Annotated in this window: 91 protein-coding genes, 1 pseudogene and 1 riboswitch; of the genes and pseudogenes, 69 read left to right on the top strand and 23 right to left on the bottom strand. The window is 41.6% G+C overall.

The window, feature by feature from the left end:
- The 10 genes and pseudogenes from ACTU7M_RS09390 to sufB form a co-directional block, all read left to right on the top strand.
- Nucleotides 1-285, top strand: a pseudogene (locus ACTU7M_RS09390) (oxaloacetate decarboxylase subunit alpha); the annotation flags it as partial.
- 332 nt (nucleotides 286-617) lie between these two features.
- The gene (locus ACTU7M_RS09385) at nucleotides 618-1,571 is read left to right on the top strand and encodes an ABC transporter permease (protein ID WP_443474134.1); all 954 of its coding nucleotides are present in this window, start codon (nucleotides 618-620) and stop codon (nucleotides 1,569-1,571) included.
- Entirely contained in the window at nucleotides 1,568-2,521 is a 954-nt protein-coding gene (locus ACTU7M_RS09380; RefSeq protein WP_443474133.1) for an iron chelate uptake ABC transporter family permease subunit, read from the top strand. The genes ACTU7M_RS09385 and ACTU7M_RS09380 overlap by 4 nt, the downstream gene beginning before the upstream one ends.
- A complete protein-coding gene (locus tag ACTU7M_RS09375; RefSeq protein ID WP_443474132.1) occupies nucleotides 2,518-3,276 on the top strand; it encodes an iron ABC transporter ATP-binding protein in 759 nt (252 codons plus the stop codon). The genes ACTU7M_RS09380 and ACTU7M_RS09375 overlap by 4 nt, the downstream gene beginning before the upstream one ends.
- A 17-nt stretch (nucleotides 3,277-3,293) precedes the next feature.
- The gene (locus ACTU7M_RS09370; RefSeq protein WP_443474131.1) at nucleotides 3,294-4,238 is read left to right on the top strand and encodes a siderophore ABC transporter substrate-binding protein; all 945 of its coding nucleotides are present in this window, start codon (nucleotides 3,294-3,296) and stop codon (nucleotides 4,236-4,238) included.
- 42 nt (nucleotides 4,239-4,280) lie between these two features.
- Entirely contained in the window at nucleotides 4,281-5,054 is a 774-nt protein-coding gene (sufC, locus tag ACTU7M_RS09365) for a Fe-S cluster assembly ATPase SufC (protein WP_443474130.1), read from the top strand.
- An 11-nt stretch (nucleotides 5,055-5,065) separates the two neighbouring features.
- Entirely contained in the window at nucleotides 5,066-6,340 is a 1,275-nt protein-coding gene (gene sufD, locus ACTU7M_RS09360) for a Fe-S cluster assembly protein SufD (protein WP_443474129.1), read from the top strand.
- A complete protein-coding gene (locus ACTU7M_RS09355; RefSeq protein ID WP_443474128.1) occupies nucleotides 6,340-7,572 on the top strand; it encodes a cysteine desulfurase in 1,233 nt (410 codons plus the stop codon). Before sufD ends, ACTU7M_RS09355 begins: the two co-directional genes overlap by 1 nt.
- The gene (gene sufU / locus ACTU7M_RS09350) at nucleotides 7,559-8,014 is read left to right on the top strand and encodes a Fe-S cluster assembly sulfur transfer protein SufU (RefSeq protein WP_443474127.1); all 456 of its coding nucleotides are present in this window, start codon (nucleotides 7,559-7,561) and stop codon (nucleotides 8,012-8,014) included. Before ACTU7M_RS09355 ends, sufU begins: the two co-directional genes overlap by 14 nt.
- Nucleotides 8,011-9,405, top strand: coding sequence for a Fe-S cluster assembly protein SufB (gene sufB / locus ACTU7M_RS09345; RefSeq protein WP_443474126.1), 1,395 nt, complete (start codon nucleotides 8,011-8,013; stop codon nucleotides 9,403-9,405). The genes sufU and sufB overlap by 4 nt, the downstream gene beginning before the upstream one ends.
- Before the next feature lie 113 nt (nucleotides 9,406-9,518).
- Here the strand turns inward: sufB and ACTU7M_RS09340 are convergent, their stop codons facing one another.
- Nucleotides 9,519-10,163, bottom strand: a complete 645-nt coding sequence (locus ACTU7M_RS09340; protein WP_443474125.1) for a hypothetical protein — start codon at nucleotides 10,161-10,163, stop codon at nucleotides 9,519-9,521.
- 284 nt (nucleotides 10,164-10,447) lie between these two features.
- Between ACTU7M_RS09340 and ACTU7M_RS09335 the strand changes: the two genes are divergently transcribed.
- Together ACTU7M_RS09335 and ACTU7M_RS09330 are read left to right on the top strand one after the other, a co-directional pair.
- Entirely contained in the window at nucleotides 10,448-10,966 is a 519-nt protein-coding gene (locus ACTU7M_RS09335; RefSeq protein WP_443474124.1) for a GNAT family N-acetyltransferase, read from the top strand.
- A 128-nt stretch (nucleotides 10,967-11,094) separates the two neighbouring features.
- Nucleotides 11,095-12,243 carry an ArgE/DapE family deacylase gene (locus ACTU7M_RS09330; protein ID WP_443474123.1) on the top strand — a complete coding sequence of 383 codons (1,149 nt, stop codon included), beginning with the start codon at nucleotides 11,095-11,097 and terminating at the stop codon, nucleotides 12,241-12,243.
- A gap of 226 nt (nucleotides 12,244-12,469) precedes the next feature.
- On the opposite strand, the gene ACTU7M_RS09325 is transcribed toward ACTU7M_RS09330, so the two are convergent.
- Both ACTU7M_RS09325 and ACTU7M_RS09320 read right to left on the bottom strand, forming a co-directional pair.
- A complete protein-coding gene (locus ACTU7M_RS09325) occupies nucleotides 12,470-13,069 on the bottom strand; it encodes a nitroreductase family protein (protein WP_443474122.1) in 600 nt (199 codons plus the stop codon).
- Nucleotides 13,070-13,181: 112 nt separating this feature from the next.
- Complete coding sequence (locus tag ACTU7M_RS09320) at nucleotides 13,182-14,390, bottom strand: NAD(P)/FAD-dependent oxidoreductase (protein WP_443474121.1); 1,209 nt, start codon at nucleotides 14,388-14,390, stop codon at nucleotides 13,182-13,184.
- 229 nt (nucleotides 14,391-14,619) lie between these two features.
- Here ACTU7M_RS09320 and ACTU7M_RS09315 point away from each other — a divergent pair, with 229 nt between their 5' ends.
- Complete coding sequence (locus ACTU7M_RS09315; protein ID WP_443474120.1) at nucleotides 14,620-15,852, top strand: MFS transporter; 1,233 nt, start codon at nucleotides 14,620-14,622, stop codon at nucleotides 15,850-15,852.
- A 144-nt stretch (nucleotides 15,853-15,996) separates the two neighbouring features.
- On the opposite strand, the gene ACTU7M_RS09310 is transcribed toward ACTU7M_RS09315, so the two are convergent.
- The 3 genes from ACTU7M_RS09310 to ACTU7M_RS09300 are packed head-to-tail and all read right to left on the bottom strand — an operon-like array spanning nucleotide 15,997 to nucleotide 17,567.
- Nucleotides 15,997-16,230: a thioredoxin family protein gene (locus ACTU7M_RS09310; RefSeq protein ID WP_443474119.1), complete on the bottom strand. Its 234-nt coding sequence runs from the start codon at nucleotides 16,228-16,230 to the stop codon at nucleotides 15,997-15,999.
- A 21-nt stretch (nucleotides 16,231-16,251) separates the two neighbouring features.
- A complete protein-coding gene (locus ACTU7M_RS09305; RefSeq protein ID WP_443474137.1) occupies nucleotides 16,252-17,253 on the bottom strand; it encodes a permease in 1,002 nt (333 codons plus the stop codon).
- A gap of 26 nt (nucleotides 17,254-17,279) precedes the next feature.
- On the bottom strand, nucleotides 17,280-17,567 hold the full coding sequence (locus tag ACTU7M_RS09300; protein WP_443474118.1) for an ArsR/SmtB family transcription factor: 288 nt from the start codon (nucleotides 17,565-17,567) through the stop codon (nucleotides 17,280-17,282).
- A gap of 211 nt (nucleotides 17,568-17,778) precedes the next feature.
- Between ACTU7M_RS09300 and ACTU7M_RS09295 the strand changes: the two genes are divergently transcribed.
- The 4 genes from ACTU7M_RS09295 (at nucleotide 17,779) to ACTU7M_RS09280 (ending at nucleotide 22,450) form a co-directional block, all read left to right on the top strand.
- Complete coding sequence (locus tag ACTU7M_RS09295) at nucleotides 17,779-18,216, top strand: OsmC family protein (protein WP_443474117.1); 438 nt, start codon at nucleotides 17,779-17,781, stop codon at nucleotides 18,214-18,216.
- Nucleotides 18,217-18,599: 383 nt separating this feature from the next.
- Nucleotides 18,600-19,571: a LacI family DNA-binding transcriptional regulator gene (locus ACTU7M_RS09290; RefSeq protein WP_443474116.1), complete on the top strand. Its 972-nt coding sequence runs from the start codon at nucleotides 18,600-18,602 to the stop codon at nucleotides 19,569-19,571.
- Between the two features lie 115 nt (nucleotides 19,572-19,686).
- Complete coding sequence (locus ACTU7M_RS09285; RefSeq protein WP_443474115.1) at nucleotides 19,687-21,078, top strand: sucrose-specific PTS transporter subunit IIBC; 1,392 nt, start codon at nucleotides 19,687-19,689, stop codon at nucleotides 21,076-21,078.
- Between the two features lie 10 nt (nucleotides 21,079-21,088).
- Nucleotides 21,089-22,450, top strand: a complete 1,362-nt coding sequence (locus ACTU7M_RS09280; protein ID WP_443474114.1) for a glycoside hydrolase family 32 protein — start codon at nucleotides 21,089-21,091, stop codon at nucleotides 22,448-22,450.
- 29 nt (nucleotides 22,451-22,479) lie between these two features.
- Here ACTU7M_RS09280 and brnQ read toward each other — a convergent pair whose 3' ends face one another.
- Entirely contained in the window at nucleotides 22,480-23,793 is a 1,314-nt protein-coding gene (brnQ, locus tag ACTU7M_RS09275; protein WP_443474113.1) for a branched-chain amino acid transport system II carrier protein, read from the bottom strand.
- Between the two features lie 193 nt (nucleotides 23,794-23,986).
- Between brnQ and ACTU7M_RS09270 the strand changes: the two genes are divergently transcribed.
- The 8 genes from ACTU7M_RS09270 to ACTU7M_RS09235 all read left to right on the top strand — a co-directional run bounded on the left by ACTU7M_RS09270 (nucleotide 23,987) and on the right by ACTU7M_RS09235 (nucleotide 29,709).
- Entirely contained in the window at nucleotides 23,987-25,138 is a 1,152-nt protein-coding gene (locus tag ACTU7M_RS09270; RefSeq protein WP_443474112.1) for a DNA/RNA non-specific endonuclease, read from the top strand.
- A gap of 79 nt (nucleotides 25,139-25,217) precedes the next feature.
- A complete protein-coding gene (locus tag ACTU7M_RS09265) occupies nucleotides 25,218-25,667 on the top strand; it encodes a YhcH/YjgK/YiaL family protein (RefSeq protein ID WP_443474111.1) in 450 nt (149 codons plus the stop codon).
- A gap of 184 nt (nucleotides 25,668-25,851) precedes the next feature.
- Nucleotides 25,852-26,478, top strand: coding sequence for an ABC transporter permease (locus ACTU7M_RS09260; protein WP_443474110.1), 627 nt, complete (start codon nucleotides 25,852-25,854; stop codon nucleotides 26,476-26,478).
- Between the two features lies 1 nt (nucleotide 26,479).
- The gene (locus ACTU7M_RS09255) at nucleotides 26,480-27,352 is read left to right on the top strand and encodes a glycine betaine ABC transporter substrate-binding protein (RefSeq protein ID WP_443474109.1); all 873 of its coding nucleotides are present in this window, start codon (nucleotides 26,480-26,482) and stop codon (nucleotides 27,350-27,352) included.
- An 18-nt stretch (nucleotides 27,353-27,370) separates the two neighbouring features.
- The gene (locus ACTU7M_RS09250; RefSeq protein ID WP_443474108.1) at nucleotides 27,371-28,138 is read left to right on the top strand and encodes an ABC transporter ATP-binding protein; all 768 of its coding nucleotides are present in this window, start codon (nucleotides 27,371-27,373) and stop codon (nucleotides 28,136-28,138) included.
- Complete coding sequence (locus ACTU7M_RS09245; protein ID WP_443474107.1) at nucleotides 28,135-28,758, top strand: ABC transporter permease; 624 nt, start codon at nucleotides 28,135-28,137, stop codon at nucleotides 28,756-28,758. Before ACTU7M_RS09250 ends, ACTU7M_RS09245 begins: the two co-directional genes overlap by 4 nt.
- Nucleotides 28,759-28,880: 122 nt before the next feature.
- Nucleotides 28,881-29,219 carry a PadR family transcriptional regulator gene (locus ACTU7M_RS09240; protein ID WP_443474106.1) on the top strand — a complete coding sequence of 113 codons (339 nt, stop codon included), beginning with the start codon at nucleotides 28,881-28,883 and terminating at the stop codon, nucleotides 29,217-29,219.
- Nucleotides 29,206-29,709, top strand: a complete 504-nt coding sequence (locus tag ACTU7M_RS09235; protein WP_443474105.1) for a DUF2812 domain-containing protein — start codon at nucleotides 29,206-29,208, stop codon at nucleotides 29,707-29,709. The genes ACTU7M_RS09240 and ACTU7M_RS09235 overlap by 14 nt, the downstream gene beginning before the upstream one ends.
- A 212-nt stretch (nucleotides 29,710-29,921) precedes the next feature.
- Here the strand turns inward: ACTU7M_RS09235 and aroQ are convergent, their stop codons facing one another.
- The 3 genes from aroQ to aroE are packed head-to-tail and all read right to left on the bottom strand — an operon-like array spanning nucleotide 29,922 to nucleotide 31,673.
- Nucleotides 29,922-30,353, bottom strand: a complete 432-nt coding sequence (gene aroQ, locus ACTU7M_RS09230; protein ID WP_443474104.1) for a type II 3-dehydroquinate dehydratase — start codon at nucleotides 30,351-30,353, stop codon at nucleotides 29,922-29,924.
- On the bottom strand, nucleotides 30,343-30,867 hold the full coding sequence (locus ACTU7M_RS09225; protein WP_443474103.1) for a shikimate kinase: 525 nt from the start codon (nucleotides 30,865-30,867) through the stop codon (nucleotides 30,343-30,345). Before ACTU7M_RS09225 ends, aroQ begins: the two co-directional genes overlap by 11 nt.
- Nucleotides 30,864-31,673, bottom strand: coding sequence for a shikimate dehydrogenase (gene aroE, locus ACTU7M_RS09220; RefSeq protein ID WP_443474102.1), 810 nt, complete (start codon nucleotides 31,671-31,673; stop codon nucleotides 30,864-30,866). Before aroE ends, ACTU7M_RS09225 begins: the two co-directional genes overlap by 4 nt.
- Nucleotides 31,674-32,099: 426 nt before the next feature.
- Here aroE and ACTU7M_RS09215 point away from each other — a divergent pair, with 426 nt between their 5' ends.
- Genes ACTU7M_RS09215 through ACTU7M_RS09190 form a run of 6 tightly spaced genes read left to right on the top strand, consistent with a single transcriptional unit; the run spans nucleotide 32,100 to nucleotide 37,733 of the window.
- Nucleotides 32,100-32,939 carry a prephenate dehydratase gene (locus ACTU7M_RS09215; protein WP_443474101.1) on the top strand — a complete coding sequence of 280 codons (840 nt, stop codon included), beginning with the start codon at nucleotides 32,100-32,102 and terminating at the stop codon, nucleotides 32,937-32,939.
- 13 nt (nucleotides 32,940-32,952) lie between these two features.
- On the top strand, nucleotides 32,953-33,993 hold the full coding sequence (gene aroF / locus ACTU7M_RS09210) for a 3-deoxy-7-phosphoheptulonate synthase (protein WP_443474100.1): 1,041 nt from the start codon (nucleotides 32,953-32,955) through the stop codon (nucleotides 33,991-33,993).
- A gap of 11 nt (nucleotides 33,994-34,004) precedes the next feature.
- Nucleotides 34,005-35,090: a 3-dehydroquinate synthase gene (gene aroB, locus ACTU7M_RS09205; protein WP_443474099.1), complete on the top strand. Its 1,086-nt coding sequence runs from the start codon at nucleotides 34,005-34,007 to the stop codon at nucleotides 35,088-35,090.
- Nucleotides 35,091-36,401 carry a 3-phosphoshikimate 1-carboxyvinyltransferase gene (aroA, locus tag ACTU7M_RS09200; RefSeq protein ID WP_443474098.1) on the top strand — a complete coding sequence of 437 codons (1,311 nt, stop codon included), beginning with the start codon at nucleotides 35,091-35,093 and terminating at the stop codon, nucleotides 36,399-36,401. It abuts the gene before it with no gap.
- Nucleotides 36,379-37,473: a chorismate synthase gene (gene aroC / locus ACTU7M_RS09195; protein WP_443474097.1), complete on the top strand. Its 1,095-nt coding sequence runs from the start codon at nucleotides 36,379-36,381 to the stop codon at nucleotides 37,471-37,473. Before aroA ends, aroC begins: the two co-directional genes overlap by 23 nt.
- Nucleotides 37,470-37,733: a chorismate mutase gene (locus ACTU7M_RS09190; protein ID WP_443474096.1), complete on the top strand. Its 264-nt coding sequence runs from the start codon at nucleotides 37,470-37,472 to the stop codon at nucleotides 37,731-37,733. The genes aroC and ACTU7M_RS09190 overlap by 4 nt, the downstream gene beginning before the upstream one ends.
- 149 nt (nucleotides 37,734-37,882) lie before the next feature.
- Here ACTU7M_RS09190 and ACTU7M_RS09185 read toward each other — a convergent pair whose 3' ends face one another.
- Nucleotides 37,883-38,755 carry a nuclease-related domain-containing protein gene (locus ACTU7M_RS09185; protein ID WP_443474095.1) on the bottom strand — a complete coding sequence of 291 codons (873 nt, stop codon included), beginning with the start codon at nucleotides 38,753-38,755 and terminating at the stop codon, nucleotides 37,883-37,885.
- A 134-nt stretch (nucleotides 38,756-38,889) separates the two neighbouring features.
- Here ACTU7M_RS09185 and ACTU7M_RS09180 point away from each other — a divergent pair, with 134 nt between their 5' ends.
- On the top strand, nucleotides 38,890-39,882 hold the full coding sequence (locus ACTU7M_RS09180; protein ID WP_443474094.1) for an asparaginase: 993 nt from the start codon (nucleotides 38,890-38,892) through the stop codon (nucleotides 39,880-39,882).
- Nucleotides 39,883-39,913: 31 nt separating this feature from the next.
- Here ACTU7M_RS09180 and ACTU7M_RS09175 read toward each other — a convergent pair whose 3' ends face one another.
- The 4 genes from ACTU7M_RS09175 to ACTU7M_RS09160 form a co-directional block, all read right to left on the bottom strand.
- Nucleotides 39,914-40,753 (bottom strand): DUF72 domain-containing protein, encoded by an 840-nt coding sequence (locus ACTU7M_RS09175; protein WP_443474093.1) that lies wholly within the window; start codon nucleotides 40,751-40,753, stop codon nucleotides 39,914-39,916.
- A gap of 70 nt (nucleotides 40,754-40,823) precedes the next feature.
- Nucleotides 40,824-42,272 (bottom strand): Na+/H+ antiporter NhaC family protein, encoded by a 1,449-nt coding sequence (locus ACTU7M_RS09170; RefSeq protein WP_443474092.1) that lies wholly within the window; start codon nucleotides 42,270-42,272, stop codon nucleotides 40,824-40,826.
- A 13-nt stretch (nucleotides 42,273-42,285) separates the two neighbouring features.
- Nucleotides 42,286-43,332, bottom strand: a complete 1,047-nt coding sequence (locus ACTU7M_RS09165; protein WP_443474091.1) for an aldo/keto reductase — start codon at nucleotides 43,330-43,332, stop codon at nucleotides 42,286-42,288.
- Nucleotides 43,332-43,676: a TIGR04076 family protein gene (locus tag ACTU7M_RS09160; protein ID WP_443474090.1), complete on the bottom strand. Its 345-nt coding sequence runs from the start codon at nucleotides 43,674-43,676 to the stop codon at nucleotides 43,332-43,334. Before ACTU7M_RS09160 ends, ACTU7M_RS09165 begins: the two co-directional genes overlap by 1 nt.
- A 580-nt stretch (nucleotides 43,677-44,256) precedes the next feature.
- On the opposite strand from ACTU7M_RS09160, the gene ACTU7M_RS09155 reads away from it, so the two are divergent.
- From ACTU7M_RS09155 to ACTU7M_RS09130, 6 genes are all read left to right on the top strand, one after another.
- Nucleotides 44,257-44,937 (top strand): DUF4367 domain-containing protein, encoded by a 681-nt coding sequence (locus tag ACTU7M_RS09155; RefSeq protein ID WP_443474089.1) that lies wholly within the window; start codon nucleotides 44,257-44,259, stop codon nucleotides 44,935-44,937.
- A 147-nt stretch (nucleotides 44,938-45,084) separates the two neighbouring features.
- Entirely contained in the window at nucleotides 45,085-46,356 is a 1,272-nt protein-coding gene (locus ACTU7M_RS09150; RefSeq protein ID WP_443474088.1) for a RidA family protein, read from the top strand.
- Between the two features lie 165 nt (nucleotides 46,357-46,521).
- The gene (locus ACTU7M_RS09145; protein ID WP_443474087.1) at nucleotides 46,522-46,923 is read left to right on the top strand and encodes a hypothetical protein; all 402 of its coding nucleotides are present in this window, start codon (nucleotides 46,522-46,524) and stop codon (nucleotides 46,921-46,923) included.
- A 22-nt stretch (nucleotides 46,924-46,945) separates the two neighbouring features.
- The gene (locus ACTU7M_RS09140) at nucleotides 46,946-47,425 is read left to right on the top strand and encodes a sigma-70 family RNA polymerase sigma factor (RefSeq protein WP_443474086.1); all 480 of its coding nucleotides are present in this window, start codon (nucleotides 46,946-46,948) and stop codon (nucleotides 47,423-47,425) included.
- The gene (locus tag ACTU7M_RS09135) at nucleotides 47,422-48,165 is read left to right on the top strand and encodes an anti-sigma-I factor RsgI family protein (protein WP_443474085.1); all 744 of its coding nucleotides are present in this window, start codon (nucleotides 47,422-47,424) and stop codon (nucleotides 48,163-48,165) included. The genes ACTU7M_RS09140 and ACTU7M_RS09135 overlap by 4 nt, the downstream gene beginning before the upstream one ends.
- Before the next feature lie 328 nt (nucleotides 48,166-48,493).
- Nucleotides 48,494-49,459: a tRNA dihydrouridine synthase gene (locus tag ACTU7M_RS09130; RefSeq protein WP_443474084.1), complete on the top strand. Its 966-nt coding sequence runs from the start codon at nucleotides 48,494-48,496 to the stop codon at nucleotides 49,457-49,459.
- 23 nt (nucleotides 49,460-49,482) lie between these two features.
- On the opposite strand, the gene ACTU7M_RS09125 is transcribed toward ACTU7M_RS09130, so the two are convergent.
- Nucleotides 49,483-50,424 (bottom strand): LysR family transcriptional regulator, encoded by a 942-nt coding sequence (locus ACTU7M_RS09125; protein WP_443474083.1) that lies wholly within the window; start codon nucleotides 50,422-50,424, stop codon nucleotides 49,483-49,485.
- A 178-nt stretch (nucleotides 50,425-50,602) separates the two neighbouring features.
- Here ACTU7M_RS09125 and ACTU7M_RS09120 point away from each other — a divergent pair, with 178 nt between their 5' ends.
- Together ACTU7M_RS09120 and ACTU7M_RS09115 are read left to right on the top strand one after the other, a co-directional pair.
- On the top strand, nucleotides 50,603-51,235 hold the full coding sequence (locus tag ACTU7M_RS09120; protein ID WP_443474082.1) for an NADPH-dependent FMN reductase: 633 nt from the start codon (nucleotides 50,603-50,605) through the stop codon (nucleotides 51,233-51,235).
- Nucleotides 51,235-53,655: a flavocytochrome c gene (locus ACTU7M_RS09115; protein ID WP_443474081.1), complete on the top strand. Its 2,421-nt coding sequence runs from the start codon at nucleotides 51,235-51,237 to the stop codon at nucleotides 53,653-53,655. Before ACTU7M_RS09120 ends, ACTU7M_RS09115 begins: the two co-directional genes overlap by 1 nt.
- A gap of 147 nt (nucleotides 53,656-53,802) precedes the next feature.
- On the opposite strand, the gene ACTU7M_RS09110 is transcribed toward ACTU7M_RS09115, so the two are convergent.
- On the bottom strand, nucleotides 53,803-54,273 hold the full coding sequence (locus ACTU7M_RS09110; RefSeq protein WP_443474080.1) for a flavodoxin family protein: 471 nt from the start codon (nucleotides 54,271-54,273) through the stop codon (nucleotides 53,803-53,805).
- A gap of 175 nt (nucleotides 54,274-54,448) precedes the next feature.
- A riboswitch (NiCo riboswitch) is annotated at nucleotides 54,449-54,552 on the top strand.
- A gap of 137 nt (nucleotides 54,553-54,689) precedes the next feature.
- On the opposite strand from ACTU7M_RS09110, the gene ACTU7M_RS09105 reads away from it, so the two are divergent.
- The 3 genes from ACTU7M_RS09105 to ACTU7M_RS09095 all read left to right on the top strand — a co-directional run bounded on the left by ACTU7M_RS09105 (nucleotide 54,690) and on the right by ACTU7M_RS09095 (nucleotide 59,107).
- Entirely contained in the window at nucleotides 54,690-56,561 is a 1,872-nt protein-coding gene (locus tag ACTU7M_RS09105) for a heavy metal translocating P-type ATPase (protein ID WP_443474079.1), read from the top strand.
- Between the two features lie 208 nt (nucleotides 56,562-56,769).
- Nucleotides 56,770-58,086 (top strand): CitMHS family transporter, encoded by a 1,317-nt coding sequence (locus ACTU7M_RS09100; protein ID WP_443474078.1) that lies wholly within the window; start codon nucleotides 56,770-56,772, stop codon nucleotides 58,084-58,086.
- 28 nt (nucleotides 58,087-58,114) lie between these two features.
- A complete protein-coding gene (locus ACTU7M_RS09095; RefSeq protein WP_443474077.1) occupies nucleotides 58,115-59,107 on the top strand; it encodes an isocitrate/isopropylmalate dehydrogenase family protein in 993 nt (330 codons plus the stop codon).
- A 100-nt stretch (nucleotides 59,108-59,207) separates the two neighbouring features.
- On the opposite strand, the gene ACTU7M_RS09090 is transcribed toward ACTU7M_RS09095, so the two are convergent.
- Together ACTU7M_RS09090 and ACTU7M_RS09085 are read right to left on the bottom strand one after the other, a co-directional pair.
- Nucleotides 59,208-60,059, bottom strand: a complete 852-nt coding sequence (locus tag ACTU7M_RS09090; RefSeq protein ID WP_443474076.1) for a pyruvate, water dikinase regulatory protein — start codon at nucleotides 60,057-60,059, stop codon at nucleotides 59,208-59,210.
- A gap of 13 nt (nucleotides 60,060-60,072) precedes the next feature.
- On the bottom strand, nucleotides 60,073-60,702 hold the full coding sequence (locus ACTU7M_RS09085) for a helix-turn-helix transcriptional regulator (protein WP_443474075.1): 630 nt from the start codon (nucleotides 60,700-60,702) through the stop codon (nucleotides 60,073-60,075).
- A gap of 146 nt (nucleotides 60,703-60,848) precedes the next feature.
- Between ACTU7M_RS09085 and ppdK the strand changes: the two genes are divergently transcribed.
- The 17 genes from ppdK to epsC all read left to right on the top strand — a co-directional run bounded on the left by ppdK (nucleotide 60,849) and on the right by epsC (nucleotide 78,898).
- The gene (gene ppdK, locus ACTU7M_RS09080) at nucleotides 60,849-63,491 is read left to right on the top strand and encodes a pyruvate, phosphate dikinase (RefSeq protein ID WP_443474074.1); all 2,643 of its coding nucleotides are present in this window, start codon (nucleotides 60,849-60,851) and stop codon (nucleotides 63,489-63,491) included.
- A gap of 94 nt (nucleotides 63,492-63,585) precedes the next feature.
- Nucleotides 63,586-63,744: a hypothetical protein gene (locus tag ACTU7M_RS09075; RefSeq protein ID WP_443474073.1), complete on the top strand. Its 159-nt coding sequence runs from the start codon at nucleotides 63,586-63,588 to the stop codon at nucleotides 63,742-63,744.
- Between the two features lie 311 nt (nucleotides 63,745-64,055).
- Entirely contained in the window at nucleotides 64,056-64,496 is a 441-nt protein-coding gene (locus ACTU7M_RS09070) for a hypothetical protein (protein WP_443474072.1), read from the top strand.
- Between the two features lie 16 nt (nucleotides 64,497-64,512).
- Nucleotides 64,513-65,235 (top strand): peptidoglycan editing factor PgeF, encoded by a 723-nt coding sequence (gene pgeF, locus ACTU7M_RS09065; RefSeq protein WP_443474071.1) that lies wholly within the window; start codon nucleotides 64,513-64,515, stop codon nucleotides 65,233-65,235.
- 226 nt (nucleotides 65,236-65,461) lie between these two features.
- The gene (gene purS, locus ACTU7M_RS09060; RefSeq protein WP_443474070.1) at nucleotides 65,462-65,710 is read left to right on the top strand and encodes a phosphoribosylformylglycinamidine synthase subunit PurS; all 249 of its coding nucleotides are present in this window, start codon (nucleotides 65,462-65,464) and stop codon (nucleotides 65,708-65,710) included.
- Between the two features lies 1 nt (nucleotide 65,711).
- Nucleotides 65,712-66,389, top strand: a complete 678-nt coding sequence (gene purQ / locus ACTU7M_RS09055; RefSeq protein ID WP_443474069.1) for a phosphoribosylformylglycinamidine synthase subunit PurQ — start codon at nucleotides 65,712-65,714, stop codon at nucleotides 66,387-66,389.
- A 13-nt stretch (nucleotides 66,390-66,402) separates the two neighbouring features.
- A complete protein-coding gene (gene purL, locus ACTU7M_RS09050) occupies nucleotides 66,403-68,643 on the top strand; it encodes a phosphoribosylformylglycinamidine synthase subunit PurL (RefSeq protein WP_443474068.1) in 2,241 nt (746 codons plus the stop codon).
- 13 nt (nucleotides 68,644-68,656) lie between these two features.
- The gene (purF, locus tag ACTU7M_RS09045; protein WP_443474067.1) at nucleotides 68,657-70,096 is read left to right on the top strand and encodes an amidophosphoribosyltransferase; all 1,440 of its coding nucleotides are present in this window, start codon (nucleotides 68,657-68,659) and stop codon (nucleotides 70,094-70,096) included.
- Nucleotides 70,080-71,117, top strand: a complete 1,038-nt coding sequence (gene purM, locus ACTU7M_RS09040; RefSeq protein WP_443474066.1) for a phosphoribosylformylglycinamidine cyclo-ligase — start codon at nucleotides 70,080-70,082, stop codon at nucleotides 71,115-71,117. The genes purF and purM overlap by 17 nt, the downstream gene beginning before the upstream one ends.
- A complete protein-coding gene (gene purN / locus ACTU7M_RS09035) occupies nucleotides 71,114-71,707 on the top strand; it encodes a phosphoribosylglycinamide formyltransferase (RefSeq protein ID WP_443474065.1) in 594 nt (197 codons plus the stop codon). Before purM ends, purN begins: the two co-directional genes overlap by 4 nt.
- On the top strand, nucleotides 71,697-73,289 hold the full coding sequence (purH, locus tag ACTU7M_RS09030; protein WP_443474064.1) for a bifunctional phosphoribosylaminoimidazolecarboxamide formyltransferase/IMP cyclohydrolase: 1,593 nt from the start codon (nucleotides 71,697-71,699) through the stop codon (nucleotides 73,287-73,289). Before purN ends, purH begins: the two co-directional genes overlap by 11 nt.
- 14 nt (nucleotides 73,290-73,303) lie before the next feature.
- The gene (gene purD, locus ACTU7M_RS09025; protein ID WP_443474063.1) at nucleotides 73,304-74,557 is read left to right on the top strand and encodes a phosphoribosylamine--glycine ligase; all 1,254 of its coding nucleotides are present in this window, start codon (nucleotides 73,304-73,306) and stop codon (nucleotides 74,555-74,557) included.
- 24 nt (nucleotides 74,558-74,581) lie between these two features.
- Complete coding sequence (purE, locus tag ACTU7M_RS09020; RefSeq protein ID WP_443474062.1) at nucleotides 74,582-75,076, top strand: 5-(carboxyamino)imidazole ribonucleotide mutase; 495 nt, start codon at nucleotides 74,582-74,584, stop codon at nucleotides 75,074-75,076.
- Nucleotides 75,069-76,229, top strand: coding sequence for a 5-(carboxyamino)imidazole ribonucleotide synthase (gene purK / locus ACTU7M_RS09015; protein WP_443474061.1), 1,161 nt, complete (start codon nucleotides 75,069-75,071; stop codon nucleotides 76,227-76,229). Before purE ends, purK begins: the two co-directional genes overlap by 8 nt.
- A complete protein-coding gene (locus ACTU7M_RS09010) occupies nucleotides 76,229-76,909 on the top strand; it encodes a phosphoribosylaminoimidazolesuccinocarboxamide synthase (protein WP_443474060.1) in 681 nt (226 codons plus the stop codon). The genes purK and ACTU7M_RS09010 overlap by 1 nt, the downstream gene beginning before the upstream one ends.
- Nucleotides 76,910-77,158: 249 nt before the next feature.
- A complete protein-coding gene (gene cysK, locus ACTU7M_RS09005) occupies nucleotides 77,159-78,091 on the top strand; it encodes a cysteine synthase A (RefSeq protein ID WP_443474059.1) in 933 nt (310 codons plus the stop codon).
- 6 nt (nucleotides 78,092-78,097) lie between these two features.
- Nucleotides 78,098-78,898 (top strand): serine O-acetyltransferase EpsC, encoded by an 801-nt coding sequence (gene epsC / locus ACTU7M_RS09000; RefSeq protein ID WP_443474058.1) that lies wholly within the window; start codon nucleotides 78,098-78,100, stop codon nucleotides 78,896-78,898.
- Between the two features lie 48 nt (nucleotides 78,899-78,946).
- Here the strand turns inward: epsC and ACTU7M_RS08995 are convergent, their stop codons facing one another.
- The gene (locus ACTU7M_RS08995) at nucleotides 78,947-79,921 is read right to left on the bottom strand and encodes an NAD(P)H-quinone oxidoreductase (RefSeq protein WP_443474057.1); all 975 of its coding nucleotides are present in this window, start codon (nucleotides 79,919-79,921) and stop codon (nucleotides 78,947-78,949) included.
- A 185-nt stretch (nucleotides 79,922-80,106) separates the two neighbouring features.
- Between ACTU7M_RS08995 and ACTU7M_RS08990 the strand changes: the two genes are divergently transcribed.
- The 5 genes from ACTU7M_RS08990 to ACTU7M_RS08970 all read left to right on the top strand — a co-directional run bounded on the left by ACTU7M_RS08990 (nucleotide 80,107) and on the right by ACTU7M_RS08970 (nucleotide 84,128).
- A complete protein-coding gene (locus ACTU7M_RS08990; RefSeq protein WP_443474056.1) occupies nucleotides 80,107-80,562 on the top strand; it encodes a MarR family winged helix-turn-helix transcriptional regulator in 456 nt (151 codons plus the stop codon).
- 115 nt (nucleotides 80,563-80,677) lie between these two features.
- The gene (locus ACTU7M_RS08985; protein ID WP_443474055.1) at nucleotides 80,678-82,060 is read left to right on the top strand and encodes a bifunctional metallophosphatase/5'-nucleotidase; all 1,383 of its coding nucleotides are present in this window, start codon (nucleotides 80,678-80,680) and stop codon (nucleotides 82,058-82,060) included.
- A gap of 17 nt (nucleotides 82,061-82,077) precedes the next feature.
- A complete protein-coding gene (locus ACTU7M_RS08980; RefSeq protein ID WP_443474054.1) occupies nucleotides 82,078-82,713 on the top strand; it encodes a YutD family protein in 636 nt (211 codons plus the stop codon).
- 21 nt (nucleotides 82,714-82,734) lie between these two features.
- Nucleotides 82,735-83,505, top strand: a complete 771-nt coding sequence (locus ACTU7M_RS08975) for a TIGR01457 family HAD-type hydrolase (protein WP_443474136.1) — start codon at nucleotides 82,735-82,737, stop codon at nucleotides 83,503-83,505.
- A 41-nt stretch (nucleotides 83,506-83,546) separates the two neighbouring features.
- Nucleotides 83,547-84,128 (top strand): TIGR01906 family membrane protein, encoded by a 582-nt coding sequence (locus ACTU7M_RS08970; protein WP_443474135.1) that lies wholly within the window; start codon nucleotides 83,547-83,549, stop codon nucleotides 84,126-84,128.
- A gap of 18 nt (nucleotides 84,129-84,146) precedes the next feature.
- On the opposite strand, the gene ACTU7M_RS08965 is transcribed toward ACTU7M_RS08970, so the two are convergent.
- From ACTU7M_RS08965 to ACTU7M_RS08955, 3 genes are read right to left on the bottom strand one after another with little or no spacing between them, the layout of a single operon-like run.
- Nucleotides 84,147-84,653, bottom strand: a complete 507-nt coding sequence (locus ACTU7M_RS08965; RefSeq protein WP_443474053.1) for a phosphatidylglycerophosphatase A family protein — start codon at nucleotides 84,651-84,653, stop codon at nucleotides 84,147-84,149.
- A 25-nt stretch (nucleotides 84,654-84,678) separates the two neighbouring features.
- Nucleotides 84,679-85,671, bottom strand: coding sequence for an NAD(P)/FAD-dependent oxidoreductase (locus ACTU7M_RS08960; RefSeq protein ID WP_443474052.1), 993 nt, complete (start codon nucleotides 85,669-85,671; stop codon nucleotides 84,679-84,681).
- Between the two features lie 20 nt (nucleotides 85,672-85,691).
- A complete protein-coding gene (locus ACTU7M_RS08955) occupies nucleotides 85,692-86,180 on the bottom strand; it encodes a divergent PAP2 family protein (RefSeq protein ID WP_443474051.1) in 489 nt (162 codons plus the stop codon).
- A 137-nt stretch (nucleotides 86,181-86,317) separates the two neighbouring features.
- On the opposite strand from ACTU7M_RS08955, the gene ACTU7M_RS08950 reads away from it, so the two are divergent.
- The 4 genes from ACTU7M_RS08950 (at nucleotide 86,318) to ACTU7M_RS08935 (ending at nucleotide 89,195) form a co-directional block, all read left to right on the top strand.
- Nucleotides 86,318-86,905, top strand: a complete 588-nt coding sequence (locus ACTU7M_RS08950; protein WP_443474050.1) for a peptidylprolyl isomerase — start codon at nucleotides 86,318-86,320, stop codon at nucleotides 86,903-86,905.
- An 83-nt stretch (nucleotides 86,906-86,988) separates the two neighbouring features.
- Entirely contained in the window at nucleotides 86,989-87,375 is a 387-nt protein-coding gene (locus ACTU7M_RS08945) for a CvfD/Ygs/GSP13 family RNA-binding post-transcriptional regulator (RefSeq protein WP_443474049.1), read from the top strand.
- A gap of 40 nt (nucleotides 87,376-87,415) precedes the next feature.
- On the top strand, nucleotides 87,416-87,799 hold the full coding sequence (locus ACTU7M_RS08940; RefSeq protein WP_443474048.1) for a hypothetical protein: 384 nt from the start codon (nucleotides 87,416-87,418) through the stop codon (nucleotides 87,797-87,799).
- A gap of 49 nt (nucleotides 87,800-87,848) precedes the next feature.
- Nucleotides 87,849-89,195, top strand: coding sequence for a glucose-6-phosphate isomerase (locus ACTU7M_RS08935; RefSeq protein ID WP_443474047.1), 1,347 nt, complete (start codon nucleotides 87,849-87,851; stop codon nucleotides 89,193-89,195).
- Nucleotides 89,196-89,619 lie beyond the last annotated feature (424 nt).

Raw genomic sequence — 89,619 nt, 5'->3', positions numbered from 1 at the left:
GACTATGTAAAAGGACTTTATGGCCAACCCCCAGCTCCAATTTCAGAAGAAATGACTGAAAAAATCATTGGGAATGAGGAAGTTCTGACGGTTCGTCCGGCAGACTTGCTGGAACCTAAAATGGCGGATTTCGCAGCTGAATTGGGAGATTTAGGGGAGTCAACCGAGGACATCTTGATGTACGCTTTGTTCCCGACATTGGCCTTACCATTTTTGAAGAAACGCAACGATCCATTCTATAATATACCTGTTCAAAATATTGAAGTACAAATGGATATATTCTAAATGTGTAACACTGCACATAAAGTGAATATTCCATTGACGAATTTGCTTTAGCGTGATACGTTATAAAATGTATTATTGACTAAGAGGAAGTATAGAAACTATATTTGATTACTCTATTATTACTTGAGTACAATGAACTTTCTGCTGCTACTCTGTATAATATAATCAGTTGGAATAAAATCATTTATCAGAAAATACAGGAACATACGAATGCATGTTTGTAGAATCACAAATTTTAGTAAAAGGGGTGTTGATATCACTCCTTGGTTTTTTAAGGTCAATTGAGAATGATTCTCAATTAAAAATATATGCACGGAAATGAGTCAAAACTTATGATTAAAAAAATTACTTTAATAGGCTTCCTCATTTTTGTGGTCATTTTGTCACTATTTGTTGGAACAGCGAATGTTTCGGTTGAGAATGTGCTAACCGGAGATTTAGAATCTTTATTTGTCTTCTTGTCATCACGGATTCCAAGGACCATAACGGTTTTATTAGCTGGAGCAGGATTGGCTCTATCAGGAATGGTTATGCAGACCATTACCCAAAATCGGTTTGCGGCCCCGGATACAGTCGGGACAGTGGAATCGGCAAAACTGGGTATGGTTATCGCCATGATCCTCTTGCCTAAATTATCCTTACGATGGGAAATGCTATTTACTTTTGCCTTTGCCACGGCAGGAACCTTATTATTTTTATTTTTGACCAGTCGTTTTCCCATGAAAAAGCAATTGTTGATACCATTACTGGGGATTATGTTCGGGAATATTGTGGGAGGCTTCAGCAGTTTTCTGGCTTTTCGATATGACTTGAATCAAAATATTTCCGCTTGGTTGCAAGGAAACTTTTCTTTGATTATAAAAGGCCAGTATGAACTCATTTACCTGGCGTTGATTATTATCATAGCCCTGTATTTCTTTGCCGACTATTTAACGGTGGCGCGGATGGGGGAAGACGCCGCCCAATCTTTAGGGGTTTCTTTTAAATGGGTTGTAACCTTGGCCAGTCTTTTGGTTTCCGTTACGGTATCCATCATCTTGATAACAGCAGGAAGTTTACCTTTCTTGGGTGTCATTGTTCCCAATATCATTGCGATGAAGTATGGAGACAATATTAAAAATACCCATCAGAAAGTAGCCCTGACTGGCGGTTTTTTCCTGTTAGTCTGTGACATTATCAGCAGAATTTTAATTGCACCTTATGAAGTTCCCGTACAGCTCATTTTAGGCATTTTGGCTGGTCTCATCTTCCTTCGGTTATTATTCAAAGAGGTGCGTCCAACATGAAAAAGAATACTCACCCGATAAAAAGTCTTCTATTCATCTCATTAGCTTTACTCGTCCTTTATGTTATTTGGGGAAATGGCTTAGCTTACCCACTGATCATGCAGTTACGCCTGAAAAAAGTGTTAATATTTTTGTTGGTTGGCGTCAGCAGTTCAGTGGCGACCATAGCTTTCCAGTGTATCGTAAACAGCCGTTTCTTGACGCCTGGCATTCTGGGCATTGAATCGTTTTACCGCTTGATCCAAACACTCTTGTATTTCTTCGGTTACCGCCTGATACAAACAAATCTAAATCAGGTGACCCAATTTGCTTTAGTGGTAGGTATCATGGTCATTTGTTTTTGGGGTTTGAGTCGTTATTCCTGGCATAATATCAGCTATGACCTGCATACCGTCCTTTTGATCGGCATGGTCATCGGGATGTTATTGAACAGTACCTCAACATTTTTCCAAGTACTGATGGATCCAAATGAATACGACCGTCTGCAAATGAAATTATTTCCAACCTTTCAAAATGTGGATACTTTCGTATTAGTTTGTGCCATTTTAATGATTATTCCGATTTTAATTTCCTTATGGCGAAATCGCAAAACATTGGAAGTCCTGCGAATGGGCACAGAACAAGCCGTCAACCTCGGTATCGACACCAACAAAGAAATCAAGAAAGTCTTCTTGCAAATTATCATCCTTTCAGCCATTTCGGCGGCTTTGGTCGGTCCCATGATGTTTTTGGGCTTCACCACTGCCAATCTCGCTTATATACTCTTTCGCACGTATCGCATGGATATCCTGTTTATAGCTACGAGCATGCTCGGTTTCATCGCACTGCTCTTTGGACAATTTATCGTCGAACAACTTTTTCAATTTCAAACAAACGCCAGTATCATTATCGAATGGCTAGGCGGCATCTTATTCTTTGCTTTACTCTGGAAGGAGCGGAAACAAGCATGAAAGTGAATAACCTATGTAAAAACATTTGCAATAACTGCATTTTAAACGATATCTCTCTAGAACTGGAACAGGGGACGGTGACCGCCTTTATTGGCCCCAATGGTGCGGGTAAAAGTACGCTCCTGTCGACCATGTGCCGTTTATTAAATAAAGACAGCGGCCATGTGCTGATCAAGGGGAAAGAAATCACCAAGTGGCGAACGGATGAATTGGCCAAAGAAATTGCCATCTTGAAACAACAAAATACCTATCAAGTCAAGATGACAGTGCGGGAATTAATGTCATTCGGACGATTTCCCTATTCCAAAGGGCATCTCACGCAAGCTGATTATGATATCATCGATAAAGTTTTGGGATACTTGGATCTGGGGATTTTTGCGGATCGTTACCTGGATACCTTATCCGGAGGGCAACTGCAACGGGCGGCCTTGGCGATGATTTTGGTGCAGGATACCGATTATATTCTGTTGGACGAACCCTTAAACAATCTCGATATGAAACAAAGTATCGTCGTGATGCAAACCATTCGTAATATGGCCGATGAATTGGGTAAAACCATCTTGGTCGTGTTACATGACATCAATTTCGCTGCCGCTTATTCCGACAATATCATTGCGATGAAAGCTGGCGAGATTTGCTATTCCGGATCAGTTGATGATGTCATTTGTTCGGAGAATCTAAAAGAAGTATTTGATGTGGATATGGAAGTTGAAATCATTAAAGGGAAAAAATATTGCTTGTACCACATGAGCTAATTAAAGGTGGAAATTTTATGACAAAGAAACTATTAACCCTCTTTACCGCAATGCTGTTCTTGGGAGCGTGCCAAGCGCCAGCATCTGAGACGACAGAATCTACAAGTGTAGCAGTAGATAAAGAAACAGTTATGATTACCGACGTTGCCGGCGAAAAAGAATTGCCTTACCAACCAGAACGTGTGGTGGTTTATGATTATGGAATGTTGGATACGATGGATGCCCTTGGTTTAACTGAAAATGTAATCGGAACAGCAACGAATAATCCGCCTGCTTACTTGGCGGATACTGTAGCCGAACTTGAAAACGTGGGAACACTGAAAGAACCAGATATGGAAAAACTCATTACCCTTGAACCAGACCTGATTATCATTTCTGCACGTTTAGAAGATTTCGCTCCCCAACTGGAAGAAATTGCCCCCGTTCTGCAAATTACTGTAGACCAGGCAGATTACTGGGCATCTGTCCAAGGCAATATCAATACGATTGCTGAAATTTATGGGGTGGATGCTGAAAGTAAATTGGCTGACTTGGAAACTGAAATTACCGAATTGAATGAAAAAACGGCTAAACTTGCAGACCAAGAGGCGCTATTATTGATGTTGAACGATGGTGCGATGTCCGCATTCAGCACCGGTTCTCGTTTTGGACAAGTATTTGATGTGTTCGGCTTCCAACCCGTGGATGTAGCGATTGACTCTTCAACCCATGGCCAAACAATCGGTTACGAAGGTATTCTGGAAATCAATCCCGATATTTTGTTTGTGGTAGACCGTTCTCAAGCGATTCAAGCTGATGCAGAGAGCCAACTACAATTGTTGGATAACGAATTTATCAAAAAAACAAATGCTGCCATGAATGACCGCATTATCACCTTGTCTCCTGATTTATGGTACTTGTCAGGTGGCGGTTTGGAATCCGTTCATTTAATGATCGAGGAAATCAGTGCAGCATTAGACTAAAAAATAGTATGATAGGAAGTAATAACTCTGGGAGGTAGAGAAATGGCAGTTTTAGAAGTTAAAAATCTACATGTATCGATTGAAGATAAAGAAATTTTAAAAGGTGTTAATTTAACCATCAATACAGGTGAAATTCATGCCATTATGGGGCCAAACGGAACTGGGAAGTCCACTTTGTCCCAAGCAATCATGGGACATCCAAGTTATACCGTAACGCAAGGTGAAATCTTGCTGGACGGCGAAAATGTCTTGGAAATGGAAGTAGATGAGCGCGCTCGTGCCGGTCTATTTTTGGCCATGCAATACCCAAGTGAAATCACCGGCGTAACAAACGCGCAATTCATGCGTGCGGCCATCAATGCACGCCGACCGGAAGACAACAAAATGTCTGTTATGGATTTCATCAAAAAATTGGATAAAAACATGGCAACACTGGATATGTCTGAAGAAATGGCAGAACGTTATTTAAATGAAGGCTTTTCCGGTGGGGAGAAAAAGCGCAATGAAATCTTGCAGCTGATGATGATTGAACCAACCTTTGCTTTATTGGATGAAATTGACTCTGGTTTGGATATTGACGCTTTGAAAGTTGTTTCCAAAGGTGTTAATGAAATGCTGAATGGTGAATTTGGGGTCTTAATCATTACCCATTACCAACGACTATTAAACTATATCAACCCAACTTTCGTCCACATCATGATGGATGGTAGAATTGTTAAATCAGGTGATGCGAGCCTGGCGAAACGTCTGGAAGCAGAAGGCTACCGCGGTATTCGCGATGAATTAGGACTAGATATCGAACTAGATGAAGATTAGGGGGAACCAAGATGACTGAACTTGAAATACGTACATTTTCGGCTTTCAAAGAAGAGCCAACTTGGATGAAAGACCTCCGCTTCAATAATTTCGGGAGTTTCACGACACTACAACAGCCTGATATTGAAAAAGTTAATTTTCATCGCTGGGATTTGATGGGTGATGCAATCAACACTGAATACGGTGAAGAATTGATAAACAGCCAACAATACCAGTATGGAGCGGGTGACGCGGCTAAAATTGTCCAATATGGCAAGGAAACAATGATGGAACAACTCCCCCAAGAATTGGTTGAGGCAGGGGTTATCTTTACTGATATATTCACGGCTATGCAGGATTATCCTGAACTGGTCGAAAAGTACTATATGACGAAAGCAGTTAAACCGGATGAAAATAATTTGACCGGTTATCACGCTGCTTATATGAACAGTGGTATCTTTTTATATGTACCAAAAGATGTCGTCATCAAGGAACCGCTTGAAGCCTTGTTTATTCAAAACAGCTTTGTAAAAGAAGCCTTCAACAAACATATCTTGATTGTGGCGGATACTAATAGTGCGGTAACGTACGTGGAAAAATATGAAACAGAAGGCACAGAGAAAAATAGTGCAAATATCATTGTAGAGGTCATAACCCGTCCGGGAGCAAAAGTGAAGTTCTCGGCTGTGGATCATCTAGGTGAAAATACGACCGCATTTATTAGCCGTCGTGGTCACTTGGAACGTGATTCTTCCATTGATTGGGCAATCGGCGTCATGAATGATGGTAATATTATTGCTGATTTTGATTCTGACTTAATTGGGGATGGCTCACATAGTGTGGTCAAAGCAGTAGCCGTTTCAACTGGTAAACAAATCCAGGGCATCAATACACGTGTCACCAATTACGGCAATCATTCAATCGGTCATATTTTGCAACACGGGGTTATCCTGGACCGCGCAACATTAACCTTTAACGGGATTGGTCACATAATCAAAGGGGCAAAAGGGGCAGACGCACAACAAGAAAGTCGCGTCTTGATGCTATCTGATTCCGCTCGTGGTGATGCGAACCCAATCTTGTTAATCGACGAAAATGAAGTGACGGCTGGTCACGCGGCAAGTGTGGGCCGGGTCGATCCTGAGCAAATGTTCTACCTGTTAAGTCGTGGGATTGAAAAAGAAGAGGCGGAACGCCTCGTGATCCGGGGCTTCTTGGGTACCGTGATTGCGGCTATTCCCTTGAAAGAAATTCGTGATGAATTAGTTGAAATGATTGATAAAAAATTGAGAAGGACTGAAAGCTAATGGATGTAGCAAAAATCAGGCAAGATTTTCCGATCTTGTTTCAGGAAGTTAATGACGAACCATTCATTTACCTGGATAATGCTGCCACTACTCAAAAGCCAAAACAGGTCCTTTCAGCCATAGAAAATTATTATTTGCATGATAATGCCAATGTTCACCGTGGCGTCCATACGCTAAGTGAGCGGGCAACAAGGCAATACGAAGCTTCAAGGGAAACGGTACGCGCCTTCATCAAAGCCCGTTCCACTAAGGAAATCCTCTTTACGAGAGGCACAACCACTTCCCTGAACTGGGTGGCACGTGGATTCGGCGACATTATTGTCGAACCCGGCGATGAAATTTACATAACGCCCTTGGAGCACCATTCAAACGTCGTCCCGTGGCAACAATTGGCTAAACGCAAGCAAGCCAAACTATTGTATTTGCCCTTGAATGAAGAAGGTAGTGTCGATTTGGAAGCGGCAAAATCCGTTATTTCCGCTAAGGGAAAGATTTTGGCTGTGACACATGCTTCAAACGTCATGGGAACCATTAATCCGATTAAAGAGTTAGCGGAACTAATACATGCTGTTGGCGGTTATATCGTTGTCGACGGCGCGCAAAGTACGCCCCACATGGCCATCGATGTACAAACACTGGATGCGGATTTCTTCGCCTTTAGTGGTCACAAAATGAGTGGCCCCACCGGAATCGGTGTGTTGTACGGGAAAGAAGCGTTATTGGAAATCATGGAGCCGATTGAATTCGGTGGCGAAATGATTGATTTCGTTTATGACGACTATTCAACCTGGACCGAGCTACCGTGGAAATTTGAAGCGGGAACGCCCAATATTGCCGGTGCGATTGGCCTGAAAGCGGCGATTGATTATTTGAATGCCATCGGTATGGATGCCATCGCTGAACAAGAACATAGGATTATTTCCTATTTACTGCCGAAGCTGCAGGAGATTGAAGGCATCACGTTATTCGGCCCGACTGATCCAAACAAACGGACGGGCATCATCACTTTCAACATTGACGGCGTGCATCCGCATGATGTATCGACTGGATTTGATATGGAGGGGATTGCCATTCGGGCAGGTCATCATTGTGCCCAACCATTGATGCGTTACCTCGATGTTCAGTCAACGGCACGCGCCAGTTTTTACTACTACAATACGCTTGAAGAAGCAGAACAGTTTTTAGTGTCTTTGGTTAAAATAAAGGAGTTTTTCACAAATGGCCTTATCTAGATTAGAAAATTTGTATCGCCAAGTCATCTTGGATCATTCCTCACATCCACGTAATTTTGGTGAACTGGCGGATGCCAACGGAAAGATTGAATTGAATAATCCAACCTGTGGTGATGTCATTCAGTTACATGTGCGTTTGGTCGGTGATCATATCGATGAAGCGAAGTTTTCCGGGCACGGCTGTTCCATCAGTACAGCAAGCGCCAGCATGATGACGGAACTGGTAAAAGGTAAGACAATGGCAGAAGCGAAGCAGCTGATAGAAGAATTTCTGTTGTTGGTTCAAGGCCAAGCTCCTGAGCCTTCGCATCTGGGTGATGCAGAAGTGTTGGGGGGCGTTTCCAAGTTTCCAGCCCGCATTAAATGTGCGACCTTGTCCTGGAAAGCATTGGAACGTATCCTGATGAACCCGAATCAAGAATTGAAGGAGGAATCCATATGAGCGATGTACCTGTAGTAGATGATTATAAATTTGGTTTTCATGACGATGCAGAGATCTTGTATTCAACCGGAAAAGGATTGAATGCAGACATCGTGCGGGAAATCTCCAAGAAAAAGAATGAACCGGAATGGATGCTGGATTACCGGTTGAAATCCCTGGAAGTCTTCCAAAAATCCAAACTCCCGGACTGGGGTCCAGACTTATCGGAACTGGATTTTAACGATATTACCTATTATCAAACCGCAACCGATAAAGTAGCCCGTACGTGGGATGATGTACCCGACAAAATCAAAGAAACGTTCGAAAGAATCGGTATTCCGGAAGCAGAGCGTGCGTATTTAGCCGGAGCATCCGTTCAATACGAATCCGAAGCTGTTTACCACAGCATGAAGGAAGAATTTGAAAAAATGGGGATTGTCTTTACAGATACCGATACGGCTCTGAAAGAGTATCCTGAAATATTCAAAGAACACTTCGGTACGGTGGTGCCACCAACCGATAACTTCCAAGCTGCCTTGAACTCGGCTGTGTGGTCGGGTGGAACCTTTATTTATGTACCAAAAGGTGTCAAATGTGACGTCCCGATGCAAACGTATTTCCGGATGAATAACGAAGGATCTGGTCAATTCGAGCGGACATTAATTGTCGTGGACGAAGGCGCAAGCATTCATTACGTCGAAGGGTGTACCGCACCGACGTTTTCTTCGAGCTCCTTGCATGCGGCTATTGTTGAAATTGTCGTCAAGAAAGACGCGTACTGCCGTTATACGACCATCCAAAACTGGTCCAATAACGTTTACAACCTTGTTACCAAACGTGCCCATGCCCTTGAAAATGCGACAATGGAATGGATCGACGGAAACCTAGGTTCCAAAACAACCATGAAATACCCAAGTGTTCACCTAAACGGACGCGGCGCACGCGGAACGATGCTGACGGTTGCCTTCGCAGGCGAAGGACAAATCCAGGACACAGGCGCGAAAATGATGCATAACGCACCAAACACGTCCAGTTCCATTGTTTCTAAGTCCATCGCCAAAGACGGCGGTTCCGTAAACTACCGCGGTGTGGTTCGTTTCGGCAAGAAATCAGAAGGATCCATTTCCCATATCGAGTGCGATACCATTATCATGGATGACCTCTCGACTTCCGATACCATTCCGTATAACGAGATCCATAACGGGAACGTTTCTTTGGAACACGAAGCCAAAGTATCAAAAGTATCCGAAGAACAACTCTACTACCTCATGAGCCGTGGCCTCAGCGAACAAGAAGCCACCGAAATGATTATCATGGGATTCGTAGAACCATTCACCAAAGAACTTCCAATGGAGTACGCAGTTGAGTTGAACAGACTGATTGCTTATGAGATGGAAGGGTCTGTGGGGTAATAGACATAAACAAGCTATAAACACTATTAAGTCAGTGTTTATAGCTTGTTTTTTGTTGAATGTTGGCCCTTACTCATCGAACCGCTTGATTAATGGAGTAAGTGTAATGGTAATTAAAACTCTAATTCAAAATTTAAATCTTCGCTTAGTTTGTTGAAATCTGCGTCATGTGCACCACCCACAACTAGCTTAAAGTTTGTAAGTCTCTTGGCGTCTTCTTCAAATAAGAAGTGTACATCACCGTTCTTAACTACTTGACCGATAAAATCTCCACCAACACTATCTGAAATGAACATATCTGCATCTACTTGCTGCTTAGTATTGGTAACGATGGTAGATTGGTCAGGATAAATTGAAACAGTGTCGTCACTCGTGTTTTCAACATTAAATTTCACGGAAACCACAGCTAAATTATCTCGGCCATCGAAAAAATCAACGAAATCAGGTGCAACTTCAAGTTGACCTTTTGTAATTTTTTCAATAGTAATATTAATCGAACCGCTTTGGAGAGTTTGATTTACTTCTTTTGCTTCACCATATCTAGTCAATTTACCAATTTCAGATTCTTCAATTATTTCGTCATTTTTCGCCACGTTTTCTGACTCCTGAACAGATCCAACTTCGCTACTTTCTTGGGAAGAAACTTCTGTAACTCTTATTTCAGATGTATCTGTTTCGCTAGTGGTATCAGTATCACCACAGGCACCTAAGAACAAGCCTACTAAACCAATAAAAACTAAATTTCTAACCTTTACCATGGAAAACCCCTCCAATAACGTTATTTTGTAGCAACGATGTTATATATTACAGGGTAAACTATAAAAATAATTATGTCAAATTTGTTAATAAAAATAGAAGTAAAAAATAAAAATTTTTATATGAATGATTTTTCGATTTAAAATATGAGATACTTTTAGGGAGTAAATAAAGTGATGGCAAATAAGTATTTGAAGGTTTGATATTTAAGTCGGATAATAACCTTAATTACATTAAAATTAGAAATTACATTCAAATGTATGAAATTCCGAAGTGGGGAGAGAATATGGACAGAATCAAACTCATAACACCAACAATTGAACACAAACAAAAAGTAATGGCATACCGCGAAGAATTCATAACAAGCCAAGATACCATCGATGGCTCAAGCGGGTTATATAATTATTCGATCTATGAAAATTGGTTAAAAGTGGTGACTGATACCATGAACGAAGATACCGTACCTGAGGGACTAGTTCCGGCACTGACATTTCTTGCCATGACAGATGAGGGACGACTAGTAGGTATGATCAACATCAGAAAACAACTCAACGATTATCTCTTTAATTTCGGAGGGCATATCGGCTACAGCATTCGTAAATCTGAAAGACTTCAGGGCTACGCGAAAGAAATGCTGGCATTAGCACTGGAAGAATGCCGAAAAATTGATTTAGAACGTGTACTGGTAACGTGTGATAAAGAAAACATCGGCTCCGCCAAGACAATTATGTATAATGGTGGGATTTTGGAAAACGAAGTTGTCGAGGGTGAGGGGATAACCCAGCTCTACTGGATAAATTTATAGTCGCGTTGTTCATATTTATGTCAAACCGTGACAGAACAGTGCTAAGTATGATATGTTGATAGGAGAGTTAATCAAATATTTGGTTCTTTTTGTGGAATAATATTAAGGACATCATGGGGGAATAGAATTTGAAACACTTTACAGAAGAAGAAAAATTAAAAATCTTGGCAGATTTAATCGCGATTAAGTCAGTCAACGAGAATGAAATAGAAGTAGCGAATTATTTGAAAGACTTATTTGCTGAGTACGGTATTGAATCTAAAATCGTTCCGGTTACGGAAACACGTGTAAACCTGGTTGCTGAAATTGGTAGCGGCAGTCCGGTAATCGGTATTTCCGGTCATATGGATGTGGTTTCGGCGGGTGACGAGAGTGAGTGGACGTCTGATCCGTTTGTAATGACAGAACGTGACGGTAATCTATACGGTCGTGGCACGAATGACATGAAGGCTGGCTTGGTTAACTTGGCTTTGGTCATGATTGAACTGAAAGAAAACAATGAATTGAAGAACGGTACTGTTCGTTTCATGGCAACGACTGGTGAAGAGGTTGGTGGAGCAGGCTCCAAGAAACTTTACGAAGAAGGCTACATGGACGATGTTGATTACCTATGGGTTGCGGAACCATCTCCAGAAACAATCATTTATTCGCACAAAGGTTCTTTGAACTTCCGTATTACATCTCTCGGTGAAGCGGCACACAGCTCAATGCCACACCACGGCTACAATGCGATCAATCCAATCATGAAATATTTGTTGGAATTGGACGAAAAGTTAAACAATGATCCACGCAGTAATGAAGTTCTTGGCAAACTGGTTATGAGTACAACCATTTTAAATGCCGGTAACCAAGTGAACTCTGTCCCAGAAAAAGCAGTGGCGGAAATCAACGTGCGTACGATTGCGGAATTTGATAATGATGAAGTCATCGCATTATTCAAAGAAACAGCTGAGAAATATAACCAAGAAGGTTCAAAAATTAACGTTGAAGTAACGATGTCATTACCGAGTGTCTTCACTACTGGAAAATCAGACATGGTTGAGTTGACGAAAGAACTTGGTAAAAAATACCTGGATCTGGATATTAAGGTAGAAGGCTCACCTGGTGTGACAGATGCATCCAACCTGTTGCGTGGCAAGGATGAAAACTTCCCATTCATGATGTACGGACCTGGCGAAACAAAGATGGCGCATAAGACGGATGAATACGTTCGTAAAGATTACTATCTTGCGTTCTTTGATATTTATAAAGAATTGATTTTAGGATTAACTAAATAATTAAGCAGCCTACTCATTTATCTGAGTAGGCTTTTTGATTGCAAAAAGCTCACTCAGCCGATTTTTTTATCGCGAGTGAGCTTTATTTTTGAAAAAGGCTCACTCGTCTCGAAAATCTTATCCTGAGTAAGCTAAATTTTTGGAAAAAGCTCACTTAGAAACACGAGTGAGCTTTCGCCGACCAAATCACAAAAAAACACTCCCAACGAGGGGAGTGTGCTAAAAATTATTCACCGATAACTTGAACGCGAACTTCGTCTGCGATGTACTCTTTAGGGAATGCTTCGCCTTCGATTGAACCGAATGGCATTTGAGCAATCATTTCGTAGTTAGCTGGCAAGTTGAACATTTCAAGGATTGATTTGTCGAATCCTTCTGCGTGGCCAACGTTCATATGTTGCAAGCTTGCGCCTAGACCTAGTTCAGTCAAAGCCAACCAAGTTGCGTATTGTAAGTTTGCGTTGTTATTTTGTTTGTAAGCTTCGCCGCGAGCTCCTTGAACTGGCATTGCTGCTACAGCATCCAAGTCTTCAAAGAACAAGACAGTACCAACTGCACCTTTAGCTCCTTGCATAACGCCAGACATCATATCCCACATTTCACCTTGTAAAACGTCTTTTTGAACGTCCAGGATATGACCCCATAGTTTTTCGTTATCTTCCCCGAATACGACAACTAAACGACTCGTTTGGCTGTTGAAAGCTGTAGGAACTTCTTTTGCTACTGCACGCAGGCGCGCTGTGATTTCTTCTTTTGTAAGTTCTGTATTGTTTCCGATTGCATATTGTGTACGACGGCTTTTAGCTAATTCTGTAAATGGTGACATGTATAATTTTCTCCTTTGGCATAAAAAATTTGTATGTGTTTGAAACACTATAATCAGATTAACACTTACAAAAAGTAAATGCAAGTAGAAAATTCCGAATTGGGAATAATTTTTAAATTTCATTCAATTTGTTATCCATATCAACGAATTTCTCGTCTTCAATCGGTTGATTTGTATCCATGAATTTCGCGACGTCTTTCCGTTTATCCCCGTTGTTGGCAAAAAAGATAGCGATCGGGAGATTGTTTTCATCCACATAAGCAAGTGTAAATTGACGGTCGGACAAAGATCCGCGCGTAATGATACGGTCCCAGGTGAGCGCATGGCCCAGATATTCAAAATGTTGATCATATTGGTCGGTCCAAAAATAGGGGCGGACAGTATAATGGGAACTTTGAGGATTCAAAATGTTGCGCGCCACGGCTTTACCATGGTCGTGGGCATGTTCCCAGTGTTCGACATGGATTAGCTGGCTTTGATATGGCCAAACAACGCAATCTCCTACGGCATAGACATCTGGAAGGGTGGTTTCGCCGTATTTGTTAACCAGATAGCCGCGTTCCACCTTCAAATCTGGATGGCTGAGGGTGATGTTCGGGGTAACCCCCACGCCAATGACGGCCATTTGACAAGGGATTTTTTGGCCACTTGCGGTTACTGCGGTACTTACGTTACCAGCTTCGTCACTAATAAAAGATTCCAAGTCTTCACCGGTTAAAAAACGTACACCATGTTCTTCATGCATCTTCATGAAGTAGCGGGAAGCTTCTTCACCCAAAATGCGACCTAAAGGAAAGTCCGCATGTTCAATAACAGTCACTTGCAATCCCCATTGTGAAAATGTTGATGCCATTTCCAAACCAATAAAACCAGCACCGACAATAACGAGTTCTTTAATTTTCTTGGCCCATGCTTTTATTTTGGTGGCTTTTTCAAAATCCCTTAAATAAAAGATTCCAGCTGCATCGCTTCCCGGTACATTCAATGTACGAAGGACGGAGCCAGTAGCGAGTACCAACGTATCATAGGGGATTTCTTCATTGTCTTGCGTCAGGATCGTTTTTTCTTCTGGATTTATTTGAGTGATGATTGTATTTAATTTGAGTGTGACATCGGCATAATAGTCAGCTTGTTTAAAAAGGGGCGGATCCAGATTTTCTTGATCCAACATCCAGCTTTTTGAAAGTGTCGAGACGTCATAAGGCAGATAGTTTTGTTGATTAATAAGGGTGATCTTCCCTTGATAACCGCCTTTCTTAAGCCCCGCAATCACATTGTAACCAGAAACGGAACCTCCGATGATGACGATTCCATGTTCCATTTTTATCATCTCCTACTTTTATTTCGCACAAGAAATTAACCAACTATTCAACCCTATTATAGAGTGGTTTAAAGAGATAAGCATCTAAATGGCTTTGCCTTCAGGAAAGACATACTACCAATATTATTGCAGTTTAACGCGGTTATAAGTCAATATACTTGTTTAGTTTTCATAAAACGAGCAGTATACTAAATAATTGACAATGGAAAAATCCAGAGAGGTGAAGAGTATGAAAAATAGTAAAGTCTTTTATGGCTGGCGGATAGTGTTAGGAGCAGCGATTGTATTGGCTGTCATGGGACCGGCATCAGTAGCGGTGGCCAATCTTTTCCAAACACCTGTAACGGAAGAATTCGGTATCAGCAATAGTCAATTTGCAATTAGCAACTCACTTGTTTTAGGTGTGGGCATTTTTCTCTCACCGTTTATTTCGCAAAAATTCGCAACTGGAAATTTCAAATTAGTCTACACAATCGGTATTGTAATTTATGCTCTGGCGTATATGGGCTTTGGATTAGCACCAAATATTTATGTTTTTTATGTGTTGTCATTATTTGTTGGTTTCGGCTACATGACTTCAACCATTATTCCCGTCAGTATGTTGATAAACAACTGGTTCATCAAAAAACGTGGCTTGGCGTTGAGTCTTGCTTTGTCTGGACTGGGAATCGGTGGCGTTGTATTCAGTCAAATTTTGACTCCCTTGATCATAACCATAGGTTGGCGCCAAACGTATCTAATCTATAGTGTGATCATGCTGACTGTTTGCTTACCGATCGTTTTATTTATTTTCAAAGCCAAACCAGAAATGATGAATTTGAGAGCTTACGGAGCAGCGGAAATTGCCGCATCGGTAAGTGATTCTGAAGATCAAATAGCTACTAACCAAGCACCAAAAACCAAAATGGGCATTACTCCTTATTTCGCATTATTAATGATTGGGGCTATGTTTGTTGGAATTGCCAACAACGGGGGACTAGGTCAGTTTCCACCCGTATTGTATGGGATGCATGGTCCGACGACCGGCGCTATGATTGTTTCGGTTTACTCAGCAGTCGGTATCCTGGGTAAAATTTTATTGGGGAACATGAACGACCGTTTTGGTACTGTTATTAGTACCCTATACGCAAGTGTCTTGCTGGCTTTGTCTTACTTTGTCATGTTGTTTGCTGGAAATGTCTTCTTCGCAATTGTTATGGCAGTGTTGTTTGGATTAGGAAATGCAATGGGAACCGTTGCTCCGCCACTGATCACTTCAGCCATCTTCTCGAAGGATGATTTCCCTAAAGCCTATGGTTATGTGCAAAGTGCGCTTCAATTAGGTATGACGGTAGGATCCTTGGTAGCCGCATCAATCGCCGATTTTACCGGCAATTATGCTGCTTCCTGGATCACACTTATGACCGTTTCAGCTTTAGTTGCTGTTATGTGGGTTGGCGCTTATCGCAATGTAAAAGGCTAAAACAAATAAAAAATAAACACCTTCAAGATGTTACCATCTCGGAGGTGTTTTTCCGTTATGAGGATAAACTGATAGTTCAGAAAGATTGGACGTAACTCCTGTTCGTTGTAAAGTTATGTCCAACGCTTATTGATTTGAGCGACTTTACTGTTTCAACATCGTGATGATTTCATTTGGCTTCGCCACTTTGCCGTAAGAGACCACCTTTTCATCAATTACAAGGCCAGGTGTCCGCATGATTCCATAAGCTGCTATTTCCTGCATGTCCGTCACTTTGGTGATAGTAGCCTTCATTCCTAAAGTTTTCAAAGCTTCCTCAGTGTTTTTTGCCAAATTCACACAATTTTTGCAGCCTGAGCCTAGAATTTTGATTTCCATTATAATTTCCTCCTAAGAATTTTATATAAAAAGTGGTGCCAAGAGATTAAAGACATAGCCAATCAAAATGATACCGACAACGACAACGGTGAAGAAGACACCCAGCAATTTCGGCTTGACGACTTGCTTCAACATAATAAGTGAAGGTAGCGACAAGGCTGTGACACTCATCATGAAGGCAAGAACTGTTCCTAGGCCAACGTTTTTGGCAACCAACGCTTCCGCAATCGGTAGGGTTCCGAATATGTCTGCGTACATCGGCACACCCACTAAGGATGCGACCAATACTGAGTACCATTTGTCTTGGCCTAAGATGGCGGCAATCAAGGATTCGGGAATCCAGTTGTGGATGGCTGCTCCAATTCCGACACCGATCAAGACATAGAGCCAGACTTTCCTGAAAATGTCTTTAACTTGCTCCGTACTGAAGTTAATCCGGTCTCTCGTGGTTAATTCGTTTTCAGGCAAATCAATGCTGTTTCGGTTACCGTAGACGAAAGATTCCACTTGGTCTTCCAGGTGTGCTTTTCCAATCAGTGTTCCACCAACTACTGCCAGTACCAAGCCAACAACGACGTAAGCAATAGCAATCCGCCAATTAAAGATGCTTCCCAGGAGGATAACGGATGCTAAATCAACCATCGGGGAAGAAATCAAAAAGGAAAAGGTAACCGCAAGGGGTAGACCTGAAGCCGTGAAACCGATAAACAGCGGAATCGATGAGCAGGAACAAAAGGGCGTCACTGTACCCAACAGAGCAGCTAGAACACTGGCTGTTAAACCATTGAAACGTCCCAATATTTTTTTCGTGCGTTCAGGTGGGAAGTAGCTTTGGATATACGAAATCATAAAAATCAAAACGGATAAAAGAATAAAGATTTTGATGGTATCAAAAAGGAAAAATTGCAGACTGGCTCCCACACGTTCAGAGGTATCCAGGCCAAAAACATTTTCGACCACCTTCCCCATAAAATCATTCAACCATACCATTTTGAATAGCTGATCATTCAGCCAAGCAAATATGTTCATTGTCAGCATCTCCTAAATATTCAGACAGTCAACTTATTGGAAAGGTGTTTGAAAAATGTCTTCAAGCCATCTAAGTACTCATGATTGACGGTATATTTGACCATACTACCGTCTTTCCTGCTATCAACCAAACCACTTTCGCATAACAGTTTCATGTGATAGGAAAGGGTCGGTTGTGAAATCGAGAATTCTTCCAGCAATTCACAGGCACACAACTCTTCATTACCCAACATATCCATGATTTGTAGTCTTGTTTCGTCTGATAATACTTTAAATACTTTTGCATAACTTGCATAATCCGGGTCCATCAGAAGACCTCCTTTCCTTTAAATCAGTGGCGCTAGTGAAAACAATCACATAAAAATCTGTGAAATGTACATTTCTTTATACCCTCATTATACTCCGATATAGATAGATATCAATATCTTTTGAAGCGCTTTCTTTATTTGGGGGTTAAGTAGTGTTAAACTTGTAGGGAAGAGAAATCCAAAGCCATATCAAAAGAAACGAGGGATCGAGATGGAAAGCAACAAGATGAAAGTTTCGACCAAGTGGGAAAAAGAATTTGTGTTTTCGATGACGAATGGAGAAGGCAATCAACTTAAAATGGATGCACATGCGGGGGGCGGGGGACAAAATCAAGGCGTTTTGCCGATGCAGGCACTGTTGGGAGCACTCGCCGGTTGTATTGGCATGGATGTCAGGGCGATTTTGAAGCCACATATCGACCAGGTTGATAGCATTGAAATCGTTACGGAAGGAACAAAAGAAAACAATCATCCTAAATCTTTTATCGCCATTACTGTAACATTTGTGGTAAATGGGGAGGTGCCATCCGATAGGGTGTGGCGCGCCATCACGATTGGGGCGGAAAAATATTGCCCGGTTGCCCATTCCTTGAAAGCAGATGTAGACTATTTTCTCGTGTTAAATGGACAAGATGTCGCCAAACCGTAGATAAAAAACTAAGCGGGTCCCGGGATTCGTTTGGGGCGATTGTCATTCCATAAACCGGTGAAAGTCCGCAATAACTATTTATAAAGAACCCCTAGAGTTGTTGAAAAAAACAGCTTCAGGGGTTCTTTTGAATATTTACAAACTATCATTTACACAAACATTCGGACATAACTTTAGTTTCGCAGTAAAGTTATGTCCAAAATTTATACAGAATGGACATAATTTCGGTTCGCTATCTGAGTTATGTCCAATTCGATTCGAAATTGGACATAACTTTTATCAAGCTTTCAAGTTATGTCTCACGCTTCATCCAATTTCTCCGCGTATTGCCCAGTAGAGTATGATAATATGAGGGAGAATCCTCTACAAAGGTTGTGTTATTAATGGTTACAATCAGACAAATCGCAAAAGAAGCGGGCGTTTCTAAAAGTACAGTCTCACGTTATTTAAATGATGGCTACGTGAGCGAAGATACCGCTGAAAAAATTAAAACCGTGATTGATAAATACAATTTTGTCCCCAATAAATTTGCCCGGACCCTTAAGTCGGATAAGAGTAATTTCATAGGGGTCATCATCCCCAGAATTGATTCACCTTCTGCGATGAGTATGTTGGATGGTATCGATCGCACAGCTCGAGCAAATGGCTTTCAAATCCTCATCTCTAATACCGACTTGGAAGTGGGAAGAGAAATCGAGAGTATTTACAGTCTGGTCCAGAATAAGGTTGCCGGGATTATTCTCATTGCTACCGAGATTACCCCTGAACATTTAGAAGCCCAAGAATCCCTCTCAGTACCAATCTTGTTCATCGGACAAAACCATGACTCCGTATATTCGGTGAATCATGATAACTACTTAGCAGGGAAAACGCTAGCCGAAAACTTACTACCTTTTGGACATAAAGATGTCACGTATGTCGGAGTATCGGAACATGATCAATCAGTGGGGGTTGAAAGAAAAAAAGGTGTCGTTGAAACTTTTAAGAAGAGTGGGATAACTGTTACCGAAGTAGAATCAACATTTCGGACAAAAGATAATTATTATTTGGCTTTGGATTTGTTAAAAGAATCAACTTCAACGCTCTATATCGCCGCCACTGATAATATGGCAATGGGGTTTTATCGCGCAGCACATGATTTAGGCTTAGTAGTGGGAAAAGATATTTCGATTGCCGGTTTCGGTGGGTATGCCTTTAGTGAATTCTTGACGCCACCTTTAACTACTATGGATTTCCATCATGAATTAGTTGGAGAAACAGCCGCATTCAACTTATTTGAAAGAATCGCCGGTAAATCCATTGCCCGTGAAACGACTATCGCGGTAACGTACTTAAAAAGAAAAAGTGTCATATGAAAATGTTGACAGCGTATTCATTTCGTGATAGAGTCTAGAAAAAGAAGTAAGGGACCGGTCCCTTACTTCTTTTACACAAAAGTGGGACCGGTCCCACAAAAGGAGGAAGAAGAGAATGGAGAACAGAGAAATTGCAAAAGAAGTCATTGCTGCGGTTGGTGGTGAAGAAAATATCAGCAGTGTGTCACATTGTGCAACCCGTTTACGCGTGATGGTTAACGAAGAGGCTTTAATTGATAAGGATCGCGTCGAGAACATTGATAAAGTAAAAGGCGCATTTTTCAATTCGGGCCAATACCAAATTATTTTTGGTACGGGTACGGTCAATAAAATTTATGATGAAGTCGCGCAGTTAGGGGTTGCAGAAGCAACGAAATCTGAACAAAAGCAGGCAGTTGTGGAAGGTAATTTCTTTAAGCGTGCGATTCGGACATTTGGTGATGTTTTTGTCCCAATTATTCCGGTATTGGTCGCGACAGGTTTATTCATGGGGCTACGTGGCTTATTAACACAACCGCAAATTTTGGAAATATTTGGTTTGACTCCCGATTCTATTAGTCAGAACTTCTTACTCTATACACAAGTCTTAACAGACACTGCTTTTGCATTTTTACCTGCCTTGGTTGCATGGTCTACATTTAGAGTTTTTGGTGGTAGTCCGGTTATTGGTATTGTTCTAGGTTTGATGTTAGTAAATCCATCGCTGCCAAATGCTTATGCAGTTGCTGCAGGAGATGCGCAACCCATTATGTTAATTGACTTCATTCCAATTGTTGGTTATCAAGGAACGGTTTTACCGGCCTTCATCGCTGGTATTCTAGGTGCGAAATTAGAAAAGAAACTACACAAGAGTGTTTCCGAAACGTTTGATCTCTTGGTTACACCGTTTGTGACATTACTTATTATGAGTATTTTATCCTTGATGGTAATTGGACCTATATTCCACTCATTTGAAACAGTGGTGTTAAACGCGACGCAATGGTTGTTGGAATTACCATTTGGTCTAGCAGGTCTTATCATCGGTGGTTTGAACCAAGTCATAGTTGTAACGGGCGTTCACCACATTTTCAACTTCCTGGAAGTACAATTATTGACAAACTTGGGCGAAAACCCATTCAACGCAATCATCACAAGCGGAATGGCAGCACAAGGTGGCGCAACGTTGGCGGTCGGAATGAAAACAAAATCTGCAAAACTAAAAGCTTTAGCATTCCCTTCAGCACTTTCTGCATTTTTGGGCATTACAGAACCAGCCATTTTTGGTGTGAACTTACGTTACGGAAAACCATTCGTGATGGGCTTGATTGGTGGGGCAGTCGGTGGTTTCGTTGCTAATATTCTTCAATTAGCGGGATCAGGTATGTCAATCACAGTTATTCCTGGTATCTTGCTGTACTTGGATAATCAACTTATTCCTTACATCCTGGTTAACTTAATCGCTATTGCAACAGGATTCTTATTAACGTATTTCTTCGGGTTCAAAGATGAAGTATTAGAACAAAATTAGGGGTTATCATATGTTAGATGGAGTAGTAAAACAATCAAAATATCCCTTGCGTTACCATATCACCCCATTAAAGGGTCTGTTGAATGACCCGAATGGATTGGTTCAATTTAAGGGAGCGTATCATGTTTTTTACCAATTAAACCCATACGGAACCAGCCATGAAAACAAAGCGTGGGGACACATGGTTTCGAATAATATGGTTGATTGGGAAAGAAAAGCAATCGCCTTGGCTCCTTCAGAATACTACGATAAAGATGGTATCTATTCAGGGTCAGCCGTCGTCAAAGAAGGGGTTCTATACTTATTTTATACCGGTAACGTCATCGAAGCCGATGGTACAAAACGAAGTTATCAATGCTACGCTATTTCTGAAGACGGTGAATCTTTTGAGAAAAAAGGGCCTTTATTTCCTCATCCAGACGGTTATACAAGGCATGTGCGAGATCCCAAAGTTTGGTTCTCGGAGTCAGAAAAAAAGTGGTTCCTGGTTTTAGGCGCTCAAACAGATGATTTGCGCGGAACTGCGATTTGGTATGCCTCAGATGATTTACTTGAATGGGAATTTTTAGGAGAAATCGTTGATGCAAAATCCACGGCTTACATGTGGGAGTGTCCCGATGTTTTCGAGTTGGATGATCAGTGGTTGTTTTTAATTTCACCACAAGGTTTTAAACCGCGTGGCCATCAGTTCCAAAACATCTATCACTCCGTGTATGTTCCCGCTACCTTCAAAGAGGGACGCTTCGCATTCACAACGGATGACATGAAGGAACTGGATTGGGGCTTTGAATTTTATGCACCGCAAACGTTCCAGGCTGATGATGGCAGAAAAATTCTTTATGCCTGGATGGGTGTGATGGAATCTGAAAAAGAACAAGCCATCCCAACGATAGCGGAAGGCTGGGTTCACGGCTTGACGATTCCCCGGGAGTTACGGTTTGAAGACAATAAATTAAAACAGATTCCAGTGGAAGAATTAAAGATGTTGCGACAGGATTCCCATTCCTTTACGCTTTCTGAATCATGGGAATTCAAGTCGGAAAAGTATGCGTATGAAATTGAGATGCGCTTCGAAGAAGAAGCAGCGTTTGAATTTTCACTAAAGGATTCGACCAAGTTAAGCTATCAGGCTTCAGAAAGAAAATTGATTCTGGAACGAATGAACTGGCTGACGAATGAACGTGAAACCCGCATGACCTATTTGGAAGAGCCTTTGACAGACTTGCAGATTTTCCTTGACGGTTCAAGCATCGAGGTTTTTGCGAATGAAGGGTCTGCGGTTGCGACAGCCCGATTCTTTGAAGAAGGACCGCTTGTCATTCATTACCAAGGTGAATTGAGAGGGTCCGCGAAGATTTATGAACTAAATTAAAAAAGCGATGCCGGCCGGCATCGCTTTTTTTAATAGAATGAAGAGTTGTAAGTTACTTTCTTTTTTCTGAAACCGATGATTTGGCCCAAAACATAACCAATTACGAGCAACGGAATCCATTCGAACTTAATGCTATAGAGTGGTAATTTTTCTAAAATGGGAAGATGCAACCAACCACCCTGATGCGCGACCGATAAAACGCTGATGATTGCCACCATGATTAGAGGCAGCTGTAAACTGATTCTTGATGAAGGGACAAAATAAGAAACAGCAATCAAAATAACCGTTGAAATGGCAACTGGGTAGATCATCCCCAGAACTGGGACACTGGCTTGGATAACAGCGTCCAACCCCTGATTGGCCATAACAAAAGAAATACCTGAAAAGATAAACGCAAATGATTTATACGAGATGCTTGGCAACAAGCTATTGAAGTACTCACTCACCGCGGCAATTAACCCAACGGCTGTTGTCAAACAAGCCAAGAAGACCATGACTCCCAATAAAAGAATCCCCAAACTACCAAATGCTTCATTAGAAATAATTTGAATGAGGTATGCTCCCAAGTTCTGATTGGCTGGGATTTCAGCCGGAACAGGCATTTGATTTCCAGCCCATCCAAGGCCCGTATAGATGAAACCAAGTAAAACAACTGCCAGGAATGATGACTTGATCGTTCCCATAAACAATTCTTTTTTATCGGTAACACCCGTGCCCCGGATGGCATTCAAAACAACAATAGAAAAGGCAATGGCCGCAATGGCGTCCATCGTTAAGTAACCTTCCGTAAAACCAACCACAAACGGTGTTTCCATCTCTAGAGGTTGTGGTGTGTTAGAACGATACATTGAAACAGCACGAATAATCAAAAGTATAATCGTCACGAGTAACGTCGGCGTCAGGTATTTACCAATGTTATCAGCTAAGTTGTTCGGGCTTAACGCCACCATGAGAACGACAGAAAAGAAGATAAGGGAAAAGATAAATAAACCAAGATTGGTTGACTGACCCAAAAATGGAACAACCCCGATTTCATAAGCCGTTGTGGCCGTGCGAGGAATCGCAAAGAATGGTCCGATGGTTAAGTAGATAATGATTAAAAATACAACGGAATAGGTAGGATGAATTTTATGTAATAGATCACGGTAACCATTTTCCGAGATGGATCCGACGATGACGGAAACTAACGGCAGGCCAACACCCGTTAAAATGAACCCGAGAATGGCAGGCCAATAATTTCCTCCACTCTGGAATCCCAGCGCAACCGGGAATATCAAATTACCAGCTCCAAAAAACATTGCAAATAACATAAAACCTACAACAAATATGTCTTTAACTTTCATGTAACACCTCCAAAATAATAGCTCGTATGACTATCTCAATTTTAAAGCGCAGTGTCAATGGAATCCGGCGTTCTCTTAGCTTGTTTTAATCATTTTTGAAAAATCAGTTTGACGCTCAAGAATTTCTCGTGTATGTTAAATGAGGGATATAGTACAAAATTATTATATTATTTTATAAAAAAGGAGAGATTAAGTGGTTAAGAAACAAAGAGAATTTATGAATGCTGGACATAAGAAATTGAGAAATTATTCAATTATTATGATGATATTGAGTTTGTTCATGCTTTCTGGCTGTAGTGACGATAGTCAAATTGAAGCCGACCAAGTGAGCAGTGTGGCTGTTTCGGAGCAAGCAGAATCTTCGAAAAGTTCAGAGTCTGAAAGTAAAGAAACAGAAAAGCAAGAAAAAGCGGAAGCGGAAGAAGAGGCGAAAGCTGAAGCTGAGTCGGCACAAAAAGCCAAAGAAGAAGCTGAATCCAAAGCACAGGCTGAAGCAGATGCCAAAGTTGAAGCTGAGCGTCTAGCCATCCAAACGGCAGCGCCACCCGTTCCAGATGGGAACACGTATGTTGAGGTCAATGGGAATGTTCCTTTATTTACGAATGAAGATTTAAGTTCCACGGAAGCATGGGAAGATTATGGCGCTTTGGATCATCTGGGACGTGTAACGGTAGCGAATGCGGTGTTAGGGGTTGAATTGATGCCGGCTGCTGAACGCGGGAACATTTCCGACGTAACGCCTACAGGATGGAACCAAGCGAAATACGATGTTGTTTCCGGTGGCTGGCTATATAATCGCAGTCATTTGATCGGTTTTCAATTAACAGGCGAGGATGCGAATAACAGAAACCTGATGACGGGGACACGTTGGTTCAATACAGAAGGAATGTTGCCTTTTGAAAACTTCGTCGCGAACTACGTAGAAACAACCGAAAATCATGTCAGATACCGTGTGACTCCTTATTTTGAAGGGGATAATATGCTGGCTTCCGGTCTATACATGGAAGGAATGTCGATCGAAGATAATGGAAATGATTTGATGTTCCATATTTACGTGCCGAATATTCAACCGCAAGTGCATATTGATTATGCGACCGGATCGAGTTGGGTGGATGAACCGGAAGTTGAAGTAGTGGAAGAAGTACCCGCAGAAACAGTCGTTGAAGAAGTTCCCGTTTTAGAAACAGCGCCAGGTGGAGATGTTTCTTCAGTTGATACCAACGGAAACGGCCAAGTCACCATCAAAGAAGCCAAAGAGGCTGGTTTCTCAATGCCGATTTACAGCGATCACTGGTTGTATCCGTATATGGATGACCGTGATGGCGACGGGATGGTTGGGGAGTAAAAATAATTTTTAATCATTGCTAAAGCGTCTTTGAAAGCGTAAACTTTCTCTTAATGACATATTTAACAGGAGGAAAGACATGCTCTATTCGACACTGCAGGACTACAACGAAAAAGATTATATAAAGGTACAACAAGTACTGGCGTTTTTGAAGACTCTTGACTTGAAGGAACTGGAATTGGGACGCTTCGAAATAGGGGAAGGCATCTTCGCCAATGTAATGGAATATGAAACGAGCAATATTAATGAACGGCAATTTGAATCCCACCGTAACTATTTGGATATCCAATATGTGATCAGTGGCACAGAAGAAATCCACGTTTCCCCTTATACGAATTATGAAGAAGCGGTTCCTTATGATTTAGCCAACGACCTGGAGTTGCTGGAAGAACCGCATGCGTATGCCAAATTCATTTTAAATGAAAATGAGTTCGTAGTGATGGGCGCAAATGAACCGCATCGTGGTGCGGGAATGGTTGACGGCATGCCGGTGAAGGTCCGCAAATTAGTGGTGAAAATCCCGCAATAGTTTTGAATAGAAAAATAAAATGGTGTCGGCGAATTTCGGTTTGCTTGCACCATTTTTTGTATGGACACGACTCATCAGCCAAATTGGAGGTGTTTATTACTTTAAAGTCGAACCTTATCCTTTGTAAACGCTCCATCACAACTTTATAATGAAAGAAAGTGGGTGTGAAAGAGGGTGGTACCAATTGGTTGGGAAAATTATGGAATATTTTCAAGAGAATGGGTCGCAATACTTGGGTTACGTGGGCGAACATCTGTGGTTAAGCTTGGAGGCTGTCTTAATTTCCACTTTGATTGGATTTACTTTGGGGTTGATTAGTTACCGCTTTGTTAAATTCAGCCGCGCCATCACCTTCTCAGCGCAAGCCGTTCGTATTATCCCAAGCCTCGCTGTCTTGTTCATCTTGATTCCTTATCTTGGGGTCGGCAGGCAACCTGCTTTGATTGCATTGGTTTTTCTCGGCGTTCAACCGATTTTGATCAATACTGTGGTTGGTTTTCGGGAGGTACCGGCGAGCTTTATTGAAGCAGGTCAGGGTTTGGGCATGACCGATTGGCAAGTGTGGCGGAAAGTGAAATTTCCATTGGCGTTTCCATTTTTGATGAACGGTATCAAGTTGGCTCTAGTGGAAATCATTGCGAGTGCGACCTTGGCCACCTACATTGGTGCGGGCGGGCTGGGCACCCTCATCTTCACGGGATTAGGTTTATATCGTCTGGATTTACTGATAGTTGGTGGCGTATCGGTTGCTGTCCTATCTTTTACGGCCAGTTTGTTGTTGGATGCAATCATAAGAAGGAGTGTGCGTTAACATGAAGGGTAAGATAGCAGCGTTACTTTTAACCGTATTTTTTTTGGCAGGGTGTTCCAGTTCGGGAGAGGAAACGGTCCGGATCGGCTCGAAGGACTTTACCGAGAATTTGATTGTGGCCGAGATTTATGCGTTGGCTTTGGAAAATGAAGGCTTTACGGTCGAACGCGTGCCAGGAATAGCCAGTTCAGTCGTTCATACGTCAATCGTGAATGATGAAGTCGATTTGTATCCGGAATACACCGGAACGGGCTTATTATCCGTTTTGCAATTGCCGATGGAAACCGATCCCCAAGTCGTTTATGACACCGTAAAAGCGGAATATGACGAGCAGTTTGATATCACCTGGCTAGATTACGCTGAAGCCAATGATAGCCAAGGGTTGGTCATCAAGACAAGTGTGGCAGAAGAATTGGACATTTACACCATTTCAGATTTGCAGGAGCATGCTTCAGAATTGCGATTCGCATCGCAAGGGGAATTTGATGAGCGTGAGGATGGTATTCCGGGATTGACCGAAGTTTATGGCCCGTTTGAGTGGGAAAGTTCGACCGTCTATAACAATAGCTTGAAGTATGAGGTATTATTGAACGATGAGGCAGACGTGACCCCTGCTTACACAACTGAAGGCCAATTGACCAATACGGAAGAATTTACCGTCCTGGAGGATGACAAGAATTTCTGGCCGCCTTACAACTTGGCTCCGATTGTCCGTAATGATGCCTTGGAAGCCAGTCCGGAAATAGCCGATATTTTGAACAAAATCAGTGCTGAATTGGATACAGAAACGGTCATTGAATTGAACGCGGCCGTTGACGTTGATCAGCGCGAGTATGTTGAAGTGGCAAAGGAATTCTATGATTCAATTGAATAGTGTGAGGAGGGAAGCCAAGTGGCCGAAATAGCAATAGCATTCAAGAATGTTACGAAAACGTATGGTGACTTTAAAGCCGTAAAGGATGTCTCTTTTGAAATTGAAGCTGGTGAATTTATCACGGTCCTTGGCTCTTCCGGTTCGGGCAAGACGACCATCTTGAAAATGATGAATCAGCTGGTGCAAGCGGAGCAAGGGGATATATTTTACTTCGGGGAAAATGTGCGCGATTTAGATGTAGTGGGGCTAAGACGGCAAATCGGCTATGTGGTGCAGCAAATCGCTTTGTTTCCCCACATGACCGTAGCCGAAAACATTGCTACGGTTCCGGATTTATTGAAATGGCCAAAGGAAAAAATCAAACAGCGCGTGGAAGAACTGTTGCGGCTCGTACAACTGGATCCTGCAATTTATTATGACCGGATGCCCAAAGCGCTTTCGGGAGGTCAGCAACAAAGAATCGGTGTCGCCAGGGCTCTGGCGGCGAATCCGAAAGTGATGCTTCTGGATGAACCTTTTGGAGCAGTGGATGCCATCACCCGCATGCAACTCCAGGATGAGCTGTTGAAAATCCACCGAGAACTGGGTGATAAAACCTTCATTCTCGTGACACACGACATCAATGAGGCTTTCAAACTCGGTTCAAAAACGTTGATTATGGATCAAGGTGAAATCCAGCAATTTGCCAAGCCAAAAGAAATCCTGCATAACCCTGGTAGTCCTTTTGTAACCGGCTTGATAGAGACGGTCAAGGAACAAGGAGCGTTTTGGAGTGATCTGTCATGATTGAATACTGGAATAACTACAGCAGTCGTTTGATTACGGCAACATGGGACCACATCGAGTTGGTAGGCATCACTTTACTCATATCCATCCTCATCTCAGGTGGCATTGTCCTAGCTTGTTTGGCCAATGAACGGGTGATGAATGGGATTATTTATTTCTTCTCATTGATTTACTCCGTGCCCAGTCTAGCCCTGTTTGCCATCCTGATTCCGCTGACGGGACTCGGTAAGGACACCGCCATCATTGTCTTGGTTATTTATTGCCAGTATATTCTGTTGCGTAATTTTGCCACCGGTCTTTCGGAAGTGGATCCGGTTATGGTTGAAACGGCGATCGGCATGGGTATGACGCACCGCCAAGTATTCCGGAAAATCCAACTGCCTTTGGCTGCCAATGCGATTATCGCCGGCATTCGGATTGCGGCGACTTCGACGATTGGGATTGCGACAATTGCTGCCACCATCAATGCCGGGGGGCTGGGTACAATCCTGTTTGACGGACTCCGGACCTTGAATGTCGTCAAGTTACTATGGGGGACACTGTTGGCAGTTGGTTTGTGTGTCGTGGTGAATGTCGTTTTGTATGCCGTGGAATACAGAATCGCTAATAGAATGAAGTGACAAAACAGAATCTGCCTAAAAATAAATCTCATCCGTGAGGTTTATTTTTTTTCATATGATTTGACTCTATATCCATCATTGATATAATATGTATATCAATGATGGATATAAGGAGGGAAAATATGGCACGTTTGAGCCCTTATGAAACAGGGGAGTTAACCGACAGCATTTTTTTGATTCTTTTGACAACCATGAATCCTGTTCACGGCTACCGCATGATGCAAGAAATCACGGACATGACAAATGGAGAAGTGGAAATTGGACCCGCAACGATGTATACCACCTTGAAAAAATTGAAGGAAGCGGGTTGGGTTCGCGCAGGGGACGATATGGATGGGAAAATCCTTTATGAAATCACAGAGGAAGGACAAACCATCCTTAAAAAAAATATGACGTACCGTAAAAGACTTGTTGAGGCTGCAGAACATTGGATGGGAGGAGCAGAAAATGAGAAAATATAAACTGGCTGGTGGATTTGCAATGGACCCTGAACGGGAGCTGAAAGTATTCAGGGAGATGAGTAAAAAGGGGTGGCATCTGGATGCAGTGAAGGGGTTCTTCTATCGTTTCGAAAAAGGTACACCGCATGATTATCACTATGCATTAAATGCCGAAATGAAAACGAATCAAGAAATGCTGGTTTTTTATAAGGCAAGTGGTTGGGAACCGGTACTGATTGGGGAGGGCTACCAAGTGTTTAGGGCTGAACCGGGAACACCACCCATCTTTAGTGACAAGGAATCGCAAATGGAAGTACTGGAAAGGAATCAAGTCATGAGCGGGAAACATGCGCGATTGTTTGGGGTCTTGCTCGTTATCTGGATAATCATATCCGGTCTGATTGATTTAGGGGTGCTCGAAGTTATAGGAATGGTCGTTTTGATGGTTGGTTTCATATTCACACTGTTCCCATATCTGGGTTTCACCCGTTCACTTAAGAAATTGAAATAAAGTTTGTAGTGGAATGGGCGACGATTAAGGTAGCTAGTTTTAGCTAATCGTCGCTCATTTCCTAAATCACGACGATTACGAAATGAGCGAGTGGTTAATAGACGCGAAATCGCCAAAAAGCGACGTTTAGGAAACGAACGGGTAACCGACAGGCGCAAAAACACAAATAAACGACGATTAGCATTTTTATCAACAGCTAATCGTCGTTTATTTTATTGTCTCCGTTCTAATGCTATCATACCCAGGATATACCCATCGGCACCAAATCCGGAGATTTGACCGACACACGCTGGCGCGGTGACGGAAATCTTGCGGAACTCTTCCCGCGTGTGGACGGCACTCAGATGGATTTCGACGGCTGGGGGTGTGACACTTTTCAGGGCATCGTGGATGGCGTAACTATAATGCGTATAAGCCCCCGGGTTGATGATAATACCGTCAAAATTTTCGTGATGAGCGGCTTGGATGGCATCGATGATTTCGCCTTCACTATTGCTCTGGAAAAAGCTGGCTTCATGATCATTTTCCTTGGCAAAGGTAGCTATTTTATCATTAATGTCTGCCAAAGTAAGTTGGCCGTAGATATCCGGTTCGCGAATACCCAGAAAATTCAGGTTTGGTCCGTTGATAACTTTAAATTTCATGTGACAGTCCTTTCTTGAACGACTCGGGTAATTGTTCCAGTAGCTGTTCAATCGCAATTGCTGTTGTCTCATTATTTTTAATGGTGATTTCAGCGTACTTTTTATATAGATGAATCCGTTCGTCATGAAGTTTTATTAATTTGTGTGTGCCTTCAGCCAAAAGCGGGCGGGTCCCCACTTCGACATCGTTAGCGATTTGTTCAAGGCTTCGGTTGAGGAAGATGATGACGCCATTTTCCTTTAGGGCCTCCATGTTTTCAGCCTTTAGAATCACGCCTCCGCCAGTGGAAATGATGGCGTGATTTTTTTGGGCGACCGCTTTCGTGACAGCTGTTTCGACAGCGCGGAAATGCGTTTCACCTTTTTCAAAAAGTTGGCTGATTTTTTTTCCTGCCTGCCTTTCAATCTCATCATCGAGATCAATCAGTTCAAGTCCCAAGTGTTGACTCAACATTTTTGCCAACGTGCTTTTGCCACTCCCAGGCATTCCAATTAAGACGATATTCGTTTTCATAAGGCACCTGTCCAATTCTCGCGGAAATAATTCAGTATTTCGAGTACTTCTTCTTTGGTGAATTCGCGGTCTTCCCAAATCGCAACCGAACGGATGGCCTGTCCAACCAGCATGTCCAATCCGTTAGTGGTTTGTTTTCCTAAGCGATTACCTATTTGCAGAAACACTGTTTCAACCGGGTTATAGGTCATATCAAACAGGATTTCAAAGTTGGCTATTACACTTTCATCAACGGGTGAAGCATCCACATTCGGATACATCCCGACTGGTGTGCAGTTTACGATAATATCACCAGTCCGACCAGTCAATTCTTCATAATCGATGTATTCCCATGGACCGTCCATTTCCCCGGCCGAACGGGATACAATCGTTACCGAAGCGGCTCCTTGATCCTGGAAGTAGTGGGCAATCGCCAACGAAGCACCACCGGAACCAAGGATATAGGTATGTTTATCCTTGACCTGCCAATTTCTCAATTCAAAGGTGAGTGCGATGCCATCATAGTCCGTATTATAACCTTCAAAATAACCGTTGTTATTTTTTATTGTATTAACCGAATGTAGGCGTTCGGCCAAAGGTGAGAGTGAGTCCATTAAAGGTATGAAAGCTTGTTTATAGGGAATGGTTACATTAGAACCGCTAATGCCCAATACTTTCAAACCAGTTAATGCCTCTTCCAGTTCATCTGCTGCAATTTCAAAGTTCTTATAAGCGCCCTCGATGCCGGCTATTTCGTATATTTTTTTGTGTATTTGGGGGGAAATGCTATGTCCAAGCGTTTCTCCGAATAATCCGTAAAATTTCAACTGGGTCACCTTTTCTTATTTTTCATTTGAAAATAACTATACGGAAGAAACTAGCTAAATTCAAGCTTCATTTTCGATAAAGTTAAAATAAAATTAGAAAAGACTTGCAATTTTAATTTTCTTTGTTTATGATTAGTAACAACAAAAGGAAACGGGGTAATGACATGTTAAACAAGCAATGGAACAACTTATCTACATACTTTAGCTACTTTAGATAGGTTCATATCCGCACTTTGGGTATGAACAGTGAGAAACTTTCATATCTAAAGTGGCTTGATTTTACATGCAACACCGGCCGCTTAGAAATAACTTAGCGGTTGGTCAAATATATATTCTGTTAGCGACGTAACGGGATAGACTGGAAACTCTGCTTAGTTCTTTCTAAGCAGAGTTTCTTTTTTTAAAAAATAAGGAGGGGATGGGCATTTGAAAGTAGGTTATCTAGGAGTACCAGGCTCAAACAGCGAAGTGGCATTACAAAATGAATGTAAAAATATTCCGGATGTCGAAGCAATCGGCTATGCGACGTTCCCCGAACTAATTGCTGATTTGGCAAATAAAAAATTAAGTACAGCCATTATTCCGGTAGAAAATTCTACCACCGGCTTCATCACCAGAACCGCGGATTTGTTCCGAAGCCAGCCGATTGTTGCTGTCTCAGATCGCTATGAGCCGATTAACTATATGCTTTTCGGTATTCCCGGTAGCAAATTGGAGGATATTACGGAAATTTATTCGCATCCAGAAGCCTTGTCTCAATGCGAAAAATTTCTTTCCCATCATCCGCATATCAAGGCACAAGCTTACGGTGACACCGCCAAATCAGCGGCCCATGTGCATGAACAGAACCAGCCTTATATGGCAGCCATAGCGAATCCACGAGCGGGTAAATTGTACGGTTTGGAACCGATCGCAACAAACATCCAAACGGAGGAATCAAATACGACCCGTTTTTATATTATGAAACATACAGACGACATAGTGTTACAAGGCAACCAATTATCCTTGTACCTGGAAGTCCGGCACGAACCAGGCGCACTTTCGAAACTCCTACAGATTTTTGGGATTTTGAATTGTAACTTATTATCACTCAATGCCCGTCCGATTCCTGGTAAACCTTTTGCCTATGGATTCTTTCTTGAATTGGACATGTCACATATGGCAGTTTCATTCGAAGTTTTGTGGCAAACCGTTTTACAAGCAGTCAACCAAATCCAGATTCTAGGGCAGTTTGAACGTCGGAACGATAAAGAATATAATAACTAAGGAGAGATTAATTATGATTATTGTAATGAAAAGAAACGCAACCGTAGAAGAAGTAAAAGAAGTGATGGGACATATCACAGAAGCTGGACTAAATCCGGTAATCATTGAAGGGACAGAACGTGACGTAATCGGGGTAACCGGCGATACAGCAACCGTTGATATCCGCACCATCCGAGCTGACAAGAACGTGGCCGAAGTACTGCGTGTTTCCGAACCTTACAAACTGGCGAACCGTGCTTTCCATCCCGAAAACACGCAAATTCGGGTCGGTAACGAGATCATCGGCGGCAAACAGTTAGCAATCATTGCCGGACCTTGCTCGGTTGAAAGTGAAGAGCAAATCGTAAGCATTGCCAAACGCATGAAAGCTGCGGGAGCAAACTTCATCCGTGGTGGTGCGTTCAAACCAAGAACTTCTCCTTACTCTTTCCAAGGCTTGGAATTGGACGGTTTACGCCTATTGGAACTTGCCAAGAAAGAAACGGGTATGCCAATTGTTTCCGAATTAATGTCCACCAAATATCTGGATGAATTCGTAGACCGTGTGGACGTCATCCAAATCGGTGCACGTAATATGCAAAACTTTGACCTTTTGAAAGAAATCGGTAAAACTCAAACCCCTATTCTTTTGAAACGTGGTCTATCCGCAACTTACAAAGAGTGGTTGATGTCAGCCGAGTACATTATGTCTGAAGGAAACGGCAACGTCATCCTTTGTGAACGCGGTATCCGTACCTTCGAAACCGAGACACGTAATACACTGGACATCCAGGCCGTGCCTGTTTTGCAGAAAAAAACCCATTTACCTATCATTATCGACCCAAGTCACGCGGGTGGGCAATCCTACTTAGTGCCGGCAGGGGCTAAAGCGGGTGTTGCTGCAGGAGCAGATGGATTGATGATTGAAACGCATGCGGATCCAGCAAATGCATGGAGCGATGGGGAACAATGTCTGACACCTGATGAGTTCGATAAATTGATGGAACAATTGCGTGTTTACGCGCAAGTAGAGGAACGGACAATTGCGCCTAAAGCAGTAAACATATTAAACTAAGAGGTGAAAGTATGTCAGTCCTGACAGTTGATGTAGCAACAGAAGATATTCATTATCCTTTAAAAATTCAAAAAGGCTTATTGAATCAATTGGCTGAAGAAATCAAAAGCATTTATAAAAACAAAAAAATCGCGATTGTGACGGATCAAAACGTGTATCGTTTTTATGGCGAGCAGGTAGTCACACAGCTGACCGATGCCGGTTTTGAAATCGAGATGATTATCCTCGAACCAGGTGAACAGGCAAAATCGATGGAAAATTTGCAAGCCATTTTTTCCCGATTGATTGCTTTTGGCCTTTCGCGCAGTGACTTGATGATTGCGCTCGGTGGTGGCGTCATTGGGGACTTGGCCGGTTTCGCGGCGGCAAGCTACTTACGCGGGATTGATTTCGTCCAAGTTCCGACAACCTTGCTTGCCCAAGTGGACAGCAGTGTCGGTGGTAAAGTCGCGATTGATTTGCCGGAAGGAAAGAACCTGGTGGGTGCCTTTTATCATCCGAAACTAGTTGTCATCGACCCGGAAGTGTTGACGACATTAGCTGATTCAACGTTTAATGACGGCATGGCCGAAGTAATCAAATATGGCTGCATCCATGATGCCCAATTCTTTAATCAGCTAAAAGGTTATCAAACGCGGGCCGAAGTCATGGCAGACATTGAGGATGTCATTGCGATTTGTTGTACAATCAAAAGAGACTTGGTACAGTCAGATGAAAAAGATACGTCCGAACGGATGCTTTTGAATTTTGGCCATACGGTTGGTCATGCGATCGAGGCGTATTATCATTACGAAAAATACACGCATGGACAGGCGATTTCCATTGGCATGGTAGCCATTAATCGCTTGACGGAAGCACTGGGTCTGAGTGAAAATGGATCAACGGCTGCTATTGAAGCGATTTTGAGACAGTATCAATTACCGACAGAATTAACAGTGGCCTCTGACTACAAATATATTTTGCCACTCATCAAAAATGACAAGAAGAATATTCAAAATGCATTGTTCGTGGTGGTACTGGATGCCATTGGTTCATCCCGTACGATGGCGGCACCGGTTGATTTCTTCTCACCATTATTGAAAGGACACGAAAGCTAAATGACAGATTTATTGATTAAACCGAGTAAATTAAGCGGGACGGTAAATATACCCCCATCGAAAAGTATGGCACACCGCGCTATAATTGCGGCATGTTTGGCTAAAGGCAAGAGTGTCATCGACAATATCGATTTGTCCGATGACATCATCGCAACGATTGAAGGAATGAAGGCTTTCGGCGCGGAAATCGAGATTCTGGATGTAGGCACCCGTAAGCGTCTGGTCATTGAAGGTGTTTGGAAAAATGAAACGTCTGAAAAGCGTGTCATCGATGCCAATGAATCCGGATCGACATTGCGTTTCTTCATCCCGATTGCGACATTGTTCGAAGGTGAAACACGTTTCGTGGGTCGTGGTAAATTAGGTTCGCGCCCGATGGATACATATGAAAAGATATTTAACGAGCAGGGTTTACTTTTCAAAACATCCGGAACACCAGAATTAGATTTAACCGTCTCCGGTCGTTTGAGCGCCGGTCGGTATGAAATGGCGGGGAATGTCAGCTCCCAATTTATCACGGGGTTGTTGTTCACGTTGCCGTTGTTGGCGGGTGATTCGGTGATTGCGATCACAACGGAGTTGGAGTCAATCGGTTACCTGGAATTGACGTTGGAAGTGTTACGCGAATTTGGTATTTCGGTGACGTTTAATGAAATGGAACGTCGCTTTGAAATTCCGGGGAACCAAAGCTACCATGCCCATGACTATACGGTTGAAGGTGACTATTCCCAAGCTGCTTTCTTCTTGAGTGCAGGGGCATTGGGGAATGATGTAGCGGTGACGGGGTTGAAAAGTGACTCCAATCAGGGTGATAAAGGCATCATGGGAATTTTGGAACAGCTCGGAGCGGAAATGAAAGTTGAGGGCGATACGGTCACTGCTTCGGCTCCAAATGGTCTGAATGGAGATGTCGTGATTGACGGTGCCCAGGTTCCGGATATTATTCCGGTGAGTGCATTGGTTGCGAGTTTGAGTGCCGGGGAAACGCGGATCATTAACTTGAAACGGTTGCGTATCAAGGAAAGTGATCGTTTGGAAGCCACAAAGGAAGAGTTGGCGAAACTTGGGGCAGACATTCGTGTGGTTGGTGAAGAACTCCATATTACGGGCGTGCCGGGCTTGAAGGGCGATGCAACGGGATGGAGCCACAAGGATCATCGCATGGCCATGATGTTGGCAATCGCGAGTACCGTTTCGGAAAAAGATATTGTTATTAAAGATGCAGAGTATGTTTCGAAATCATACCCAACATTTTGGCAAGAATTTGAAGCATTAGGAGGACAAGTTAGTGAGTGGAATTTGGGGAAATAATTTAGAATTATCGATTTTTGGTGAATCACACGGCCGCGCGATTGGTGTGACGATTAATGGTTTGCCAGCAGGTTTGGAGATAGATATGGATGCGGTGATGGTAGAAATGGCACGCCGCGCGCCGGGTCAGAATGAGTTGACAACACCGCGTAAAGAGAAAGACGAACCTGATATCGTGAGTGGATTGTTGGATGGCAAAACGACTGGGGCGCCTTTGACGGCTTTGATCTGGAATACGAATACGCGCTCAAAGGACTACAGCCAAATGAAACGTTTGATGCGTCCGGGCCAAGCCGATTATCCAGGGAAAGTGCGTTACGACGGCTTCAATGATTACCGTGGTAGTGGTCATTTTTCAGGTCGGATTACAGCGCCTTTAGTATTTGCCGGTGCGATTGCCCAACAGTGGCTACAAAAAAAAGGAATTGTCATCGGTTCGCATGTTCAGGCAATTGGGACGGTAGAGGATGAGCGCTTTGATGCACAAGAGGGCGTGACTGCTGAGCAAATTGCCGAGATGAAACGCGTGCAGTTGCCAGTTTTTGATGCCTCAAAACGTGATGCGATGCATCAAGTCATTGTGGATGCCAAGGAAGACAAAGATTCCGTTGGTGGAATTGTCGAGACTTTCGTCTTGGGAATTGATGCTGGTTATGGGAATCCATTCTTCGATTCAGTTGAATCAATTTTGGCGCATTTAGTGTTTGCCGTGCCTGCTACTAAAGGTATCGAATTTGGGGCCGGTTTTGACATCACACGTATGCGCGGTTCAGAAGCGAACGACGAATACTACTACGATGAAAATAACCAAATCAAAACCCGCACGAACAATAACGGTGGCATTTTGGGCGGTATTACTTACGGCATGCCAATCGTTTTCCGTACAGCTATCAAGCCACCAGCTTCAATCGAGAAGAAGCAGCAGACAATTGACATTGAATCGCAGGAACATGCGGACCTGGAAGTCTTTGGCCGCCACGATCCATGTATCGTTCCGCGCGTGCTACCGGTTCTGGAAGCTGTTACCGCAATCGGCCTGATGGACTTGATTTTAGGACGTGATAAAGCATGACCGAATTAGAACACTATCGTTTAGAGATTGACCAGATCGACCAACAGCTAACGCGCCTGGTTGAACAGCGCTTTGAAGTGGCTAAAAAGGTTGCGGCTTATAAAATAGCCCATGACTTACCGGTGCTGGATAGTTCGCGTGAGGACGTCGTGATTCGTCGTAATCAAGAACGTCTTGTTCACTCCGAGTATGAGTCCGAAATCGCGGATTTTTATACCGGATTAATGGCTATTTCGAGAAGTATTCAAGAGAAAATATAATAAAATGGCCTACTCAAAACGGTGAGTAGGCCATTCGACCCAAAAAAGCTCACTCAAGCTGATAATTCAACACGAGTGAGCTTTTTTTCTGGAATTGGCTCACTCAAATAAAAATCTGACTTTGAGTGAGCCATTTTTGACAAAATAGCCTACTCACCGTTTTGAGTGAGCTTTTCCTTTATTATCTTCTTACACTGAGAATTCGACAATACCCCATCGCACCATTCCATCAGCACCCGTCCAGTCAATCGCTTCCCTGGAAACAACAACTGAAACTCCTCGATCGCTCGAACAACGCCATCATTATTCAAACCCAAGCAGCCGCACCTCTTGCACTGATGCGTCCTCTGGGAAACTCTCTGGGCCAAGCTTCCACAACTCCCACAACGCACGCCTTTCCTGAGCGACTCAAAACTATACGCCGGAATTTGCTTTTGAAATGCTTTGCCTGGAAGTGCAGCTGCCCGCAAAGCTACTGCTAATTCATGAAACTCAAAAGCAATTGGTCGCGGGTACTGATCATGCCGCGCAATATGATTTTTTATCTGCGATACAAAAATGACATTTTTAGCGGCCGGAGCTTGGTACAAAGTGAAATCAGGATTAACAAACGCAACACACACTTCAACATTGATACCAACATACCCAATCTCTTTTAAAAAGTTTTTGAAATTATTTTTCGACCGCAACGCTTGAATCATTGGATTCGGAATCTCAATTTCCCCATTGCGGTAGCTTTCTTCTCCATAAATCCAGTCGCCGCGGTAATTCTTAACCTCATAAATAATGACTGAGTCTTTCACAAGCAACAAAGCATCGATTTGAACCTGACCCGCATATTTGGGATTCAAACTCATATCCGTCAATAAAATATGAGGGCACGTCATCGAAGTCAAACGCTCACAAAATTTAAACTCACCATCAAAACCTTTCTCAAGCTGCCCCAAATACCTTTTATCCTCTATACCCAATTCCATTCTTTCATGTAATGCTTCCATAATCAGTAAAGTAATAGGCTTCATCAATATTCCTCCTTACATATATATAAGCAAAAAAATCCAAAAAGCTTTTTTTTCATTAAACAAAGTGTCTAATAATTAATGAAAAATGGTATGCTTATAGCATGTAAAGTTTAACCAGGAGAAGGAGAATCACGATGAAAAAAATAGCCATGATTTCAACAGGAGGAACAATCGCCATGCAGGCTGATGCGAGTGGTTTAGCTGATTCGGCTTTGGGGGCCCGCAAACTGTTGGAACTCGCGAATATAGAAAGAACGGATATCACGTTTGTAGAAATGGAATATATCAATATTCCTAGCCCGCATATCCAAATACAGGACCTCGTCACCCTTAAAGAACTAATCGAAAAAGCAGTTCACGAAGAAAAAGTTGATGGCGTCGTTGTCACTCATGGAACGGATACCCTCCAGGAAACAGCCTATTTCCTGGACTTAACAGTAGATGTCAATGTCCCTGTAGTCGTAACCGGCGCACAACGAAACTCATCTTTGCCCATGTCTGACGCCGCATTGAACATTGTCGATTCCGTACTGGTGGCTTCAGACGACCGCGCCGCGAACATTGGCGTATTAGTCGTCTTTGGTTCGGAAATCATTCCAGCCCGCGACGTTATCAAGGAGCATAAAACAGCGATCACCACGTTCAGAGCGATTGACTTTGGCCACATCGGACATGTCAATAACGGTCGCTGTATTTGGGCACGTAAACCCTTGATTCACGACCATTACAAAATCGGTGAAAACATCGCATCCCTAAAAGTACCGATTATCCCGAGCTACATCGGCCAAGATTCCGCAGCAATCAGATATGCCATCCAGGATAATGTCGATGGATTAATTATCGAGGGCTTCGGGGCAGGTCATGTACCACAAAATATGATTCCCGGTTTACAAGAAGCCATTGAAAAAGATATCCCGATCATCCTTACCTCGCGCTCACGCAAAGGTAGCATGTTGACGGATACTTACGGTTTTATCGGGTCCGAAACCTATCTACGGAAAATGGGCGTCATTTTTGGAGAAGATTTAACACCCGATAAACTGCGGCTGAAACTCTTGTTATTACTTTCCAACAACTTTACCCTTGAGCAAATCAAGCACGCCTTCGAACATAACTTCTATAACTAACAAAACCCGCTAATCACAACGATTAGCGGGTTTATTCAAATAAGTGGAGCTGCCTTGGAGCCAAGCCTTCAAATTCAATTCCCAACATCTTTTGTAACGTCTTGGCATTCGGAGCAGCATGGCCACCCGAGTTATTGTTGAAAATAATCGTTACTTCCTTTGAATCCTTCTCTAAAGCCAAGGCAGCCTCCTTGATAGTAGCCAATTCCTCCGCACTGTAATCATACAAAGTCCGAAAAGTACGCCAATCCACCGAATCGTCACCCAACCATCCTTCATAGTTTCGACCGTGGAGACGTATGAACGTCTTGTCAGGATTCGTCGCCACCGGAACAAAAGGAATCGAATTATCCGGCGTCTGCGGCTGATCCACAACTACATTAATGAATTGCATTTCTTTCAAAAATTGTAACGTTCCTTCTCTGAACTCTTCACTGAACCAACTCTTATGCCGAAACTCAACCGCCACAGGCCAATCACCCATAATTTGACGCACTTTCCGCAAATAATCGACATTTTCCCTGACACAAGAAAACAAAGGCGGAAATTGGAAAAGAAAAGCCTTAACCTTGCTACTTTCTACCATCGGACGAAATGCTTCTATATATAAAGTGAAGAGCTCATCCAACGACCGCGTTTCCTCAGCCCGACGCGAGTGTGTCGTAAGGGGACCATATGCCTTGGGGATGAATTGAAAGTCAGCAGGAGTTGATTCAATCCAACGCGCTACATTTTTGCCAGGAGGAATGGCATAAAAACTGGTATCAAGTTCAACGACAGGAAAATGACTCGCGTAGTCCATCAGTTTACGCTTTGGGTCTGGCGTAATAGTGCCGTGGTCGGACCATCCTGTAAGGCCTATCTCTATCATGAAGCATCTCCTTTATTAATCGCTTTGCTTCATCATATTCTTTTTCAGCTAATATTGCCAAAAGCACGAATTAGATTGATGTCAAATCTTCAACAGGCATCCGCTTCACCGGCTCACCACTAGGCCCCTCATACTGGCGTCCCCACCCCATGATAATGGAAATAAGAAGTGTGAAGAACAGAACAAAACTGTAAATCATTCCCTTGCTGATATCGGTTAAACGCAGCGGTTCAACAAAGTCATACCCTTGTGTTAACAAAGAACCAAGGAAAACAAACACACTCAAGAAGGGGACAGTGACAGGAAGGGCATTAGCAAAGCCATCTAGTAAATTAGCGCGCCGATAAGGATGTAGGCCAACCCGCTTACCCAGCTCATTTTGAACTTTTCCGAAAGTCGCCATGGAGGCACTCGTAACACCACCAAACAGGAGAGTGGTCAAGGTGATGCCCAGCATCATCGCCACTTCAGCTCCGGCGACGGTGCGTCCTAACCGGCTTTCCAGAATCCGGTCAGTCACCGTGAAGATGACCCCCGCGCCATTGAGCACGCCCATGATGCCATAAACCGAAAGTATGAGGGTGACGGTTCCCATCATGGCACTCACACCATCGGTCAAAAAGCCTCCCGGCACACCGTTTGCGACGTTGATGATGGCGCTCGGCGAAATCAAGTCAAAACCGAGCCCGACAAGCGTACCCGTAATCAAACCGACGGTAATGGCTTTGTAAATATCACGGGTTTTCACCGAAATAACCAGCATAAAGGCCACAGGTACCAGCATGACCAAGCTGGTCGGATCGACAATCGAAGTGAATTGTGCGGTAGCCGATGGAGCCGTGGCGTCGTTGCCGCCCAATAGCCAAAACAGGAAGAAGGAGATGATGCCGGCTACCGCCGAATATTGAAAACGGCTTGTCACACAACCCGCAACATCCACCGGACCGGTTCGATTCATGTAAGTTTGAGTACCCGACGAAATGATTGTTGTATCGGAAATAGGTGCCAAATTGTCGCCAAAGATGGCACCGCTCACGATGGCACCGGCCAGGAAGACAGGATCGCTTCCCAACAAAACGCCCGCCGGATAGAAAAGTGGGAAACAAGTGAATATGGTCCCGATTGATGAACCGGTTGCTGTCGCAATGATGCAGACTGTCAAAAAGGTGAATGCCGTGAACATGCCGCCGTTCATCTCCACGTAGCTCGCAATCCACACGAAACCGCCGGAAATGTTGGCAGTTTTTATCAATTGGGAAAACATGCCGATGATAAATAATAAAACAGCTATGGGGATCGCTTCTTTGGCGCCCGCATAAACTGACTCCCAATAAGCGTCGGCACTGCCTTTTTTGACAAAAAGAGCACCTGCCAACAACGCGACGAAACCGCCCATCGCCAAAGCATACATTTCGAACGCCTTAAAGACTATAAAATAGAGGACACAGAAGAAGAGGAAAATGATGACGGGAATCAAGGCGGTCTTGCGTCCGCCCCTAAATGCTAGTTGTTTGTTCATCGGAAAAACTCCTTTACTCGTTTTCGTTCAGATTCATTTTCATGATGTTTCGGAATTTTGATCCGACCGTCCGTTCCAATTCGAACGGTTCACCTTCCAAAATGGGATAAGGCTTCAAGAAAGTCTGGATGGCATCCAAATCGGCCAAATCAAGTTCGAATTTGAAAATCGATGCGTTTGCCTCAACATGTCTACTGTTGCGGATACCGATGATAGAGGCGCCCACACCCGCTTGACTCAAAATATACTTGGTAGCGACATGGGCGATACTGGCACCGTGTTTGTTTCCGATTTTTTGCAACAACAGCAGTAGCTCCTGATAGCCAGCAGCTCCCAGCGTTTCTTCGATTACTTGCAGGTACTTAATGTGCGAACGGTTATCGGGATTGATGCTGTTCTGGCCGATCCATTTCTCGGCTAACAACCCGCCCGATAATGTGCCATAGCAGAGCAAAGAAACACCGTTTTCCAGACAGTAATCCAAGAAGCCTTTTTCAATCCGACGATCAAAAACAGAATATTGATTTTGACAGGAAACAATCGGGATGCCGGCATCTACAATTTCTTTAATTCGGTCAGTATCGAAATTCGTCAGCCCAATGTTGCGGATTTTCCCTTTTTCTTTCAGCCTCAATAAATCGGCCGCCGTTTCGAGATAACCCGGGGCATCATAGTCCCACCAATGAAACTGGACCAGATCCAAAACATCTCGGCCCTGACGTTGCAGACTGCGGTCGATGATTTTTTCGGTGTAGTTGAAATCGACTTGGTTCAAGAGGTTGATATCCGGGACATATTTGGTATGAATCTGAATATCATGGGGAGAGACCGTACTTGAACCTTTCAATTCCTTCAAGAATCGTCCCAACAATTCCTCGGTACCGGTGTAAATGTCAGCACAGTCGAATGTCGTAAAACCGCGTTCGACCTGCATGTGGAAAGCCTCGAGGACATCTTGGATATCAATTTCCCCCTTCAGGTTATGGCCTTGGGATAGTTGCCAACACCCATTAATCACTCGGCTGATCGTATAGTCTTCTGTTAATGCATATCGCTCCATTATTGATTCACTCCTTCGCTGATTGGCACAACCGTGGTCTCGGCATGGCTGAATTCTTTCGTTTCTGTTCTGGTTATCTTGAATTGCGCCCCGCAATTCGGGTCAGGGCAGGCAATCAGGCTGTCCGATAACATCCAATCGTTCCCATGCAGTGCGCGCTGTTTTGCCGGCAATAACGGCAGCAGGGCACTCAACGCATACAGGGAGAAAGCATTGTCCTCCGGGAAAATAATGTTCTCGCCTTTCACCAAAAAGTAACTGCCGGCTTTATGACTGCATACGAATGATTTTCCAGTTGAGACCACCTCAACTTTAAGGTTATACAGAGTAAATAAATCGTTCATCCACGTTCCTCCTGACTTTTTAAATACAAAAAAAACACCTGTCCTTGAAATCATCATTCAAGGACAAGTGTTTTTCACTTGCGGTACCACCTTAATTGGCCTGCCTAAAAATAGACACGCCCACTCACTAGGGTGCCAGTGACACCCGTAGCCTGATAACGCTGGCTTCGCGTCTTGGCTACTCACAGTTGCCTGCTTTCACCTCGCCCTCAGAGGCCCATTTACTAAGACTGACGTCTATCCGGCTTCCACCATTCCGAACTCGCTTTGAGACCGTTTCTTAGTTTTACTTCCTCTTCAAAGGTTTTTTCATTTGATTCTCATTTTAAATTATACGTAGTTTAGCGAACCGAGCAGATGTTTGTCAAGAGTTAAATTAAAGAAAGATTAAAACTGCAACCAAAAATTAATATTCAGCAAAAAATAATAACCAATTTTCGTACTTATTCGGACTAGGCGGTCGGTTCTATCTTTGGTGCGTATCTGCATGAAGACGTATAATGAAAGTAGAGGGAATGAACTAATTCAATTTTACATTCAATTGTCCCGAATTTTGTGAGTAAGAAGGGAGCGGAATGACATGAAGCGTAAAATAATCTATGGGATTATGGGAGGCGTTGTCCTACTTGAAATCGGACTTATTATTGGTGTGTTCTATGGCATGTTCATAGGGGGCAATTATCTAACTGAGTTCGAATTCGCTGGCGGTATTGGTCCTGAGGCTGTCGGTAATATAGGGCTTATAATCGGTGCCGCAACTGGTGGACTGTTAGGTGTGTGGCTTGGTGTGAAAATAGCTGAAAACGAGGCTGCGCGTGTATACGGAAAATACCTTGTTATTAGCTTTTCATTATCAATTGCATCATTGTTATTTCTTCTCAGAAACATCCCGGATGAGCCAGTTACCCTTCAACAAGTCCAGACGGAAGCTGATTTTACAATCTATGAGCCTACCTATGTACCTGAAAATGTGAGATTTGGTGACATAGAGTGGGTGGATACAGGCATCAAAGAAACTTTATATTTAACTTATTTTAAAAAAACACCAGTTTTTGAACTAACTGAATCGAAGCTGACAGAACTTGAAATAGACCCAAACAGTACTGAAGTCGATATATCAGGTTCTACTGGGTACTTATATAAACAGGGGGATACAATCTATTTAACCTGGCCTCAAAACGGTACTGAATTAACCCTAACCACGAAGGTGATAGGCGAGGAAAAAGTTTTAAAAATTGCACGGTCCATGAAAAAATATTAATAGGCGAATTCAGCAATATAGACAAAGAGCCACCTAATTAAAGTAACAATGACCAAATCATTTGGCTTGTAAGCGTGTTACAATTTGAATTGTCGAAAATGTAAGGGTTTTATTTTGACGTAATTCATCTATAAGGGGCGTACAATCATGAGCGGCAATAATACAGTATTGGCACGAAATACGGAAAATGCACCAAAAAATGCTTTGTTTTCACAAACAGTAGCGTTTTCTCATTACAATCATCTTTCAGCTCAATTACCAATCGATCCAACATCTGGAGAAATGGTAGTTGGCGGTATTAAAGAGCAAGCGGAGCAATGTTTCAAAAATATCAAAGCAATCGTTGATAGCATTGACCATGTTATGGATGACGTTGTCCGAGTAACAGTATTCGTTAAGAATATTTCTGACGTCGACACAGTTGACGCTGTTTATAAAACTTTCTTCCAAAGCTATGTTCCAACACGGACAGTAGTGGCAGTTGCAGCTTTACCGATGGACGCTTTGGTTCAAGTTGAAGCGATTGTTTCAAACGGGGAAGGGACAATCCCAAATGCGCCACAAGCAGGGGATATCATCAAGGTTACAAACAATACGGAAAATGCACCGACAAGTTCCCTATCTACTCAAACCGTTGCTTTCTCTCACTACAATCATCTTTCGGCTCAGTTGCCAATCGATCCAAAATCAGGTGAATTAGTAGCTGGCGGTATTAAAGAGCAGGCTGGACAATGTTTGAAAAATATCAAGGCGATTTTAGAAGGTATCGATGTTCCATTTGACGATATCGTTAAAATTAATGTCTTCCTGAAAAACCATTCGGACCTTGAAGCAGTAAACGAAGTATATTCAACATTCTTCCCTGATTCAGCAATCGCTAGAGCAGTGGCTTATGTGCCAGCTCGGACAACCGTAGAAGTTGCTGCTTTACCGATGGATGCTTTGATCCAGATTGAAGCAGTCGTTTCCCATGGAGATGGCACTCCGCCACAAGCTGTTGAAGACAGACATGGACTTATTATTGAAGCAAACAATACAAAAGAAGCACCGATAAATGCCCTATCCACACAAACAGTGGCGTTTTCACATTTCAACCATTTTTCAGCGCAATTACCATTGGATCCTAAAACAGGCGAAATGGTATCGGGTGGCGTAAAAGAACAAGCTGCACAATGCTTAACAAACATCAAAGCCATCGTGGAAAGCATCGACCACGTGATGGAAGATATTGTGAAAGTAAATATTTACCTCAAAGACATCACGGATACGGATGCTGTAGATGAAGTTTACAAAACATATTTCCCGACAGGTATTCCTGCACGAAGAACAGTTGGGGTTTCAGCCTTACCTTCCGATGCCTTGATCCAAGTCGAAGTGATTGTATCAAACGCTGAAGGAACACCTCCAACAGTAGCATAAATTTTTTATTTATCTGAAAAGCATCAAGCCCTCCGCCCAGTGGTGGAAAGCTTGGTGCTTTTTACTTTATTGAAAAAAATAAAAAAACTTTGAAAGGATTCCCGTCTCTCAATCGTATTACTAGTGAGACAAGAAATATCAAACAAAAAAACGGAGGTTTTTCAAATGAAAAAGAATGCAATTATTTTAGCAACGGTAGCGTTATTGGCAACAGGTGGAACAACGGCTTTGGCAGCTAACGCAAAAGCGGGACAGGGCACACCGGCATATACGCAACAAGCGGAACGAGGAGCATGGATGAACGGCGGCCATCATGGTATGATGGGCTTGAGTCAACAAAATCGGGAAGCTGTTCAAGCAATGACAGTGGAAGAACGTCTTGATTATATGCAAGACAGAATGCGCGAACGTCTCCAAGAAAATAGTGACATGACCGAGGAAGAACGTGAAGCCTTCATTCAAGAGCGGATACAAGAAAGAGAACAAGCCCTTGAAGATGGTAATTTCATGGGACCAAGAGACGGATTTGGAATGGGATATGGCAATCAACACTGCCTAGGTAACTAAATTACAAGGTTGGGGTAAGAGCATGCGAAGTGAACAGGAAGCTATCAGAGCAATTGAATTGTATGGCGATACAGTCACCAAGATTTGTATGGTTTATTTGAAGAACCGTGCAGACACGGAAGATATCTTCCAGACTGTATTCTTAAAGTATGCAACCAATTCCCCTGCATTCACTTCGGATGAACACGAAAAAGCATGGATCATCCGTGTGACGATCAATGCCTGCAAGGATTTTCTCAAGAGTTTTTTTCAGAGCAAAGTGACCACTACGGATCAAATAAATGAGCAATTGGCGCGTGTTGCGCCTGAAGATCATGATTTGATTCGTTCGGTTCTGGCACTCCCCAAAAACTACCGGGAAGTCATTTATCTGTTTTATTACGAAAACTATTCTGCTGTCGAAATCGCCGAGCTGCTGGGTAAAAATGTCAATACGATATATACCCGTTTAGCCAGGGCGAAGGAAAAGTTGAAAGCGGCGTTAGGAGATGAATGGGAATGAGCCGAAAAATAAAAAAAGCCTTTGATGGTGTCGTAGCGGATGAACAACTGAAACTACAAACGATACAGATGGTTTCAAAGCGTATCAAAAACCAGAAAAGAAGTCCGCAAGGTTATTGGCGTCAGTTCAAGGTGCAAGCGGTTATGGGACTGGTTGTTCTGTTCACAATCTCCGGCTTCTTCGCTTATCAAACGCCCGTATCAGCAGTTTCCATCGACAGCGACTATTCGGTTGAATTGCGTGTGAATTGGTTCAATCGGGTCGTTGAAATTGTTGGGTTCGATCCTCAAGGAGAAAATCTGGCAAATGAATTGACCGTTACCCACATGAATTATGAAGATGCTATGGCTGAAATAATGAATGCTTTCGGAATGGAGACTGAAGAAGTCTATGTGACAGTAGCGAGTAGGCAAGCGTCCCGAGCATCTGAGATGATGGCAAACATCGAATCCCATAAAGGGATGATGCGGCAGCACATGACGATGTACCAGTCAACGGAGGGATTAATGAAACAAGCCAGAGAAAAAGGTGTGTCGATCGGTCGGATGCGTGCGATGATGGAATTACGCGATTTAGAAGAGGAAGGAACGCTAGAAAGTGCGGAAGAACTTCCTATGGATGAATTGATTGAAACCATCGAATCACATCACAACGAAATGCAGAAACACATGAAAGAAAATAACTCTCCCAACGGTTCCATGAAAAACAAGATGATGCAAAGAAATAACAGTGAGAACTAACAGAATCGAGTAAGTAGGAGGCTGGGACAAAACTACCAGCCTCTTTCTCGTATACGTACATCTGCCCCGTAAACGTGTTCCAAAAGGCAGCCCCGGCGTCACTTCACGAATAATGCTCAGATGGTCTGCGACCATCTTGCGCCTATTCGCTCCAGTGATCCGGGGCTAAACGTCTTTTTTCACACTCTCTATTTTTTTGACCAAATTTAAATAGCATTAAACTTTCTAAAATTGGAGTAATATGGTAGTATACTTAATTGCAATAAGTAAGCTACTAATAAATCTACTATATAAAGATGTTTGCATTTTTACAGGAAAGGAATTTGAAATGAAAGAGAATTTTTGGCAAGAGTTGCCACGTCCGTTTTTCGTGTTAGCACCTATGGAAGATGTGACAGATGTTGTTTTCCGTCATGTTATCAGTGAAGCAGCGAGTCCGGATGTATTTTTTACTGAATTTACCAATAGTGAAAGTTTCTGTCATCCCAACGGAAAAGAGAGTGTCCGTGGTCGTTTGACATTTACACCCGATGAGCAACCGATTGTGGCTCATATATGGGGAGACAAACCTGAATACTTCCGTGAAATGAGTATCGGAATGGCAGAGATGGGTTACCGTGGGGTGGACCTCAACATGGGTTGCCCAGCACCGAACGTATTTAAACATGGTCGCGGAGCTGGCTTGATTCGTCGTCCGGACGTAGCAGCTGAATTAATTGAAGCTGCTAAAGCAGGTGGCCTTCCAGTCAGTGTTAAAACACGTTTAGGACATGCGGATGTAGATGAATGGAAGACTTGGTTGAAGCATTTGTTGGAGCAGGATATTGCTAATCTTTCCATTCATTTGCGTACGAAGGTTGAAATGAGTAAAGTGGATGCACACTGGGAATTAATCCCAGAAATCAAGAAAATGCGCGATGAAATTGCGCCCCAAACTTTATTGACAATCAATGGCGATATTCCTGACTACCAAACCGGGAAAGAGCTTGCTGATAAATATGGCGTTGATGGTGTGATGATTGGTCGTGGCATCTTCCACAATCCTTATGCATTTGAGAAAGTTCCCCAAGAGCGCAGTCCTCAGGAATTATTGAATTTATTCCGTAAACATTTGGATTTGTTTGATAAATATGCTGAAAAGGAACCGCGCGTGTTCAAACCGCTACAACGATTCTTTAAGATTTATGTGCGTGAATTTAAAGGGGCTGGCGACCTCAGAGCGCGCCTATTTGAAACCAAATCAACAGCCGAAGTACGGACAGTGTTGGACGAGTTTGAAAAGAACCACCTATAATAGTAAAAAAGGCTAACTCATGTTTATGAGCTAGCCTTTTTTGTATGCTTTTGAACTATGGTGGTAAAAACATCCAAAAATAATTTTTCATTTTCGCTCAGCATTTTTGAAGCCGGATAGGCGATGAAATATTCTAAAGAAATAAGTGTCGTTGTTATAGGGTAAAGATTATAAGCAGCGGAATTTGTGGCATACACCAAACCTTCGGGAACGAATGCGACTCCTAAATCCTGTTTCGCAAGTTCAGCGACGGTATAGACGTTAGAAGTTTCGAATGCGATTCGTGGCGTGATTTTGTAGCGGTTCAAGAGACGATCGATTTGACGCCTGATTGCCGAACCATTTGTTGTGAGCACAAGCTCTTGGCATAACAATTCTTCAACTGAAATGGAATTCTCCGTCAAATACTGTACACCTTCGCAGTAAAAATCGGAAGAGGGCGGGATAATGGCATAATAATTTTGAAACCCACAATCAATCGTTATGAGTGAAGGTGATACCGCTTCGGGGTTTTGTCCAATATAAAAATCTACCTCTTCTTTGATTGTTAGCAGTTCATTGTTTTTAGGTACATCTTCAAGAATGGTCACGGAAATGTGAGGGAATTTGTTCTTGAAGACTGGCAATACAAGAGGGAGTAAATAAGTCGCCAAGCTGGGAAGGATGGCAATTCGAATGGTTGGTTTCCCTGTCATCGAATATTTTGCGAGTTGGCGTTTCAAATCCTCACTGCTTTCTTCAATGGACTCTAGATAACGGTAATAAACTTTTCCCGCTTCAGTCAGCTGCAGCTGTGGGCTCTTACGGTTGACGATTTCTATTCCCAAATCATTTTCCGTTCGTTTGATGGTTTGAGTTAAATATGGTTGGGAAATATAAAGGTCTTTGGCTGCCTTAGTAAAGCTGCCATGCTTCAAAAGTGCATCCAGGTATTGTAAAAGGATAGGTGATTGTATATGCGACATTTCATTGCTCCTTTGTTTATCTTTGTGATAATTATAACAAATATGTTATCGAGTTATAAAAAATATATATTTCACAATTAAAGAAATTTAAATTACAATTAAATCATTAAATGTCTAATAATAGGCTGTTTTGATATGCTCAAAACATCACTAATAAAAAAGAGGGGAATGGAATTTAATGAAATTGATTGGAATAGTCGGTTCGAACGCAGACCACTCCACTAACCGGACGTTGTTGCGATTCATTCAAAAGCATTTTTCAGATAAAGCTGAGGTCGAAGTCTTTGAAATTAAAGGACTGCCAGCGTTTAATGAACCAAAAGACAAAAAAGCTCCCTTAGGAATCCAAGAACTTGCTGATAAAATTGAAGCAGCTGACGGGGTTATCATCAGTACACCTGAATATGATCATTCTATCCCGGCCGCTCTGAAAAGTGTTTTGGAATGGTTGTCCTATAGCGTTCAGCCATTGGTCGATAAACCTGTCATGATTACCGGTGCTTCTTATGGTTCTTTAGGATCATCACGGGCTCAAGGACACTTACGCCAAATATTGAACTCACCTGAGTTAAAAGCCCGTATCATGCCGAGTGCAGAATTTTTGCTTGGCTATTCGCTCCAAGCATTTGATGAAGAGGGGAATTTATTGGATCAGGAAAAAGTTGCTGAACTCGAAGATTGTTTTGCAGAGTTTCAGTTGTTTGTGGAGATGACTAATCTTTTATTGAAAGAACGTCAAAAAAGGACCACAGCCAAACCGGCATTTTCGTGGAAAGAGATTATCGCGTCAGAAGCGGAGGGAAATGAATAATGAAGTTTGTAGGAATAGTTGGAACGAATGCGGATTTTTCATATAATCGTCTGCTGTTGAAATTCATGGAGAAACATTTTGCGGAAGCGGCAGAAATTGAAGTATTGGAAATCAAAGCGATCCCGATGTTTGACGAATCGGATGATCAAACGGAAAGCGAATCCGTCCAATATCTGAAAAATAAAATTGAAGAGTCGGATGGTGTGATTATTGCAACACCGGAACACAACCACTCGATCCCATCTGCGTTAAAGAGTATGTTGGAATGGTTATCATTTAAAGTCCACCCATTTGATGGTAAACCAGTTATGATTGTCGGTGCTTCCTATGATGTTCAAGGTTCGTCGCGGGCCCAGTTACATCTACGTCAGGTGTTGGATGCGCCGGGTGTGAATGCGACCGTCATGCCGGGAAATGAATTTTTATTGGGACGTGCCCATGAAGCTTTCACCAAGGAAGGTGACCTGAAAGAAAAAGGCACAATCGATTTTCTGGAAAGCTGCTTCAAGAAATTCATCCGTTTCACGGAAGTTGCCAATCTTTTGAATATCCCGGAACTTATTTCTTTCAATCCTGGTGAATATACCGTAACGGCCCCTGGCCATAATGGTAAGTTGCCGATGAGGGTAGTATTATCGGAAGATCGCATTGAGACTATTGAAATTGATTCCGCTGGAGAATCAGCTGGGATTGCTGATGTTGTCTTCACACGTATTCCCCAAGAAATCGTTGAAGGCCAAACCTTGAATGTTGATGCAATTTCAGGGGCAACGGTCACCAGCCAGGGGGTTATCGAAGGGGTAGCAGAAGCGGTAAAAATGGCGGGTGCTGACCCAGAAATATTGAAAAAACGTCCCAAAGCGGCGGATCAGCCGAAAGTGGAGGAAGAAGAATTAATAACAGATGTTTTAGTTATCGGTGGCGGAGGGGCTGGTTTGAGTGCTGCAGCCAGTGCTATCCAGGAAGGCAAAAAAGTCATTCTGTTGGAGAAATTCCCTTCGATCGGTGGAAATACCGTCCGGACAGGCGGACCGATGAATGCGGCAAATCCAGAATGGCAAAGTAATTTCAAGGCTCTGCCAGGTGAGGATTCCACCCTGAAAAGTGTGTTGGAAATCGATGAAGCAGAAATAGATACCGAATACTTGGAAGATTTCAATACCTTGAAACAGCAAATTCGTGATTATCTAGCAGATTTATCCGCTGGAAAACACTATTTATTCGACTCAACGTTATGGCATCGAATCCAAACTTATCTAGGTGGAAAGCGGACTGATTTACTGGGTAACCGTATTTACGGTGATTATGATCTTGTCAAAACTTTGACTGAAAACGCTCCACATTCCATTAAATGGTTGGAGGAAATCGGTGTCGATTTCAACCGAAACAATGTTGAAATGCCAGTTGGGGCAATGTGGCGCCGTGGCCATAAACCAAAAGAAAATCAAGGATATGCTTTCGTTGCAGCATTACAAAAATTTGTGTTGGATAACGGTGGTGTAATTATTACCGATACACCAGCCAAGGAAATGCTAGTCGAAAATGGGAATGTTGTCGGTGTCATTGCCCGTGGACCACGCAACAAGAAAGTTGTCATTCATGCTGGAGCAGTTGTTTTGGCGACTGGTGGATTCGGAGCGAATACCAAGATGCTGAAACAATACAATACGTTCTGGACTGAAATTGATGATGACATCAAGACGTCGAACTCTCCTGCCATTACCGGAGATGGAATCAAGCTTGGTGAGAGTGTGGGGGCAGATTTAGTCGGAATGGGATTCTCGCAAATGATGCCTGTATCTGATCCGGATAATGGTGGGCTTTTTACTGGATTACAAGTTCCCCCAGCTAATTTCGTAATGGTCAATAAAGAGGGCAGACGTTTCGTAAATGAATACGAAAGTCGTGATAAATTGACTCAAGCAGCAATCGATCAAGGCGGTCTATTCTATCTGATTGCAGATGACGAAATAAAAAAGACAGCTTACAACACAAATCAAGAGAAAATTGATAAAGAAGTTGCCGAAGGAACCCTTTATCGGGCTGATACGCTTGAAGAACTTGCTAAACAGTTAGGTATGGACCCTGCAACGTTAGTAGAAACTGTGTCTACATACAATTTATATGTTGATAATGGAAAAGACCCTGATTTCGGCAAGAATGTGTTTGATTTAAAAGTCACAGTTGCACCGTTCTATGCAACACCACGCAAGCCGGCTGTTCACCATACTATGGGTGGATTGCGTATCGATTCTGCGACACGCGTTTTGACGAAAGAAGGAAAAATCATCCCAGGACTTTACGCTGCTGGAGAAGTTGCTGGTGGCATCCATGCAGGAAACCGTCTAGGTGGAAACGCACTGACTGATATCTTCACGTATGGACGTATTGCCGGAACAAATGCAGCTCACCAACAATAATTAAACAAAACAAGGGAGTGGCTCGGGGCTGCCTTTTGTCGCACGTTTAGAATACAGATATTCGTATACAGGAAGGAGGGTGAGACTTTTGTCTCACCCTCTTTAACATTTAAGTCTCATGCGTGCTCATCAGATTTTTACCGAGAATCAATTTATTAATGAGATAAATTTGTTAACCAACTGAACGATTTGCTTCTCGCGTCTGGGGTTCGACCAATTGATGATGCCTGTTGCTTCAACAATGGCTCCTTTTGCTTCGATGATATTATTGAACTGCTTGATCGCACGGTTACCACCCATGGATGAAAATGGAAAACCTTCCGTGACGTAACAAAATACTTTTTCCTTCGATAGTTGGGAGGCACGCGCCAAGTAAGCTTTCATCACTGGCGAAAGCGAAAAAGCGCGGACGGGAGCAGCCAAAATCAAACAGTCATATCCTGTTAAATCCGGTTGATTTTCTAAGACTATTTTTGACGGGTCCATTTCTTCATCATTAGTTGCTACCACTTTTTCAACTTTACAAAAATGGCCTAATGCTAACAGATTCTCCAATAACCTTTGGGCGACCGATAGCGTATTTCCGGTTTTTGAATGAATGATAATACCGATTTTCATCCGCTCCATCTTCTTTCTATCATGTTATTTTCACCCAAAGTATATCATATCGTCGTTGGCCTATCTAATTATTGCAAAATATTCGATAGATTAGCCAAAACTGAGATTGACAAATGAACCGATTCCGTGTAAAATTAACCTATAAATTAAATTTAATCCGCTCTCTTTTGGAGGGCCCATTAAATCTGAGCAGGCGGTGAACTCCCAGAGGTTCATGCAGCCGGTCCACCGTATGCGTGGTAGCAGAGTCGTGCAAAAAGGCACACCTGTGGGACAGTAACTACTGTTCTATAGGTGTGCCTTTTTTTGTACATAAATTTTAAGAATGGGAGGTTAATCATGAATATATAGCAGAAGGAGAAAACTAAATTAACCAAACGATAAAGTTGAATAATGAATAGAAAAGAGGAAAAGATATGCTTAATTATCTGGTTAAAGAAAAACAGGGACAATTTTTGGTACTCGGAATAATATTTACGATAATAGGGTTTGTTACAGGTGGTATTTACAGTAGGATTGCATTCTATGTGGCAATTTTCTTCCTGGGATATTTTGCAACGAAAAATGCTGTTGTTGATACAGTTCAGTCAAAATCACCCAACGTCGATTTATTGATGGTCTTGGCTGCTTTAGGGGCAGTAATCATTAATTATGAATCGGAAGGGGCTATGTTGCTATTGATTTTTGCAGGAGCAGAATTTCTGGAAAATTTTGCAACAAACAAGTCAACAAACGCAATTAAAGAACTGATGTCACAAGTGCCTTCGGTTGCGCAAGTCCTAAAACCGACTGGGGAAGTAGTAGAAGTAGCTACGGATGATCTAATCATTGGAGATATCGTCGTTGTGTCCAAAGGGGCTCAAATCCCGATTGATGGTATTATTGATCGAAAGACCCAAATCAATGAAGCATCATTGACGGGTGAATCACTGCCAACTGAAAAAAAACGCGGTGATGAAGTGTTTGCTGGAACGTTGAACGAAGGGAATGCTTTCCACTTAAACGTAAATAAAACAAGTGATCAAACGATGTTTTCAAACATTATTCGCATGGTTGAGGAAGCGCAAAGTCGGCCGTCTCGAATTGCTAAATTTATCGATCGTTTTGAGAAAAACTATGTTATTGGCGTATTAATTGTGGTTCCCCTGTTCATTGCCGCGTTATATTATCTGAGCGGTTTTAATTTTGAAGACGCCTTTTATCGGGGGATGGTTCTATTAACTGTAGCGAGTCCGTGTGCATTGGTTGCGGCAGCAACACCTGCAACTTTAAGTGCGATTAGTAATGGCGCTAAAAATGGTGTGTTGGTAAAAGGTGGCGCAGCGATGGAAGCATTAGCAACAATGGATCTGTTGTACAGTGATAAAACGGGAACACTCACTTTTGGCGATTTCCAGGTAGTGGATTATCTAGCACCGGAAGCTGTTATCAAAGAGGTTGTTTTTATGGAACAACAATCATCTCATCCAATTGCTAATGCAATTGTAAATAAATTTCCTGATTTAAGTTTAGACAGTATCGACCATGGAATCCCAGTAGAAGAAGTTGCTGGATCAGGCTTGAAAAAAGGAGCATTCAAGGTAGGTAAGCCATCTGCTTTCCAAGATATGGAGGATCCGCACGGTTACCGTAGCAAAATTGCTATCGATCACACTACCGTTCTTGTTTCTGAAGATGATATTATCGTGGGGTATTTTTCTTTAAGTGACCAAGTCCGTCATGAAGCAGTGGAAGCGGTCCATGGTTTTCAAGAGGAAGGCGTTAATATCGTCTTGTTGACTGGAGACAACGAATCTGTCGCAAAAAAAGTTGCTAAAGAAGTAAATATTAAAGAATATATGGCTGGACTTTTACCGGAAGACAAAATTGATTATGTAATTAAAGCACAAGAGAAAGATCAAGTTGTTGGTATGATTGGAGATGGGATTAACGATGCTCCTGCACTAGCAAATGCTGATATTGGTATAGCAATGGGTAGTGGAACTTCAGTGGCAATGGAGTCAGCTGATGTCGTAATCGTTAAAAATGATTTATCTAAACTTCTCTATAGTTATAAATTAAGCAAACGTCTAAATCGAATTATTAAGCAAAATGTTGCATTTGCAGTTGGTGTTATCATTATTTTGATTACCTTAAACTTAGTGGGGTTATTGGATTTGCCAACGGGTGTTGTTTTTCATGAGGGTTCAACGATATTGGTAATTCTTAATGGTCTGAGATTGTTGAGTTCAAAGGAAAAGAGAGAAAAGCCAGGGAAACATCAGGAACAACCCGTTCAATCCCAATAAAAAATCTATGGTAAAAAAGGTATAAAAAAGGTGAGTCAAGGGCGTATAAATTCGCTTTTGGCTCATTTTTTTTCTTTCATGGATGTCACATAATATAACAAGGGATGTCATGGTAAGATTGACTTAGAGCGTTTTAAAAGGTAAGATGTTATAGCAATATTACTTATCTAATTTCAATTTAACAAATAAAAAGCAAAGGAGATGGAATATGATTGCATTTATGGGATATAGTTTAATTATTGTCTTTATGGCATTAATTATGACAAAGAAAACAACACCTTTCGTTGGTCTGGCTATCTTGCCGATTATATGGGCGGTAATTGGACAGTTAATGGGGATTTGGGATTTTAATATCGGTGAGGCAGCTTTTGATGGCTTAATGACAACTGCAAAGACAGGGATTATGTTGTTCTTCGCTATTTATATGTTCTCGCTCATGATTGATGCAGGGTTGTTTGATCCACTTTCCAATTTTATGTTACGTTTTGCTAAGGGTGATCCTTTGAAAGTCATGCTGGCGACTGTTGCATTGTCAGCGGGAGTATCATTGAATGGTGACGGAACGACAACGATGATTATTGTTTGTACGGCTTTTGTTCCGATCTACAAGCATTTAAATATGAAATTGCTGGATCTGGCAGTGTTGACAATGACTTCTCATTCAATTATCAACTTACTTCCTTGGGGAGGTCCCACTGCACGTGCGATTGCCGTGATGGGTGTTAATGAATCGGATGTTATGCGTGGTTTGGTACCGATGATGATTGCTGCCTTGGTTTATATGTTTGTCGTTGCCTTTTTTATGGGGCGTGGTGAAAGAAAGCGTCTGGGAGTCGTTGATTTATCACATTCAGAATTGAATAAGATGACGGAAATTACGGATCCAGAAGTTTTGGAAATTCGCAGACCGAAAAACGTCTGGATTAATGCTATTATCGCATTTGGCGCGGTTGGATTGCTGATTTGGGGAATCATCCCATCGGCAATTGTTTTCTTGATTGGGACAGTTATTACGTTAATGGTCAACTATCCAAATGTTGCAGACCAAAAGAAACGGATTGATGGAAATGCTGCTGAAGCGAACTCTGTTGTTATGACGGTGTTTGCGGCGGGCGTATTCATGGGTATTTTACAGGCTTCTGGTATGAGTGATGCTATCGCGCTTAGTTTGGTTGGAATAATTCCGGAAAGTTGGAGTAATTTCTATGGACTGATTGTGGCATTTATCTCGGTTCCAGGGACATATTTCTTGAATAATGATGCGTTTTATTATGGCGTGATGCCAGTATTGGCTGAAGCGGGCGCACGATATGCCTTTACACCATTGCAACTTACTTTCGCTTCTTTGATGGGACAAGCGTTCCATTTGCTAAGTCCGTTAGTGCCATTTGTCTATGTGTTATTAGGGATGACGAATGTGGATATGGGTCCTTGGCAAAAGAAAGCAGGACTGGTATCCATCGGCATCTTTATCACCTATGTAATCGTTGGGGCTTTAATAGGGGCTATGCCAATCTACAACTAATAAGATAAAATGCTAAAGGAGACAGATGATGAAAATTACAATGATTCCTGGCGATGGGATTGGTCGTGAGATATCGAAATCCATGATGAGTGTTGTTAACGCGAGTGGTGCAGATGTTGAATGGGAAGTTCTGCATGCAGGTGAACAGATATTTAACGAAACAGGTACATTGATACCAGAGGCTGTTTTTAAAAGCATCGAAGCAAATAAAATTGCGATTAAAGGTCCTATAACAACACCTATCGGCAAAGGCTTTCGTAGTGCAAACGTCGCATTGCGCCGTAAGTATGATTTGTTTGCCAACATTCGTCCGATTAAATCTTTAGGGAAGGTTCCCTCTTTATTTAAAGATCTGGATATGATTTTATTCCGTGAAAATACAGAAGATTTGTATGCGGGTATTGAAGAAAAAATTTCTGATGATGAGATGCATAGTATTAAAGTCATCACGCGCGGTGCTTCCGAACGAATCGTGAAACGGGCATTTGATTATGCAGATGCTCAAAAAAGAGATTTCGTAACGGTTGTTACCAAAGCTAACATCATGAAATTGACTGATGGTTTATTTTTGGATGTGGCCCGTGAGGTTGCCAAAGATTACCCACACATTGAACTTAAAGAAATCTTGGTCGATAACATGGCGATGCAATTAGTGATTAATCCTTCGCAATTTGGTGTAGTGGTAACCCAAAATCTATACGGGGATATCTTATCTGACTTGATGGCAGGTTTGGTGGGCGGTTTAGGGACGATTCCAGGCGCAAATATCGGTAAGGATATTGCCATTTTTGAAGCGGTCCACGGATCGGCTCCTGATATTGCCGGGGAAAATATTGCGAACCCAACAGCCTTGATACTGAGTGCGTGCCTCATGTTGGAGCACATCGGTCAAGATGAACCAGCGCGTAGAATTCGAAACGCAATCGAAAAAGTTTTGTCGGACCCGCAAAACTTCACCCGTGATTTAGGTGGCGAGCAATCTACAACATCTTACACCGAAAAAATAATTGCAGCTTTATAAAATATGAAAGACCCAGTTGGCACGGATAATTCCATGCTGACTGGGTCTTTTTTTCATTTATGTTGCAAGTCTGCACAACGACTCAGGTTAATGCCATTGATCAAAACAAACTGGGTCTGCTTTGTTGGAAGGTGTCACGATAATATTCCTCAATGAGGACGGCCGTTTCTTCGATGGAACGATTTTCCACATTAATAGTCATGATATCCAACTGATTAAACAAATCTCCCGCATAAGCTAATTCTTTTTCAATCCGTAATTGATCGGAGTACTGGCTGGTATTTTTCAACCCTAACGATGCTAAACGCGCTTGTCGAATTTTGGCTAGTGTTTCTGCTGAGGTCGTCAAGCCAATAATTTTTCTTGACGGTATTTTAAACAGTTCTTCCGGTATTTGTGCCTCAGGGATAATCGGAAGATTCGCGACTTTATAACCTTGATTCGCCAAATACAGACTCAAGGGCGTTTTGGATGTTCTTGAAACGCCTAAAATAACTAAATCAGCTTTCTGAAATCCTTTAGCATCTTTACCATCATCATACCGAACTGCGAATTCCATCGCTGAAACACGGTTAAAGTAATCGGTATTTAATTTGTGAAGGGCGCCAGGTTCCTGGTTGGAACTTTCCTCATATTCTTCTTCGATGATCGAAGTGAGATTCGTCATAAGATCTACATGCCTCAAATTTTCTGCTTGCGAAAAGGCATCGACAAAGGCAATCATCTTTTTGTTAACCAGTGTTGAGACAATGATTGCTTTTTCTTTTTTTGCGTCTTGCAAGATATCCTCAATTTGTCCTGAGTCGGTTATAAAAGGGAATCTTTTTATTTCGGAAGATGCGAGTGATGGGAATTGAGCAAGTACTGCCGCAGTGATTTTTAATCCTGTACCACCAACAGAGTCGGAAATGATATAAATAGGGTTGATTGCTTTCTTTAAGGGTTTTGTCATGGTCCGTCATCCTTTAACTGTTATTTGAATCATTCCCGGCTTGGATAAAATGATTCATCAGCCGTGTTTTCGTCAGCTTTCCTACTACTTTTAACGGATTATCTTTCGTTACTACTGGAAGAGAGTCTACTTGGTGCTGCATCAATAAGTTTCCGGCTTCTAAAATCGTCCATTCCGGTGTCACGGTCACGATGTTTGGCATCCGGGTCATAATCATGGCAACAGGAGTATTTTCCGCGTTGCTATTTCCAATGACAAACCGTAAAAAATCTTTTCGGGAAATAACGCCTACTAATTCGTCCTGATCATTTTTTACGTACAAAGAACCCACATCATACATGAAAAGGTTTGTGACTGCATCATAAACGGATAAAGTTTGTTCAACAATGATCGGGGTGGTCATTACTTCCTTGACGGTCACTTCGAATAGTTGATCGTAAACAAGTGGTTTCACATCTTGTCCGGTATAAAAATAACCAACTTTAGTGCGTGCATCCAATATCCCCACCATTGTCAAAACTGCTAGGTCGCTTCTTAGTGTGGCACGACTTAATCCAAGATAACCTGCAATGCGGTCGCCACTGATGGGTTCATGCTCTTTGACGATTTCTATAATTTTATTCTGTCGTTCCGTAAAATCCATACTACCGACCTCTTTTTTCAAGATGTATCCATTATATAAAACATCATAATTTTAATCAATATCTAATTAAACACTTGACAACCTATTATGACACACTATATAATGCGAATAAGTTTTAATAAGACACACTAAAAAGGGTGAATATGATGACGTTAAACAGAACAGCGACAAAATTTGTTTATTCATTTGTAGAAGGTAAAAGAGAAATGGTTGATTTATTGGGAGGGAAAGGTTCTAATTTAGCAGAAATGACACGATTAGGGCTACCGGTACCGAGTGGATTTACGATTTCAACAGAAGCATGTCTTACTTATCTGGAACAAGGTTCATTACAGGAGGACATGATTTTTGAAATTGCACAACAACTTGAAGCTCTTGAAGAAATGAGTCAGAAGAAATTTTCTGATCCGGTTAATCCGTTACTTGTCTCTGTTCGCAGTGGCGCTAAAATTTCAATGCCTGGTATGATGGATACGGTATTGAATTTAGGGATGAACGATTTAACTGTTGATACAATCGCCGCCAAAACTGATAATGAGGCTTTTGCCTATGATTGTTACCGTCGTTTTATTCAAATGTTTGGTGATGTTGTTAAAGGGATAGATAAAAATCTTTTCGAAGATGCATTAAGCTTATACAAAAATAAAAAAGACTATCAATCAGATGTACAAATGAACGCTGAAGATTGGATAGAACTAACAAATACATATAAAGAAATTTACGAAGAGCAGATGGGGGAAGCGTTCCCGCAAGATCCAAAAACACAGTTGCTGGCAGCGATAGAAGCGGTTTTCAAATCATGGGATAATTCGAGAGCGGTTACATATCGCCGCATGAATGCAATACCGGACGATTTAGGCACTGCTGTTACGGTTCAGGAGATGGTATTTGGGAATACCGGCATGGAAAGTGGTACGGGGGTTGCGTTTACTCGCAATCCGGCAACTGGAAAGCCAGGACTCTTTGGAGAATTTTTAATTAACGCTCAAGGTGAGGATGTTGTGGCCGGCATTCGTACACCGCAAGATATTTCCCAATTAGCAAACATTATGCCAGAGACGTATGAACAATTCTTAAATCTGGCAGAAATGCTGGAACGCCATTACCGCGATATGCAGGATATCGAATTCACCATTGAAGATGGCCAGTTATTCATCCTGCAAACGCGCAGTGGTAAACGTACAGCCCGAGCCGCCATTGAAATAGCTATTTCCCAAGTGGAGGAAGGTGTTATTTCAAAAGCAGAAGCCTTGAAGCGACTCACTCCTCAAATGATGGATCAATTATTGCATCCAACATTCGTGTCTTCGCAATTAAAGGAAAAGAAAGCAATCGTGCAAGGGTTACCTGCCAGTCCTGGTTCTGCCAGCGGGAAGGTTTACTTTACTGCCGAAGATGCCAAGCGTGCGAACGACGCTGGAGAAAGAACGATTCTTTTGCGCAAAGAAACTTCACCAGAAGATATTGAAGGAATGGCAGTCAGTGAAGCTGTTGTAACTTCTCATGGAGGGATGACCTCGCATGCTGCAGTAGTGGCACGTGGAATGGGTTCGTGCTGTGTAGTTGGGTGTGAACAACTACTTATCGATGAAAAACAAAAGACAGCTAGCGTGAGTAATACGGTCATTCAAGAAGGAACCGTCATTTCAGTTGATGGTGCAACAGGGAAAATATACCTGGGCGAAATTGAAAAAGAAAATCCAGTAGATGAATCCAGTTCGTTGGGTAAAATAATTTCTTGGTGTAAAGAAGTGGGTATTATTTCAGTCAAAGCCAATGCAGAAACCGCAAATGAAATTACAGCAGCTTTACAATTTGGTGCAGAAGGGATGGGACTGGTCAGGACAGAGCATATGTTCTTTGGCGAAGAGCGAATCGTTGAGATGCGTAAGATGATTTTGTCCCCGGGAGTCAATGAAAAACGTCTCGCACTTGAAAAACTAAAAGCTTATCAAAAAGAAGATTTTAAAACGATATTCCGTCTAGCCCAGGAAAAACACGCAACGATCCGTCTGTTGGATCCGCCTTTGCATGAATTTATTCCGAATGGAAAAGAAGTCGATAAAATGGCCGCTCTTCTTGGAATTTCCGTAGAAGAAATAAATCAAAGGATTGCCGCTTTGGAAGAAAATAATCCCATGTTGGGACACCGTGGCTGTCGCTTAGCGATTACCAATCCAGAAATTTATGAAATGCAAGTGGCAGCAATTATCGAAGCTGCTGTCGAAGTGACAGAAGAATTGAATCGTTCGATTGTAATCGAGCCAGAAATCATGATTCCGTTAGTGTCAGTAGAAGCGGAAATCATTTTTCTGAAAGAAAAACTCTTGAAAGTCATTAATCAAGTGTTTGAAGAGAAGGAAATCGAAATTCCTTATCAAATCGGGACAATGCTGGAGACGCCACGTGCTTGTTTGACGGCTGGGAAAATAGGGAAGCATGTCGATTTCATCAGCTTTGGTACCAACGATTTAACGCAGTTGACTTATGGGTTTTCTCGTGATGATATTGGTAAGTTCGTAGGTGATTACGAACGCGAGCGCATTATTGAAAGTGATCCGTTCCAGCATTTGGATGAAGAAGGTGTAGGTGAATTACTTACTTATGCGATTGATCGTGCAAAGGCCGAGGCAAACGAAAATATTTCTATTGGTATCTGTGGAGAAGTTGGCGGTGATCCACAATCCATCGCCTTCTTGATTGATAAAGGGGTCCAGTATGTTTCTTGTTCGCCTTACCGCGTTCCGGCTGCTTGGTTGACTATTGCGAAATTAAGTCTGGAAAGCTGAATCTAAAATTCATATGAGATTACGGACATTTCTATTGTCCGGGATGAAAACTTCCATTACTCTTGAGGTATATGAGAGTAGGGGGAGTAATAATATGGATGAGATAACATTATGTGTGACTGATGAAGAATACGAAAAGCTTTCTTTTTTAGCAGAATACTATGGTCTAAGTTTGTCCGAATTGATTAAAAAATACTCCGTTGCTCAATTTGAAGCTGAGTACGAGGAAATTAAAAAAGTTACAACAACATAGAGATGCGAAGGGTCTGGGGAATAACTCCCGGACCCTTATCTGTTTACGAATACTTCAACACAAACGTGCTCAAAAAGGCAGCCCCGACGCCACTTTGTCATGATTGTTGCTGCTTCAGCAGCTTACAAACATGATACACTTGGGCGTTAGCCCGCAGTGCCTCCATAATAATGCTCAGATGGTCTGCGACCATCCTGTGCTTATTCGTTCCAGTGGTTCGGGGCTAAATGCCTTTTTGAGCACTCTCTTCTTTTTCGTTGTGATATAATTAAAAAAAGGTTAGAAAAATACATTACTAGAGGAGCGATGGTATGACACAAACGGTTTATACGAATTTTTGGGTAAGCAGAATTGGTGACGTACGCAAGCAACATGGTAGTTACAAATCCGAGGAAGAGGCAATTGAGGGTATCAAAGCTTGGTGGGAACTTCATAAAGAAAAACATCCAGATGCACAGTTCAAGCGTACAAATTCCGGGGCTTTGGAAGTTATTTATCATGATGAACACTCCTTCTATCGCATAGAGAAAAAAACGATTGAGGGTAATTTGCCTTCGCGGACGTATAAATTGAAGCGTCCTGGTGAGATTGAAGCAGCTCGCTCAAAATATTTGCTGACCGATGAACTTTGCTTATTCGATGAATTGGCTGAACCATTTCGGGATCGTTTGATAATGGCGATGGGTGATAGTAAAAAAGTCAGAAACTATATTTATGACCGCGAAGGTCGTCCGGTCAAGGAGATTTCTTAAAGTTAGGAGTTAATGAATGGAGTCAGATTTAATGAAGGGAAAGGGGCTCTCCTTTCTCGTTGCGGGTTTTGATTACGATTTTCGGCAACAAACAAAAGGACCTGAAATCGTCAAAGAAGTTAAGCGCGCTATAGATAAGATGGGCATCCATCCGACAGAAATTTATTCTGGTCAACAAGTCCATGGTCACAACATTGGTTATGCAGATGGCGTAACGGGTGATCCATTTATATTTGGTAGAAATTTTCCTGAAACAGATGGACTGATTACGGATAAACCGGGTGTTGCTTTGCTTGTGAAGTATGCGGATTGTACACCGATAGTTTTGTATGATCCGAAAAAGAAAGTTTTGGCTGCGCTCCATTCGGGATGGCGCGGAACCGTCCAGAGAATCTCGCAAAAAGCCATTGAAAAAATGGAGCACGAATTTGGATGTGACAAGGAAAATATCTTGGTGTATGTGGGACCGTCGATTGATATGGAAAATTATGAAGTCGGATCAGAGGTATATGAAGCGTTTATAAGCTTTGATAATCGTGATGCGTTCATTGTTCCTAAAGGGGATAAATTCCATTTAAGCATGACGGATGCCAATCTATCTTTGCTGCGTGAAGCAGGAATCAAAGAGGAACATATCGAAGTGAGCCGGGTATCCACCTTTATGGATGGTTGTTTACATTCTGCGAGGGCAGAAGGTAAGGAATATGGTTTGAATGGTTTGATAGTAATGATGAACTAAGCTGGGGGAGACTCCAGCTTTTTTTATTTCGAATCGTAAAAAACGAACATTAATAAATAAAATAGTAAAAACATTCACTTATTATGAATAAGTCCTAAAATGACAAAAATGTGCAAATATACTGAAAATGTTAAGAATATTATCATTTAATTCGCAAAAACTATTGTAATTACGAACATAATCTGTTATTTTTACTGTGTTATTAACTTATTAGGAGGAAACTAAAATGTTTCGAGTGACTGTTAATGTTCGGTATTTACAATCTGTTATCAACCCTGAAGAGGAAGTGTTAAATGGCACTGTCAAGGCAATGGGCTTGGACGCCATCACTTCTGTTAAGTTAGGACGTACCTATACTTTTAATGTTGAAGCTGAATCTAAAGAAGAGGCAGAAAACATTATTAAGGAACTTGCTGACAAATTATTGGTTAACAAAGCAATGGAAACTTATTCAATGAATAGCGAGGAGGCGTAACGTGAAAATCGCAATCGTTACTTTCCCGGGTTCCGCAGGGGAGTCAGACATTCTAGCAGCACTTTTATCAGTTGGATTTAATGAAGACCAAGTGGAAATCGTAAACGAGCAAAAAACAGATTTGTCCCAATTTGCGGGGTTATTTATTCCTGGTGGGGCCTCTTATGCACATGCAGTTCGTCCCGGAGCAGTTGCTAAAGTTACAGCTGTTGCCCAGGCGATTAAAGACTTTGCTAAATCCGGTAAACCTGTTATTGGTTTGGGGAATGGATTCCAAATCTTAACTGAGCTTGAATTATTGCCAGGTGGTTTTTTAAAAAACAAAACCCTAAAAACAGTGAATGGATTTGTTGACGTTTCTCTGAAAAAAACAGATACAGTTTTTACTAATTTTGAAGATGAAATTAAATCAATTACTTTACCCATATCGCATTTGTATGGTCAATACCATGTGGATGAAGAAACACTTGAGAGGCTAGAAAAAAATGGCCAAATCGTGATGAACTACGTAACCAAAAATCCAAATGGCAGCACGAATGCTATTGCCGGTGTATCAAACGAAACAGGAAATGTTATTGGCATGATGCCGAAACCGGAACGTGCAATGGACGCAATATTAGGTAGCGAAGCTGGTCGTCCGTTTTTCGAATCTTTTTACAATCAAGTGACTAAAGGTTAAGAAAGGATCCAACATGAAACTACAAGCAATGACTCCTGAAGAAGTTAAGAATTCAAAAATTTATAAAGAGTGGGGATTGACTGATAAAGAGTATGAAACCATTTCTTCCTCTCTAGGGCGTTTGCCCAACTATACAGAAACAGGCATTTTTTCCGGAATGTGGAGTGAACACTGTTCGTATAAGACATCTAAACCTATTTTACGTAACTTCCATACGGAAGGCCCACAAGTACTCCAAGGTCCTGGTGAAGGGGCTGGTATCGTGGATATCGGCGACAATCAAGGGATCGTATTCAAAATGGAGAGTCATAATTCACCATCTGCTGTTGAACCTTATGAAGGTGCTGCAACTGGTGTTGGGGGCTGTGTTCGTGACATCTTCAGTATGGGTGCAACGCCAATCGCTTTGGTTGACTCCTTGCGTTTTGGTGATGTGGAACGTGATCGCACAAAATATTTAGTTGAAAAAGCAGTTGAAGGAATTGCAGATTATGGAAATCAATTAGGAATTCCTACAATCGCTGGTGAAGTTAAATTTGATGCAACATACAATGCCAACCCATTGGTTAATGCGATGTGTGTTGGGTTGGTGGACCATGATGGTATTTTCAACGGAATTGCTTCAGGTGTGGGGAACCCCATTTTATATGCAGGTTCAACAACAGGACGTGACGGTATTCACGGCGCTTCTTTCTCCAGTAAAGAATTTGGTGCTGAGAATCAAGATCAAGGTTCAGCAGTACAAGCTGGAGATCCATTCAAGGAAAAACGCTTGATTGATGCATTCCTTGAATTATTCCGTGATTTCAAAAATGAAGTTATTGGTGTACAGGATATGGGAGCAGCGGGATTGGTTTCTTCCAGTTCTGAAATGGCATCAAAAGCGGAGATGGGACTTTCGTTGAACATGGATCTAGTGCCAGCTCGTGAAGAAGCAATGACCGCTTATGAACTCTTGCTTTCAGAGTCGCAAGAACGCATGCTCTTGTGTATTGAAAAAGGAAGCGAAGCAGCAATTATTGAACTGTTCAATCGTTATGGACTGGAAGCAGCAGTAATTGGTGAAGTAATCGGGGAAAAACAATATAAAATTTACCAACAAGGTGAATTGGTTGTTGATTTACCCGTTGATTTACTGGCAGATGGGGTTCCAACTAACTATATAACCTCAAAAGTTCCCGAAAGAATAAAAAATGCAGCTAAACGCGAAGTATTCCAACCGGAAGTTGCCAACATTGAAAAAACGTTAACTGACTTATTGACGAGTCCTGATTTAGCAGATAAATCTTCTCTATACTCCCAATTTGACCATATGGCAATGAATAATACGATTGCTGGTCCTGGTAGTGATGCAGGGATTTTACGCATTAAAGGTACTGATAAAGCTGTTGCTATTACTGCTGACGGAAATAGCCGCTATGTTTATTTGGATCCTTACAAAGGCGGTCAAATTGCAGTGAGTGAATCCGCTCGTAACATCATTGCTTCAGGTGGATTACCTCTAGCAATCACTGACTGCTTGAACTTTGGTAATCCGAATGACCCTGAAATCTTCTATGAATTGGAAGAATCCAGTAAAGGGATTTCTGAAGCTTGTAAAACATTGAATACACCGGTTATTTCAGGAAACGTATCTTTGAGCAATGCAAATCCAAGCGGATCCATTTATCCGACACCGATTTTAGGTATGGTCGGTTTGATTGAGAAAACATCCCAAATTCTAACGCAAAAATTTGCGCAAGCGGGAGATGTTATTTATTTAGTTGGGGCTACGGGTGACGACTTTGCTGGAAGTGTTATTCAAAAACTTCAGGCGGGTGAAATTTACGGTCAAATTAATTTTGATTTAGCAGCCGAAAAACAAAGTCAAGATTTTGTTTTCCATGCTAACAAAAAGGGCTTCTTGCAATCTGCTCATGATCTTTCTGAGGGAGGATTGTTGGTTGGTTTGGTCCAAAAGGCATTTGGAACGCAACTAGGATTTGATATGGAAACGTCATTAACTGATGCGCAACTATTCAGTGAAACGCAATCACGCTTTATCGTGACTGTTTCAAGAGAAAAACAAGCATCATTTGAACAGTTCATCCAGGAATCAAACATGGGTGAATTAGTTGTAGTTATTGGCTCTACTGTTGAAGGAGCAACTGCTACAGTCCAAACACGAGAATCTCGTGCAGAATTGGCATTGACAGAACTTAAAGCACAGTGGCAACAAGCTTTACCAAAAGCGCTTGTGCGTACGTTTAACTAAAGGGGGAAACACAGTGATTGGCATCTGGAATCATCATCAGGCTGAACAACTTGCTTATTTTGGACTGCATGCTCTACAGCATCGTGGCCAAGATGGGGCGGGTATTGCTGTCAGTGATGATGGTACGTTAAAACACTACCGTGGCACTGGCTTGCTTTCCCAGGTTTTTCAGGATAAGAGTCACCTTGAAAAACTAAAAGGTAATCGTTCAGTAGGCAAGATTCACTACACATTGAATGGTAAATTGAATGACTTAGAAAATGTTGGACCGCTTGTATTTAATTTTCTGGACGCAAGCATAGCGGTTGCTCAAAGCGGAAATTTAATTAACAGCCAATCGTTAAGAAAGGAGCTAGAGGATGAGGGCGCAGTCTTCTCCTCTTCTTCTGATGCAGAAATTTTAGTGCATCTGATACGTCGTAGTAAAGAAGCAACGTTTGAAGAAAAAGTAAGAGCATCACTGAAGCGGTTAAAAGGCGGCTTTAATTTTATCATTTTGACACGTGATGCCATGTATGGAATTGTTGATCCTAATTGTTTCCGCCCTTTATCATATGGTGAAATAGCTGAAACCAAGACAACAATCATAACAAGCGAAACATGCGCCATCGACGCATTGGGTGGCAAGGTCACTGGTAATATCCATGCGGGTATGTATATCGTCGTGACGGATGAAGGGATTCGTATGGAACAGTATGAAACAGAAACGCAAATTTCGATTGAATCGATGGAGTATGTTTACTTTGCTCGTCCTGATTCTGAATTTGCCGGAATCACCGTCCATAGTGCGCGCAAGAATTTAGGCAAGCAATTAGCATTGGAGAAACCTTGTCCGGAGGCGGATATGGTTATCGGGGTTCCGAACTCTTCCTTATCTGCTGCGACTGGTTATGCAGAGCAAAGTGGATTGCCTTATGAAATGGGCTTGGTCAAAAATCAATATGTGGGCCGGACATTTATTGAACCGACGAAAGAGCTTCGCGAACAAGGTGTTCGTAAAAAGATATCTGCCGTACGTGGGGTAGTGGAAGGGAAATCGATTGTGTTGGTTGATGATTCCATTGTGCGCGGAACAACTTCTAAACGGCTCATTCAAATCTTAAAAGAAGCAGGAGCACGTGAAATTCATCTGAGAATAACAAGTCCACCAATCTGTTTTCCGAACTTTTATGGTGTAGATATGTCAACGACCAATGAATTGGTAGCTGCTAACTACACGGTTGAAGAAATGTGTGCCGGATTCGGTTGTGACAGTTTAGGCTTTTTATCCATCGATGGCTTGATTAAAGGAATCGGCACCCATTTTGATGCCCCGAATAAAGGGTTATCACTAAGTATTTTTGATGGGTATTATGCTGCTGGTTTAGGAGAAAATGAAGCATTATTCCGTGCGAATCTGACTCCTATTCAAAAACAAATTTTAAGGGAGAGCAATCATGACAAATCTTTATAAAGAATCTGGTGTTGATATCGAAAAAGGATATGAAGCGGTAGAAAAAATGAAAAAGCATATTGCTCGAACAAATCGTGCAGGTGTATTGGGCGGTTTGGGGAATTTTGGTGGTCTATTCCAACTTGATACCAGTAAATACAAGGAACCCGTACTCATTAGTGGCACTGATGGCGTAGGGACAAAAATATTATTGGCACAACAAGCAGATAAAGTGGACAAGATTGGAATCGACTGTGTAGCGATGTGTGTCAACGATGTGTTGGCGCAAGGTGCAGAACCGTTATTCTTCCTGGATTATTTGGCAGTTGGGAAAAACAATCCAGACCGAATTGAAAAAATCGTAGCTGGTGTGGCAGAAGGCTGTGTACAAAGTAAAGCGGCTCTTATCGGTGGCGAAACGGCAGAAATGCCTGATCTTTATTCTAAGGAAGAATTTGACTTAGCAGGTTTCTGTGTCGGTGTTGCAGAAAAAAGTCGTGTCATCACTGCCGAACGTGTTCAAAACGGGGACGTACTAATTGGTTTGCCGAGTTCAGGTATCCACTCTAATGGTTACTCTTTGGTTCGTCATCTCTTTTTCAAAAAAAATAATTGGAAATTTGAAGATAAATTGCCGGACGGAACAGCACTGATCGATGCATTGTTGGAACCAACACGTATCTATGTTAAAGACGTTGCACCTTTATTGGATAAAGATCTTGTGCATGGTATCAGCCACATTACTGGTGGAGGATTTTATGAAAACTTACCACGTATGTTCAATGATAACCAACAAGCGGTTGTTCAAATCGATACAATCAAAACACCCCAGATTTTTACAGTCATGCAAGAGCTTGGTGAAATGAAATTAGATGAAATGTATGGTGTCTTTAACATGGGAATTGGGATGGTATTGGCTGTTGCCAAAGACGATGTTGAAGAAGTGCTATCCAGCATTTCGGATGCAGTTGTAATGGGAGAAATTCAAGAAAAGACAGGCCAAGATTCGGTTATTCTTCAAAATAATGAGGTGGCAAAATGAAAATTGCCCTGTTTGCCTCGGGTAACGGGTCGAATGTCCAAACAATAATCGGCAATGTACAATCCGGACAACTGGCTGTTGAAATTGCTTGCCTTGTATGTGATAGACCCAAAGCCTATGTTATTGAACGGGCTAAGAAGGCAGGTATTCCTGTTTACGTTTCTTCGCCAAAGGGCTTTGATAGCCGTGAAGATTGGGAACGTGCAGTGATTGCGTTTCTAAAACCTTACAGCGTTGATTACATCATACTGGCTGGGTTCATGCGCATTTTGAAATCTCCACTACTACAGGCTTATCCGAATCAGATTATTAATATTCACCCTTCATATTTACCGGCTTTTCCGGGTAAAAATGGTATTCAAGACGCATTTGATTCAGGTGTATCAGAAACGGGTGTAACTGTTTTTTATGTGGATGAAGGTATTGATACAGGAAAAATAATTGCTCAAGAAAAAATTGCGATTAATCCTGAGTGGGAATTATCAGACTTAGAAGAAGCCGTTCATTTAGTGGAACACCGTCTTTATACAAAAGTGCTCCAAAATATTCAAAAAGAATTTTCTGGGAAGGAAGAATCAAATGTCTTATAAAAAGTATGCTTTATTGAGTGTTTCAGACAAGTCCGGATTGGATCAAGTGGCAAAAGCCCTGATAGAACAAGGTGTTTCCTTGCTATCGACAGGAGGCACTTTCGAATACCTGAAAAATGCAGGGTTCGCTGTTGATACCGTTGATTCTTATACAGGATTTCCTGAAATGATGGATGGTCGCGTTAAGACACTCCACCCTAAAGTGCATGGTGGTTTGTTGGCAAATGTGGATGATCCGATTCATAGCCAACAGATGGCTTCGCAAGACATTATTGCAATCGACTATGTCATTGTGAATCTCTATCCTTTTAAAGAAACTATTTTAAAACCTGGTGTTACGCTTGAAGAAGCGATTGAAAATATTGATATTGGTGGACCAACTATGTTGCGCAGTTCCGCCAAAAATTATCGTCGTGTTTCAGTCGTTACAGATCCAGCTGACTATCCTGCTTTCATCAGTCAATTGGCAGAACAAGGTGAAACATCCTTTGAATATCGTTTCTATTTGGCCACAAAAGTGTTCGAATTAACAAGTCATTACGATACATTAATCAGCCAATACATGAACGAACAACGCGTACGTCTCGGTGAAATTGAACAACCTTGGCAGCATGTTACGAAGACATACCTTGATGGAACTGCTTTACGTTATGGCGAGAATGGCCATCAAAAAGCAAGTTTTTATAAGGAAGTCAATGCGCCAGCAACAACCATCGCAGGTGCGAAACAATTGCACGGTAAAGCTTTATCTTTCAATAACATTAAAGATGCAGATGCTGCCGTTAAGTTGATAAACGAATTTTCTGAACCTGCAGCTGTAGCTGTTAAACACATGAATCCGTGTGGTGTTGCTATAGGTTCTTCGGTTGAGGAAGCGTTTGAACGCTGTTATTTAGCCGATTCAATTTCTATTTTCGGCGGTATTGTTGCTGTTAATGAAACAGTTACAAAAAAACTAGCTGAAAAATTGCATGGCATATTCTTGGAAATCGTCATTGCACCAGCGTTTGATCCGGATGCATTAGAGATTTTGATGAAAAAGAAAAATATTCGTTTATTGGTAGTTGAAATGCATACACAAACAGAACCAGCGCAAGAAATGGTAACGGTAAGTGGTGGACTATTGATTCAAGACGTTGATCAATCTTCGGAATTAGTCAAGGGTTCATTCACAGAAGCGCCAGCGGATTGGGAAGTGATGACGAATCGTGCGCCTTCACAAGCAGAAGAAAAAGGTTTGAATTTCTTGATGAAAGTTGCTAAGCACGTCAAGAGTAACGCCATTGTCATTGGTAATGACCATATGACATTAGGGATCGGTGCCGGTCAAATGAACCGGGTCGGGGCAGCTGAAATTGCTCTGAAACAAGCTAAAAATAACACTGCGGTTACTAGTGATCACTTGTTAATGGCGAGTGATGCGTTCTTCCCGATGGATGATACGGTTACATTGGCCCATCAATATGGTGTCTCAGCGGTAATCCAACCAGGTGGATCCATACGTGATAAAGACTCTGTAGTTGCCTGTGACGAACGGGATATGGTAATGATAAAAACGGGAATTCGTCATTTCCGTCACTAAGGTGAGGTAATAGCATGGGAAAAAAGATATTGATTATCGGTTCTGGAGGTCGTGAACATGCGTTAGCGGTCGCCTTTGAAAAAAGTCCTTTCGTAAATACTGTCTTTGTTGCGCCAGGAAATCCCGGAATGATGATTGGAACAGAGAAAGTCGAGTGTGTGGCCATTTCGGCGACAGATACAGATGGGTTGATTGCTTTGGCGAAAGCAGAAGAAATAGACTATACATTTGTCGGTCCAGAGGCTGCTATAGAAGTCGGGGTTGTGGATGCTTTTCGTAACCATGAATTTTTGATTGTGGGTCCCACAAAAGCTGCTGGACAAATCGAAACATCAAAAATTTTTGCTAAAGATATGATGCATAAAGCCGATATTTCGACTGCAGGTTACCGTTCATTTGATGATGGGGATATAGTGGATGCGACAGCGTATATCCAAACCTTACCTTTGCCGATTGTGATCAAGGAGAGTGGGCTGGCAGCCGGGAAGGGCGTTTATATTTGCGAAAGTCATGCACAAGCACAACAAATTATTATTGAAACATTAAGAGATAAAAAAATCCCGATTGTGATTGAGGAGTTTTTGGAAGGACCAGAGTTTTCACATTTCAGTTTAGTGAATGGGGAGCATGTTATCCCATTAGGGATTGCGCGTGATTATAAGCGTGCGTTTGATGGAGATAAGGGGCTAAATACTGGTGGAATGGGTGCTATTTCCCCCGTTTCAGGCGATGATGAAAGCATTAGCGAAGAAATCATGCAGACAATCGTTCAACCCCTTACTAAGCAAATGGTAGAAAACGGGACACCTTACACGGGTATCTTATATACAGGAGTTATGAAGACAAAGACAGGTCTTAAGGTCATTGAATTCAATGCTCGTTTTGGTGATCCGGAAACGCAGGTGTTACTGCCCTTGATTCAAGTTGATTGGGTTGGGTTGCTAGAGCATCATTTTGCCAAATCGTTACCAGAAATCACTTATTCACCATTACAAAGTGTTGGGGTAATGGTTGCTGCCAAAGGTTATCCGAAGGAATATGTAAGTGGATTTGTATTGGATTTACCAAATGTACCTGAAAATATTGATGTGTTCTATTCTGGAGTTTCTCTAGTTGATGGAGAAATAGTAGCTGCAGGGGGACGTGTGTTTATGGTGACTTGCCAAGGGGAAAGCCTAGACATCTGTCGTAAACAAATATATGGTTGGTTAAAAGGCGTAAATATGGAAAACCTCTTTTATCGAAGTGATATCGGGGTTTCAAATTAGTTTACCGTCGGAAGGAGAGTATCAATGACTGAAATCAAAATTGCAGTTGTGATGGGAAGTATCTCGGACTGGCCGCAGATGAAACATAGTTGTGATTTGCTTGATGAGTTGGCTATTCCATACGAAAAGCACATACTTTCTGCTCATCGGATGCCGGATGAAATGTTTACTTTTGCAAAGGAAGCAAGGTCCAAAGGGATTCGTATCATTATTGCCGGAGCCGGAGGAGCTGCACATTTACCAGGAATGATTGCTTCGCAAACAACGTTACCTGTCATCGGTGTTCCAATGAAATCCAGTGCGTTAAGTGGCATGGACTCGTTGCTATCGATCGTTCAAATGCCTGGCGGAGTTCCTGTGGCAACAATGGCGATTGGAAACAGCGGCGCTAAAAATGCAGGACTTATGGCAGCGCGTATGCTCGCTTTCGATAATGACAACTTAACGCAAGTGTTGGAAAAATATCAAGCGGAACAAAAACAGCTGGCCATAGAGAGCGAGGCCAAATTTGATGAGTAAAACCATTTATCCGAACCAAACAATTGGTATATTGGGTGGCGGTCAATTAGGGAAAATGTTGGGGCAATCCGCCCAAAAAATGGGCTATCGCGTCGGGATGTACGACGAAGGGAAGACAGCTTGTGGTTTTGGCGTCAGTCATTATACCCAAGTGGGTTCATTTAATGACCAAGAAAAAGTCATGGATTTTGCGCGTTCTGTTGATGTTTTAACTTATGAATTCGAAAATATTAATGGCGAAATTTTGACGAAGTTGAATGATAGTACGTACCTACCTCAAAATACGGATTTTCTGTTAACGACCCAAAATCGTTTAAATGAGAAAAAATGGTTGGGCGAAAATGGTATACCTTGTGCCGCATATATGGCGGTTAATACCAGGGAAGATTTAATAGCTGCACTTGAAAAGACTGGATATCCCGCCATTTTAAAACGTACCCGTTTTGGCTATGATGGTAAGGGTCAATTCAAAATAAACAATTCATCTGATTTGGAAAATCTAGCCGAACTATCGAAAATATTAGAAGCAGAGTGCGTTCTGGAAGCTTTTTATCCGTTCGAATATGAAACTTCCGTGGTGGTTGCTCGTGATGTATTTGGGACTGTTGCTTGTTTCCCACCAGTTGTCAATCAACATGTGGCAGGTATTTTATTTACAAGCGTAACGAGTTCTACTATACCTGAAGCTGTTCAAAATAAAATGATTGCCATTGCTGAAAAAATCGCCCACTCGTCAGAACTGATTGGGGTTTGTGGCATTGAATTCTTTGTATCTGGCGATGGCGAGGTAGTCGTAAATGAACTCGCACCACGGCCACATAATACTGGCCATTATACAATTGAAGGAACGAATGTTTCTCAGTTTGATCAACATATTTTAGCAATAACTGGAAGACCGATTATTCCGGTCCGTTTATTGACACCAACATTAATGGTAAATATTCTTGGTCAGCACATAGCTGAAATTCCAGAATTAATCAAGCATTTTCCGGAAGCAATCATTCATCTCTATGATAAAGGGGAGCCTAGACACCAACGAAAGATGGGGCACTTTATTTTGATGGATGAAGCAGTTGAAAAGCTGGAGAGACTAGTCGAGAGTGACAGTCTCCTAAAGCGTTGGCGAGATGCTATAAAGATGGAGGAAAACTGATGAAGGTAATTTATCGGGGTAAAACGAAAGATGTTGTCGAAGTTGACGGCGTTATTCAATTGTTTTTTAAGGATGATATGACCGGAAAAGATGGTGTTTTTGACCCGGGTGAAAATCAGGTTGGTTTGACAGTTGAAGGTTCTGGTCGCTCTGGTCTGGCTGTCAGCAAATTTTTCTTTGAACGACTTAAAGAAAAAGGCATTCCGACTCATTTCATCACGTGTGATTTGGATGCGAAAATGATGGAAGTAAAACCTGTTGCCGTTTTTGGCAAAGGGATAGAAGTTATTTGTCGTTACCGAGCAGTGGGAAGCTTCATGAAACGTTATGGTGCTTATGTAACGGAAGGCCAGCCTCTTGATGGCTATGTCGAAATCACTTTGAAAGATGATGAACGCCAAGATCCTTTCGTCAACAAAGAAGCCTTGGCTCTTTTAGATATTTTATCTGAGAAAGATTATGAAACAGTTGTAGAACTGACAAAGAAAATCTGCCTGGTCATAAAAGAGGAATTGGCTAACAAAGGATTGGATTTGTATGATATCAAACTTGAATTCGGTAAAGATCGTGAAACAGGGGAAATTTTACTGATCGATGAGTTATCTGCCGGGAATATGCGAGTATTCCGTGGAAACCAACCCGTAGCTCCAATGGAATTAGAAGGTTTTCTTTCCCTATAAAATTATCCTAAGAACAGCTCAATCGAGCTGTTCTTTTGTTATAAGGAGCACTGAAGAGCGGAAAATAGTGATAGTTTGTGGAAAAAGACAAGTCATGGGAATATAATCAAAAATAGGAAATTCAGTATGCTCTATAAGCATTATCAGCGTTTGTGTCCAAAAAGAGTGAATTTAAGCAAATGATACAACAACATATTTAGAATAATGTTAGAATATTATTAGAGTTTATTTTCGAAAGGAGAATATCACATGTCAAAAATTTATACTTCATTAGATCAAATTATCGGAAAAACGCCACTGCTTGAATTGAAAAACGCCAAAGAAACACTTTCGCTAAAAGGTGATGTTATTGCAAAGTTGGAATATTTCAACCCGGGTGGGTCAGTAAAAGATCGTATTGCCAAAGCTATGATTGATGATGCAGAAGCAAAAGGTATCTTAAAGCCAGGTGGCCTTGTGATTGAACCAACATCTGGTAACACAGGAATCGGACTTGCTTCAGTAGCTGCAGCACGTGGTTATAAAACAATCTTGGTAATGCCTGAAACTATGTCAGTAGAACGCCGTAAGCTAATGAAAGGCTATGGAGCGGAACTTGTTCTGACACCTGGTGATTTAGGAATTTCTGGCTCCATCGAAAAAGCCAAAGAATTAGTTAAGGATAATGAGAATGCTTTTATGCCGGATCAGTTTTCCAATCCAGCAAACCCAAAAGTTCACTATGAAACCACAGGACCTGAAATTTGGGAAGACACTGATGGGGAAGTAGACATCTTTGTAGCTGGTGTTGGTACGGGAGGTACAATTTCTGGTGCTGGGAAATATTTGAAAGAAAAAAACCAGGAAATTAAAGTTGTGGCTGTTGAACCGGCAACCTCACCTGTCCTTTCAAAAGGGGAAAAAGGTCCTCATAAGATTCAAGGTATTGGAACTGGATTTATCCCAAAAAATTTAAATACTGAAATCTATGATGAAGTTATTGCAGTGACCAATGAAGATGCTTATATAACAGCTCGCGATTTAGGCAAACAAGAAGGTGTGTTTGTAGGTATTTCATCTGGGGCGGCACTGTATGCTGCTTTTGAATTGGCGAAACGGCCAGAGAATGAAGGAAAACGTATTGTCGTATTGCTACCAGACGGCGGCGATCGTTATTTATCTATTGATGGATTTGTGGAGTGATTGAATATGATTGACAAATCTTTTATGACTTCCTCAAACTTTTGCGGTGTGAAAGACCAAATTTCAAAGTTGATTTGTCGTCTAAGAAGTATCATGTATCCGCGGATTTTTGGTGCTTATTTTGACGAGATACCTCCCCAGAATATTCGGATAGAGGAGTCAAAGCAAATATTTGAAAAAGTTCTGATCCGCTTAGGGACAGAGCCTGCAGATACTGAGGATATAATCGCTACTTTTTTGGAAAAACTACCTACAGTTTACGAAACCCTGGAAACTGACGTTACGGCAGCCTATGATGGTGATCCAGCGGCAAAATCCCGGGAAGAAATTATGCTCTCTTATCCAGGCTTTGAAGCAATAAGTATTCACCGTATGGCGCATGAATTGTATAGGATGGACGTGCCCATTCTTCCGCGCATGATGTCAGAGATCGCTCATTCCATGACGGGTATTGATATTCACCCTGGGGCAAAAATTGGACCTTACTTTTTTATTGATCACGGAACAGGGGTCGTCATCGGTGAAACCGCAACTTTGGGCCATCATGTGAAGTTATATCAAGGGGTGACCATTGGGGCTAAAAGCTTTCAAGTAAATGAAGATGGCAGTCTTGTAAAGGGGAACAAGCGGCATCCTGATATCGGTAATCATGTTGTAATTTATGCTGGTGCGACGATTCTTGGCGGCGACACCATGATAGGCGACTATTGTATTATCGGTGGAAATGTGTGGTTGACACGATCTGTGCAACCGCACCGGACAATCATTGCTCCTCAAGCTGTTGAAGAATTAGATAAAAAAATATAGATAAGGAGAGCGGGACAAAGTCCCACCCTCCTTATCTTTTTATTTGTTTTATAAATTCAGAATGATTTTTCCGATATTTTTATCCGCTTCCATATAATCGTGGGCGCTTTTTACGTTTTCAAACGTGAAAGTTGTATCGACGATTGGTTTTATTGAACCTGATTCAAACAACGATTTTGTTCTATCGATCAATTCTTGTGATAATTTCGCTTTGTATTCATCTGAACGGGGAGTTAAGCCCGTACCATTTAGCTGAATTCGTTTTTGCATTAAAGAAAAAATTTCGAAAGATTCTATTTTTGAGCCGCCGAGCGTTCCAATAAGGACCCAACGACTGTCTACTGCAGCACTCCGGTAGTTCCTCTCCCAGTAACTTGCACCAACGAAATCTAATATTAAATCGACTCCTCGGCCATTCGTTTCTTTAAGGACTACATCATCAAAAGACTCTTCTTTATAATTGATAACCACATCTGCACCTAAGTTTTTGCAAAAGTCGAGTTTTTCTTGAGATCCAGCGGTGACGATAACGTGCGCATTTTTTAATTGTTTTGCTAATTGGATAGCAGCTGTACCGACACCACTAGCGCCAGCATGAATCAAGACGGATTCATTTTCTTCAAGTCGGCCAATCCAAAACAAGGTTTGATAGGCAGTGGCAAAAACTTCTGGAATGGCTGCACCTTCAACAAACGATAAAGTATCCGGAATTTTCATTGCTCTATTTTCAGGCATAATTACAAATTCACTATAACCGCCCCCATTTACTAATCCCATCACCCGATCGCCCACTTTAAACGCACTATCTGCTTGTGATTCGGCAACTGTTCCGGCTACTTCTACTCCTAAACGAACATTTTCAGGTGCATCGGTATCCCGCTCACGCGTTAATATGTCGGTTCGATTAACGCCGGCCGCCTCTACCTTTATCAGCAAATCACCTTTGTTTAGTTCCGGTCTATCTCTTTCTATAAGTTGCAACTGGTCTGACCCACCAGGTTGTTTTATTCCGATAGCTTTCATGAAATACTCCCTCCATAAATAAAAATGACTTACAGTTTAACCATAACCCAAGAATATAAAATACTCAATCTTTGAAAACTATCGTTATATAAGGAGAGATACTTGTAATTCGGATAAATGTTTTTGACTTATTCCAAATAGAATGGTATTATTATCTCGAAATCGAAAGGATTGGAGTGATACAAATGACGGAGCGTGCAAATGATTCATTAAAAGCACTCACAGTATTAATGCGGTCCTCACAACATGTCCAAGAAAGTATCAAACGTAGTATTTCAAAATTCGGTCTAAATGTATCCGAGTTTGGCGTTTTAGAATTGCTATACCATAAGGGAGAACAACCTATACAAAGTATTGGTAAAAAAATTCTTCTCGCCAGCAGCAGCTTGACTTACGTTATTGATAAGCTTGAAACAAAAGGTTTGGTTCACCGTAACCCATGTGAAACGGATCGCCGCGTTATTTTTACAGCAATAACAGATGAAGGTAGAAAGTTAATGGATGAGATTTTTCCAATTAACGAAGAAGATATCGTGCAAATATTTTCCGTTCTGGAACCAGAGGAATTATCGACGTATGTCGAATTGGTGAAAAAAGTCGGTTTACACGCTGAAGAGTGGAATAAACAACAAATTAAATAACAATTTAGGCCCAGCTTATTTGCGGGGCTTATTTTTTTGTTTTTACGCTTCTCCCTGAGAGGACGCTAATATGATAAACTAATAGTATACGCCAACAGGGAAAGTAGGGATGATAATGACAAAGAAGGTTCACTTGTATCATATCAATGATCTCCATTCGCATTTTGAAAATTGGCCGAAAATACGTCGTTATTTGAACGAAAAAAAGAGAAGTCACGAATCTTCTGGAGAAGATGTTTTCCTTTTTGATATTGGTGATTTTCTTGATCGTGTTCACCCTTGGACAGAAGCTACGAATGGGCATGCCAATATTTCGCTTATGAATCAAGTCGCATATGATGCCGTAACGATAGGAAATAATGAAGGCATCGGTAATTCCAAGCATATTCTTAATAATCTCTATAAGGATGCAAATTTTCCAGTAGTGCTAGCTAATTTAGTTGATATCGAGGATAAAAAGATTCCTGATTGGGTTCAACCCTTTACCATAAAAACGACGAATGATGGCATCAGGATTGGTATTATTGGTCTGACATCCCCTCTCTATTTAAGTTATGTGCCTAATGGATGGCAACCCAAAGAGTCGTATGAAGTATTGCCGCAGCTACTGAGTCAATTGAGAACGCAAACAGATGTTATTATTATTTTGTCACATATGGGTATTATAGAAGATGAACACATGGCAGAAATGTATGAAGATGTGGATGTGATTATCGGTGCCCATACCCACCATGTTCTACCGGTAGGGCGAAAAATAGAGGGCACTTTATTGACGGGCGGAGGCAAGTGGGGGGAATATATCGGACATACCACCATTACCCTTCATGATAAGGAAATCTCAAAGTTAGAGACAGAGTTGATTGAATGCGAAAGTCTACCCTCTGAAGCGGGTGACTTGGATGAAGTAACGAGTTATTGGGAAAAAGGAATAAAAATCCTTGAAGCTGTAAAAATTGCTGACATGCCTAGGACCCTTCGCACAGACTGGGAAAAACCAACAGATTTAGTTTATCTTGGATTGGATGCTATTTGTTCTTATGCTGAAAATGAAATTGGAATGCTTAACTCAGGTTTGTTTTTGGATGATCTAGAGGCAGGCATTGTGACAAAAGAAACGATGCACCATATTTTACCTCATCCCATGCGGCTTATCGTTTGCAAGATGGATGGCCGAACATTCAAAGAACTTATTTGGGGGATGGAGGCCATGCGTCTGGAACTCCGTACTCGGGAAGTGACGGGAATGGGGTTTCGTGGTAGAATCTTTGGAGAACTTGTCTACAAGGGGATTCGCATAGATAATAAAAAAAGAATCATTTATCATAAAGAAATACAGGTAACTGATGACCAAGAAATTAGTTTTGTTACGGTCGATCATTACCGTTATATAAGTTTTTTCCCTTTAATTGAGAATAAAGCGGATGTCAGCCTTTTATTCCCCTATTTTCTGAGGGATGTAGTGTTACTGTATTTAGAAGACCATTTTCCTATTTCGTGAAGTGATGAGGTGTAATTATGAAGCAAAAAAGTAAAACTGTTAAAGAAAAAGTGAATGCCAAGTTAGAGGATATTGTTGAAACAAACGATAAAGTGAAAGAAGAAAAAGTTTTAAATTTAAGTCAGGTAGAGCTGTTGGAAGATAATAAGATTAAAATTGAAAATCTTACTTACATAATAGCTGCTAATTATCGTGACGCTGTTAATGAAGAAGCTATCGCTAATCGTTACAATACCATTTTGAACAAATATGATTATATTGTTGGTGACTGGGGATATGACCAGTTACGTCTAAAAGGCTTTTTCAACGATAAAAATAATCGTGCACCACTAGACAAAAAAATCAGCTTTTTAGAAGATTATTTATATGAATACTGCAATTTTGGTTGTGCTTATTTCGTTCTTGAAAAAGAACAATCTGAAACTAAAAAATCCCGGAATAAACGGAAGAAAAAACGCCAAACTCCTCCGACTAACACTGAAGTTGTCGAGCAAAATGATAAATCAACTAGTGTACCAGTCAAGCAAAAAAAGAATTTTGTCATTAAACAAACTGATAAAACCAAACAACGAAATAAAATAAAAAATGGCCCCTCTGAAAGTTCAGAAGATAAGCCAAAAACCAGTTTTCAGATTCATAAAATTGAAGATTAAGATTTCGGAGGCGGATGACTTATCAAGCAGTATAAAGGTTTTTTTATTGATTTAGATGGAACAGTCTATGCGGGTACGGATCCTATTCCTACTGCAAAAACATTTATATCGGAATTGGAAGCGCGGGGTATTCCTTATCTTTACGTAACCAATAACGCAACCAAGACACAAGAAGACGTGGTCGAACATTTGAAAGCGGTAAGTGGCATTGACGCCTCCGCTGATAATGTCTATACGAGTGGGTTAGCGGCTGTAGATTACGCAAAGAAAACGTATCCTGGAGCCCGTACCTTTGTAGTGGGTGAGCCGGCTTTACAAGCCCAGGTTGAAGAAGCTGGGTTGGTGATTGTTGAAGATGATATTGAAGTGGTTATTCAAGGGCTGGATCGCTTTGCTTCTTATCAAAAATTAGCTACGGCTAGTACAGCCATTCGTAATGGGGCTGCTTTTATAGCAACTAATCCAGACGTTAATTTACCAACAGAAAAAGGGATGATGCCGGGCGCGGGCTCTTTAACAGCCTTTTTGAAGACAAGTACCCAAAAAGAACCCATAATTATTGGCAAGCCTTATGGCTATATTATGGATGGTGCCCTTGAAAGGATCGGATTGACCAAAGAGGAAGTTGCAATGATCGGTGACAATTATCACACGGACATTTTAGCGGGGATGAACTTTGGGGTTGATACCATTTTGGCTCTTACTGGCGTTACGAAACCAGAGGAACTATCTACAATCAGCAACAAGCCGACCTACACACTAAACGATTTGAGTGAATGGCGGTTTGAATGATGAAAATTATAAAAAATAGTCTAGGTTTGTTAGCGATTTTCATGTTTATTCTTTCTTTTGCAATCGCATTTACCATTAATTTTATACCTATGTATGCTTTTGATGTTGATTATTTCAATATTCCAGAACGGGTTGGCCTGTCTAAGGAAGTGATTCTCTATAATTATCGTATTTTAATCGATTATTTGAATTTCCCTTGGATTGAGAGGTTGGCTATGCCCGATTTTCCATCGTCTGAAAGTGGATTATTCCATTTTTATGAAGTAAAAATATTATTTTTGTTGGATTATGCGATTTTATTTATCAGTGGAATAGCTTCTTTTTTATTTTGGCAATATAAAAAGAAAACTGCTACTCTTTATGAATTGATTCAGCCGACCAGGATAATGGTTTTATTACCACTCGGTGTTTTATTTTTAATTTTTCTAAATTTCGATGAGCTATTCACAACGTTCCACCATATTTTTTTTAACAATGATGCTTGGTTGTTTGACTACCGTACGGACCCGATTATATTGGCGTTACCACAAGAATTTTTCATGCATTGTTTTATTTTAGTTTTTGTCATTTTAGAAATTGGGTTATGGCTTGTCCATCGCCGTACAGAAAAATCTCTGGGATAAGTCCCAGAGATTTTTCTGTTATTTCATTATTTCAGATTTATTAGGATCATCGTGGGCGATGCGGCTAGCAGCTGCAGCAGCGATTGCTCCCACAATGTCATCCAAAAAAGTGTGGCATTCGTTGTCATGTTTATTGTTTAACTTTTTCAATATTCCAGGCTTAACTTTATCGATATAGCCATAATTAGTAAAACCGATCGACCCATAGACGTTAACGATGGATAGGGCTAAGATTTCATCAATACCGAAAAGACCTTCATCATTTACTACAATATCCAATAAAGGTTGGGATAATATGCCTTGTTCAGCTAAAATATCCAATTCAATACCCGTTATCACGGCGTTTTGGACTTCTCGCTTCAACAAAACTGAATGCACATTATTGCAACACAATTCCATTGATAAGTCTTCAACGTATTCTTTTTGTAAAAACATAACCAGTTTTGCGATATCTTCAATTTCGACGCCGCGTTCCTTTAACAAATTCGTTGCTTTAGCATGTAATTCACTAGCGCTTTTGACCATGTTTATGCCTCCCTAAGATTAATTATTAGAATAAACTTGTACTGTGCATTGGTTGGACACGTGTATCTGGATTAATATATACCATTGCGTTGTTGACAGCGGTAGGTGCTTCTCCAAAACCTGTTGCGATTAATTTTACTTTACCATCATAGGAAGAAATATCCCCAACTGCATAAACACCAGGAATCGTTGTTTCCATTTTGGAGTTGATGGTTATGGAATTTCCTTTAACATCAAAACCCCATTTTTTCATGGCTCCGATTGAAGAAGAAAAGCCGTAGTTAATAAGGAAATCATCGACCTCGATTTCGATTGTATTGTCTTTTCTGGCTTCCTGTAGAACGACGCTTGACAATAATTTTCCGTCGCCATTAATCGTAACTGGAACATACGGAGTCAATATCTCCACTGATGATTTTGAAAGGAGGTGAATACTGTGTTCCTGCGCCCGGAATTGTGGGCGACGATGAATCAAAAAGACTTTTTTTGCCAGAGGTTCCAGAGTTAAAGCCCAATCGACAGCAGAATCGCCACCGCCACAAATTGCGACCGTTTTATCACGGAAACTCTCTATATTGTTTACAAAGTAATGTAAATTTGTGTTTTCGTATAATTCAGCGTGATCGATTTCTAGCTTACGAGGACGAAACGCCCCATTTCCTGCAGAAATAATAACCGCTTTTGAGTAATGTTTTTGTTTAGACGTTTGAATCTCAAAAATGCCGTTCTCATCTTTCTCCAGCTCAAAGGCTTCTTCTCCGCAACAAACAGTTGTGTCGAAACGATCAAGTTGTTCGTTTAAATTTTTTACCAAATCTCCACCGGTGATAGCAGGTAGAGCGGGGATGTCGTAAATGACTTTTTCAGTATACAACATTCCAGGTTGTCCACCCAACTGGGGCAAAGCTTCGATTATTTTTACTTTAGCTTGTCTGAGACCAGCATAGAAAGCTGTAAACATTCCAGCGGGTCCGCCTCCAATAATGGTGATGTCATAAATGTCTTTATTTTCTAACAATATTACCCCTCCAACTAAGCTCAAAGAATTCCTAAGCGCACATAAATCATAGTGACTACAAAGGTTATTAAAATCCCGGTTAATAGCCCAACGAATACTTCCAGTGGTTTGTGGCCCAGGTATTTGCGTATGATTAACTTACGATTTACCTTGATTCCATCTTTGGCATGGAATCGTGCCAACAACTTAATTTCCTCCAGGATGTCTTCAATGACGATGCCTTGTTCGCCGCTTTGGCGCCTAACCCCCATTGAGTCGAACATAACAATAACACCAAATGTCGTTGCAATTGCTACATACCCCGAAGTATAACCGTATTCAAGTATGAGCGCTGTTATCAGTGCTGTTACGCCAGCCGAGTGGGAACTCGGCATTCCTCCCGTTGTGGTAACAATTGAGAGAGATGTCTGCCGATCCTTTAATAAGTAAGCAATTGGAAACTTAATGATTTGCGTGAAAAATATAGCCGTTAAAGAACAAACTAATGGAAAATTATTAAATATTATCATGCGCCTGCATCCTCAATCTTATTTTTATATATGCCTCAATGATAACATGAAACGTTTCTTTGCTACTAACAAAAAAACAAAGTATATAGAAACTCCGTGGTCCTCTATGGTAAAATGGAAAAAAAGGAGGAGAAGTAATGAATGAATTTCTACAATTAGTTGAAAAAGCAGAAAACGAAAAAAATATTATTATGAAAACAAATATGGGTGATATTCATATAAGCTTGTTCCCAGAAGTTGCTCCTAAAGCAGTAGAAAACTTCTTGGCTTTAGCAGAAAAAGGTTATTATGACGGTATTATCTTCCATCGAATCATCGAAGATTTTATGATTCAAGGGGGGGACCCAACGGGAACTGGTATGGGCGGACAAAGTATTTGGGGTGATTCTTTTGAGGATGAATTCAGCACTAAAGTATTCAACCTTCATGGAGCACTTTCGATGGCTAATGCTGGTCCCAACACAAACGGAAGCCAATTTTTCATCGTTACTAAACGTTCAGTAGAATTCAGTATGTTGGCGCAATTGGAAAAAGGCGGCTGGCCAGCTGAAATCGTGGAAGAGTATGGTAAAAATGGTGGAACACCGTGGTTGGATCACCGTCATACTGTATTCGGCCAAGTTCGTTCTGGCATGGATGTTGTTTACGCAATTGAAGCTGTTGAAACAGGAGCAAATGATAAACCTGTAAACGATGTAGTAATTACAGGAATTGAAATTTTATAGTCATTTTATTAATGGTTGCGCAATCCAACATTTTATATGCTTTCCGTGCTATAATGGCTTGTGTAGAAGGGAAGTAACAGAATATGGAATACAAAATAGGTGATATTATAACCAGTAAAGTAACTGGTATACAATCATATGGCGTATTTGTTGCTATTGATAAAAATACTCAAGGACTCATTCACATTTCTGAATGTAGGCATGGTTATGTAACGAATCTTGAGGATATGATTCAAGTCGGCGAAGAAGTAGAGGCCATGATTATCGATATAGATGAGTATACGAAGAAAATCAGCCTTTCGTTAAGAGCGTTGGACAAGTTAGATATTCCCTCGAATGTAAAACCCAAGAAACACAGAAGAAGGCGCTATGCTCCTCAAATAGGGTTTGAAACGTTACGCAAAGTTATGCCAACCTGGATTGCAGAAGCACAGCAAGATGAGCAAGATCGCCTTGCGGATAGTGAATAAATAGGTAAGAGATCAATTTTAGGAAGCGAGATGGATGGCCATGGCTGGTACAAGAGTAGTTGCAGGAACTATCATGGTGACAAATGCCCAAGGAGAATCATTTTTTCTAGTAGAAAAAAATGGTGACTCAATTTCATTCCTAAACAAAGAAACAGAAAGTGGTGGCAAATTGCCAATGGGCATCATTATGAAGCATTTGCTGGAATTTGTTGAGATTGAAGCAGATTCCTTGCGTCTGATTGACCTGGCAAACCTGAAGGCAGAAGAAAATAATGTCTCGCTTTTTGTGTTCGATGTAGTGGAGCGTCCAGATAATCCAGATACCTTACTATCGGATTCTGATGATGTCGTTTGGCGACGTTCTAAAGAACTTACAACGCTATTGGACGCCTATGATTTTGGAATAGTTCCCATATATAAATAAGGTTTCAATTTATTCAAAGGTATAAGTGATAAATGATGGAGGTATTTTAATGGCACACATTCAATTCGATTACACCAAAGCTTTGAAATTTTTTAATGAGCATGAATTAACCTATCTTCAAGATCAAGTAACGACAGCTGATAAAGCTCTACGTGAAGGTACGGGCGCTGGCAGTGACTTCACTGGCTGGGTTGATTGGCCTGAAACTTATGATAAAGAAGAATATGATCGCATTAAAGAAGCGGCAAAAAAAATCCAAAGTGATTCAGAAGTATTAGTTGTTATTGGTATTGGTGGTTCATATTTAGGAGCACGCGCTGCAATTGATTTCCTGAACCATACTTTCTATAACCTACAATCTGACAGCGAACGCAAAACACCGCAAATTTTCTTTGCCGGAAATAGTATTAGTTCAACTTATTTATCAGATTTGATCGAAGTGATTGGGGACCGTGATTTTTCCGTTAACATGATTTCTAAATCAGGTACAACAACTGAACCAGCTATTGCATTCCGTGTTTTCAAAGAATTGCTGATTAAGAAATATGGTAAAGAAGAAGCACGCAAACGTATCTACTCTACGACTGACAAAGCACGTGGGGCTGCTAAGCATGAAGCAGACACTGAAGGTTATGAGACGTTTGTTATTCCAGATGAAATTGGTGGACGTTTTACAGTTCTTACAGCAGTAGGTTTATTGCCGATTGCCGTTAGTGGCGCAGATATTGACGCACTTATGCAAGGTGCTCGCGATGCGCAAGCAGAATATTCCAACGCTGATTTAACAAACAACGAAGCCTATCAATATGCTGCAATCCGTAATATCCTTTATCGTAAAGGCAAAGTTACTGAATTGTTAATTAACTATGAGCCAGGTATGCAATACTTCTCTGAATGGTGGAAACAATTATTTGGAGAATCAGAAGGTAAAGATCAAAAAGGAATTTATCCTTCTAGCGCAAACTTCTCAACCGATTTACATTCATTGGGTCAATATATCCAGGATGGACAACGCAATATTTTCGAAACAGTCATCAAAGTCGATAAACCACGTAAAAACATTCAAATTCCAGAATTGGTTGAAGATTTGGATGGGTTGAAGTATCTGGAAGGTAAAGATGTCGATTTTGTAAATACTAAAGCCTATCAAGGTACCTTGCTTGCTCATACAGATGGGGAAGTTCCTAATCTACTATTAACTATTCCAGCAATGGATGCTTACTCTTTAGGATACATGATTTATTTCTTCGAAATTGCAGTAGCCATCTCTGGTTACCTAAATGGTGTAAATCCGTTTGACCAACCGGGAGTTGAGGCATACAAAAAAAATATGTTTGCCTTGCTTGGAAAACCAGGTTTCGAAGAATTAGCAAAAGAATTAAACGAAAGATTATAAGAGACATAGTTCAGGGAAAAAGAGTGGGAATCCACTCTTTTTTTATTTTTTGATTTTTTTGTTGACAGTCACGTTTAAATTGTGATAATCTATATTGCACGGAGATAATTTACATTTTGTTTACACAAAAAACATTTTTAATTTACTTTTTAATTTTTTGAAAAAAGTGTTGACATAAATTTAATCCGATGGTAATATTTAGAAGTTGTCACGAACGAAACATCACGTAACACGTGATAACGGATTGGCCTTTGAAAACTGAACAAAGAATGAACGAACCAAACGTGCAGGGCATCCTGACGGATGCACATTAAGCCGACACGCAAGTGTCGCAACACAAGTAAGTCAGCAAAACAACAAGAGCAATCAACTTAAACATTAGGGTTTCTGTACAAGAGCCCACTTTTAATGAGAGTTTGATCCT

The sequence above is a fragment of the Jeotgalibaca sp. A122 genome (assembly GCF_052266715.1).
Classification (GTDB): Bacteria; Bacillota; Bacilli; order Lactobacillales; family Aerococcaceae; genus Jeotgalibaca.
Note: the sequence above shows the minus strand (reverse complement) of the source record. Positions and strands in the feature narration are given on the sequence as shown.

Excerpts from the sequence above, each read along its gene's own strand:
- ACTU7M_RS09385 (WP_443474134.1), top strand. The coding sequence starts at position 618 with ATGATTAAAAAAATTACTTTAATAGGCTTCCTCATTTTTGTGGTCATT.
- ACTU7M_RS09380 (WP_443474133.1), top strand. The coding sequence starts at position 1,568 with ATGAAAAAGAATACTCACCCGATAAAAAGTCTTCTATTCATCTCATTA.
- ACTU7M_RS09375 (WP_443474132.1), top strand. The coding sequence starts at position 2,518 with ATGAAAGTGAATAACCTATGTAAAAACATTTGCAATAACTGCATTTTA.
- ACTU7M_RS09370 (WP_443474131.1), top strand. The coding sequence starts at position 3,294 with ATGACAAAGAAACTATTAACCCTCTTTACCGCAATGCTGTTCTTGGGA.
- sufC (WP_443474130.1), top strand. The coding sequence starts at position 4,281 with ATGGCAGTTTTAGAAGTTAAAAATCTACATGTATCGATTGAAGATAAA.
- sufD (WP_443474129.1), top strand. The coding sequence starts at position 5,066 with ATGACTGAACTTGAAATACGTACATTTTCGGCTTTCAAAGAAGAGCCA.
- ACTU7M_RS09355 (WP_443474128.1), top strand. The coding sequence starts at position 6,340 with ATGGATGTAGCAAAAATCAGGCAAGATTTTCCGATCTTGTTTCAGGAA.
- sufU (WP_443474127.1), top strand. The coding sequence starts at position 7,559 with ATGGCCTTATCTAGATTAGAAAATTTGTATCGCCAAGTCATCTTGGAT.
- sufB (WP_443474126.1), top strand. The coding sequence starts at position 8,011 with ATGAGCGATGTACCTGTAGTAGATGATTATAAATTTGGTTTTCATGAC.
- ACTU7M_RS09340 (WP_443474125.1), bottom strand. The coding sequence starts at position 10,163 with ATGGTAAAGGTTAGAAATTTAGTTTTTATTGGTTTAGTAGGCTTGTTC.
- ACTU7M_RS09335 (WP_443474124.1), top strand. The coding sequence starts at position 10,448 with ATGGACAGAATCAAACTCATAACACCAACAATTGAACACAAACAAAAA.
- ACTU7M_RS09325 (WP_443474122.1), bottom strand. The coding sequence starts at position 13,069 with ATGTCACCATTTACAGAATTAGCTAAAAGCCGTCGTACACAATATGCA.
- ACTU7M_RS09320 (WP_443474121.1), bottom strand. The coding sequence starts at position 14,390 with ATGGAACATGGAATCGTCATCATCGGAGGTTCCGTTTCTGGTTACAAT.
- ACTU7M_RS09315 (WP_443474120.1), top strand. The coding sequence starts at position 14,620 with ATGAAAAATAGTAAAGTCTTTTATGGCTGGCGGATAGTGTTAGGAGCA.
- ACTU7M_RS09310 (WP_443474119.1), bottom strand. The coding sequence starts at position 16,230 with ATGGAAATCAAAATTCTAGGCTCAGGCTGCAAAAATTGTGTGAATTTG.
- ACTU7M_RS09300 (WP_443474118.1), bottom strand. The coding sequence starts at position 17,567 with ATGGACCCGGATTATGCAAGTTATGCAAAAGTATTTAAAGTATTATCA.
- ACTU7M_RS09295 (WP_443474117.1), top strand. The coding sequence starts at position 17,779 with ATGGAAAGCAACAAGATGAAAGTTTCGACCAAGTGGGAAAAAGAATTT.
- ACTU7M_RS09290 (WP_443474116.1), top strand. The coding sequence starts at position 18,600 with ATGGTTACAATCAGACAAATCGCAAAAGAAGCGGGCGTTTCTAAAAGT.
- ACTU7M_RS09285 (WP_443474115.1), top strand. The coding sequence starts at position 19,687 with ATGGAGAACAGAGAAATTGCAAAAGAAGTCATTGCTGCGGTTGGTGGT.
- ACTU7M_RS09280 (WP_443474114.1), top strand. The coding sequence starts at position 21,089 with ATGTTAGATGGAGTAGTAAAACAATCAAAATATCCCTTGCGTTACCAT.
- brnQ (WP_443474113.1), bottom strand. The coding sequence starts at position 23,793 with ATGAAAGTTAAAGACATATTTGTTGTAGGTTTTATGTTATTTGCAATG.
- ACTU7M_RS09265 (WP_443474111.1), top strand. The coding sequence starts at position 25,218 with ATGCTCTATTCGACACTGCAGGACTACAACGAAAAAGATTATATAAAG.
- ACTU7M_RS09255 (WP_443474109.1), top strand. The coding sequence starts at position 26,480 with ATGAAGGGTAAGATAGCAGCGTTACTTTTAACCGTATTTTTTTTGGCA.
- ACTU7M_RS09245 (WP_443474107.1), top strand. The coding sequence starts at position 28,135 with ATGATTGAATACTGGAATAACTACAGCAGTCGTTTGATTACGGCAACA.
- ACTU7M_RS09240 (WP_443474106.1), top strand. The coding sequence starts at position 28,881 with ATGGCACGTTTGAGCCCTTATGAAACAGGGGAGTTAACCGACAGCATT.
- ACTU7M_RS09235 (WP_443474105.1), top strand. The coding sequence starts at position 29,206 with ATGAGAAAATATAAACTGGCTGGTGGATTTGCAATGGACCCTGAACGG.
- aroQ (WP_443474104.1), bottom strand. The coding sequence starts at position 30,353 with ATGAAATTTAAAGTTATCAACGGACCAAACCTGAATTTTCTGGGTATT.
- ACTU7M_RS09225 (WP_443474103.1), bottom strand. The coding sequence starts at position 30,867 with ATGAAAACGAATATCGTCTTAATTGGAATGCCTGGGAGTGGCAAAAGC.
- aroF (WP_443474100.1), top strand. The coding sequence starts at position 32,953 with ATGATTATTGTAATGAAAAGAAACGCAACCGTAGAAGAAGTAAAAGAA.
- aroB (WP_443474099.1), top strand. The coding sequence starts at position 34,005 with ATGTCAGTCCTGACAGTTGATGTAGCAACAGAAGATATTCATTATCCT.
- aroA (WP_443474098.1), top strand. The coding sequence starts at position 35,091 with ATGACAGATTTATTGATTAAACCGAGTAAATTAAGCGGGACGGTAAAT.
- ACTU7M_RS09190 (WP_443474096.1), top strand. The coding sequence starts at position 37,470 with ATGACCGAATTAGAACACTATCGTTTAGAGATTGACCAGATCGACCAA.
- ACTU7M_RS09185 (WP_443474095.1), bottom strand. The coding sequence starts at position 38,755 with ATGAAGCCTATTACTTTACTGATTATGGAAGCATTACATGAAAGAATG.
- ACTU7M_RS09180 (WP_443474094.1), top strand. The coding sequence starts at position 38,890 with ATGAAAAAAATAGCCATGATTTCAACAGGAGGAACAATCGCCATGCAG.
- ACTU7M_RS09175 (WP_443474093.1), bottom strand. The coding sequence starts at position 40,753 with ATGATAGAGATAGGCCTTACAGGATGGTCCGACCACGGCACTATTACG.
- ACTU7M_RS09170 (WP_443474092.1), bottom strand. The coding sequence starts at position 42,272 with ATGAACAAACAACTAGCATTTAGGGGCGGACGCAAGACCGCCTTGATT.
- ACTU7M_RS09165 (WP_443474091.1), bottom strand. The coding sequence starts at position 43,332 with ATGGAGCGATATGCATTAACAGAAGACTATACGATCAGCCGAGTGATT.
- ACTU7M_RS09160 (WP_443474090.1), bottom strand. The coding sequence starts at position 43,676 with ATGAACGATTTATTTACTCTGTATAACCTTAAAGTTGAGGTGGTCTCA.
- ACTU7M_RS09155 (WP_443474089.1), top strand. The coding sequence starts at position 44,257 with ATGAAGCGTAAAATAATCTATGGGATTATGGGAGGCGTTGTCCTACTT.
- ACTU7M_RS09150 (WP_443474088.1), top strand. The coding sequence starts at position 45,085 with ATGAGCGGCAATAATACAGTATTGGCACGAAATACGGAAAATGCACCA.
- ACTU7M_RS09145 (WP_443474087.1), top strand. The coding sequence starts at position 46,522 with ATGAAAAAGAATGCAATTATTTTAGCAACGGTAGCGTTATTGGCAACA.
- ACTU7M_RS09140 (WP_443474086.1), top strand. The coding sequence starts at position 46,946 with ATGCGAAGTGAACAGGAAGCTATCAGAGCAATTGAATTGTATGGCGAT.
- ACTU7M_RS09135 (WP_443474085.1), top strand. The coding sequence starts at position 47,422 with ATGAGCCGAAAAATAAAAAAAGCCTTTGATGGTGTCGTAGCGGATGAA.
- ACTU7M_RS09130 (WP_443474084.1), top strand. The coding sequence starts at position 48,494 with ATGAAAGAGAATTTTTGGCAAGAGTTGCCACGTCCGTTTTTCGTGTTA.
- ACTU7M_RS09125 (WP_443474083.1), bottom strand. The coding sequence starts at position 50,424 with ATGTCGCATATACAATCACCTATCCTTTTACAATACCTGGATGCACTT.
- ACTU7M_RS09120 (WP_443474082.1), top strand. The coding sequence starts at position 50,603 with ATGAAATTGATTGGAATAGTCGGTTCGAACGCAGACCACTCCACTAAC.
- ACTU7M_RS09115 (WP_443474081.1), top strand. The coding sequence starts at position 51,235 with ATGAAGTTTGTAGGAATAGTTGGAACGAATGCGGATTTTTCATATAAT.
- ACTU7M_RS09110 (WP_443474080.1), bottom strand. The coding sequence starts at position 54,273 with ATGAAAATCGGTATTATCATTCATTCAAAAACCGGAAATACGCTATCG.
- ACTU7M_RS09105 (WP_443474079.1), top strand. The coding sequence starts at position 54,690 with ATGCTTAATTATCTGGTTAAAGAAAAACAGGGACAATTTTTGGTACTC.
- ACTU7M_RS09100 (WP_443474078.1), top strand. The coding sequence starts at position 56,770 with ATGATTGCATTTATGGGATATAGTTTAATTATTGTCTTTATGGCATTA.
- ACTU7M_RS09095 (WP_443474077.1), top strand. The coding sequence starts at position 58,115 with ATGAAAATTACAATGATTCCTGGCGATGGGATTGGTCGTGAGATATCG.
- ACTU7M_RS09090 (WP_443474076.1), bottom strand. The coding sequence starts at position 60,059 with ATGACAAAACCCTTAAAGAAAGCAATCAACCCTATTTATATCATTTCC.
- ACTU7M_RS09085 (WP_443474075.1), bottom strand. The coding sequence starts at position 60,702 with ATGGATTTTACGGAACGACAGAATAAAATTATAGAAATCGTCAAAGAG.
- ppdK (WP_443474074.1), top strand. The coding sequence starts at position 60,849 with ATGACGTTAAACAGAACAGCGACAAAATTTGTTTATTCATTTGTAGAA.
- ACTU7M_RS09075 (WP_443474073.1), top strand. The coding sequence starts at position 63,586 with ATGGATGAGATAACATTATGTGTGACTGATGAAGAATACGAAAAGCTT.
- ACTU7M_RS09070 (WP_443474072.1), top strand. The coding sequence starts at position 64,056 with ATGACACAAACGGTTTATACGAATTTTTGGGTAAGCAGAATTGGTGAC.
- pgeF (WP_443474071.1), top strand. The coding sequence starts at position 64,513 with ATGGAGTCAGATTTAATGAAGGGAAAGGGGCTCTCCTTTCTCGTTGCG.
- purS (WP_443474070.1), top strand. The coding sequence starts at position 65,462 with ATGTTTCGAGTGACTGTTAATGTTCGGTATTTACAATCTGTTATCAAC.
- purL (WP_443474068.1), top strand. The coding sequence starts at position 66,403 with ATGAAACTACAAGCAATGACTCCTGAAGAAGTTAAGAATTCAAAAATT.
- purM (WP_443474066.1), top strand. The coding sequence starts at position 70,080 with ATGACAAATCTTTATAAAGAATCTGGTGTTGATATCGAAAAAGGATAT.
- purN (WP_443474065.1), top strand. The coding sequence starts at position 71,114 with ATGAAAATTGCCCTGTTTGCCTCGGGTAACGGGTCGAATGTCCAAACA.
- purH (WP_443474064.1), top strand. The coding sequence starts at position 71,697 with ATGTCTTATAAAAAGTATGCTTTATTGAGTGTTTCAGACAAGTCCGGA.
- purD (WP_443474063.1), top strand. The coding sequence starts at position 73,304 with ATGGGAAAAAAGATATTGATTATCGGTTCTGGAGGTCGTGAACATGCG.
- purE (WP_443474062.1), top strand. The coding sequence starts at position 74,582 with ATGACTGAAATCAAAATTGCAGTTGTGATGGGAAGTATCTCGGACTGG.
- purK (WP_443474061.1), top strand. The coding sequence starts at position 75,069 with ATGAGTAAAACCATTTATCCGAACCAAACAATTGGTATATTGGGTGGC.
- ACTU7M_RS09010 (WP_443474060.1), top strand. The coding sequence starts at position 76,229 with ATGAAGGTAATTTATCGGGGTAAAACGAAAGATGTTGTCGAAGTTGAC.
- cysK (WP_443474059.1), top strand. The coding sequence starts at position 77,159 with ATGTCAAAAATTTATACTTCATTAGATCAAATTATCGGAAAAACGCCA.
- epsC (WP_443474058.1), top strand. The coding sequence starts at position 78,098 with ATGATTGACAAATCTTTTATGACTTCCTCAAACTTTTGCGGTGTGAAA.
- ACTU7M_RS08995 (WP_443474057.1), bottom strand. The coding sequence starts at position 79,921 with ATGAAAGCTATCGGAATAAAACAACCTGGTGGGTCAGACCAGTTGCAA.
- ACTU7M_RS08990 (WP_443474056.1), top strand. The coding sequence starts at position 80,107 with ATGACGGAGCGTGCAAATGATTCATTAAAAGCACTCACAGTATTAATG.
- ACTU7M_RS08985 (WP_443474055.1), top strand. The coding sequence starts at position 80,678 with ATGACAAAGAAGGTTCACTTGTATCATATCAATGATCTCCATTCGCAT.
- ACTU7M_RS08980 (WP_443474054.1), top strand. The coding sequence starts at position 82,078 with ATGAAGCAAAAAAGTAAAACTGTTAAAGAAAAAGTGAATGCCAAGTTA.
- ACTU7M_RS08970 (WP_443474135.1), top strand. The coding sequence starts at position 83,547 with ATGTTTATTCTTTCTTTTGCAATCGCATTTACCATTAATTTTATACCT.
- ACTU7M_RS08965 (WP_443474053.1), bottom strand. The coding sequence starts at position 84,653 with ATGGTCAAAAGCGCTAGTGAATTACATGCTAAAGCAACGAATTTGTTA.
- ACTU7M_RS08955 (WP_443474051.1), bottom strand. The coding sequence starts at position 86,180 with ATGATAATATTTAATAATTTTCCATTAGTTTGTTCTTTAACGGCTATA.
- ACTU7M_RS08950 (WP_443474050.1), top strand. The coding sequence starts at position 86,318 with ATGAATGAATTTCTACAATTAGTTGAAAAAGCAGAAAACGAAAAAAAT.
- ACTU7M_RS08945 (WP_443474049.1), top strand. The coding sequence starts at position 86,989 with ATGGAATACAAAATAGGTGATATTATAACCAGTAAAGTAACTGGTATA.
- ACTU7M_RS08940 (WP_443474048.1), top strand. The coding sequence starts at position 87,416 with ATGGCTGGTACAAGAGTAGTTGCAGGAACTATCATGGTGACAAATGCC.
- ACTU7M_RS08935 (WP_443474047.1), top strand. The coding sequence starts at position 87,849 with ATGGCACACATTCAATTCGATTACACCAAAGCTTTGAAATTTTTTAAT.